Origin of the sequence: Streptomyces sp. CB03238, from assembly GCF_002099185.1 — a bacterium.
Lineage (GTDB): Bacteria > Actinomycetota > Actinomycetes > Streptomycetales > Streptomycetaceae > Streptomyces.
This window is the reverse complement of record NZ_NBCN01000012.1, coordinates 55332-167954: the sequence shown is the minus strand read 5'-3', so window position 1 is coordinate 167954 and position 112623 is coordinate 55332. Positions and strand designations below refer to the sequence as shown.

The following is a 112623-nucleotide window of genomic DNA, read 5'->3' as shown; positions in this document are numbered from 1 at the left end:
GCGACGATGAACCAGCCCACCGCCGCCGACACCACGTACGTCAGCATCCGGTTGCCGAACTCGATCGCGCCGTGGATGCCCTGCTCGGACGTGGTGAAGAGGCTGTCGTCCGTGCACTTGGGCCAGGTGTCGCAGCCGAGGCCGGAACCGGTCAGCCGGACGGCACCGCCCGTCACGATGATGACGACCGTCATGACGACGGCGGAGAGTGCGGCGCGCCGGACCGTCTTGGGGGAGGGTGTCCAGCGCTGGGCGATATAGGCGAGGGGGGTCAACACGGACTCCATCGTAGGTGCCTGCTTGTGCATGCGTTCACGAGGGTCACTCCCAGCGGAAGAAGCGCGCCGCCGCACCCAGTCCGGCGACCGCCCACACGGTCAGGATCCCCGCCGCGCCCCACGGCATCGGCGCGCCGCCCTGGAGCACGTCCCGCAGCCCGTCCGACAGCGCCGAGATCGGGAGAAGCTCCAGCACCGCCCGTGCCGCGCCGGGGAACTTCTCCAGCGGCACGATCACCCCGCCGCCCACCAGGAGCAGCAGGAACACCAGGTTCGCGGCGGCCAGCGTCGCCTCGGCCTTCAGCGTCCCGGCCATCAGCAGACCGAGCCCGGAGAACGCCGCCGTACCGAGCAGGAGGAGCAGCAGGACGGACAGGGGGTTGCCGTGCGGCGACCAGCCCAGCGACAGCGCGATCACCGTCAGCAGCGCGATCTGGAGGACCTCGGTGACCAGGACCGAGGCGGTCTTGGCCGTCATCAGCGCCCAGCGGGGCAGCGGTGACGCGCCCAGGCGCTTGAGCACCCCGTACCGCCGCTCGAAGCCGGTCGCGATGGCCTGGCCGGTGAAGGCCGTCGACATCACGGCGAGCGCCAGGACGCCGGGCGCGAGGAAGTCCACGGCCTTCCCGCTGCCCGTGTCGATGATGTCGACCGTCGAGAACAGCACGAGGAGGAGCGAGGGGATGATCACGGTGAGCAGCAGCTGCTCGCCGTTGCGCAGCAGCATCTTCGTCTCGAACGCGGCCTGCGCGGTGATCATCCGCCAGACCGGCGCCGCGCCGGGCTTGGGCGTGTAGGTCCCGGCACTCATGAACGCAGCTCCTTGCCGGTCAGTTCCAGGAAGACGTCTTCGAGGGTGTGCCGCTCGACCGCGATGCCGTCCGGCATCACCCCGTGCTGGGCGCACCACGTGGTGACCGTGGCCAGCAGCTGCGGGTCCACCGTGCCGCTGATGCGGTACGCGCCCGGCGTCAGCTCGGCGGCCGCGGTGCCGTCCGGGAGGGCCTTCAGCAGGGAGCCGAGGTCCAGGCCGGGGCGGCCGGTGAAGCGGAGGGTGTTCTCGGCGCCGCCCCGGCACAGTTCCTCGGGGCTGCCCTGGGCCACGACCCGGCCGGCGTCGATGATTGCGACGTCGTCGGCCAGCTCCTCCGCCTCGTCCATGAAGTGGGTGGTCAGGACGGTGGTGACGCCGTCGGCGCGCAGCTCGCGGATCAGCTGCCAGGTGGAGCGGCGGGCCTGCGGGTCGAGACCGGCGGTCGGCTCGTCGAGGAACACGAGCTCGGGGCGGCCGACGACGGCCATGGCGAGGGCCAGGCGCTGCTGCTGGCCGCCGGAGAGCCGCCGGTACGTCGTCCGGCCGCAGGAGCCGAGCCCGAGGCGCTCGATCAGGGCGTCCACGTCGAGGGGGTGGGCGTGCAGGGTGGCCATGTGGCGGAGCATCTCGTCGGCGCGGGCGCCGGAGTAGACGCCGCCGGACTGGAGCATCACGCCGATGCGGGGACGGAGGCGGGCCGCGTCGGCGACCGGGTCGAGGCCGAGGACGCGGACGGTGCCGGCGTCGGCGCGGCGGTAGCCCTCGCAGGTCTCGACGGTGGTGGTCTTGCCGGCCCCGTTGGGGCCCAGGACGGCGGTGACCGTGCCCGCCCGGACGTCGAGGTCGAGGCCGTTCACCGCGGTCTTGGTCCCGTACCGCTTGACCAGGCCCCGGACCTGGACGACGGACTCGTATCGCATGGCAAGGCAGTCTAGAGAGCCGGGCGGGGCGCCCCGTTCGGCGGGTGGCGTCCGGTATCGGCGAAACAGCCGGAAAGGGGCGTGGCGGGTCTCCTCGGCAGGTGCTCAGAGAGAGCGGCACTCCAGGCGGCGATCGGGCAAAACGGGCAGGTCAGGCCCGGTGGGCTGCGGGTCACGCACGGCGCCGACGCTGATCGTTTCCGCAGGTCAGGTTAGGTTTCCCTTAGTGATGCACGGCACCGTCCACCTGTCAGGACGTCGCTTGTCAGGCTCTGAGGAATTACGCAACAATGGCGTTGTGAAAAACGTCGGTGAGGCTCCCGCGGCTCCAGCGGAGGAACTCGCGACCGGGGAGCGCTCCACGCGCAACCGGGTCGCGCGGTCCATCCTGGATCACGGCCCGTCCACCGTGGCCGAGCTCGCGAAGCGGCTCGGCCTCACTCAGGCCGCCGTCCGCCGGCACCTCGACGCGCTGGTCGCCGACGACGTCGTCGCCCCGCGCGAGCAGCGCGTCTACGGCGCCCGCACCCGTGGCCGCCCGGCCAAGGTGTTCGCCCTGACCGACTGCGGCCGGGACGCCTTCGACCAGTCGTACGACTCGCTCGCCGTCGACGCGCTGCGCTGGATCGAGCGGAACGCGGGCGGTGAAGCCGCCGTCGCCGCGTTCGCCCGGGACCGGATCGAGGCCCAGGCGGAGGCGTACCGCGAGGCGGTCGAGGCGGCGGCGCCGGAGGAGCGTGCCGAGGCGCTCGCCAGGGCCCTGAGCGCCGACGGGTACGCTGCGACGGCGCGCAACGCGCCGGTCGGACAGCAGCTGTGCCAGCACCACTGCCCGGTCGCGCACGTCGCCGAGCAGTACCCGCAGCTGTGCGAGGCCGAGACCGAGATCTTCAGCCGTCTGCTCGGAACGCACGTGCAGCGACTGGCGACCATCGCCCATGGCGACGGGGTCTGCACGACGTACATCCCGCACACCACATCATCAGCATCTGCAAGCACGGCCGGGAGGAACCCCGCATGACCACCGAGATCAGCCACCCCGAGCTCGAGGGCCTGGGTCGGTACGAGTACGGCTGGGCCGACCCGGACGCCGCCGGAGCCGCTGCCAAGCGCGGTCTCTCCGAGGACGTCGTCCGCGACATCTCCGCGAAGAAGAACGAGCCCGAATGGATGCTGAAGCTGCGGCTGAAGGGTCTGCGCCTCTTCGACAAGAAGCCCATGCCGAACTGGGGCTCCGACCTGTCGGGCATCGACTTCGACAACATCAAGTACTTCGTCCGCTCCACCGAGAAGCAGGCGGCCTCCTGGGAGGACCTGCCCGAGGACATCAAGAACACGTACGACAAGCTCGGCATCCCCGAGGCGGAGAAGCAGCGCCTCGTCGCCGGTGTCGCGGCCCAGTACGAGTCGGAGGTCGTCTACCACCAGATCCGTGAGGACCTGGAGGAGCAGGGCGTCATCTTCCTCGACACCGACACCGCGCTCAAGGAGCACCCGGAGCTCTTCCAGGAGTACTTCGGCACGGTCATCCCGGTCGGCGACAACAAGTTCGCGTCGCTGAACACCGCGGTGTGGTCCGGCGGCTCGTTCATCTACGTCCCCAAGGGCGTGCACGTCGAGATCCCGCTCCAGGCCTACTTCCGTATCAACACGGAGAACATGGGCCAGTTCGAGCGGACGCTGATCATCGTCGACGAGGACGCCTACGTCCACTACGTCGAGGGCTGCACCGCCCCGATCTACTCCTCGGACTCGCTGCACAGCGCCGTCGTGGAGATCATCGTCAAGAAGGGCGGCCGCTGCCGCTACACGACGATCCAGAACTGGTCGAACAACGTCTACAACCTGGTCACCAAGCGCGCCGTGGCCTACGAGGGCGCGACCATGGAGTGGGTCGACGGCAACATCGGCTCCAAGGTGACGATGAAGTACCCGGCCGTCTACCTGATGGGCGAGCACGCCAAGGGCGAGACCCTGTCCATCGCCTTCGCGGGCGAGGGCCAGCACCAGGACGCCGGCGCCAAGATGGTCCACATGGCCCCGAACACCTCCTCCAACATCGTCTCCAAGTCGGTGGCGCGAGGCGGCGGCCGCACCTCCTACCGCGGTCTCATCGAGATCGGCGAGGGTGCGCCGGGCTCCAAGTCGAACGTGCTGTGCGACGCGCTGCTCGTCGACACGATCTCCCGCTCGGACACGTACCCGTACGTGGACGTCCGTGAGGACGACGTGTCCATGGGCCATGAGGCGACCGTCTCCAAGGTCTCCGAGGACCAGCTCTTCTACCTGATGAGCCGCGGACTGTCGGAGGACGAGGCCATGGCGATGATCGTGCGCGGCTTCGTCGAGCCGATCGCCAAGGAGCTGCCCATGGAGTACGCGCTCGAGCTCAACCGGCTGATCGAGCTGCAGATGGAAGGCGCGGTGGGCTGACCCGCCCAGCCGTATCGATCACGTCCCCGGGCTCACCCGGTGAGTCCAGTGAGCCGCCCGCAGGGCGCCCGGCCACGGCCGGGGCCGCCCCGCGGGCAGCGAACGCACCGAACGCAGAAAGCGAGCAGACCGACAGCCATGGCTGAGGCCCAGAATCTCCCGGCGGGCTCCACCACCGCCGGCTCCATCGCGGTGGCGGCCGAGTCCACCGTCGCGACCCGCATGAGCGCACCCCCGTCCTTCGACGTCGCGGACTTCCCCGTCCCGCACGGCCGCGAGGAGGAGTGGCGGTTCACGCCGCTGGAGCGGCTGCGCGGGCTCCACGACGGCACCGCGGTCGCCACCGGCGACGGCGTACGCGTCGAGGTGGAGGCGCCCGAGGGCGTCACGGTCGAGACCGTCGGCCGCGACGACGCCCGGCTCGGCAAGGCCGGCACCCCGGTGGACCGGGTCGCCGCCCAGGCGTACTCCGCCTTCGAGAAGGCCTCGGTCGTCACCGTGCCCAAGGAGACCGTGCTCACCGAGCCGATCCGCATCTCCGTGCACGGCGAGGGCGGCACCGCCTTCGGCCACCAGGTCGTCGAGCTCGGCGCGTTCGCCGAGGCCGTCGTGGTCATCGACCACACCGGTGACGCGGTACTCGCCGCCAACGTCGACTACCTGCTCGGCGACGGCGCCAAGCTCACCGTCGTCTCCATCCAGGACTGGGACGAGAAGGCCGTCCACGTCGGCCAGCACAACGCGCTGATCGGCCGCGACGCCTCCTTCAAGTCGGTCGTCGTCACCTTCGGCGGTGACCTCGTCCGCCTCCACCCGCGCGTGAAGTACGCCGCGACCGGCGGCGAGGCCGAGCTGTTCGGCCTGTACTTCACCGAGCAGGGCCAGCACCAGGAGCACCGTCTCCTCGTCGACCACAACACCCCGCACTGCAAGTCCAACGTCGCCTACAAGGGCGCGCTGCAGGGCGACAACGCCCACGCCGTGTGGATCGGTGACGTCCTCATCCAGGCCGCGGCCGAGGGCACCGACACGTACGAGATGAACCGCAACCTGGTCCTCACGGACGGCGCCCGCGTCGACTCCGTGCCGAACCTGGAGATCGAGACCGGCGAAATCGCCGGCGCCGGTCACGCGTCGGCCACCGGCCGCTTCGACGACGAGCAGCTCTTCTACCTGATGGCTCGCGGCATCCCGGAGACCGAGGCCCGCCGCCTCGTCGTCCGCGGCTTCTTCGCCGAGCTGGTCCAGCAGATCGGTCTGCCGGACGTCGAGGAGCGCCTCATCACCAAGATCGAGGCCGAGCTGGAGGCGTCCCTCTGATGCCCTTCGTCCGAGCCTGTGGGCTGAGCGAGCTGGAGGAGGACACCCCGAAGCGGGTGGAACTCGACGGCACGCCCATCTCCATCGTCCAGACCGAGGGCGAGGTGTTCGCGATCCACGACATCTGCTCGCACGCGAACGTCTCGCTGTCGGAGGGCGAGGTCGAGGACTGCCAGATCGAGTGCTGGCTGCACGGTTCAGCCTTCGACCTTCGTACCGGCAAGCCGTCCGGCCTTCCCGCGACGCGCCCCGTCCCCGTATACCCCGTCAAGATCGAAGGGGACGATGTGCTCGTCTCCGTCACCCAGGAGTCCTGAGTCACCCATGGCAACGCTTGAAATCCGCGACCTGCACGTCTCCGTCGAGGCCGACAACGCCACGAAGGAGATCCTCAAGGGCGTCGACCTGACCGTGAAGCAGGGCGAGACCCACGCCATCATGGGCCCCAACGGCTCCGGCAAGTCGACGCTCGCGTACTCCCTCGCCGGTCACCCCAAGTACACGATCACCAGCGGCACCGTCACCCTCGACGGCGAGGACGTCCTCGCGATGTCCGTCGACGAGCGGGCCCGCGCCGGCCTCTTCCTGGCCATGCAGTACCCGGTCGAGGTCCCGGGCGTCTCGGTGAGCAACTTCCTGCGCACCTCCGCCACCGCCATCCGCGGCGAGGCCCCCAAGCTGCGCACCTGGGTGAAGGAGGTCAAGGAGGCCATGGAGCGCCTCAACATGGACCCCGCCTTCGCCGAGCGCAACGTCAACGAGGGCTTCTCCGGCGGTGAGAAGAAGCGCCACGAGATCCTCCAGCTGGAGCTCCTCAAGCCGAAGGTCGCGATCCTCGACGAGACCGACTCCGGCCTGGACGTCGACGCGCTGCGCATCGTCTCCGAGGGCGTCAACCGCGTCCGCGAGAGCGGCCAGGTCGGCACCATGCTGATCACGCACTACACGCGCATCCTCCGCTACATCAAGCCGGACCACGTCCACGTCTTCTCCGCCGGCCGGATCGTCGAGTCGGGTGGCCCCGAGCTCGCCGACAAGCTGGAGAACGAGGGCTACGAGTCCTACACGAAGGGTGGCGTATCCGCGTGACACAGCTGCCGGGCCTCCTCGACACCGAGGCGCTCCGCAAGGACTTCCCGATTCTCGACCGGGTGCTCCACGACGGCAAGAAGCTCGTCTACCTGGACAACGCGGCGACGTCGCAGACGCCGCGCCAGGTCATCGACGCCGTCAGCGAGTACTACGAGCGGCACAACGCCAATGTGCACCGCGGCGTGCATGTGCTGGCCGAGGAGGCCACGGCGCTGTACGAGGGAGCGCGTGACAAGGTCGCCGCCTTCATCAACGCGCCCAGCCGGGACGAGGTGATCTTCACCAAGAACGCTTCGGAGTCGCTCAACCTCGTCGCCAACATGCTGGGCTGGGCCGACGAGCCCTACCGGGTCGACCACGAGACCGAGATCGTCATCACGGAGATGGAGCACCACTCCAACATCGTTCCGTGGCAGCTGCTCGCGCAGCGCACCGGCGCGAAGCTGAAGTGGTTCGGCCTGACCGACGACGGCCGCCTCGACCTGTCGAACATCGAAGAGATCATCACGGAGAAGACGAAGATCGTCTCCTTCACGCTGGTCTCCAACATCCTGGGCACCGTCAACCCGGTCGAGGCGATAGTGCGCCGCGCCCAGGACGTCGGCGCCCTGGTACTGATCGACGCCTCGCAGGCCGCCCCGCACATGGTGCTGGACGTGCAGGCCCTCCAGGCCGACTTCGTCGCCTTCACCGGCCACAAGATGTGCGGCCCGACCGGCATCGGTGTGCTCTGGGGCCGCCAGGAGCTGCTGGAGGACCTCCCGCCGTTCCTCGGCGGCGGCGAGATGATCGAGACCGTGTCGATGAGCTCGTCGACGTACGCCCCGGCGCCGCACAAGTTCGAGGCGGGGACGCCCCCGATCGCGCAGGCCGTCGGTCTCGGCGCGGCCGTGGACTACCTCACCTCGATCGGCATGGAGAACATCGCGCGCCATGAGCACGCGATCACCGAGTACGCGGTCCGCCGCCTCCAGGAGGTCCCGGACCTGCGGATCATCGGCCCGGTGACGGCCGAGGACCGCGGCGCGGCGATCTCCTTCGTGCTGGGTGACATCCACCCGCACGACGTGGGCCAGGTCCTCGACGAGCAGGGCATCGCGGTCCGGGTCGGTCACCACTGCGCGCGGCCCGTCTGCCTCAGGTACGGAATTCCTGCGACCACGCGGGCGTCGTTCTATCTGTACTCCACGCCGGCCGAGGTCGACGCCTTGGTCGACGGCCTGGAGCACGTCCGGAACTTCTTCGGCTAGGAGCGGGTGTGAAGCTGGATTCGATGTACCAGGACGTCATCCTGGACCACTACAAGCACCCGCACGGGCGGGGCTTGCGGGACGGCGACGCCGAGGTGCACCACGTCAACCCGACGTGCGGCGACGAGATCACGCTGCGCGTCAAGTACGACGGGTCGCGCATCGCGGACGTGTCGTACGAGGGGCAGGGCTGCTCCATCAGCCAGGCATCCGCCTCGGTCCTGAATGAACTGCTCGTCGGCAAGGAACTCGCCGAGGCGCAGAAGATCCAGGCCACCTTCCTGGAGCTGATGCAGTCCAAGGGCAGGATCGAGCCCGACGACGCGATGGAGGAGGTGCTGGAGGACGCGGTCGCGTTCGCCGGTGTCTCGAAGTACCCGGCCCGGGTGAAGTGCGCCCTGCTGAGCTGGATGGCCTGGAAGGACGCGACGGCCCAGGCGATGGGTGACGGCGCGGAGAGGAAGACGGCATGAGCGAGAACGAGACGGTTGCCATGAAGCCGGCGTCCGAGGAGGAGGTCCGCGAGGCGCTGTACGACGTCGTCGACCCCGAGCTGGGCATCGACGTCGTCAACCTCGGCCTCATCTACGGCATCCACATCGACGACTCCAACATCGCGACCCTGGACATGACGCTGACGTCCGCGGCCTGCCCGCTGACCGATGTGATCGAGGACCAGGCGAAGTCCGCGACGGAGGGCATCGTCAGCGAGCTGAAGATCAACTGGGTCTGGATGCCGCCGTGGGGTCCGGACAAGATCACCGACGACGGCCGGGAGCAGCTGCGCGCGCTCGGCTTCAACGTCTGAGGTTCCCTCCCGTACCGGGTGTGACGGTCATGCCCTCCCCTGCTCGACGAGCAGAGGAGGGCATGACCGTTTTCTGTGCCCGCCGTCGAGCCGACTGATGTGTACGCTCGTACACATGGGATACGGACTGCTCGCCGCGGCCATCGCGGCGGAGGTGGCCGGCACGACGGCCATGAAGTACAGCGACGGCTTCACCCGGCTGTGGCCCTCGCTGATCACCGTCGCGGGCTACCTGCTCGCCTTCACCCTGCTCGCCCAGACGCTCAAGACGCTGTCCGTCGGCACCGCGTACGCGATCTGGGCGGGCATCGGCACCGCCGCCGTCGCGGCGATCGGGATGCTGTTCCTGGGGGAGTCGACCAGCCTGGTCAAGGTCGCCGGCATCGCCCTCGTCATCGCCGGCGTGGTCGTCCTCAACCTCGGCGGGGCCCACTGATGGCGCCGCGTGCGCCGCGCGCACCCCGCCGGTACGACCCCGACCGGCGCCGCCGCATCATCGACGCGGCCATCCGCGTCGTCGGGCGCGGCGGCATCGCGGGGCTCAGCCACCGCACGGTGGCGGCCGAGGCGGACGTGCCGCTCGGCTCGACGACGTACCACTTCGCCTCCCTCGACGAACTGCTCGTCGCCGCGCTGCGCCAGGCGGGCGAGGGGTTCGCCGGGGCCCTCCGCGACAGCGGGGCGCTCACCGACCCCGAGGCGGACCTCGCGGCGGAGCTCGCCCGGCTGACCGGGCGGTGGCTCGGCGGCGAGCGCACGGGCGTGGAGCTGGAGTACGAGCTGTACCTCGCCGCGCTGCGGCGCCCGGCGCTGCGCCCGGTGGCCGCCGAGTGGACCGACGGCGTGGTGGCCGCCCTGTCCGCCAGGACGGACCCGGCCACCGCCCGCGCGCTGGTCGCCCTGATGGACGGGATCTGCCTCCAGGTTCTGCTGACGGACACGGTGTACGACGAGGGGTACGCCGCCGAGATGCTGGGCCGGCTGCTCGCGTGAACCCCACCGTGCCCTGCGGGGAACAGAGGGTGTGACCACACCCGCCAGAGACGGAGACTCCGTGAACGGCCCACCCGGCACCGCCGGCGACGGCGACGACGACTCCACCGTCATAGCCGACTCCCTGGACCGCCCGGAGGCCTTCGCCGAGCTGTACCACAGGTACGCCGCCGACATCCACCGGTACGCCACCCGGCGGCTCGGCGACGCGGCCGCCGACGACATCACGGCCGACACCTTCCTCGCCGCCTTCCGGGGCCGCGCGCGCTACGACCAGGGCCGCGCCAACGCCCGCCCCTGGCTGTACGGCATCGCCGCCAACCTGATCGGCAAGCAGCGCCGCACCGAGGTGCGCGCCCTCAACGCGCTGGCCCGCACCGGCCACGACCCGGTCGCCGAGTCGTGGGTCGACCACGCCGACGACCGGGTCACCGCCCAGGCCGCCCACGGCCCCCTCGCCGGTGCGCTGGCGTCCCTGCCGGGCGGCGACCGGCACGTGCTGCTGCTCGTCGCCTGGGCGGACCTGACGTACCAGGAGGTCGCCGAGGCGCTCTCCATCCCCGTCGGCACGGTCCGCTCTCGGCTCAACCGGGCGCGCAAGAAGGTACGGGCCGCGCTCGGCGACAGTGACCCCACCCTCGTACACGACTTCGCTGCGGAGGTCACCCATGGATGAGATGCGAACGCTCCAGGACTTCCGCGCGGACGCCCCCACCCCCGACCGCGCCCGCCTCGCCCCCGGCCACCAACGCCTCCTCGACGAGGCCGGCCGCCCCCGGCGGCGCCCGTGGGGCGGGCGGCTGCTCGTGGCGGCGGGCGCCGCGGCGGCGGTGACCGCGGTGGCGACGCTCGCCACGCTGCTGCCGGCCGGGCAGGAGCCGGAGGCCCCGGCGGCCAAGCCGCGGGCGGACCAATGGGTCTACCGGAAGACCGAGTGGCGGATGGTGAACTGCGGCTTCGGAGCAAGCGGCCACGACAACATGGAAGCGCTCAGCGTGAACCTCCACTACAGGAAGGGGGAAATGCCCTGTGACCTGCATAGCCGGCGGTCAGACCTGGAGGAGGCATGGGGGCGCTACGACGGCTGGAACGAGTTCATGCGCTCGGAGGTGCCCCCCGCGCAGACCCCGGTGGGCGCCAGGGAGGGAGCGGGCGGGACCGACATCCTCGCCCCCCGGCAGTCGGACGCGCTCGTGGAGGACCTGCCGGACGACACCGAAGCCGCCCTCGTCCTGATCCGGAAGCGGTCCGTCCCCAGCCGGTTGAGCAGCGCGTGGCGGCTGACTCAGGCGCAGCGCGACTTCAAGGAGATCGCGGAGGTCCTGGCGACGGCGACCACGATGCCCGAGGAAAAGGGGAGGCTGCTGATCCGGACCGCCGGGAAGCTGCCGGGGGCCAAGGTGACGTCCACCGTCGTGCCGGACGGGAAGGAGGCCCTCATGGCGCTGGGAGTCGAAGGCAACTACCGCGACTACTCCTACGAGCGGAACACCTTCGAGGTGCTGTTCGACCCGGAGACCCAGGCATTCCGGGGCTTCCGGATCGTGGCCGGGATCGGCTACTACGTCGGCGGCAAGAAGTCCGGCGGCCCCTACGTGGCCAAGGGCACCGTTCTCGCCACTGCCATGCGCGTCACGACCAAGGTCGTCGACGCGCGCGGCGTGCGCTCCTGACCCACCCCGATCGGTCGCCCGCCCCGGTACGGGGGTCCCGGGCGGGCGACCGGCCGGGGCGCATGGCCGGGGCGCATGGCCGGGGCGCACGGCGGGGGCGCATGGCTGGGGCTCACGGCCGGGGCGACCGGGAGGTGAGACCGGTTCGCCCGGACGGTGGCGCGGCGGTTAGGTTTCTGGCATGACTTCTGCACCTCGTACCACCGGCGCCGTCGCCGCCGGCCTTGCCACCATCGCCGGCGACGGCACCGTTCTCGACACCTGGTTCCCCGCTCCCGAGCTCGTCGCCGAGCCCGGGCCCTCGGGGACCGAGCGGCTCACCTCCGACCAGGCCGTGAACCTCCTCGGCGAAGGCGCCGCCAAGGCCATCCGCGTCGACGCCCGCCGCGGCGTCGAGGTCGTCGCCGTACGCACGGTCATCGCCTCGCTCGACGACAAGCCGCTCGACACCCACGACGTCTACCTGCGTCTGCACCTGCTCAGCCACCGGCTCGTCACGCCGCACGGGCAGAGCCTGGACGGGATCTTCGGGCTGCTGGCGAACGTGGCGTGGACCAGCCTCGGACCCGTCGCCGTCGACGACATCGAGAAGGTCCGGCTGAACGCCCGCGCCGAGGGCCTGCACCTTCAGGTCACCAGCATCGACAAGTTCCCGCGCATGACGGACTACGTCGCGCCCAAGGGCGTACGCATCGCCGACGCCGACCGCGTGCGGCTCGGCGCGCACCTCGCCTCCGGGACCACCGTCATGCACGAGGGCTTCGTGAACTTCAACGCCGGCACGCTCGGCAGCTCCATGGTCGAGGGCCGCATCTCCGCGGGCGTCGTCATCGGCGACGGCACCGACATCGGTGGCGGCGCCTCCACCATGGGCACCCTCTCCGGTGGCGGCAACGTCATCATCTCCATCGGCGAGCGCTGCCTGATCGGCGCCGAGGCGGGCGTCGGCATCGCGCTCGGCGACGAGTGCGTCGTCGAGGCCGGTCTGTACGTCACGGCGGGCACGCGGGTGACCATGCCGGACGGGCAGATCGTCAAGGCCCGTGAGCTGTCCGGCGCCTCCAACATCCTCTTCCGCCGCAACTCGGTCACCGGCACCGTCGAGGCCCGGCCGAACAACGCGGTGTGGGGCGGCCTCAACGACATCCTCCACAGCCACAACTGATTCGTGTGATTGTGCGTAACCTTTCCGCCAGTCGGGTGGATAAGCAGGTTGCGCACAGTCACACGAACCGGCAAACGGGCAACCCGGCAAGGCGAGGAACGTATATGAACACCAGCAGGCTGATCGCTCTGGGCGTGCTCGCGCTGGGCGCGGTCCTTCCGGCTGTCGTCGCGCTGCCGTCGGGCGTCGCCCACGCGGACGAGACGCACCACGGCTCCGACAACGGACACCGCATCGCCCTGCTGTCGATCGGCCAGGTCGACGACCCGATGGAGGACGTGCTGGAGCACGTCGCCATCCTCGGTCACAACAAAGTCGTCGGCTCCTGAACCAGTTCCTCGTACGCCGCCCGCAGCCCGTCGACCGCCTCCCGGTCGGCGGGCTGCAGCGGTTCGCGGACCGGGCCCGCGTCCAGCAGCGCCTTCACCGTCACCGTGCCCGGCAGCCCGGACGCCATCATCAGCTCCGCCAGCTCCATGACGACCTGGTTGAGCCGGGCGGCCCGCGCGGTGTCGCCCGCGTCGAACGCGTCCAGCACCGCCCGCATCTGACGGGGCGCCACATTGGCCACCGTACTGATGAAACCCGCGCCGCCGATCGCGTACAGCGGCAGGTTCATCTCCTCGCAGCCCGAGTAGTACGCCAGTGACGTGCGGGCCAGGACCTTCGTGGAGCCGAGCAGGTCGTAGGTGCAGTCCTTGACGGCCACGACCCGCGGGTGCTCCGCCAGCCGCAGCACCGTCTCCGGCTCGATGCGCGTGCCGGTGCGGGCGGGGATGTCGTACAGCGCCAGGGGCAGGCCCGTCGCGTCCGCCACTCGCCGGAAGTGGGCCTCGACGGCCGCCTGGGGTGGGCGGCTGTAGTACGGGGGGATCACCAGCAGGCCGTCCGCACCCGCCCGCTCCGCCTGGCGGGCCAGTTCCACCGTGTGCGCCGTGTCCGCGGTGCCCACGCCCGCGACGAGCGGGGTGCCCGGGCCGAGCGCGTCCCGCACCGCCCGCAAGAGCGCCGCCTTCTCGGCGTCCGTGGTGGTCGGGGACTCGCCTGTCGTTCCGTTGAGCACCAGGCCGTCGCAGCCCTGGGCCATCAGGTCGGCGGCGAGCTTCTGTGCCCGGTCCAGGTCGAGGGCCCCGGCGGCGGTGAAGGGCGTGACCATCGCGCACAGGGCGCGGCCGAAGGGGCGGGGAGGTGACGTGGTGAGGGGCATGGCCGCAGTCTGTGGCCCAGGAAAGTGTAGGTCTACTTAGTTCTTCTTGGGGTGAAGGGCAAGTGTTGCTGAAGGATCGGCTGGTTCCGGCATCGCTCGGCGGGGTACCCGGAGCTTCCCGTACGAGATGGGAGGCGATCCGCGTGGCCGGAGAACCGTCGGTCGGCGAGCTGGTGAAGCAGGCGTCGGAACAGCTCTCCGACCTGGTGAAGACCGAGATGCGCACCGCGCAGGCCGAGATGATGCAGAAGGGGAAACGCGCGGGCAAGGGCGGCGGGATGCTGGGGGCCGCGGCGGCCGTCGGCTACGTCGGGCTCATCGGCGTGTGGGCCAGCGTGGCCGCCGCGCTGGCGATCCCGCTCGACGTCTGGCTCGCCGTGCTCATCGCGACCGTCCTGTTCCTGGCGGTCGCCGGGGTGCTCGCCCTGCTGGGCCGTGCGCAGCTGAAACGCGCGGTGCCGCCCAAACCGGAGCGGGCGATCGACGGTGTGCGTTCGGACGTCCACGAGATCAAGGAGAGGGTCCACCGATGACACGGGACACGCCCCACCGCCCGGGACCTGACGAGCTCCGCCTCCAGGCGGCACGCAAACGGCAGGAACTGGGCGAGACCATCGACCAGCTGATGGCCAAGACGGACGTGAAGGCGCGCGCCGCCCACCTGGTGCACGACAAGACCCCGGAACCGGTACGCGAACACCCGCGCCGGCTCCTCGCGGCGGTCGCCGCGGTCGTCGTCGCGGGCGTGGTGCTCTGGCAGCTGCGGCGCACCGGGAAGTGGGGGTGACGCCGATGACGCGCCAGAAGGACCGGAAGGACCAGAAGAAGAAAAAGAAGAAGAAGCAGAAGATGCTCTACCGGCCCGTCGGCATCCTGCTCGGCATGGCGAGCGGCGCCGCGGCCAGCGCGCTCTTCGCACGCGCCTGGGCGATGATCGGCAGCGGCGACGCCCCGGACGCCATGGACGAGGAACGGAAGTGGAAGGAGATCCTGCTGGCGGCGGCCGTGGAAGGTGCGATCTTCGCGGTGGTCAAGGCCGCGGTGGACCGCGGCGGCGCGGTCGGCGTCCGCCGCCTGACCGGCACCTGGCCGGCCTGACGGGCCGGCCCCGGGGGCCGGCACCCCGCTCGCGGCGGGCGATGCCCAGCGAGCCGGAGAACCGGTGCGCGGCCGTGCGCTCCTCGTTGCCTCGTCAACCGGACCAGCGCGCAGCCGCGCACCCGCGCCCGTCCCACCGCACCCGCCGACTGTTGACCTCAACCGAGCTTGACCTTCGAGGATGGTCATGCGACCGCGCCCACGGGTGGTGCGGCGTCCGAGGAGGCATGACATGACCGTGATCAAGGTCAGCACCTGGCGCGTCGGTACACCGGAGCGGCAGCGGGCCGCCGTCGACGCCATCGCCAAGACGTGGGCGGGACGGGAGTGGCCGGACGTGGGGCCGCTCTCGTACAGCGTGTACACCGGTGAGGACGGGGACACCCTCCTGCACTACTCGCGGTGGCCGAGCGAGGAGGCGTACCAGGAGTTCTTCCGGTCCCACCGGGACGACCGGAACGGCGAGATCGACGCCGCCGTGCCCGGCATCGAGCGGGTCGGACTGCGCTCGTACGAGCTCTACCGCAGCGGCCGGCTGAACCCCGGCGACCCCCGCGTACCCGGCTGCGTGGTGATCGTCGACGTCGAGTTCGACGGGCCGGACGCCGACCGGCAACGGGCGTGGGTGGACGCGGTGTTCGAGGCCCTGGAGACCGACCCGAGCCCGCACCCCGGCGGGATCTCCGCGCACTTCCACGTCAGCCTCGACGGCACCCGCGTCCTCAACTACGCCGAGTGGGAGAGCGCCGAGGCGCACATCGAGGCGCTCGCCGCGCCCGGCGACGGGGTCGGGGCGGCGACACCGCAGTGGCGGAAGGTACGGACGTACCCCGGCGTGGTGGGTTCGGGCGTGCGGCGGTACACGCCCGCGCTGAGCCTCGGCGCGGGCGTGTACTGACAGGGGGTTACGGGCGGAAGCGCAGCACCTGCGGGTCGTGGTCGCTGTTCTGCTCGGCGAACTCGGCGTTGATGTGCACGCTGTCGTACTCGAAGCGGCGGATCGACGGGCTGGTCAGGATCTGGTCCAGCACCTGGCTGTTGCCCTGGTAGACGTACGAGTAGCGCTCGCTGCGCGGCAGCGACGTGACCGCCGCGTGGAGCGCGCCGCCGTCCGTGAGCGCCTTCGTCGTCTCGGAGAACTCGAAGTCGTTGATGTCGCCGAGGACGACGACGTCGGCGGTGCGCTGGACGTGCAGGATGTCCTTGACGAAGGCGTTGACGGCCTGCGCCTGCTGGAGGCGCTTGACCTCGGAGGAACGGTTCGGCGGCTGGCGGTGCGAGACCAGCGACTCGTCGCCGCCCTTCGAGCCGAAGTGGTTCGCGATGACGAAGACCGTACGGCCCCGGAAGGTGAACTCGCCGGCCAGCGGCTTACGGCTGTTGTCCCACGCCGGGTTCGCCGGGTCGATCCGGCCGGGGGAGTGGGTCAGGGCCGCCCGCCCCTTCTCCCGTACGACCCCGGTCGCGGTCGTCGCGTCACCGGCCGCGCGGTCGGTGAACGACACGCGCTCGGGGTTGAAGAGGAACACCTGGCGGATGTTGCCGCCCGGCTGGCCGCCGTCCTTGTTGTTGACGGGGTCGATGGTGCGCCACTCGTACGCCGGGCCGCCGGCCGCGACGATCGCGTCCGTGAACTTCTTCAGCGTCTGGTCGGCGGCGACCGTACCGTCGTTCTTGGCGCCGTTGTTGTCCTGGATCTCCTCCAGGGCGACGATGTCGGGCGACGCCAGGTTCTCCACGACGGCCTTGGCGAGCGCGTCGAACTTCGCCTGCGGGTCGGACGGGTCCAGGTTCTCGACGTTGTACGTCGCCACCGCCAGCTCGCTGCGGTGCTGCTTCTCGGTCGTCTCCCGCTCCAGGCCCCGGTCGGCGACCGTGCCGAGGGTACGGGCCGTGAGGGTGTAGCCGCCGTACTGGTTGAAGTCCAGCGGGCCCTCGGTCGTCCCGGTCAGCCAGTCGCCCACGTTCGCCTTCGGGAACGGCTGCTGGGCGATCGGGGTCAGCGACTGGATCTGGAGGCGGCCGGTGTTCTGGGAGGTGTACGAGCCGTAGACCGTGCCGCCGCGCCGGTTGTCGTTCTCGTCCGGCTTCACCGTCACCCACAGCTCGTGGTGCGGGCTGGTCGCGCCGACCACCCGGGAGGAGCCGATGCGGACGTTGGTGCCCTCCAGGGCCTCGTAGTGGTCCAGGGCGTACGAACCCGGCCGGAGGGTCCGGCCGTTGATGGAACCGCCGGCCGCCGGGTCGCCCTCGGGGGCGTACGCGGAGGGGACGGAGCGGGCGGTGATGGTGGTGGGCGAGGGGAGCGGGTTGCCGGAGGAGGTGACGGTGACGGTGGGCTTGGTGATCTGCGTGAGCGACTGGTTGCCGGAGGACGTGCCGCCGGGGACGTACTCGGTGACCGTGCCGGAGACGGTGACCGCGTCGCCGACGGCGACGGTCGGGACGGAGCCGGTGTAGACGAAGACGCCCTCGCTGGTGGCCGGGTTGTCGTCGCCCTGCGGGTCCTGGAACCAGAAGCCGCGCGAGCCGTACGTCCGTACGCCGGTGACGATGCCGGACACGCCACTGACCTGCTGCCCGGCCAGGGGGGATATGCGGGTGGCGCCCTGGATGTCGTGGATGCGTATCGCGCCGGCGGCGGTGTCGTCGGCCGTGGCGGTCGCCGTTCCCGCGGCGAGCAGCCCGGCGGCCAGGGCGGTGGCGACGACGGCCGAGACGGCGGCGGTTCTCGGCGCGGTTCTCGGCGCGGTTCTCGGCAGGGAGGAAGACATCACAGGGCTCCGATGAGGTCGTGGGAGGTACTGAGCGGTAGCTCTACGCGCGTCAATCTCTTGGCTGAGCACCGGCCTTGTCAAGGGTTCGCGGATGTACGGACTTTGACCGGTACATGAACTGCCAGGCATGCGCCCGAATGCGTCTACGCTGGGGGCCGCCCGACCCCCACGTACGCGCCGAGGAGAGACCCCTGATGTCGGACCGCCCCACCCTGCCGCCGGTGCGGCTGCCCTCGGACGCGGAGCTGGCGCGGGACGCGCTCGGCACCCCCTTGCTGGCCAGGGCCGTCCGGCTCGCCCGCTGGGCGGGTCCGCAGACCCGGGTCGGCGCCGGCGGCGAACTCGTCGAGGAGCAGCTGCCGGCCGCCGCCGAGGCGCTCGGGCTCACGCCGGACGACGACGGCGCGGCGTACGCGAGCGAGGCGTGGCGGGTCGCCGTCGACACCGGACTCGTCGTGGTCGACGACCCGCAGGACGGCGAGGGCGACGAGGACGGCGGCGACGGTGGCCTTGTCGAGGCGGGCGGGCAGCTCGCGCTGGTCACCGGCGGGGCGCCGCAGGACGTCCTGGCGCTGTGGCTGGACGCCCTGGAGACGGCGCTCGCCGACGCGACCGCGCCCCTGCTCGACGACCTCGCGGACGTACTAAACGAGGACGGCGACCTCGACTTGGAGTCGCTGGACTGGGACCCGCAGCGGGAGGCCGAGTTCCTCGACGGCGTCCTCGGCAACCTGTACCTCCTGACCGTCACGGAGGGCGGCGCCGGGGACGCGCCGGTGCCGCTGCCCGCGCTCGCCGCGTCGATGATCGTGCCCGACGACATGGGCGAACCGACCGACGACATCCTGGAGCAGGTGTCCGAGGCGATGATGCGGCTGGACGACCAGTTCCGGGTGCTGGAGCCGATCGGGCTGGTCGAGTACCAGCCGGTCGACGAGGCGCTGATGGCGGAGGAGGGCGAGTCGGAGCCGGTCGCGGTGGGCGACGACGAGGACGTGTCGCGGTACGGGATGGTGAAACTGACCCCTCTCGGGCTGTACGGCGTCCGCGCCCGGATGCTGGAGGCTGGCGTGGACGCGCCGGCGGTCGGCGACCTGACCGACAAGGGCGCGGACTCGCTGCTCGACGGGGTGGCCCACTACCCGGAGGCATCGGCGCGCGCGGAGACGCAACGGTGGCTGGCCCGCCGCGAGCCGCTGCCCGCGGCGCGCGAGCTGCTCACGGCGGCGAAGGGCACGGACGCCGGCTCGCCGCTGCGCCGGCTCCACTGCCAGCAGGCGCTGTCGCTGGTGGGCGCGGATGCGGAACACGCCGTACGGGAGGTCCTGGACGACCGGGAGCTGGGCGGGCTGGCGCGGGTCTGGCTCGCGGAGCGGGGCGCGGCGGACGTGCCGGCGCCGCCGGAGTCCATGATCTTCTGGCTGGCCGTCGACACGATCGCGGCGCAGCTGGACGCGGTGGGTGGCGGCGACCTGGACGAACTCCAGGACCTGGTGGAGGGCCTGACGAGCCAGCACACCGGCTTCTTCGACGCGGCGTGGCGGGTGGACCACCCGGCGACGCCGGAGGTGCTGGAGGCGATGGGGCGGCTGCACCGGGACAAGCGGGTGGCGAAGGAAGCCCGTAAGGCCGCGTTCAAGGCCCGCTCGCGCGCGGGCGCCTGACGGGGGCTCGGCCCCGTGCCCCGCTCTGTCGTCCGGGGTGTGGGCGGGTCCGGTGCGGCGGCTGTGGCCCGTGGGTCCTGAGCAGTCTGCTTGCCGGCCTCGGGTTCGTCGCCGACCACCCAAGTCGTCGAAGTCGAGCGGCACATCCTGCCGCTGGGCCGAGCGCAGCCTACGCCGCACACTCCGCCAGCGGGCCCCACGCGCTTACGCGCGGGGCCCGTAACCGTGAAGGGAATGGCCCTACACCGGGACGCCCCCGGTCCACCGCCCGGTCCATGCGTGATCCAATCAGAGCATGGCACGATTCATACGAAGACTCCTTCGGCGTGCGTCCCGCGAACAAGGCCCGGACCAAGCCGCACCCGTATTCGCCCCGGTGAGTCGCCCTGCCGTGCCGCCCCGGCGCGCATATCAACCGAGGCCTCGGTGATCCCGGCCCAGCAGACCGCGGCGCCAGGCCCTCGGCCGTGAGCCCGGTCGGATACGTACGCCGCCAGCCTTCCAGCACCAGCCCGCATGCCTCCGCCGCAGCCGGGAGGGAAAAGACGTCGGCCGCGAAGGACGATCCCCACCCACCCCTCCCTGTGCTCATCGGCGCCGCAGGCGCAGCACTCCTGATCACTGCCGCCGGGGTAGTCGTGGCCACGCGCAGACGCCGCGCCACATGACCCGTGCCGGGCAGCGGTGAAGTCGGTGCGGAAATCGCTTCCGCCACTCGGCCAGTCCGCTCCTGCGTACCTCGCTCGCGCGGTCAACGGGCAGGCTGCGACGGTGAAGCGAGGGCCATGGCGGCCCCCAGAGCAACTCCCCTACCGGGCAGGCCGCTGCCCACCGTGGGAGCTCCCCGCCCGCACAGGCTTGGCAGCCCCCGGCTCCCGGGCGGACGAGCGTCAGGTGGGGGTGGCGACTCCGGTGCCCATGGCGATGAGCAGACGTTGCCGCCGACCTCTGCGGAGGACCCCGCGTGGCCCCGCCCGGTCGTCTTCCGGTGCCGGGGCCGGGGGCGGGTCAGGTGCGGAGGTGGGACGCGCCGTTGAGGTCGAGGATGGCGCCGGAGGACCATTCAGCGGCCGGGGAGGCGAGCCAGAGGACCGCCGCGGCGATCTCCTCCGTGGTGCCCACCCGGCCGAAGGGGCTCTGGGCGCGGATCGTGTCGCCTTCCGGGCCGGTCAGGCGGGGCGTGACGCGTTCCGTGGCGAAGAAGCCGGGAGCGACCGAGGCTACGGCGATGCCGTGCGGTGCGAGGGACACCGCGAGGGACTGGCCCAGGGCGTGGACGGCCGCTTTGGTGGCGCCGTAGGCGGGGTGGTCCGGTTCGCCACGGAAGGCGCCGCGGGAACCGATGTTGACGATGCGTCCGCCGGTGCCCTGGTCGATCATGCGGCGCGCGGCCAGGTGGCTGAGGCCGGCGGTGGCGAGCAGGTTGACGGCGACGTGCTGTTGCCAGACCCGTACCCACTCCTCGTACGGGGTCTCGGGAAGCGGGTGCCGGGTGTTCACGGCCGCGTTGTTGACGAGGACGTCCAGGCCGCCGAGCGCGGAGGCGGCGGCGTCCGCGACGCGGAGGGCCTCCGCCGGGTCGGTGAGGTCACCGCCCACGAGGGCGTGGCCCGTGCCCGGGAGGGCATCGAGGGTCGCGCGTGCTTCGTCGGCACGGGAGCCGTAGTGCACCGCGACCCGGTCGCCGTTCGCGGCGAAGGCCTGCGCGACAGCGCGGCCGAGGCCCCGGGAGGCGCCGCTGACGAGGACGCGACGGCCGGTGGCGGGGAGGTTCATGGGACGACGACTCTCTGTTCGAGAAAGGTGTGGGAGGCCATAGGTCGCTGCCCGGGACGGGCCGGTGGTGCGGCACGCGCCGGGCGCCGACGACGAGGCGGCCCGGGCCTGGCTGGACCGCCTCGTCGCGGACGGGCGCTATGTGGAGGACGTCTACGGAGGCGGTCCTACAGGGCCTGGGCGGCCGGCTTGACCATGCCGCGCACGGTCCGCGACTTCACGAACTGGCCCATCGCGGTCATCTCCCACTCGCCGGAGAACTGCTTGACGAGCTTGGCCATCATGACGCCCGTCTGGGGCTCGGCGGAGGTCAGGTCGAAGCGGGCCAGTTCCTCGCCGGTCGCCGCGTCCATCAGGCGGCAGTACGCCTTGGCGACCTCGGTGAACTTCTGTCCGGAGAAGGAGTTCACCGTGAAGACCAGCCCGGTGGCGTCGGCGGGGAGCCGGCCCAGGTCGACCACGATCACCTCGTCGTCGCCCGCGCCCTCACCCGTCAGGTTGTCGCCGGAGTGCTTGATCGCTCCGTTCAGGATGGACAGCTTGCCGAAGTAGCAGCTGTCCAGGTGGTTGCGCTGGGGGCCGTACGCGATGACGGAGGCGTCCAGGTCGATGTCCTTGCCGCGGAACGCGGGCTCCCAGCCGAGGCCCATCTTGACCTGGGAGAGGAGGGGGCGGCCGCCCTTGACGAGGGAGACGGTCTGGTTCTTCTGGAGGTTGACCCGGCCCTTGTCGAGGTTGATCTTCCCGGTGCCGGGCGCGGGCGCCGGAGCGGCGGGGGGCGCCGGCGGGGCGGCCTGGGCCACCGGGGCGGGCGGGGGCGCCGGCGTCCGGGCGGGCGCGGGAGTGGGCGCCGGGGCGGCCTGCGCCGGTTCCTCGTCGACCGAGACGCCGAAGTCGGTGGCGATGCCGGCCAGCCCGTTGGCGTACCCCTGCCCGACGGCGCGGGCCTTCCAGGCGCCGTTGCGGAGGTAGACCTCGACCACGACCAGTGCGGTCTCCGTGCCGAGCCGCGGCGGGGTGAAGGTGGCGAGCGCGCTGCCGTCGTCGGCGTTGCGGATGGTGGCGGTGGGTTCGATGCCCTGGAACGTCTGCCCCGCGGCGTCCGGGCTCGCGGTGACGACGATCTTCTCGATGCCGGGCGGGACGGCGGCCGTGTCCACGATGATCGCGTCCGGTGCCGTGCCGCCGCCCGACCGGTACGTCACGCCGGGGCCGGACGGCTGGTTGTAGAAGATGAAGTCGTCGTCGGAGCGCACCTTGCCGTCGGCGGTGAGCAGCAGGCCCGATACGTCGAGCCGCACGGGCGCGGCGACGTCCACCGCCACACGGGTGACGGGAAGCGGGATGTTCGAGCCGGGGGTCATAGCTGTCATGCCTGAGGTAACGACCGAGGCTGCTTTGCCGTTCCCTTACCTTGGGCCACTCCGGTTACGCGGTGATCGCGGGCGGCCCTAGTACGGCCACTGGGGCGGGCTGGTGCAGAAGTGGCCGCCCAGGTGGGTGTGGTCCGGGTTGGTGTCGTCCAGTTCGCCCTGTTCGGCGATCAGCTTCTCGGCGTACTGCTCGGAGTCGTCCTGCGGCTCGTAGCCGAGCGCCCGGGCGGTGGAGAGGTCCCACCACAGGCGGGTGTTGGCGGACGAGCCGTACACCACGGTGTGCTTCACGTCCTCGGCGGTGAGGGCGGCGTGGAAGAGGCGGGCGCAGTCGCCGGGGCTCATCCAGACCGACAGCATCCGCACGGAGGTGGGCTCCATGAAGCAGGAGCCGATGCGTACGGAGACGGTTTCGATGCCGTGCAGGTCCCAGTGGAGCTGGGCCAGGTCCTCGCCGAAGCACTTGGACAGGCCGTAGTACGTGTCGGGGCGGCGCGGGGTGTCGACCGGGATGAGCGGGTCGCCCTCGTGGGGGCGCGGGGTGAAGCCGACCGCGTGGTTGCTGGACGCGAACAGGATCCGGCGCACGCCTTGCTCACGGGCCGCCTCATACAGGTTGTACGTGCCTTCGATGTTGGCGCGCAGGATCTTCTCGAAGGGGGCTTCCAGGGAGATGCCCGCCAGGTGGATGATCGCGTCGACGCCCCGTACGGCCTCCCGCAGTGCCTCCTTGTCGGCGAGGTCGGCGGTGATCGCGTCCGGTTCGCCCTCGATGGGAGTGGCGTCGAAGAGGCGCAGCTCGTATCCGTACGCGGGCAGCAGCCCCCGCATCAGGGTGCCGAGGCCGCCGGCGGCTCCGGTGAGCAGGACCATACGGGGAGCGGGCATGGGCGGATCTCCTTGCTGGGGCTCATGCACATGGGTCGCATTCACATGCGTGGACACGCTAGAGAGGGACTCCGAACACCGTCAAGTGTGGTGGCGGGCGGTCAACTCTGCTTGTGATTTGCGGTTTTCCACCAACCTTTCGGCAGGCCTCCGCCTTGACCGGCCCAAGGGGGCCGGTCTAGCGTGGTGATGTTCATGGATGTAAATGCGGATCATGGTTGTGTACGACGTCTTGCCCAGGGAGCGCCCGTGACCCCAGTCCCGCTCGCCGGCCGACTCGACGGCCTGCTCTTCTTCCCCGTCACCGCGTACGGACCCGACGGCGCGCTCGGCCTGGACGCGTTCCGCGCGCATGTGCGCGCCGGGGTCGAGGCCGGTGCCGGCGCCGTGTTCGCCTGCTGCGGCACGGGGGAGTTCCACGCCCTCACGCCCGAGGAGTTCCACGCCTGCGTGGCGGCCGCCGTCGAGGAGACCGCCGGTCGGGTGCCGGTCGTGGCCGGCGCCGGGTACGGCACGGCGCTCGCGATCCAGTACGCGAAGCTCGCCGAGGAGGCGGGCGCCGACGGGCTGCTCGCCATGCCGCCCTACCTCGTCGTCGCCGACCAGGAAGGGCTGCTGCGCCACTACACCGCCCTGGCCGGGGCCACCGGGCTCGACGTCATCGTCTACCAGCGCGACAACGCGATCCTCACACCGGAGACGGTGGTCGAACTCGCTCGGGTCGACGGCATCATCGGCCTCAAGGACGGCCACGGCGACCTGGACCTGATGCAGCGCGTCGTCAGCGCCGTACGCGCCGAAGGGCTCGGCCTGCTGTACTTCAACGGCCTGCCCACCGCCGAACTCACCGGCCTCGCCTACCGGGGCATCGGCGTCCCGCTCTACTCCTCCGCCGTCTTCTGCTTCGCGCCCGACATCGCCCTAGCCTTCCACCGCGCGCTGAACAGCGGCGACGACGCGACCGCGAACCGGCTCATCGACGGCTTCTACCGGCCGCTGGTCGAACTGCGCGCCAAGGGGCGGGGATACGCCGTCTCGCTGGTCAAGGCGGCGGTGCGGATGGGCGGCCTGGACGTCGGCGAGGTCCGCCCGCCGCTCAGTGAACCGGCGCCCGCCCACATCAAGGAGCTCGCCGAGATCGTCGAGCGCGGCCGTGCCCTGCTGGGGGACCAGCGGTGAGGACCTCCGCCTTCGTCTACCCCTGGGACGTCATCGGCGACCCGGACGCCGCCGCGCGGATCGCGGACCTCGGCGTCCAGCAGGTCACCCTCGCCTCCGCGTACCACTCCACCCGCGCCCTGACCCCGCGTCACCCGGCCCACCGCCTCGTCACGGCCGAGTACGCCGCCGTCCTCTACCCACCGGACCGCTCCCGCTGGGCCGGGCGGGACCTGGCGCCGTACGAGGCGGGGGACTGGGCGCCCGGAGACGCGTACGGGGCGGCCGCCCGGGCGCTCGAGGCCGCCGGGCTGGACGTCCACAGCTGGGTCGTCCTCGCGCACAGCTCCCGCCTCGGCGCCGAACACCCCGGCACCTCCGTGGTCAACGCCTACGGCGACCGCTACCCGTGGGCGCCCTGCATCGCCCGCCCCGAGGTGCGGGCCTACCTGGTGGACCTGGCCGCCGAGGCGGCGGTACGCCCCGGGGCGCGCGGCACCGAACTGGAGTCGTGCGGCTGGTACGGGATGGCCCACCTGCACGCCCACGACAAGATCGCGGGCGTCGCCCTCGGGGACGCCGCGCAGTACCTGATGTCCCTGTGCTTCTGCGCCGCGTGCCGCGACGGGTACGCGGGGCAGGGCGCCGATCCGGACGAGCTGGCCGCGTGCGTGCGCCGCGCCCTGGAGCCGGTGTGGAGCGCGGGCGGCTCGGCCGACGCGGGGTGGCCCGCCGTGGAGAAGCTGCTGGGCGCCGGCCTCGCCTCGGCCACCGTCGCATGGCGCACCCACGCCGCCCGTAGCCTCCAGGAGGCCGCCGTCGCGGCGGTCCGGGCGGCCGCCCACCCGGCGTTCCGGATCCTGCTGCACGCCGACCCCGCCCCGTACCGCACGGGCGCCAACGCCGGGGTGGACCCGGCGCACATCCTGTCCGTCGCGGACGGCGTCGTCCTGCCCTGCACCGGTGGCGGCGCGGACACGGTGCTGCCCCCGTTCGCCGCCCACGCGCGCGTGGACACCGTCCTGGCGGCCAACCTCACGGTGGTGACCGGCATGGGAGGGTCCCCGTCCACCCTCGCAGCCGACGCCGCCCACGCGCGGGAGCTGGGCGCCACCGAACTGCGCCTGTACCACGCGGGCCTCGCCTCCGACCAGGACCTGGCGGCGGTCAGGGAGGCGCTGCTCGCCCTGCGGTGAAACCCGCGTCCATGTGTGCCCTGGCCCGGCACCGCCGGCTCACACGGCGAGGATGTGCGCGTCCGCCGGGTTCAGCACCGCCAGGTACGCGGCCATGTCGTCCGGGTCGCTGGTGAAGACCACCGCGCTGCCGTGCTTGGCGGCGGCCAGCGCCACCCAGGCGTTCACGGCGTCCGGCCGCTTCTTGGGCGGCAGGGCCGCTTCATTCAGTGCGGTGCCCACCCGCCGCCAGTCCGTGAGGTCCGGGCCGGCACTGCAGGCGATGCACCCCGGAAGCCCTGCCCTCGTTTCCCGCATCGCTGGTTCCGAGCATCTCGCCTGCGGTACCGAGCAGTGCTTGAGGAGGCCGGCCAGCGTGTGCACCATGGCCGGCTGGGGGCGCCGCACCTGGGCCAGGACCGGCCCCAGCACCAAGGCGCGATGCGGTGTCGCCTTGAGGCCCTCGTGCAGCCGGACCGCCTTTGTCTTCCGATCGGCGAGCGCGATCAGCATCCCCGTGTCGTAGACCGGGACTCTCGCCCTCACGCGGCGTGCCCCGGGCGAGTCCCGCCTCCTGGTCGAGGCTGATGCTGATCCTGGTCTTTGCCAGCCTCTCAGCGTATGACGCGTAATACGCCTGGTCACTTGAGTCTTCGCCAATCCAGGCCCAGTGGAGCCCCCGCGAGTTTTGTCAGAAGCGTTGACGAATACCGGCCACCGCCCTAGCTTCATCGCGTCGTACTTCGTACGTCATATATGAGACGCGATACGCGAGATATGAGAGCCCGCCCCTATGGCCTTCGCCGCCGCCCCCAGCCCCATCCCCTCCCGCACCCAGTACGTCCTGGAGGCGATCAAGCACGCGATCCTCACCGGGCAGCTGCCCCCGGGCAAAGCCCTGGTGGAGACGGAACTGGCCGCGCAGTACGGGGTGTCCAAGACCCCCGTACGGGAAGCCCTGAAGACCCTCGCCGGGACCGGCCTCGTCGTCATGAGCCAGTACAAGGGCGCCACCGTCCGCACCGTCGACGCCGCCATGGCGCGTGAGGTCTACGACGTACGCCTGCTCCTCGAGCCCGAGGCGCTGCGCCGCACCATCGGGCGCGGCGCGTCACTCGACGCCGCCGGCCAGGCGCTCGCCGACGCCGACGGGGCGGCCGACCAGGCCGAACGCTCGCTCGCCAACCGGGAGTTCCACCGCGCCCTCTACCTGCCCTGCGGCAACCCGCTGCTCGCCCGGATGCTCGACGAGGTGCGCGACCAGGCCGCGCTCGTGTCCACCGTCGCCTGGAGCGCCCAGCCCTCCTGGCGGCACGAGGCCGAGGAGCACCGGCAGATCCTGAGCCTGGCGCTGGCCGGGGACGCCGAGGGCGCCGCGCGCGCCCTGCACGACCACATCGCCTCGTTCGTCGCACGGGCCTTCCCCGGCGACGACGACGCCCAGTGACCACGGAAAAGGACAGCCGTATGGACCACGCATCGCTGAGGGCGGCTCTCGCGGACGTCGTCGCGATCCCCGTGACACCCTTCGGCGCCGACGGCGGCGTCGAGCGCGACACCTACCGTGCCCTGCTGCGCCGGATGCTCGACGGCGGCGTACGGGCCGTCACCCCGGGCGGCAACACGGGCGAGTTCTACGCCCTGACGCCTCAGGAGCGCGTTCTGGTGACCGAGTTGACCATCGAGGAGACCGGCGACCGCGCCGCCGTCCTCGTCGGCGTCGGACACGACCTGCCGACCGCGACCGCCGCCGCCCGGCACGCCCGCGACCTCGGCGCCGGCATGGTCATGGTTCACCAGCCCGTGCACCCGTACGTCTCGCGCGACGGCTGGATCGCGTACCACCGCGAGATCGCCGACGCCGTCCCCGAGCTGGGCGTCGTGCCGTACATCCGCAACCCGCTCCTCGACGGCGCCACCATCGCCCGGCTCGGCGAGCTGTGCCCCAACGTCATCGGCGTCAAGTACGCCGTGCCCGACGCCGCCCGCTTCGGCGCCGTCGCCCGCGACGCCGGGCTCGACCGGTTCGTGTGGATCGCCGGCCTCGCCGAGCTGTACGCACCCGCCTACTGGGCCATGGGCGCCACCGGCTTCACGTCCGGGCTGGTCAACGTCGCCCCGGCCGTCTCGCTCGCCATGCTGGAGGCGCTGCGCGCCGGGGACCAGCAGGCCGCCGCGAAGGTCTGGGAGCAGATCCGCCCCTTCGAGGACCTGCGCGCCGCCGACCAGTCCGCCGACAACGTCACCGTCGTCAAGGAGGCCCTGGACGCCCTCGGCCTGTGCCGCCGCGACGTGCGCCCGCCGAGCCGCCTGCTCCCCGAGGCGCACCGCGCCGAGATCGCCGCAATGGTCGGGGGCTGGTCCATATGAAGCCGGAAGAGCTCCGCAGCCACCAGTGGTACGGGACCGACGGCCTGCGCTCGTTCAGCCACCGCGCCCGCACCCGCCAGCTCGGCTACCTCCCCGAGGAGCACCTGGGCAAGCCGGTCATCGCGATCCTCAACACCTGGTCCGACATCAACCCCTGTCACGTCCACCTGCGTGACCGGGCGCAGGCCGTGAAGCGGGGGGTGTGGCAGGCCGGCGGTTTCCCGCTGGAGTTCCCGGTCTCCACGCTCTCGGAGACGTTCCAGAAGCCGACGCCGATGCTCTACCGCAATCTCCTGGCGATGGAGACGGAGGAGCTCCTGCGCTCGTACCCGGTCGACGGGGCCGTGCTGATGGGCGGCTGCGACAAGTCGACACCGGCGCTGCTGATGGGCGCGGCCTCGGTCGACCTGCCCGCCGTCTTCGTACCGGCCGGGCCGATGCTGCCGGGCCACTGGCGCGGCGAAGTCCTCGGCTCGGGCACGGACATGTGGAAGTACTGGGACGACAAGCGCGCCGGGCTCATCGGCGACTGCGAGATGGCCGAGCTGGAGAACGGACTCGCCCGCTCGCCCGGCCACTGCATGACCATGGGCACCGCCTCCACCCTCACGGCTGCCGCCGAGGCGCTGGGCGTCACCCTGCCGGGCGCCTCCTCCATCCCGGCCGTCGACTCGGGCCACGACCGGATGGCCGCCGCCTCCGGGATGCGGATCGTCGAGCTCGTACGCCGGGACCTGAGGCTGTCGACGATCCTGACGAGGGAGGCGTACGAGGACGCCGTGACGACCGTCCTCGGGCTGGGCGGGTCCACCAACGCCGTGATCCACCTGATCGCCATGGCCGGCCGCTCCGGCGTCACGCTCACGCTCGACGACTTCGACCGGATCGCCCGCACCGTACCGGTGCTGGCGAACCTCCGCCCGGGCGGGCGGTACCTGATGGAGGACTTCCACTTCGCCGGCGGACTGCCCGGGTTCCTCTCCCGCATCACCGACCTGCTGCACCTGGACCGGCCGACCGTCGCCCATGCCACCCTGCGCGAACAGCTCGACGGCGCGCCGGTGCACAACGACGACGTGATCCGGCCGCGCGACCGGGCGCTCGCCGACGAGGGCGGTGTCGCCGTCCTGCGCGGCAACCTCTGCCCCGACGGCGCCGTCATCAAGCACATCGCCGCCGAGCCGCACCTGCTCAAGCACACGGGCCCCGCCGTCGTCTTCGACGACTACCGGACCATGCAGCGCACCATCAACGACCCGGCCCTCGGCATCACCGCCGACCATGTGCTCGTGCTGCGGGGCGCCGGACCCAAGGGCGGCCCCGGGATGCCCGAGTACGGCATGCTCCCCATCCCCGACCACCTGCTCAAGCAGGGCGTCCGGGACATGGTGCGGATCTCCGACGCCCGGATGAGCGGCACCAGTTACGGCACGTGTGTGCTGCACATCGCGCCCGAGTCGTACGTCGGCGGGCCCCTGGCGCTGGTCCGCACCGGCGACCCCATCACCCTCGACGTCGAGGCGCGCACGCTCCACCTGGACGTGAGTGACGAGGAGCTTCAGCGGCGCAGGGCCGAGTGGACCCCGCCGCCCACCCGGTACGGGCGCGGCTACGGCGCCCTCTACAGCGAGCACATCACCCAGGCCGACACCGGCTGCGACTTCGCGTTCCTCGCCAGGGCCGGCGAGGTCCCGGACCCCTACGCGGGCTGAACCGCTTCCTTTCATGACCGGAGTCGCTGTGTTCGGTATTCCGAACGTGATCCGGTAAGCGCTTCACCCCACGCAATGACGAACGGAGACATGTCATGGCCCACGCCGCAGCCGTGGCGAAACACCCCCGGGCCGGCCGGCGCCGCACGGGGACCGGAGCCGAACCACGCCGCCTGCCGTACCTGCTGATCGCGCCCGCCGGTCTGCTGATGCTGGGCTTCATCGCCTACCCGGTACTGAGCGTCTTCTACTACAGCCTGCAGCACTACAACGTCACCAAGCCGTGGAAGAACGGCTACGCGGGCCTGGACAACTTCACCCGCGTCTTCACCGAGGACCCCCTCTTCTGGTCCACGCTCGGCTTCAGCGCCAAGTGGGTCATCGTCCAGGTCGGCCTCCAACTCGCCCTCGGGCTCGTACTGGCGCTGCTGGTCAACCAGACGTTCGTCGGCCGGGCCGTCGCCCGCGCCCTGGTCTTCTCGCCGTGGGCCGTCTCCGGCGTCCTGACCACCACCATCTGGATGCTGCTCTACAACCCCTCCACGGGTATGAGCCGCTACCTCGCCGACATCGGCATCGGCTCGTACGGCACCTCCGTGCTGTCCGACACGGGCACCGTCTTCTGGGCGGCGGTCGTCGCCGAACTGTGGCGAGGAGTCCCCTTCTTCGCCATCCTCATCCTCGCCGACCTCCAGTCCATCCCCAGGGACCTGTACGAGGCGGCGTCGGTGGACGGGGCCGGCCGACTGCGGCAGTTCTTCCACATCACGCTGCCGCACCTCAAGGACGCGATCATCCTCTCCACGCTGCTGCGCGGCGTCTGGGAGTTCAACAACGTCGACCTGCTCTACACCCTCACGGGCGGTGGCCCCGCCGGAGTCACCACGACGCTGCCCCTGATGATCGCCAACACCGGTATCGAGGGCCACGACTTCGGTTACGCCTCCGCGCTGACCACCGTCGCGTTCGTGATCCTCCTCTTCTGCTCGATCCTCTATCTGCGCCTGAGCAAGTTCGGAGGCGACCGCACATGACCGCCGCACTCGCGGAAAAGGGCACCCACGCGCGCGTGCCCACGTCCCAGCCGCCGCTGCCCCCGTCCCGGTCGCGCACACCGAAGCGGGAGCGCGCCTTCGACGACGTACCGCGCTGGCAGATCTACGTCCCCCTCGGGCTGTACCTGCTGTTCACGCTCGTCCCCTTCTACTGGATGCTGCTGTTCGCGCTGCGGCCCGCCGGGTCCACCTCGCTGGTGCCGTGGCCGCTGACCTTCGAGCACTTCGACAAGGTCTGGAACGAACGCAGCTTCGGCGTCTTCTTCCAGAACAGCATGCTCGTCGGCGTCGCCACGCTGGTGACGACCACCCTCATCGCCCTGTCCGGCGGGTACGCCCTGGCCCGGTTCGACTTCCGCATCAAGAACGGCTTCATGCTGGCGCTGCTGTGCTCCCAGTTCATCCCGGGCGCGCTGATGCTGGTCCCGCTGTTCGAGATCTTCCGCGAGATGCGGATGATCAACTCGCTGGGCAGCGTCATCATCGCCGAGACGGTCTTCCAGCTGCCCCTGTCGATCATCCTGATCAGCGGGTTCATCAAGAACGTGCCGGTCTCCCTGGAGGAGGCCGCCTGGGTGGACGGCTGCTCCCGCTTCCGCGCCTTCTGCGCGGTCGTCCTGCCGCTGCTGCGGCCCGGGCTGATCGCGGTCGGCTCCTTCGCCTTCGTCCACAGCTGGAACCACTTCCTGTTCGCCCTGATGTTCCTCAGCCGGCAGGACAGGCAGACCATCCCCGTCGGCCTCAACACCCTCATCGGCTCGGACAGCGTCGACCTCGGCGCGCTGGCGGCGGGCGGGGTCGTCGCGGCCGTCCCCGTGGTGATCGTCTTCGCGTGCATCCAGAAGTGGCTCATCACCGGCTTCAGCGCCGGCGCGGTGAAGGGCTGACGCCCTGCGCCCCGGGCGACCCGGGCCACCTGGTCCCGGATGCCGCGCCCGGCCCCTGGGGCGGAACTCCGCCCCTGGCTCCTGGTCGCCGCACGTGGCCCACGTGGTGGCGGCGCCTGGCCGCACCGGCCGAAACCGAACGTCGAGGAGGACGACGCATGAGAGCCAAGCCCGACAGCCGGCACCCGCATCCCGCGAGCGTCGGCCGCAGGCCCGGCCGGGTCGCGCGGACCGCCGGCACGGTCGCGCTGCTGACGGCCCTGGCGGCGCTGACGGCCCCCGCCGCCGTGCGGACCGATCCGGCCGCGTACGCGGGGCATGTCGCCCCGCAGGGTGCCCCGGCCGCCGGGCGGGCGAACTCGGCCGCGTACGCCGGGCCTGTCGCCCCGCAGGGGGTCCGCACGGCGCAGCCGGAGTCCGCCGCGTACGCGGGGCCCGCCGCCCCGCACGGCGCCCCTGCCGCCGCGTACGCGGGAACCGGCGCCCGTACCGCCGAGCGTTCCGGGAGCGGCCCCACGGGGTCGGGCGAACGCCCGGCCGCCGGGCGGGACATCGGGCGCGAGGTGCTGGCGCCCCGGGACGGGTGGGCGGCCGAGGGCGCGGGCACCACCGGCGGGGCCGCCGCTGACGCGGCGCACGACGTGACCGTACGCACCCGCGCCGAGCTGGTCCGGGCGCTGGACGGCGGCAGCGCCACGCCCAGGATCATCCGCATCGCCGGCACCATCGACGCCAACACCGACGACCACGGCCGCCGCCTCCACTGCGCCGACTACGCCACCGGCGGCTACGACCTGGCCGCCTACCTCGCCGCGTACGATCCGCGCACCTGGGGCGGGGCCAAGCCGGCGGGTCCGCAGGAGGACGCCCGCAAGGCGTCCGCCGCCCGGCAGGCCGCCCGCGTCGAGCTCGCCGTCGGGTCGAACACCACGATCGTGGGGGTGGGCGCCGACGCCGTACTCAAAGGCGCGAGCCTCCAGGTCAAGGACGCGGACAACGTCATCATCCGCAACCTCGAACTGCGCGACGCCTACGACTGCTTCCCTGCCTGGCAGCCCAACACCGGTGGGCTCGGCGACTGGAAGAGCGCGTACGACAACCTCTGGCTGCGCGGTGCCACCCATGTGTGGATCGACCACGTCACGGCGAGCGACAAGGGCCACCCCGACGACCGTGAGCCCACCCACTTCGGCCGCAACTACCTCCGTCACGACGGACTGCTGGACATCACCAATGGCGCCGACCTGATAACCGTCTCCTGGAGCCGGTTCACCGACCACGACAAGGCGATGCTCATCGGCAACGGCGACAACGTCACCACCGACCGGGGCAAGCTGCGCGTCACCCTCCACCACAACCGGTTCGAGTCGATCGTCCAGCGCGCCCCGCGCGTCCGCTTCGGACAGGTCCACCTCTACAACAACCGTTACGACATTCCCGAGGGCGACCAGTACCGGTACTCCCTCGGCGTCTCCACCGAGTCGCGCATCGTCGCCGAGAACAACTCCTTCACCACCCCCGGCCACATCGAGGCCGCCGACCTGGTCAAGAGCTGGAACGGCACCGCCCTGCAGCAGACCGGCACCGAGTTCAACGGCTTCCCGGTCGACCTGCTCGCCATCCACAACGCCTACAACTCCGGCAGCGAGCGCGACCTCACCCCCGACGTCGGCTGGACCCCCACCCTCCACGGACGGGTCGACACCGCGCGCCAGGCGGCACAGGACGTGGCGCGTGGCGCGGGCGCCGGGAGGCTCCCATGACCGCCGGCCCGATCCCGGTCGTCCTCGCGGGCGCCCGCGGCCACGGCCGCTGGCACCTGGACAACATCCGGCGCCTCCAACAGCAGGGCCTGGTACGGCTCGCGGGCGTCTGCGAGCTGCGGCCGCTCGACCCCCACGAACTCGCCGGCTTCGACAGCCCCGTCCAGTCCGCCGACTTCGCCACCCTCCTGGACGCCACCGGCGCCCGTGTCGCCGTCATCTGCACGCCCATCGACACCCACATCCCGCTCGCGCTCACCGCCGCCCGGCGCGGGGCGCACCTCCTGCTGGAGAAGCCGCCCGCGCCCTCCTACGCGGAGTTCCGGCGCATGGCCGACGGGGTACGGGAGGCCGGCACCGCCTGCCAGATCGGCTTCCAGTCGCTCGGCTCGCACGCCCTGCCCGCCATCGCCGACCTCATCGCGGGCGGCGCCATCGGTGAGGTCACGGGCATCGGGGCGGCCGGGGCATGGGCCCGGGACGAGGCGTACTTCCGGCGCTCCCCATGGGCCGGGAAACGGCGCATGGACGACGGCAGCGACGTGGTCGACGGCGTCCTCACCAACCCGCTCGCGCACGCCGTGGCCACCGCCCTCGCCCTCGACGGCAGTGCCCACGCCGACGACGTGACGGGCATCGAACTCGACCTCGCGCGGGCCAACGACATCGAGGCCGACGACACCTCCTGCGTACGGATCACCACGGCACGCGGCACGCCCGTCACCGTCGCCGTGACGCTCTGCGCCGAACAGCCCGGAGAGCCGTACGTCGTCGTCCACGGCAGCCACGGCCGCATCACGCTCTGGTACAAGCAGGACCGGGTCCTGGTGCAGCGGGCCGGACACGGGCCCATGGAGACCGTCCACGGCCGGACGGACCTGCTGGAAAACCTGATCGCGCACCTACACGACGGCGACGACCTGCTCGTGCCGCCGGACCGCACCGGCGCCTTCATGCGGCTCGTCGAAGCCGTACGCACCGCCCCCGAACCGCGCCGGCTCCCCGAGGGCAGCTGGTACGCGGACGGCGACCGCCGTGTGGTGAAGGGCATCGACGGGCTCGTCCACGCCAGCGCCGACACCCTCGCCCTCTTCTCCGAACTGGAGAGCTCCCCATGAACCTCCTCCTGCGCTGCGCGGGACGCCCCGTCGGCCGCTACCTCACCCGGCCCGACCTCGTGGCCCGCCTCTCCCCGCGCCCGTACCTCCACCCCGTCACCACTCTCAAGGGCACCCCCGTCACCGAGGAGCGGCCCGAGGACCACCTCCATCACCTGGGCGTCTCGGTCGCCGTGCCGGATGTCGCGGGACACAACTTCTGGGGCGGGCGCACCTTCGTACGCGACCGGGGGCCGACCGAGCTGGACAACCACGGCGTCCAGCACCACGACGGCTGGAAGCTGCGCGACCCGGACGGGTTCGTCGAGGACCTGTCCTGGCGCGCCGAAGGCCGCGAGGTGCTGCGGGAGCGCCGGACCGTCGCCGCCACCGAACTGACCTCCACCGCGTGGGCGCTGGACTTCACCTTCTCGCTCACCAACCCCGGCCCGGAAACCCTCTCCATAGGGTCCCCCGCCACAAACGGCCGCCATGGCGCCGGTTACGGAGGCTTCTTCTGGCGCGCCCCCAAGGCGGCCGCCCCGCCCGCCGCCTTCACCGAGGACGCGGACGGGGAAGCAGCCGTGCACGGGCGGACCGCCGACTGGCTGGCCCTCATGGGCACGGACTGGACGCTCGTCTTCGCCGGCGCCACCGACGAAACCCGGCGCGACCCCTGGTTCGTCCGCACCGGGGAGTACCCCGGCGTCGGCTCCGCCCTCGCCTGGGAGGAGCGCCTGGTCATCGCGGCGGGCGACACCGTCGTACGCCGTGTGGTGACCGTCGTCGCCGACGGCGCCCTGGACCGGGGCGAAGCCGCCGCCCTCGTACGAAAGGCCCTGGCATGACACCACCGGTATGGGCGGCCGACCTCGGCGACGGGACCTACCGCAACCCGGTCCTGAACGCCGACTGGTCCGACCCGGACGTCGTCGCCGTCGGCGAGGACTTCTACCTCACTGCCTCCAGCTTCGGCCGCGCCCCCGGGCTGCCCCTGCTGCACTCCCGCGACCTGGTCAACTGGTCGCTCGTCGGGCACGCCCTGGACCGGCTGGAGCCGGCCGCCGACTTCGCCGTGCCACGCCACGACTGCGGCGTATGGGCGCCGTCCCTGCGTCACGCCGACGGCCGCTTCTGGATCTTCTGGGGCGACCCGGACCACGGGGTCTACCAGGTGCACGCCGAGCACATCCGGGGCCCGTGGAGCGAGCCGCACCTGCTGAAGGCCGGCAAGGGCCTCATCGACGCCTGCCCCCTGTGGGACGAGGAGACAGGCGAGGCGTACCTGGTGCACGCCTGGGCCAAGTCCCGGTCCGGGGTGAAGAACCGGCTCACCGGCCACCGGATGAGCCGGGACGGCCGCACCCTCCTCGACGAGGGCAAGATCATCGTGGACGGGGACCGCATCCCCGGCTGGTTCACCCTGGAAGGGCCCAAGCTCTACCGGCACGGCGGCTGGTTCTGGATCCTCGCCCCGGCCGGCGGAGTGGAGACCGGCTGGCAGGGCGCCTTCCGGGCGCGGGACTTCTTCGGCCCGTACGAGGAGAAGGTCGTCCTCGCGCAGGGCTCCACCGACGTCAACGGCCCCCACCAGGGCGGCTGGGTGCGCACCCCGGCGGGCGAGGACTGGTTCCTGCACTTCCAGGCGCGCGGGGCGTACGGGCGCGTCGTCCACCTCCAGCCGATGGCGTGGGACGCCGACGGCTGGCCCGTCCTCGGCGACGGCGGCGAGCCCGTGCGCGTCCACCGCAAACCGGCCGGCCCGCCGCAACCCGTGGAGGCGCCCGCGACGGACGACGCGTTCCCGGGCGGGCGGTACGGGCGGCAGTGGCAGTGGACCGCAAACCCGCGCCAAGGGTGGACGGTGGAACACGGCGGTGACGGACTGCGGCTGGCCTGCGTCCGGACCGCCGACGCCCACGCCCATGACCTGCGCCTCCTGCCGAACGTCCTCACCCAGCGGCTGCCCGCCGAGACGTTCACCGTGGAGGTCGGCCTGGCCCTGGAGTCCACCGAACCGGGCGCCCGCGCGGGGCTCGCCGTACTGGGTGACGCCTTCTCGTGGATCGGGCTGGAGCGGGACGGGGGCGGCGCGGTGCGGCTGGTCCACCGGTTCGCCGAGGCGGTCGCCGAGCGGGAGCGGGACGCGGCGCACGCGCGCGTGGTGCCGGATTCCGGGGCGGGCGCACGGGTGCGGTTGCGTGTCGAGGTGTCGGCGGGCGCCCGCTGCCGGTTCTCGTACGACGCGGGGGAGGGGTGGCGGGCGTCGGGGCCGGTCTTCGCCGCCACGCCATGGCGCTGGGTCGGCGCCCTGCTCGGCCTGTTCGCGGTGGCCCCCCAGGGACAGGGGGACGCCGGGACGGCCACGTTCACCGAGTTCCACGTCAACTGACCGATTACGTACGTCGATTGGAGCCGCCATGCCGTACCTCCATAGCAAGCGCTTGCCAGGCAGGGTCCTGGCAGCGGTCACCGCCCTCGTGGCCGCGCTCGGCCTGGGCGCGGTCCCCCCGGCCGCAGGGGCAGTGCCCGCTGCCGGATCCGTGCCGGCCGCCGGGGCCGCCGGGGCCGCGCCGGTGACCCAGGAGACCCAGGAGGCCACCGCTGCCGCCGCACTCGGCAAGTGGACCGACCAGCCGCACGGATTCGCCTCCCTGGCCGGTGGGACCACCGGCGGCAAGGGAGGCAAGGTCGTCACCGTCCGCACCCAGGCCGACCTGGCGAAGTACGCGGGCGCCACCGAGCCCTACATCATCCGCGTCGCCGGCGCGATCGACGTCGAGCCCTTCGGGTCCTCGATCACCGTCGCCTCAGACAAGACCATCGTCGGCGTCGGCACGAGCGGTGAGATCGTCCACGGCGAGCTCCAGCTCAAGCCCGGCACGCACAACGTCATCATCCGCAACCTCACCATCCGCGACTCGTACGTCGAGGGCGACTGGGACGGCAAGACCACCGACTTCGACGCCATCCAGATGGACTCCGTCCACCACGTCTGGATCGACCACAACCGCTTCACGCGCATGGGCGACGGACTGCTGGACGTCCGCAAGGACAGCCAGTACGTCACCGTCTCGTACAACCGCTTCGACACCCACAACAAGGCGTTCGGCATCGGCTGGACGGAGAACGTCACCACCCAGATCACCATCGACCACAACTGGTTCAGCGGCACCAAGCAGCGCAACCCGTCCGCCGACAACTGCGCCTACGCCCACCTCTACAACAACTACCTGTCCGCCCAGGTCGCGGACGGCGACCCGGTCTGGTCGTACGGCAACTGGGCGCGCGGCAAGACCCGGATGGTGATCGAGAACAGCTACTACGAGGACGTCCAGCACCCCTACCAGGCCGATGCCACGGCCGAGTTGGTGGAGCGCGGGTCCATCCTGCGGAGGACGACGGGCCGCCACGACGAGTGGGGCACCGCCTTCGAGCCGCGTGACTTCTACGCGTACCGGCTCGACCCGGCCGCCGCCGTACCCGCCCTGGTGAAGCGCTTCTCCGGGCCGCAGAGGACGATCGGCGCGAACGTGGCGCTGGACGTTCCCGCTGCCTACCCCACCGTCCAGGCCGCCGTCGACGCCGTCCCGGCCGACAACGACGGGCTCGTCACGGTGCGGATCGCGCCCGGGACGTACCGGGAGAAGGTGCGCATCCCTCGCGACAAGCCAAAGATCTCGCTGCTCGGGACCGGAGAAGACCGGGACGACACCGTGATCGTGTACGACACGCCGAACGCGTACGGAGGCTCCTCCGGCAGCGCCACCGTCCTGATCGCCGCCTCCGACGTCACCGCACGCAACCTCACCTTCGTCAACGACTTCGACGAGGCCGCGGTCGAGCTGAACGCCGAGCAGGCGCTGGCGATGAAGACGACGGGTGACCGGATCGTCTTCGAGAACACCGCCTTCAAGGGCAATCAGGACACCCTGATGACCGACAGCCCCCGACTGGACACCATCAGCCGGGTCTACATCCGCGACTCGTACATCGAGGGCGATGTCGACTTCGTCTACGGGCGGGCCACGACCGTCATCGAGCGGTCGCTGATCCGGGCGCTCAGCCGCGGCTCCGCCACCAACAACGGGTACGTCACCGCCGCCAGCACCTGGAAGGACAACCCGTACGGGTTCCTGATCACCCGGTCCCGGATCGTCAGCGACGCCCCGGCCGGCTCCTTCCACCTCGGCCGGCCCTGGCACCCGGGCGGCAACCCGGACGCCATCGGCCAGGTGCTCATCCGTGAGACCGAGCTGCCGGCCGCCATCAAGGCGTCGCCCTGGACCGACATGGGTGGCTTCTCGTGGAAGGACGCCCGCTTCAGCGAGTACGGCACCTACGGCCCGGGCGCCGTCGTCACAGCCGACCGCCCCCAGATGTCCGACGCCGACGCCGCCCGCCACGAGGTCGCCGACTACCTCGCCGGCCGGGACGGCTGGGCCCCGCACCACTCCCGCACCCACTGAGAGAGAAGAGCCGATCATGAACAACGACCACAGACGGCGTCGTATGACGGTTGCCGTGTCCCTGGCCGCCGTGCTCGCCCTGACCGCCACCGCGTGCGGTGACGACGGCACCGCCGCCGCGGGCGAGGAGGGTTCCGGCAAGGGCACCATCACCTTCTGGGACAACAACGGTGGTGTGCGCACCGCCGTCTGGCAGGAGATCATCAAGGACTTCGAGGCCAAGAACCCCGGCATCAAGGTCACCTACGTCCCGATCCCCAGCGAGGACGTCCAGTCGAAGTACGACACCGCCATCGCGGGCGGCGGCCTGCCGGACGTCGGCGGCGTCGGCGCCGCGTACCTCGCCAACATCGTCGCGCAGGACGCGCTGGAGCCGGTCGGCGACCGGATCGAGGACTCCGCCCTCAAGGGCAAGCTCGTCCCGAGCATGGTCGCGTCGGTCAAGTCGGCCGGGGGGCGGGGCGACGAGATGTACTCGGTGCCCACCTCCGCCAGCAACGGCACCCTGTACTACCGCACCGACCTGTTCAAGGCGGCGGGCCTGGACGCGCCGACGACCTGGGCGAAGTTCTACGAGGCGGCCACCGAGCTGACGGATGTCAAGAACAACAAGTTCGGCTACACCATCCGCGGCGGGGCGGGCTCCATCGCGCAGGCGCTGGACGCCATGTACGGGCAGTCGGGCATCACGTCCTTCTGGGACGGTGACAAGACCACCGTCAACGACCCGAAGAACGTGGCGGCGCTGGAGAAGTACGTCGGGCTGTTCAAGACGACCACGCCCGAGGCGGACGTCAACAACGACTTCAAGAAGATGGTCGCCCAGTTCGACACCGGCACCATCGGCATGCTGAGCCACAACCTCGGCTCGTACACCGACCATGTGAAGGCACTCGGCAAGGACAAGTTCGCCGGCATCCCGAACCCGGTGGGCGACAGCGGTACGCGTGTCCAGGTGTCCAACCCGGTCGACGGACTGGGACTCTTCAAGAGCAGCAAGAACAAGGCCGCGGCCTGGAAGTTCATCGAGTTCGCCGTCTCGCACGAGTCCAACAGCAAGTGGAACGAGTCGGCGGGCGCCATACCGGCGAACACGGAGGCGGCGGCCGACCCGTGGATGAACGAGGCCGAGGCCACCAAGCTGGGCGCCAAGGCGCTCACGGACGGCTCCACCAAGATCGTGGAGCTGCCGTACTACCTGCCCGACTGGAACAAGATCAGCAAGGCCGACAACGAGCCGAACTTCCAGAAGGTGCTGCTGGGCGCGATGACGGCGAAGGAGTTCCTGGACACGCTCGCCGAGCAGCTCAACGAGGCCCAGGCCGAGTGGAACGAGCAGAACAAGTCCTGACGCGGTCCCCCCGTGGGGGCAGTCGCCCCGTCTGGGCCCCCGTTGTGGGCAGTCGTTCCGCAGGGCGGGACGGGTGGGCACAACGGGACAGGGCGGCGCCCTTTCTCGGTTCGCCCCGGGGCGGTGCCCGAGCGGCGGCTACCCCCGGTGCGTGGGGGGCGTGGCCCCTTTGGGCTCGTCTCCCCCCCAGAGGGGGCACCCCCACGAGGCCGGCGGCCTTGGGCGCCGGCCAGGGAGCCCACCAGGCGCCGCCAACCTCTGCGGCGACCCTGCACGGCCCCGCCCCGGCCGTCGCCCGGCTGCGGGCCGGCACTCCTTTTTCCTTCGTACGAGAGGTCCCGCATGTCCCTGAGCCGTAGACGGACCGTGGCGGCACTCGCCGCCGCCTTGCCGCTCGTCCCCGCGGGTACGGCCACCGCGCGGCCACGCACGCGCACGGTCTGGATCGCCGGTGACTCCACCGCCGCCCAGAAGTACGCCGACGCGGCGCCCGAGGCGGGGTGGGGGATGGCCCTGCCCTTCTTCCTCGCCTCGCGTCTGGCCGTGGCCAACCACGCGATGAACGGGCGCAGTTCGAAGAGCTTCGTCGACGAGGGCCGCCTCGATGCCCTGCTCGGCGGCGTACGCCCCGGTGACCTGCTGCTCGTGCAGTTCGGGCACAACGACCAGAAGGCGTCCGACCCCGCCCGGTACACCGAGCCGTGGACGACCTACCAGGAGCACCTGCTCCGGTACGTGGCGGGGGCGCGGGAACGGGGGGCGCTGCCCGTGCTGCTCACGCCGGTAGAACGGCGCAGGTTCGACGCCGGGGGAAACGCCGTGCCGACGCACGGGGAGTACCCGGCGGCGATGCGGGCGCTGGCCGAGGAGCAGGGCGTGCCGCTCGTCGACGTACAGGCCGCGTCGCTCGCCGAGTGGCAGAGGCTCGGGCCCGAGGCGTCGAAGGCGTACTTCAACTGGCTGGCACCGGGCGAGTCGCCCAACTACCCGGACGGCGAGCAGGACAACACCCACTTCCGGCCGCGTGGCGCCATCGAGGTGGCGCGGCTGGTGGCGGGCGGCCTGCGGGAGCGCGGGGTGCTGGCCGCCCGCGACGTACGGCGGCTGGAGGACCCCGTCCCGGCCGTATGGATCACCTGGCCACCACGATAGGAGTCGCCATGCGAACCCGAGCCATAGGTACCTCGCTCGTCGGATGCACCGTTCTGGTGTTGTCCCTTACCGCCCCTGCTCACGCGACGTCGCCCGACCTCGGGCGCCAGACCCTCGCCGTGGGCGACGGCTGGGCGTCCGAGGGCGCGGGCACCACGGGTGGGGCCGCCGCGGATGCGGCGCACACCCGTACGGTCAGAACCTGGGCCGAGTTCAAGGCCGCGCTCGCGGTCGGTGGAACCGCCCCGAAGATCATTCGGGTCGTGGGCACCCTCAATGCCACCGAAGGCGGCTGTGAGGCATTCGAGGCCGACGGCTACGACTTCACGCGGTACCTCGCCGACTACGACCCGGCCGTGTGGGGATACGACACCCCGGTCAGCGGGCCGCAGGAGGACCTGCGTGCGGCCTCCGCGAAGAAACAGGCCGCCTCCGTCAAGGCGTACGTCCCCGCCAACACGACCATCGTCGGGGTGGGCAAGCATGCCGGGATCACGGGGGGCAGCCTCCAGATCCAGGGCGTGGACAACGTCATCATCCGCAACCTGACCGTGGAGAGCCCACTCGACTGCTTCCCGCAGTGGGACCCGACGGACGGCTCGACCGGCGCCTGGAACTCCGAGTACGACGCGATGGTCGTGTACGGCTCCACGCATGTGTGGATCGACCACAACACCTTCACGGACGGGCGGTATCCCGACAGTTCGCTGCCCCGGTACTACGGCGAGATCTACCAGCAGCACGACGGCGAGCTGGACATCGTGCGCGGCGCCAACCACGTCACCGCGTCCTGGAATGTGTTCGCGGAACATGACAAGACGCTGATGATCGGCAACAGTGACAGCGCGGCCGCTACGGATGCGGGCAAGCTCAAGGTGACGCTGCATCACAATCTGTTCACGGGGATCGTGGAGCGCGCCCCGCGCGTTCGGTTCGGCCAGGTCGACGCGTACAACAACCACTTCGTGGTGAAGGAGGGACAGAGCTACGCGTACTCCTTCGGCATCGGCCACGAGTCGCGGCTGTACGCCGAGAAGAACGCCTTCACCCTGCCCGGCGGAGTCGCCGCCGGGAAGATCCTGAAGAAGTGGAAGGACGCGCCGCTCACGGCCGTGGGCAACCGGGTCAACGGCCGTACGGTCGACCTCATCACCGCACACAACGCCCTGAACCCGGACAACCCACTTCAGTCCGGGGCGGGTTGGGCCCCCGCTCTGCGGGCCAGGGTCGACGATCCGCGTGCGGTGCCGGGACTCGTCGGGCAGCGGGCCGGCGCGGGGAAGGTCTGCTGAGCCGGGTGGCCTCCCCCTGCCCCGGCCGGCCGGCCGGGGCAGGGGGAGGCCGAACCCATCCGATCCTGTCGGGAAGGTTGACAGCTCCGGTGACGCCTGGCTTCATGAACATCGCGACTTGGGAGCGCTCCCACAACTGAACGTGCTTCTCGTTTCCCGAAACGACAGAAGGGCACACAGTGGGACAGTCACGAACACGGAAGCACCGGCCTCGTGGGCCGCTCCGGCGCCTGCGGGCGCTGGTGGCCGGAGTGATCACCGCCGGGCTCCTGGCCACCGCCGGCCCGGTGGCCCAGGCCGCCGCGCAGCAGACCGCCGCCCCCGAGGCGGTCGCCGTCGCCGCCCCCGGTGACGACTGGCTGCACACCGAGGGCAACAAGATCGTCGACGCCAACGGCGACGAGGTGTGGCTCACGGGTGCCAACTGGTTCGGCTTCAACGCCTCCGAGCGGGTCTTCCACGGCCTGTGGTCCGGCAACATCACCGGCATCACCAAGTCCATGGCGGACCGGGGCATCAACACGGTCCGCGTACCGATCTCCACCCAGCTGCTGCTGGAATGGAAGAACGGACAGGCCACCGTCCCGAACGTCAACACCCACGCCAACCCCGAGCTGGCGGGAAAGACCTCGCTGGAGATCTTCGACTTCTGGCTCGCCCTGTGCAAGCAGTACGGCATCAAGGTCATGCTCGACGTGCACAGCGCGGAGGCCGACAACTCCGGCCATGTCTATCCGGTGTGGTGGAAGGGCGCGATCACGCCCGAGCACTTCTACAGCGCGTGGGAGTGGGTGACCGCGCGGTACAGGAACGACGACACCCTCGTCGCCATGGACGTCAAGAACGAGCCGCACGGCAAGGCCAACGAGACCCCGCGCGCCAAGTGGGACGGCTCGACCGACCAGGACAACTTCAAGTACGCCTGCGAGACGGCGGGCAAGCGCATCCTCGCCATCAACCCGAACCTGCTGGTGCTGTGCGAGGGCATCGAGGTGTATCCCAAGGCGGGCGTGAGCTGGACGTCCACCACCCCGACCGACTACCACTCCACCTGGTGGGGCGGCAACCTGCGCGGCGTCCGCGAACACCCCGTGGATCTGGGGAGCAACAACGACCAGTTGGTGTATTCCCCGCACGACTACGGGCCGCTGGTCTACGCTCAGCCCTGGTTCACCGGCGACTGGAACCGCACGACCCTCGAACGGGACGTCTGGGACCCCAACTGGCTCTACCTGCACAAGGAAAACAAGTCCCCGCTGCTCATCGGCGAATGGGGCGGCTTCCTCGACGGCGGCCCGAACCAGAAGTGGATGACCGCGCTGCGCGACCTCATCGTCGAGCACCGCATCCACCAGACCTTCTGGTGCATCAACCCCAACTCCGGTGACACCGGGGGCCTGCTGCTCGGCGACTGGAAGTCGTGGGACGAGCAGAAGTACGCCCTGCTCAAGCCCGCCCTGTGGCAGCACGGCGGCAAGTTCGTCAGCCTGGACCACGAGGTGCCGCTGGGCGGCGCCGGGAGCACCACGGGCATCAGCCTGCGTGAGGTGTACGGGGACGGCGACCCGGGCGACCCGGCGGATACGCAGGCGCCCACCGCGCCGACCGGTCTGACCAGCACCGCGAAGACGTCCAGCAGCGTGTCGCTGTCGTGGACGGCGGCGACCGACAACGTACGGGTGACCGGGTACGACGTGTACCGGGGCACGGTGAAGGTGAACGCGGCGCCGGTGACCGGCACCACGTACACCGACACCGGGCTCACGCCCTCCACCGCGTACAGCTACTCGGTACGCGCCCGGGACGCGGCGGGCAACGTGTCGGCACCGTCCGCGGTGCTGGGCGTCAGGACCGACGCGGGCAGCAGCCCGTCGGGCGCGGTGAAGGTCCGGTACAAGAACAACGACGCCTCGGCGACCGACAACGCCATCCGGCCGGGGCTCCAGGTGGTCAACACCGGGTCGTCCGCGCTGGACCTGCGCACGGTGTCCGCGCGGTACTACTTCACCCGGGACGGTGGTTCCCCCTCCGTGAACGCCTGGTGCGACTACGCGGCCGTGGGCTGTGCCCAGGTGAAGCTCCGGGTGGTGCCCCTGCCCGCGCCGGTCGCGGGCGCGGACGCCTACCTGGAGGTGACCTTCTCCGGAGGGTCCCTGGCGGCCGGGAGGGACACCGGTGACATCCAGCTGCGGATGAGCAAGTCCGACTGGTCCAACTTCAACGAGGCCAACGACTACAGCCGTACGGCGTCGACCGCGTACGCCGACGCCCCGGCGATCCCGGCGTACACCGGCACCACTCTGGCCTGGGGCGCGCCGCCGGCCGCCTGAGCCCCCCTGGAGATCCCCACCGGGAGCGCCCTTCGACGGGAGCGCTCCCGGAACCCCTCCCGGAACCCCTCCCCGAACAAGGAGCCGCACATGACCACCCCGTACCGCGGAAGCAGGTGGCGAGGGCTCGCCGCCGCCCTGGCCGCGGCCACCGTCACCGCCACGCTGCTCGGCGCGGCCCCGGCCGCGGCCGACAGGACCCCCGTCCACGTGGACAACCCCTTCGCGGGCGCGTCGTTCTACGTCAACCCCGACTACGCACGCCTCGTCGAGGGGTCCGTCGCCAAGACCGCCGACCCGATCGTGCGGGCGAAGATGAGGACGGTCAAGCGCTACCCGACGGCCGTCTGGCTGGACCGTATCGCCGCGATCCACGGGGGCACCGCCAACGCGGGCCGCAGGAGCCTCGCCCAGCACCTCGACCTGGCGCTCGCCCAGAAGAAGCCCGGCCGGCCGGTGGTCGCCACCTTCGTGGTGTACGACCTCCCCGGCCGCGACTGCGCAGCCCAGGCCTCCAACGGCGAACTGCCGCTCACCGAGGCGGGCCTCGCCCGTTACCGGACCGAGTACATCGACGCCATCGCCAAGGTCCTCGCCCGCCCCAAGTACCGCGACATCCGCATCACCACGGTCATCGAGCCCGACGGCCTGCCGAACCTGGTCACCAACCTCGCCGACCCGGAATGCGCCCAGGCGCAGAGCAGCGGCATCCAGGTCGAGGCCATCCGGTACGCGCTCGACAAGCTGCACGCCATCCCGAACGTGTACACCTACATGGACTTCGCGCACTCCGGCTGGCTCGGCTGGGACAGCAACCTGGCGCAGACCGCGCAGCTGTACACGGACGTCGCCGAGGGAACGGCCGCGGGCCTCGCGAGCGTGGACGGGCTGGTCACCAACGTCTCCAACTACACGCCGCTCGCCGAGCCGTTCCTCACCGACCCGGACCGGGTGGTGGGCGGCGGCCCGGTCAAGTCGAGCGCCTTCTACGGGTGGAACCCGCAGTTCGACGAGGCGGACTTCACCCGCGCCATCCACCGGGCGCTGGTCGCCCAGGGCTGGCCCGCGAGCACCGGGCTGGTCATCGACACCTCCCGCAACGGCTGGGGCGGCCCCGGCCGGCCCACCACGGAGAGCACCAGCACCACCCTCGACACGTACGTCACCGAATCCAAGGCGGACCGCCGGCCGCAGCGCGGGCTGTGGTGCAACGTGAGCGGCGCCGGCCTGGGCGAGCCGCCGCGGGCGGCACCCGCCGGGTACCCGGACTCGCACCTGGACGCCTTCCTGTGGGTCAAGCCGCCGGGCGAGTCGGACGGGGCGGGCGAGGACATCCCGAACGACGAGGGCAAGCGCCCGGACCCGATGTGCGACGCGGAGGCGACTCCCGGCGCGCTGCCGGACGCGCCGCTGGCCGGCCACTGGTTCCACGACCAGTTCCGGATGCTCGTCACCAACGCCCACCCGGCGATCCCGCTGAAGTGATCCCTGGAAGGAGAAGATCATGAGGAGAGGATCACGCGTCCGACGACGCTTACGCACCCCCTTGTCCCTGCTGAGCCTGCTCGCCGTGCTGCCCGCGCTGCTCATGGTGGTGATGTCGGGGAGCCCGGCCGCCGCGCACGGCGCGATGATGCAGCCGGGCAGCCGTACGTTCCTCTGCTGGAAGGACGGGCTGACCCCACAGGGCAACATCGATCCCAAGAACCCCGCCTGTGACGCGGCGGTGGCCCAGAGCGGTGACAACTCGCTCTACAACTGGTTCTCGGTGCTCCGCTCCGACGGCGGCGGCCGCACCGAGGGCTTCAAACCGGACGGCAAGCTGTGCAGCGGCGGCAACCCGGGGTACGCGGGCTTCGACCTGCCCCGTACGGACTGGCCGCTCACCCACCTGACCTCCGGCGCCTCGCTGAACTTCTCGTACAACGCGTGGGCCGCGCACCCGGGCTGGTTCCACCTCTACGTCACCAAGGACGGCTACGATCCGGAACGGCCGCTCGCCTGGGACGACCTGGAGGACCAGCCGTTCCTGACGGTGGACCACCCCCGGGTCACCGGCCAGGTGGGCACGCTGGAGGGCCAGTACAAGTGGACGGCCGCCCTCCCCGCCAACAAGACCGGCCGCCACATCATCTACTCGGTGTGGCAGCGCTCCGACAGCCAGGAGACCTTCTACGGCTGCTCCGACGTCGTCTTCGACGGCGGCAACGGCGAGGTGACGGGCGTCGGCGACCCGGCCGGCAACCCCGGCCCGACGCCGACCCCGACCCCGCCGACCGGGGCCTGTGCGGCCACCCAGCGTACGGTCAACGCCTGGAGCGGCGGCTACCAGGCCGAGGTCACCGTCAAGAACAACGGCACGACCCCCATCCCCTCCTGGATGGTCCACGCCACCCTCCCGGACGGCCAGCGCGTCGCCTCCCTCTGGAACGGCACCCTCGCCGGCACCGGCACCGCGATCACCGTCTCCAACACCTCCTGGAACGGCTCGCTCGCCCCCGGAGCCACCACCACCTACGGCTTCACCGCCACGGGCGGCGCCCCGCCCACCACGCCACAACTGAGCTGCATGGTTCATCACCACTGAGCCACACGAAGCGGCCGGCCGTGCCCACGGGGGGACGGCCGGCCGGACGGCGCCTACAGGACGGGCCAGGGCATCGCCGTGTCCTCTCGGCGGCGCCGCCCGCCCGGGCCGAGACAGTACTGGTCGGCGTCCTGGGGAAGCGCAGACCTTGAATCTGACGGCGCGTCAGATTACGGTGTGCGGCACCCGGCTCCGCCTCCGGTCCTGCGTCGGCCGCGGTCGCTCGGGTGGGAGGGAGTGGCATGAGTCACGTCGTCGGGAACGGAAGCGGTCCGGCTGCCGGCGCGGGGGAGTCCGGCTCCGGCGAGCTGCTGCGCGTGGCGGGCGAGTCGCCCGAGTCCCTGTACGCGCTTCTCGCCGACCGCGGTTGGGGCGACGGGCTGCCGGTCGTCGCCCCCACGCCCGCGCGCGTCGAGGCGATGCTGGCCGCGTGCGGCCCCGGCCTGGACCCGGACGAGGTGATCGGGGTCCTGCCTCCGCGGCTGGGTGAGGCCACCCCCCGGCTGCTGGCCGTCAACGCGGTGCTGGCCGGCTGCACACCGGACCTGATGCCGCTGCTCGTCGCGGCCGTGCGGGGCATCACCGCGCCGCAGTTCAACCTGCGGGGCGTCAACTCCACCACCCACCCCGTGTCCGTTCTGGTCATCGTGCACGGCGAGGCCGTGCACCGCTGCGGCTTCAACGCGGGCGCCGGGACGCTCGGACCGGGCAACCGGGCCAACGCCACGCTCGGCCGCGCCATGCGGCTCGTGCTGCTGCACATCGCAGGTGGAACGGCCGGTTCCGGGGACGCCGCCACGCACGGGCAGCCGTCGAAGTACACGTACTGCCTGGCGGAGAACGCCGCCGCCGGCCCATGGCCCGCCTATCCGCACACCGTCGGCGTGGACGCGTCGAGCGCCGTCACGGTGGCGGGCGCGGAGAACCCGCACAACCTGCACGACATGGAGACCCGCGGCAGCCCGGTGCCCCTGCTGGACAAGGCCGCCAGCGTCATGGCCACGCTGGGTGCCAACAACGCCGTGGTCTCCAGCGCCGAGTTCTTCGTCGTCCTCGGTCCCGAGCACGCGGCGACCGTCGCCGCCGCCGGATGGTCGCGGCAGGACGTGCAGGCGTACCTGTACGAGAAGTGCCGCCGGCCGGCCGGGGAGCTGCGGGCGCATTTCGGCAGCGCCCTGTGGTCTCCGTGGCTGCGAGCGCTGCGCGACGAGGACCTCCAGCCCCTGACGGACAGCCCGCAGAACATCCGGCTGCTCGTGGCGGGCGGACCGGGCAAGCACTCGCTCGTCGTGCCGAGTTGGGGTCTGACCCGCAGCGTGACCGTCCCCGTCGCCCTTCCGTACGAGGAGTGCCGTTGATCGAGATCCTGTCGCCCGCCGGGCGCGTCGGTGTCCGGCCCGCGGAACTGGCGCCCGGGCCCGGCGTGCTCACCGGTCGCCGCATCGCCGTACTGGACAACGGCAAGCCGCACGCCGGCTTCGTCATGGCGACCATCGCCCGGCTGATCGCCGAACGCGCCGGAGCCTCGCTCGCGGTGGAGGCCGTGAAGACCAGCGCGGCCCTCCCCATGGAGCCGGACGTGGCCGAGCGGCTGCGCGGCGCGGCCGACGTCGTGCTGACCGGCTCCGCCGACTGCGGCTCGTGCACCGCGTGGAGCGTGCACGACACCGTGGAGCTGGAACGGCTGGGCCTGCCGACGGTCCTGCTCGCCACCCGCGCCTTCGCGGACCTCGCCCGTGACGTCTGCGCGCTGCACGGGCTGGCCGGGGCCCGGGTCATGACCGTCCGCGGCCCGCTCGGCGGCTCGCCGGACAGCGAGCTGGTCGCGATGGCGGAGGCGGGCGCGGAGCAGGCGCTCCGCCTGTGGACCGAGAGCTGACCGACGCGAGAGGGGAACCGCCATGACGCACCCCGGACCCGGTGGCGAGGGCGTGGCCGCTGCCTTGGACCCACTGGCCCGGACGCTCGCGGCGGACGGGTACCGCTTGGAAGTCACCCGTCTCGAAGCGGCCGCGCGCCGGCTCGTCCTCACCATCGCCGCTGGGGAGGGAGCCTGTGCGGAGTGCCTCGTCCCCGAGGAACTCCTGTGCCGCCTGGCGCGCGAGCGGCTGAGCGCGGCGATTCCCGGCGCGCCGTGGAACGTGGAGTTCGTGCTCCCCGGCACCGCCCCGGTGGACGCCTGATGGCCGGCTCGGCGCCGTTGGGCCTCCAGGGGCGCTGCGCCCTGGTCACGGGCGGCGGCGCCGGCATCGGCCGGGCCGTGGCGCGGGTGCTGGCGGAGGCGGGCGCCGCCGTGGCCGTCGTGGACGTCGTGGCGCACGCCGCGCGGGAGACGGCCCAGGACCTCGTGGACGCCGGTCACCGCGCCATCGCCGTCACCGCGGACGTCACCGAGGCGCGGCAGGTCGAGGCGGCGGTCGAGGAGGCTGTGCGCGAGCTGGGGCGCCTGGACATCGCCGTCAACAACGTGGGCATGCTGGCCGGGCACCGCCCGCGTCCGTTCGTGGCCTGGACGCCCGGAGCGACCGCGGACGTGGTGGCGAACAATCTGTACGCGACGGTGTACTCCTGTCAGGCCGAGGCGCGGGCCATCATCGCGTGCCAGGACCGGGCGGACGGTGGCGGTGGCGGTGGTGGTGGCGTGATCATCAACGTCAGCTCGGGTGAGGCCACCCGGCCCGCGCCCGGCATGGCCGTGTACGGCGCCGCCAAGGCCGCCGTGAACCATCTGACGCAGACGCTCGCCGTGGAACTGGCGCCGCACGGCATCCGCGTCAACGCCGTCGCCCCCGGGACGACGCTCACCCGCGACGTCGAGGCCGGGCTGCCCGTGGACTACCGGCGGGCGCTGCTGCGCTCCATCCCCCTCGGCGCTCTCTCCGCGCCGGGCGACTTGGCCGGTCTCGTCCTGCTTCTGGCATCCGACCTGGCGGCACACACCACCGGCCAGTTCCTCCTCGCGGACAACGGCGCCTTCCTGTCCCGGAACCGGCCGGAGCTGCCCCTGCCCGCGGAGGGCACGGCGAGCCGCGTTCAGGACCAGTAACGGCGGGCGGCCGCCCACGCCCGGCGGGCGAACTCGTCCGGGCCCAGTGCCGCGAGTTCCGCGGAGTTGACCTCCACGCTCACCAGCCCCGCGTAGCCTTTCGCGGTGAGCGCGTCCCGGAAGGCATCGAGCGGGAACACCCCGTCCCCGGGCATCACGCGCCGTGTCATGCACTCGTGATACAGGTCGGCGTCGGCTCCGAGCAGTTGCGGATGGTCGTTGAACTGGACGTACGCGAGCTCCTCGGCGGGCAGCGCGGAGAGTTCGTCCCAGCTGTCCGGCCCCTGGAAGAAGTGCCAGGTGTCGACGAGCACCCCGGCCCGTCCCGCGCCGGCGTGCCGGACCAGCGCGCGGGCGTCGGCGATCGTGGCGAGGGGCGTGAACGGCAGGAACTCCACCGCCGCCGTTCCGTCCGCGTCCGCGACGACCTCGGCGCAGCGCGCGAAAAGGTCGGCCGTGCGCGGTCCCGGCGGCGCGGTGACCATGCCGAGCGCGTACGGGGCGCCGAACGCCGCGACGGCCTCGGCGACCCGCCGCGCACCCTCGTACGTGCCCTCCGCGTCGTCGGACACGACGAATCCCAGCATCTCGGAGCAGCGCAGCCCGGCCGCCGCCAGGTCCCGGGCGACACCGGCCAGAGTGCGCCCGCGACCAGCCCACGCGTCCACGGTGAACAGATCCAGTCCCACCCCGGTGAACCCGGCGGCCCGTACCGCGTCGAACAGTTCCCCCGGATCCACGGCCTCGCCGCCCGCCGCGCCGGGACCTGCCGACCGTACGAACGCCGACCGTATGAACGGCGAGAAGCCGAACATGTTGCAGCAGAGCTCCATCCCGCCCCCTTCCTGATCTGATGGTCCGTCAGATAGTGGCTCGCAGTCTAGTGTGGGAGGGGGCATCCGGCGCCTTCGGAGCACATCCGCGCACATCCGTGCCCCGTCACCCGTCACCCGTCGCCGCGGCGCGAAGGCGGCCACTGAGCCGAACTGTTGCGAACGAACTGTTCAGGTGCCGGTCGGGGACGTGAGAGACGCCCTCGCCAGTGGGGCGATCATCGGCGAGGGCGGCCGAAGCCGGCTACGCCACCGCGCACGCCGTTCCGTTGAGGCTGAACTGCGCGGGCCTGGCGAAGGTGCCCGTGTAGGTGCCCTGGAAGCCGAACGACTGGGTGCCGTTCGGCGGGATCTGGGCGTTGGACGGGGTGTTCGTGGCGGTCATCGCGCCGGAGGAGGGGGTGAGCGTGGCGTTCCAGGCGTTGGTGACGCTCTGGCCGGAGGGGAGGGTGAAGGCGACCCGCCAGCCGTTGACGGGGGCGGAGCCGGTGTTGGCCACGGTCACGTCGGCGGTGAAGCCGCCCGGCCAGACGTTCGTGGCGTAGGTGACCCGGCAGGCGGCGGGGGTGCCGGGGCCGCCCGGGTCACCGGGGCCGGTACCGCCGGCGTTGACGGTGGAGGAGAAGGAGTTCACGCGCAGCCCGGCGCCGTTCTGCCACGGCTCGAAGCCCGCCTGCACGCTGGTGACGTACCAGGACGGCTGCGCGAGGCCCCGGGCCACGGCCTGGTCGACGAAGTCCATCACGTCGAAGTTCCAGCCGCTGATGGCGGAGGGCGCCACGAAGGAGATGACGTCGTTGGCGCCGTTGCTGCCGGTCCATACCTCCCAGGACCGGCCGCCCACCGTGGCGGTACCGGTGGGTGAGCCGATGGGCTGGATCGGGCCGACCCGGTTGAACCAGATCATGATCTCGGTGCGGTTCACGCCGTCGGTGCGGGGCGTCGGGTCCAGCCAGATGTCGTACGAGGCGTTGTAGACGGCGTTGTTGACGTACCCGTACGAGATGCTGGACGGCGCGCTGCTGATGGCGTCGACCCGCATCGGGAGGTTGGTGCCGGGGGAGCAGTTCGTGTAGTGACAGCCGTTGTAGACGGAGGGGTACGACTTGGGCGCCCCGTTCGTCGGGACGGAGCCGTCGGCGCGGGTGAGCTCGAAGCCGGTGGCGGTCGCGTTGACGCACTGCGTCGCGCTGGTGCCCCAGCGGTTGTTCTGGACGACGTAACGGCCCTGGATGGTCGTGGAGCCGAACTGGTCGCAGATCAGCGTGTCGGCCTGCGCCGGGGCGGTCGCCGTCACGAGGGCGGTCAGTGAGCCCAGCGTCAGCAGGGCCGCTGTCGCGGCGGTGCGCAGGGAGCGGGCGCGGCGGAGGAAGCTCTTCATACGGGTGCGGGTCCCTTCCGGATGAGCGGTATGAGGGGGTCCAATTTGGGAGCGCTCCCATTTCCTGCGTCCGTAGTGGGACTGTAGGAGCCGCAGGGGTGGGTGACAAGAGATCGGACGCGTGCATTGACGTGAGCCCATCACGTCAGCACAGTGGTGGACGAGGGCGGGAGCGCTCCCAAAACCTGCCGCCCTCACCCCGGTGGCGCGGCGGCGGAGAACGCCGATCTCCTCCGCCGTGCCGCCTTCATCCCCCAGGAGGGAACCCCCGATGCGCCGACCCACCGCACGTTCAGCCCTGGCCGCCTTAGCCGCGCTCGCACTCGTCGTCGCCGCGATCGCCGTCCAGCTGGGCGTCTCCCGCCCGGCCACCGCCGCCGCCGGCCAGACCACGGCCGTCAACGGCGGCCCCGAGACCTTCACGCAAGCGCTCCCGACCGGCGGGGCCTCGCAGTACACCACGCCGCTGGAGCGCTGCCACACCAGCCCCAGCTACCCGCTCTCCGGCCGCAACCCCATCCTCGACGAGCCGCTGACCAGGTCCTTCACCTCCAACGTCCCGCTGTCCGTCAGCGTCCGCGCCGACAGCACCACCGGCTACGGGCTGCGCGAGCTGGTCTTCACCAACCGCTCCAGCAAGCCCGTCCACCTGGACTGCGGCGTCCTGGTCTTCCTCGCCCCGTCCGGCTCCGACCAGCACCACTACGGCGCCTCGCAGCCGTTCGGGCACCCGCAGCAGGACTTCGTCGAGGTGAAGCGCGGCGACGGCACGTCGTACTACATCGCCCGCCTCGGCTTCCACGACGTGGCGCTGCCCCAGCGCGGCATCGACCCCGGCCACACCTGGGTCTACAAGCTCGGCGGCCCGAACCAGGGCGCCGTGAGCCTGGAGACCACCCGCGACTCGGTCCGCTTCACCGCGGACCTGACCGTCTCCTCCAACACCGACCTGGTGAAGAAGTACGGCACCACCCGCTACGCCAACTGACGGTCTCCCGACCATCTCCTCAGGGCCGCGTGGCCGGGTGCCTGCCCCCCGGCCACGCGGCCCGCATCCGCGCAAGCCCGCAAGCCCGCAAGCCCGCAAGCCCGGAAGGCCTCATGCGCCGAAACGCCCGCCTGCCGCTGCTCGTCACGGTGCTCGTCGCCCTCCTCGCCATGGCGTTCGTCAGCCGCGCCCAGGACGGCACCCCCGCGGCCACCGGCGCCGACGGAGGCAGAGGCGGAGGTGCCACCGCCTCCGAGGCCGCCAGGTCCGCCGCCCAGAACCACCTCGGCCTGCTCTCCGGCGGCGACTGGTCCGGCGCCTGGGACGGCTGGACCCGCGACGCCAAGCAGCGGGTGCCGCGCGCCACCTACGTACGCGGCAGCCAGGCCTGCCACCCGCTGCTCGCCGTGCCCCTCCAGACGGTCCGCGCCGTCCTCGTGAACGACCGCACGGTCGACGTCGACTGGCAGGGCGGCGGAGCCTCCGGCACCCTGCGCATGGTGTACGAGGACGGACGGTGGCACGTCGCGACGCCCCCGGCTCAGCGGTGCGGCCTCACGTCGACGCCCGCTCCACCAGCTCCGTCCGCAGGATGACGTGCCGCCAGGAGGCCGCGCCGCCCTCCTGGATGGCCTCCAGCAGCACCTGTGCCATCGCCCGGCCCATCTCCTCCACCGGCTGGCGCACCGTCGTCAGCTGAGGGTCCGTGTGCTGGGCGATCGGCGAGTCGTCGAACCCCACCACGGCCACGTCCTCCGGCACCCGCCGCCCCGCCGCCCGCAGCACGTGCAGCGCGCCCGCCGCCATCACGTCCGACGCCGCGAAGATCGCGTCCAGCCGGGGGCACCGCGCCAGCAGCTCCCGCGTCGCCCGGCGCCCGCTCTCCTCCGTGAAGTCGCCCTGTGCGGTCAACGCCGGGTCCACCACCCCGAACGCCTCCCGTATCTCCTCCCGGTACCCGCGCAGCCGGCACTGCGCCCCGTACATGTCGAGCGGACCCGCGATCGTCGCGATGGCGCGCCGCCCCGTCCCCACCAAGTGCCGCACCGCCGCCCGCGCCCCGCCGACGTTGTCCGAGTCGACGTACGACACCGGCTCGTCGCTGCGGCGCCGCCCGCTGAGCACCGTCGGCACCTCCAGCTCCGCCAGCAGGTCCGGCAGCGGTTCGCTGTCGTGCACCGACACCAGCAGCACCCCGTCCACCCGGCCCGCCCGCGCGTACTGCACGAACCGCTGCCGCTCCTTGTCGGTGCGCACCAGCGTCAGCAGCAGCTGCATCTCGGTGTCGGCGAGGCCCGCGCCGACCCCGTGGACGATGTCGGAGAAGAACGGTTCGGCGAAGAACCGCCGCGCGCTCTCCGGGATCACCAGCGCCACCGCGTCGGCCCGGCTGCCCGCCAGGGCCCGGGCGGCCCGGTTCGGTACGTAGCCGAGCTCGGCGATCGCCCGCTGGACCAGCAGCCGTGTCGCCTCCTTCACCCCCGGCGCGTTGTTGACGACCCGCGACACCGTGCCCCGCCCCACGCCCGCGAGCGCGGCGACCTCCTCCAGCGTGGGCGGGCCCACCCGTCCTCGTCCGACCATCCCGTGACCTCCAAGGCTCCATCGAATCACCGGACACGGCCACGCCCCACCCGTTGATCACATGTGTTACACGCCGTAAACCTGGAACCGCCCGCTCCCCGGCCACAATCGGTCCACCCACCCGCCGATCCCCCCACCCCGTCCGACGAGGAGTCCCATGCCGGCAGCACAGGCCGCGGCACACGCCGTCGACCGCTACTTCCGCATCAGCGCACGCGGATCGAGCTTCGCACGCGAGGTCCGCGGCGGGTTCGCCACCTTCTTCACCATGGCGTACATCCTCGTCCTCAACCCGATCATCCTGGGCGGCGTCGAGGACAGGTTCGGTACGCAGCTGTCGGGGCCCCAGCTCGTCACCGTCACCGCCCTGGTGGCGGCGGTGATGACCGCGGTCATGGGACTGGGCGGCAACCTCCCGCTCGCCCTCGCCGCCGGACTGGGCCTCAACGCCGTCGTCGCCTTCCAGCTCGCGCCGCTGATGAGCTGGGCCGACGCGATGGGCCTGGTCGTCCTCGAAGGCATCCTCATCTGCGTCCTGGTCGTCACCGGGCTGCGCGAGGCCGTCATGAACGCCATCCCTCAGCAGCTCAAGCAGGCCATCAGCGTCGGCATCGGCCTGTTCATCGCGTTCATCGGCTTCATCGACGCCGGTTTCGTCACCCGCATCCCCGGCGACACCGGCACCGTCCCCGTCCAGCTCGGCGCCACCGGACAGCTCGCCGGCTGGCCGGTTCTGGTCTTCTGCCTCGGCGTCCTGCTCACCATCGCGCTCATGGCGCGCAGGATGCGCGGCGCGATCCTCATCTCCATCGTCACGATGACGGTCGTCGCGATCGTCATCAACGAACTCGCCGACATCCAGCCGCTCTCCTGGGGCCTGACCGTCCCCACCCTCCCCGACGACGTCGTCGCCGCCCCGGACTTCGGCCTCGTCGGCTCCTTCAGCCTCTTCGGCGCGTTCGAGCAGGTCGGGGCCGTCACCCTGGTGCTGCTGGTGTTCACCCTCCTGCTGAGTGACTTCTTCGACACCATGGGCACGGTCGTCGGCGTCTCCAGCGAGGCGGGCCTCCTCGACGAGAAGGGCAGGGTCCCGAACATCGGCCGGATCCTGCTCATCGACGGCGCGGCGGCGGTCGCGGGCGGCGCGGCCTCCTCGTCCTCCAACACCTCGTACATCGAATCGGCGGCCGGCGTCGGCGAAGGCGCCCGCACCGGCTTCGCCTCGCTCGTCACCGGTGGCCTGTTCGCCGTGGCGCTCTTCCTCACCCCGCTCGCCACCGTCGTTCCCGCCCAGGCCGCCGCCCCCGCGCTGGTCGCGGTCGGCTTCCTGCTGATGGCCCAGGTGCGGCACATCGACTGGGAGCGGTACGAGATCGCCATCCCCGCGTTCCTGACGGTCGCGGTCATGCCGTTCACGTACTCGATCACCAACGGCATCGGCGCCGGGTTCCTCGCGTACGTCGTCATCAAGACGGTCCTGGGCAAGGCCCGCGAGGTGCACCCGCTGCTGTGGGGCGCGGCGGCGCTGTTCGCGGTGTACTTCGCGATCGACCCGATCGAGCGGCTACTCGGCGCGTAGGCGTTCGGTGTGCCGGCGCTCGGCGCGCGGGGACGCGTTCCGCTCGTACCGCAGGGCCGCGCCCGTCGCCACCGCGCCCAGGCCCTCCCACAGGCCCACGCCCAGGAACCCGGCCGGGGCGCGGCCGGTGACGACGGCGAGGGTGAACACCGCGCAGGTGAGGAGGCGGAAGAGGACCGTCCAGCGGAAGAAGGCCTTCCAGTCGGCGAGCGCCGCCAGCAGGTAGTAGACGCCCATATTGACCGCCGCCATCGACGAGGCGGTCAGGAACACCAGGGTGTGGTCCCCCTCCGCGCGCCGGGCGTGCGGTATGGGTGCGAAGCCCATCACCGTCAGCAGCGCGTCGGGGGAGGCCAGGCCCACAGCGCCCAGCGCGGTGGCGAGCAGCCCGAAGACCGCCATGGTCCAGCCGGACAGGGAACGGGGACAAGGCAGCGGTCGCACGGCGGGTCCTCCTATGCACAGGGGTGGGGACCTGCATACCGTGCGGCCGCCAACAGCCGCCCGCCGGGGGCTACTTCAGCGCCGCCGCCATCATCTTCTGCGCCACCGGCGCCGCCAGCCCGTTGCCGCTGACCTCCGCCCGCTGGGCGTTGGAGTCCTCGATCAGCACCGCGACCGCGACCTCCTTGCCGGTCTTGGCGTCCTTGGCGTACGAGGTGAACCAGGCGTATGGCTTCTCGCTGTTCTCCACACCGCGCTGCGCCGTGCCCGTCTTGCCGCCCACCTCCGCGCCGTCGACCTTGGCGTTGGAGCCGGTGCCGTCCTCGACGACCGTGACCATCGCGCTGCGCAGCTGCTCGGCGGTGGAGGAGGAGACGATCCGCCGCGCCTCCCCGTCCTCCAGCGAGTCCAGGGTGTCGCCGTCCGCGTCCACGACCTTGGACACCATGTGCGGCGCCGCCAGCATCCCGTCGTTGGCGATGGCGGACGACACCATCGCCATCTGGAGCGGCGTGGCCGTCACATCGAACTGGCCGATGCCCGACAGCGCCGTCTGCGCCTTGTCCATCTCGGAGGGGTAGACGCTCGGGTAGGCGCGCACCGGCACGTCCTGCTTCTCGTCGTTGAAGCCGAACTTCTCCGCCATCGCCCTGACCTTGTCCTTGCCCAGGTCGACGGCCATCTTCCCGAAGACGTTGTTGCAGGAGTACTGGAGCGCGACGCGGATCGAGGCGTTCTCGCACGGGGCCGAGGGGTTCTCGTTCTCCAGGTCCGTGACGGTGCCCGGCAGCCGGTACGGGTTCTCACTCCTCGTCGGCTCGTCGACCGACCCGTACAGCCCGTTCTCCAGCGCCGCCGCCGCGACGACCAGCTTGAACGTCGAGCCGGGCGCCACCGGCTGCCGGATCGCCCGGTTCACCAGCGGCTTGTCCTCGTCGGTGGTCAGCTTCCGCCAGGCGTCGCCGTCCGCCGACCCGGCGATCGCCGACGGGTCGTACGACGGGGTGCTGACCATGCCCAGGATGCGCCCGGTCTTCGGGTCGATCGCGACGGCCGCGCCCTTGGTGTCGCCCAGCGCCTCGAACCCGGCCTTCTGCACCGTCGGGTCGATCGTCGTGAGCACATCACCCGGCTCGGTCTGTTTGCCGGTGAGCGCGTCGAGCGGGTTCTTCAGCCGGGGATCCGTCCCGTCCAGCACCGAGGAGTAGATGCCCTCCAGCTGGTTCGACCCGTACGCCTGCGAGCTGTAACCGGTCACGGCCGCGTACAGCTCGCCCTCCTTGTAGGTGCGCTTGTAGTGGAGGTCCCCGCTCCTGGTCTCCTTCGAGCCGGTGACCGGCGAACCGGCCACGATGATGTCCCCGAGCGGATGGGCGTACTGCGCGATGACGTTCCGCCGGTTGTGCTTGTCGTCCGCGAGCGCCTTGGCTTCGTACGCCTGCACCCAGGTCGCCCGGACCAGCAGGGCGAGCACCAGCAGCAGGGAGAAGACGGCGGCTCTTCTGATCGTCTTGTTCATCCCGTACACAGGACGAACGGCCGGGACGGGCGGGTTCCGGGATGCCGTGTTTCTCAGGAAACGTTCATCCGGCGGGAGCGGCCGGCGCGATGAAGCCGGACTCGTACGCCGCGATCACCGCCTGCGTACGGTCCCGCGCCCCCGTCTTCGCCAGCACCGCCGCCACATGGGTCTTCGCCGTCGCCGGGCCGACCCCCATGCGCCGGGCGATCTCCGCGTTCGTCAGGCCCGTCGCCATCAGCCGCAGCACCTCCGCCTCCCGCTCGGTCAGCCGCGCCACCCACGGCGGGGCGGGCGCCGGGCGGCGGCGCGCGTACGCGGCCGCCAGGCCCCGCAGCGCAGCCGGGTACAGCAGCGAGTCGCTGCGCGCGACCAGCCGGACCGCGCCCACCAGGTCCTCCACCGCTGCCCGCTTCAGCAGGAACCCGGCCGCCCCGGCGCGCAGCGCGTCGTACACATAGCTGTCGTTCTCAAAGGTCGTCACCACCACGATCCGGGGGCGCGGCTCGGGCAGTGAGGCGAGGATCCGCTCGGTGGCGCGGATCCCGTCGACCTCCGGCATCCGTACGTCCATCAGGACGACGTCCGGCCTCACCTCACGCACCACGGACACCGCCTCCGCCCCGGTGGACGCCTCGCCGGCCACCTCCAGGTCGGGCTCCGCGTCCAGGATGACGCGCAGCGCGGTACGCACCATCCGCTCGTCGTCCGCCAGGACGATCCGGATCATCGGGCGGCCTCCCCCAGCGGCAGGCGGGCCGTCAGCCGCCACACGCCGTCCACCGGGCGGGCCCCGGCGGTGCCGCCCAGCAGCCGCGCCCGTTCGCCGACGCCCCGCAGGCCCAGGCCGCCGCCCGGGCGGGCCACCGGGGGCCGGGCGGGCAGGGGGTTCTCCATGGTGATCTCCAACTCGTCCTCGTACCGCACGACGGTCACCGACACCGGCTCGCCCGCCGCGTGCCGGGCCGCGTTGGTCAGCCCCTCCTGCACGATCCGGTACGCCTCGCGGGACACCGGCTCCGGTACGCCCGCCACGCCGCCGCCCTCGACGGTCAGCGACACGTGCCGGCCGGTCGCGGCCAGCAGCGCGTCCAGAGCCTCCAGGCCCGGCCGCCCCGGCAGCTCCCCGTCGTCCTCGCCCTGCCGCAACAGGCCCAGCACGGCGTCCAGTTCACCGACCGTGCGGCGCGTCGTCTCCTCGATGCCCGCCAGCGCCTCCCGTACGAAGCCGGGATCGCTGTCGAGCACCTTGCGCGCCGCGCCCGCCTGGAGCGTGACGGCGCTCAGGGCGTGCCCCACCGAGTCGTGCAGCTCCCGGGCGAGCCGGTTGCGTACGGCCAGTTCGGCGGCGCGCCGCTCGGCCGCCGCCAGCCGGTCCGCGGGCGTCGGGCCCAGCAGCAGCGGCGCCTGCCGGGCCAGCAGCGCCCCGGCCCCGGCGGCCGCCGCCGCGAGCGCGACCAGCATCGCGAGCCCCGCCGGCACCCCTCCGTACACCAGCCACCGCTGGTCCAGCGACCAGAACTCGGCGACCGCCGACTCCCGCAGCGTCGCGGAGAAGGGCACCACCATCAGGGTGACCGCGAACGGCGGCAGCGCCAGCGACGCCCCGCTGACCAGCCCGCCCATCCCCACATGCAACGTGAACCACCCGGCCGTGCGCGCCCGCGCCGCCCGCGACCTCGCGGGCCCGTCCGCGAACCGCTCCGCCGGAACCCCGCACAGCGTCCGTGCCGCCGCCACCGACATGGGCCGGGCGAGCGGGAACAGCGCCGTCACGGCGGCGAGCGGCAGGGCCACGCCGTACGCCCCGAACTGCACCACCGGGGAGGCGGAGAACATCCCGGCCCCGTCCACGAAGGGCGAGACGACCAGCGTGCCCAGCAGCCAGTACGGCATCAACAGCGCGCCGCCCAGGATCAGATGCACCCACCGCAGCCGTGCGCGCCGCCCGAGCAGCGCCGTACCCAGCGTCTTCACGCGCCTCGCCGCCGCAGGAAGGCGGCCACGCAGCAGGCCAGCAACACCCCCGTGATCATCTCGCCAGCGTAGGCCAGGGTCATCAGTGCTGTCGGCTCGTTGGCGGGATCGGTCTGCGGCACCAGTACCGAGAGCAGCAGCCAGCCGCCCCAGCACCCCACCCCGCCCGTACCGATCCAGGCGAGCGCCAGCGGCACCTTCACGGGCAACGCCCGCCCCAGACGGAACACCAGCATCAGCACACCTGCCACGGCGACGGCCGCGAAGAGCAGACGTACGCCCTCCAGGACGGAGAAGTCGCCCGAGCGTTCCGCGATCCGCCCCGCCGACAGCCCATGCGGCGAGCCGGAGATCCACAGCAGATGCAACGCGGACGGCACCAGCAGGAGCGCCGACGCGGCCACGGCCGTCACCCGGTCGACGGGCCGGAACAGCGTGGGGGACAACTCCCGCACGCTGCCACGCCACACCCGGCTCCAGCGGTCCCGTGCGTACAGCGCGAACAGGGTGCCGAGGGTGAGGCCCTGGACGATGAAACCGCCGTAGACGACGGAGAAGACCCACTCGTCGAGGAAGGGTTCCCGGGGAGCCGTGTCCCGCGCGGTCAGCAGCTGGAGCGGGAAACCGACCATGATCGGCCCGAGCAGTCCGGTCGCCACCCACATCGGGAAGGCCAGCAGCCACGCCCTGACCCGGAGCCCCCAGCGCTGGGTGAACAGCAGCGCCAGGACGACCACGGCCGCGTCCATCAGCACCGTCGCCAGGTTGAGCGCGGCCATGATGCCCGGGTTGTCCAGCAGTGCGCTGCCGTCGGGGATGCCGACGCGGCTGCCGGACAGCCAGGCGATCTTGAGCGAGACGTACGGGACGCACGAGGCGATGGCGAGGGCGCGCAGCACCCGGCGGGCCCTGGTGGGCGAGGTCGTTGTCATGCCCCTACGCTCCCGCCCGGGGCGGGACCCCCGCCTCCTTCCTGGCGGCGAACCCTCTCCGCCGTGCGGCGGAGACCGGTCAGCCGCCGAGGAGGAGGATCACCTCGTCCGTCTCCTCGCCCCGTGCGTGCGCGAAGCCCCGGTCATGGCCGACGACGGAGAAGCCGCACTTCTCCAGGACCCGGATCGAGCCCTTGTTGTCGGCGGCGGCGCGGGCGTGCAGCGGCCGCACCGGTACGACGTCGAGCAGGGCGCGCAGGGCGGCCGTGGCGATGCCCCGCCCCCAGTGGGCGCGGCCGATGAAGTACGTCACCTCCCGCTCGTCCGGCGGCCCGTACACCGCCGCATGGCCGACGACCTCGCCGTCGGCGAGCACGGTGCGGACGACGGCGTCGGAGGCGAGGACCCGGGCCCAGTGGGCGTCGAAGTAGGCCCGGTCCGTGGGGTCTTCACAGGTGAAGGCGGCGACCCGGTTGGACTCGGGGTCGCTCGTGTGGGAGAAGAACACCGGCAGGTCGCTCTCCCGTACGTTCCGCAAGGTCACGTCCATCAGAGCCGCCGCGTCGCGAGCGTCAGCCGGTCGCGGGCGTCGAACAGCGCGTCCTTGATCATTTGCTCGTGCCCCGGGGTGAGCCGGGCGACCGGCACGGAGCAGCTGATGGCGTCCCGCGCGGGGGTGCGGTACGGGATCGCGATGCCGAAGCAGCGCAGGCCCAGCGTGTTCTCCTCGCGGTCCACGGCGTACCCCTGCTCGCGGACGGTGTGGAGCTCCTCGATGAGCTTCTCGCGGTCCGTGATGGTGTGCTCGGTGAGCGCCGGCAGCGTCTCCGGGAGCATCTTGCGGACCTGCTCGTCGCTGTACGTGGCCAGCAGCGCCTTGCCGAGCGAGGTGGAGTGGGCGGGCAGCCGGCGGCCGACGCGGGTGAAGGGCCGCAGGTAGTGCTGGGACTGGCGGGTGGCGAGGTAGACGACGTTGGTGCCGTCCAGCCGGGCCAGGTGGATGGTCTCGGTGGTGTCGTCGGAGAGCCGGTCCAGGGTGGGGCGGGCGGCGGCGACGACCTCGTCACCGTCGATGTACGAGGTGCCCACCAGCAGCGCGCGCACGCCGATGCCGTACCGCGTGCCCGTGGCGTCCGTCTCCACCCAGCCGAGCTCCACCAGGGTGCGCAGCAGCATGTACAGGCTGGACTTGGGGTACCCGACGGCTTCCTGCACGGCGGCCAGCGAGTGCATGCCGGGACTGCCCGCGAAGTATTCGAGCAGTTCCACCGTGCGGACGGCGGACTTGACCTGTGCTCCGCCGGATTCGGTAGCTGGCATCAGCACCCCTCTTGTAAACACGCCGCGCCCGTTAATAGAGTCCCATTCATCATCAGGAACGCTGTTCAGAATACCGAACAACCATGCAGGGCGGGAAGGACGTAGCGGTGTCAGCAGCACAAGTCTGGAGTGTCGACCCCCGAACCGGGAAGCGGCGTGAACAGGTTGCCGTCGAAGCCACGGCCCAGGACGTCGACCGCGCCGTGCGCGCCGCGCACGCCGCCCGGGGCGCCCTCGCCGACCGCGCGGTGCGCGCCGCCTTCCTGCGTACCGCCGCCGATCTGCTCGACGGCGCGAGGGACCGGCTCGTGGCGGCGGCCGACGCCGAGACCGCCCTCGGCCCCGCCCGCCTGACCGGCGAACTGGCCCGCACGTGCTTCCAGTTGCGGGCCTTCGCCGACATCGTCGACGAAGGCGCCTTCCTCGGCGTGATCATCGACCACCCCGACGACACCGCGACCCCGCCCATCCCGGACCTGCGCCGCTACAAGGTGCCGCTCGGTGTCGTCGCCGTGTACTCCGCCTCGAACTTCCCCTTCGCCTTCTCCGTGCCCGGTGGCGACACCGCCAGCGCGCTCGCCGCCGGCTGCCCCGTCGTCGTCAAGGCCCACCCCGACCACCCGGCCACCTCCGAGCTGGTCGCCGCCGTCCTCGGTCAGGCCGCCGCACACCACGGCATCCCGCAGGCCGTCGTCGGCCTCGTCCACGGCTTCGACGCGGGTGTCGCGCTCGTGAAGCACCCGCTGATCGCGGCCGCCGGATTCACCGGCTCGGTACGCGGCGGGCGGGCGCTCTTCGACGCGGCGGCCGCCCGCCCCGTACCCATCCCCTTCCACGGCGAACTCGGCTCCCTCAACCCGGTCGTGGTCACCGAGGCGGCCGCCGCCGAGCGCGCCGAGCAGATCGGGACCGGGCTCGCCGGGTCGATGACGCTCGGGGTGGGCCAGTTCTGCGTCAAGCCGGGCCTGGTGCTGGCGCCCACCGGCGCGGACGGCGACGAACTGGTCACCTCCCTCGCCGGCGCGGTCAAGGACGTCGCCGAGGGGGTGCTCCTCGACCACCGCATGCGGGACAACTTCGTCGCGGGCGTCGCCGAGCGCGCCGCGCTCCCCGACGTCGAGGCCCCCGTCGCCCCCGGCGCCGGCGACGAGCACACCGTCAGCCCCGGGTTCCTGACCGTGCCGGCCGCCAGGCTGGCCACCGAGGGCGCGCACGACCTGCTGCTGGAGGAGTGCTTCGGCCCCGTCACGGTCGTCGCCCGGTACGACAGCGACGACGAGGTCGCCGCCGTCCTGTCCCGCCTCCCCGGCAACCTCACCGCCACGGTCCACCTCTCCTCGGAGGAGGCCTCCGGCGCGGGCCGCGGCGCCGAGGTCCTCGCCGAACTCACCCCGCTCGCCGGCCGCGTCCTCGTCAACGGCTGGCCCACCGGCGTCGCCGTCGCCCCCGCCCAGCACCACGGCGGCCCCTACCCGGCCACCACCTCCACCTCGACCTCCGTCGGCGGCACCGCCGTCGAACGCTGGCTGCGGCCCGTCACCTACCAGTCCACCCCCGAGGCGCTGCTCCCGCCCGAGCTGCGCGACGACAACCCGCTCGGTCTTCCCCGCCGCGTCGACGGGCGGCTGGAACACTGAGCCCCATGGATCTCGCGCTGCCCGAACTCCCCTTCCCGCTACGGGCGTACGGCCCCGACGCCGGCTGGTCCTACGAGGACGGGGTGCTCACCGGCTGGGCCGGCCCCCGCCAGGACCGCTTCGTCCCCCCGACGGGTGGCGCCCTGGACCCGGTCTCCGACGCGCCGCGCCTGCTCGGCGCGGCGCCGGAGGGCGACTTCCAGCTGATCGCCCGCGTGAGGGCCGACCTGGCGGCCGCCTTCGACGCGGGCGTGCTGTACGTCCACGTCGGGGAGCGGGAGTGGGCCAAGCTCTGCCTGGAGCTGTCCCCGGACCGGCCGACCGTCTGCACGGTCGTCACCCGGGGCCACTCCGACGACGCCAACTCCTTCGTGGTGGAGGGCGACAGCGTGTGGCTGCGGGTCAGCCGCACGGGCAAGGCGTTCGCGTTCCACGCCTCGACGGACGGCGAGCACTGGACGTTCGTCCGGATCTTCGCCCTCGGCGACGAGGAGCGGGCGGGCGCGGCGCTGATCGGGTTCATGGCCCAGTCGCCGGTGGGGGAGGGGTGCGTGGTCACCTTCGACCGGATCGCGTACCGCCCGAGCTGGCCGGACGGCCTGCGCGACGGTTCCTGACCCATGCCTCCCGCCCGGTACCGGACCGCTCCCGGCCGGTACCGGAACCCGGCCCGAGCCGGGTGGACGCGAGCGCGGTGAGCGTCATCAGCGCGACGCTCAGGACGAGACTCACGCGCATCCCGTGCACGAATCCCCCCGCCACCAGCGACCCGAACACCGCGATGCTCAAGGCCCCCGCCGTCTGCCGCACCGCGTTCAGCAACCCGGCCGCCGTACCCGCCCGTTCCGCCGGGACCGCCTCCATCATCGCGGCGATCAGGGGTGGCAGGGCGAGGCCGCAGCCCAGCGCGAGGGGCACCAGCAGCACGGCCACCAGGGCGAGGGGCGTGGCGTCGTCCACGTACAGCAGGAGCAGCAGCATCCCGGTGATCGCGACGACCTGGCCCGCCACGATCGGCAGCCGGGCACCGTGCCGGGCGGCGACCTTCGCGGACAGCACGTTCACCGCCGCGAGCAGCCCCGTCATCGGCAGGAACATCAGCCCCGCGCCCAGCGGGGAAAGCCCCCGCACCTGCTGGAAGAAGAGGCTGAAGACGAACACCATGCCGTAGGAGGCGACGCTCGCCGCCGACCCGGCCGCCACCGACACCGCCACCGTCGTGGACCGGAACAGCCCCAGCGGCACCACCGGATGCGGGTGCCGCGCCTCGACCAGCAGGAACGCGGCGAACGCCACCACGGCCACCCCCAGCGCCCACCAGCCCTCGCGGCCGCCCTCGATCGCCGCGAACGTGAGCGCGCCGAGGCCGAGCGTCGCGGTCAGCTGCCCCGGCACGTCCAGCGGCGCCGGGCGCGGCCGCGAGCGTGCCACCCGGCCCATCAGGGCGAGGGCGAGCAGCCCCAGCGGCAGGTTGATGAAGAAGATCCAGCGCCAGCTCCAGGCGCTGGTCAGCGCCCCGCCCGCGACCGGCCCCAGCGCCACCGCCACCGTGCCGCCCGCCGCCCACAGGGACACCGCGCGCGCCCGCCGCACCGGATCGGCGTACGCCTCGCGCACCAGCGCCAGCGACGCGGGCAGCATCACGGCCGCGGCCAGGCCCTGCACCACCCGGGCGGCGATCAGCGCGGGCAGGCCGGGCGCCAGTCCGCAGGCGGCCGAGGCGAGCGTGAAGACGACGACCCCGGCCGCGTACGCACGGCTCGCGCCCGCCCGGTCGGCGAGCGCGCCGGTGGACAGGAGCAGAGCGGCGAACGCGAGGGTGTAGGCGTCCACCACCCACTGAAGGCCCGTCATCCCGCCGCCCAGATCGGCTCCCATCGCCGGCAGGGCGACATTGACGACGGACGTGTCGAGGGTGATGAGGGCGAAGCCGAGCAGCGCGGCGCCGAGGGCTGACGCGGTGCGGGCGGGGGGCCGGTGAACGGGCCGGGTTTTCGTGTCCATGCCCTCCACCTTCGCGATCTTCCGGCTCGTACAGTAGTGGCCCGAATGCCATACGTCCGGAGGATCTGGCCATGCGCACTCCGCATCCGCAACCGCACCGGGTCGCGGTGATCGCGGCTCCGCCCGTGTCGATGTTCAACCTCGCCATCCCCGAGATGCTGCTCTCGAAGGTGGAGGTCGACGGTGGACCGGGATAGGAGACGGTGATCTGCACCCCTGACCCGGGGCCGGTCGCCACCAGTGGCGGCCTGGACGTCCACGTCCCGCTCGGCCTGGACGCCCTGGAGACGGCCGACACCGTGGTCGTCGCGGGCACCGGATGCCGGGAGAACCCGGACCGGCGGGTCGTCGAGGCGCTGCGGCGCGCCGCCGACGGGGGGCGGCGGATCGCGTCCATCTGCACCGGCGCGTTCGTCCTCGCGGCGGCCGGGCTCCTGGACGGCCGGACGGCGACCACGTACTGGAAGTACAGCCGGGAACTGGCCGAGCGGTACCCCGCCGTCGACCTCCAGCAGGACGTCCTCTTCGTCGACGAGGGCGACATCATGACGTCTTCCGGCTACGCGGCCGGCATCGACCTGTGCCTGCACCTGATCCGCACCGACTACGGCGCCGCCACCGCCAACGAGGTCGCCCGGGAGGCCCTCGTCGCGCCCGTACGGCCCGGTGGCCAGACGCAGTTCACGCACACGCCGCTGCCGCCCGAGCGGGGCGTGGCCTGCGCCGACACCCGGGGCTGGGCCATGCGCAACCTGGACCGGCCGCTCACCCTGAACGACCTGGCCCGGCACGCGGGCGTCAGCGTCCGCACCCTCACGCGCCGCTTCCACGCCGAGAGCGGCATGAGCCCCCTGCAGTGGCTGCTCCACCAGCGCGTCGAGCGCGCCAGGGAACTCCTGGAGACCACCGAACTCCCCATGGACCAGGTCGCCCGGGCGTGCGGCCTCGGCACCGCCGACTCGCTGCGCGCCCACGTGGTCCGCCGCACCGGCCTGACCCCAGCGCCTACCGGACCACCTTCACCCGCCTCGCAACCGCCCCGGGCCCGGGTAGTGGTGCTCCGGCTCGCCGTCACCGCTCCGTGAGGTTCCGGGCCGCGATCGCGGCGTAACGTGACGAACAGGAGCAAAGTACGCCCTTCTGAGGAGGACCATGACGACCCCGGACGTTGCCCGCCAGGAGGCCTTCACCGAGCTGATGGTCGACGTGCTGAACAAGGGGGTGCTGGCCCTCCTCATCAGCGTCGGTCACCAGACCGGCCTGTTCGACACCATGAGCACCCTGCCTCCCGCCACCAGCGCCGACATCGCCAAGGCGGCGGACCTCGACGAGCGGTACGTACGCGAGTGGCTCGGCGGGATGGTCGTGGGCGGCATCGTGGAGTACGAGCCGGACGGCGCGACGTACAGGCTGCCGCCCGAGCATGCCGCCTCGCTCACCACGGCCGCCGGCCCCGACAACCTCGCCGGGATGATGCCCTACATCGCCCTGATGGGCGAGGTCGAGCAGCAGGTCGTCGCGTCGTTCCGCGACGGCGGCGGCGTCCCGTACGCGGCGTACCCCCGCTTCCAGGCGCTGCAGGCCCAGGAGACGGCCCGCGTGTACGACGTGGCCCTCGTCGACACGATCGTCCCGCTGGTCCCGGGCCTCACCGAGCGGCTGCGCGACGGCATCGACGTCCTGGACGTGGGCACCGGCCAGGGCCACGCCCCGCTCGTCCTGGCCCGGGCCTTCCCAAGCAGCCGCTTCCACGGCCTCGACCAGTCGGAGGACGGCATCGCGGCCGCCCGCCGGGAGGCCGAGCGGCTGGACCTGGACAACCTCCGCTACACGGTGGCCGACTCCACCGAGATCCCCGGCCGGTACGACCTGATCACCGCCTTCGACGTCATCCACGACCTGGCCCGGCCGCAGCAGACCCTCGCCGCCATCGCCGCGTCCCTCCGTGACGGCGGGACCTTCCTGATGGGCGACATCGCGGCCTCCAGCAACCTGGAGGAGAACGTCGACCACCCCTTCGGGCCCGCGCTCTTCGGCTTCTCCGTCTTCTATTGCATGACCACCTCCCTGAGCACCGGCGGCGCCGGCCTCGGCACGGTCTGGGGCGAGCAGGCCGCCCGCCGCATGCTGGGCGAGGCGGGTTTCACCGACGTCCAGGTCCGGTCGGTCGAAGGGGACCCGCTGAACGTCTACTACGTGGCGAGGACCGCCCCTGCCTAGAACCAGGCGGCCTTGACCACGGCGTGGCCGGCAGGATAGCTCAGGGCAGCGCCCTTTTGATCAGTACACCGACCGTATCGGGCACCACTGACAACGCCCCGCCCGCACGAGTCCCGTTGGACCGGCACGGCGGGGCCGCTCGATTAAGGGGCGCCGAGGGGGGATCGTCGTACGTATCCGTACTCCGACGACGTGAGGTACCGCGATGGGAAAGATCGTCCTGTTCATGTCGGTGTCCCTGGACGGCTTCATGGAGGGGCCGCACCGTGAGATCGACTGGCACCGGGTCGACGACGAACTGCACAGCCACTTCAACGAGCAACTCGCGGGCATGGGCGCCTTCGTCGAGGGGCGCGTCACCTACGAGCTGATGGAGGGGTTCTGGTCGACGGCCGACTCCGATCCCGCCATCACCGGGCCCATGCGGGAGTTCGCCGGGATCTGGCGGGAGAGGCCCAAGTACGTGTTCTCCAGCACTCTGCAGGAAGCCGGCGGGAACGCCACCGTCATCCGGGACGTGGACCCCGAGGACATCGAGGCGCTGAAGAGGCAGCATCCGGGCGGCCTGGCGCTCGGCGGCGCCGACCTCGCCGCGGCGTTCAGGCGGCTCGACCTGATCGACGAGTACCGCATCTATGTCCACCCCGTACTCATCGGCCGGGGCAAGCCCCTGTTCCAGGACGCGGACACCACGACCGGCCTGCGGCTCGTCGAGACGCGGGCTTTCGGCAACGGGGTGGTGCTCCTGAGGTACGAGCGGGAATGAGCCGATGAGCGCACGAAAGCCCCGCCCACGCGGCTCGGGGAGACCGCTTGGACGGGGCGAAGGGGGAGTGGCTACGGCCTGGTGGCGCGAGCGATCAGGGTTCCGATGTGGCCGGGCGTGGGAGCGTCGAGGATCTGAACGTCCGGGTCCGTGAACCCGGCTTTGAGCAGGAAGCCGGCCCACCTGCGCGGGGTGTAGCTGTACCGGTACGTGTACATGGCCTTTCCGGCGAACCCGCCCTTGTACATGCCCTGTGGGCCGTACGCCCCGGGAATGGCGGGCGGGTGGGAGAACGCGAAGATGCCGCCGGGGTTGAGTCGCTGCGCGATGAGCGGCAGGAGCTTGGCCGGGTCGGTGAACCAGACCGCGCCGAAGATGGAATAGATGGCGTCGTACGTCTCGGTGCTTTCGCGGAGATGATGCAGGACTTCGGCGCACACGAATTGCGCTCCCCATGGTCCCCAGCGGTCGGTGGTGTTCGTCACCATGACGGGCGAGAGGTCCAGGCCGGTCATCTTGACCCCTTGCTGTGCCAGGTAGGCGAGTGCCCGCCCGGTGCCGCATCCGATTTCGAGGGCGGTTGTCGGCGTGCCGAGGATTTCGGGTCCCGGGCCGTGGCCGGAGTACTGGGTCCAGCAGAACACGGGGTCGGACTCGAACACCTTGTTCTTCGTGCTCTCGGCGAAGGTGTCCCAGAGTTCGCGTTCGGCGTCGATGTCGTGTCGTGCGGGCAACGGGCTGTCCTCGCTGTGGTGGTGGGGAACGCGGCGGTGCCCCCGTCCTCGAGGAGAGGGCGGGGGCAGGAACTCTAGTGCCGGATCAGTGGCTGTCGGGGACCTTGTTGTCACACGGCGAGCAGTCGGAGGCGTCGACCGACCACAGTTCGTCGTCGACCGCGAATCCGTTCTGCCGGATCAGCTCGGCGGTACGCGTCACCGTGCCGTCGAGGCGCCGTTCGATGAGCGGGGCGTGGTGCTTGTAGTTCCCGCCGTTGTACTCGTCGCAGAGCGCGAAGTAGAGCGGCGTGTCCAGGATGAGCTGGTGCACGCCGATGTCGACGGTGTACCCAACCCCCATGTCCACGCCGGGGTTCTCCATGGCGGTGATCAGGTACGCGATGCCCTGGCCCAGGATGCGTTCGGCGAGGCTCCGGACGGCCACGCTGTCGCGCAGCAGCAGCCGGACTTCACGCTCCCAGAGGTCGGACACGCCCACATCGGCGACCAGGTGGGGCACCCGGGATTCGAGTGTGTTCAGGATGATGCGCGGATCGCGGGTCCGCGTCAGGGCTGCGGTACTCATCGTGCTCCTCCTGTGGTTTGGAGTTACTGCACTTGCCAACCCGCCCGTCCCTTGCTGTCGCACGGCCGGGAGTGGTGCCCGCTCTCCTCCCGGGCGAAAGACGGGGGGCCTCCGTTGCGAGATCAAGGACGGAGAGCGGAGTTCGTGGTTCGCGCTGCGAGCCGGCCGCCTACGCGGCGAGCCCCGCGCAGCGCGTTCGGTGGAGCTTCGCCAGTGCGGCAAGCTGTCGACGCTCCCGCTTGTTGGCGGGTCGTACGCGAGTCCAGGGGACAGCCCATTCGTAGCCGGTCGGCCGAACGAGGCGAACGATTCCCCCTGGGTTGAACCCGGCGACGACACCGACCATCTCGTGCGAGGACTCGTAGACCTTGAGCCCGACGAAGAGACCGGTGTTCCCGTACGGCTTGGGCCTGCGGTTCACCACGCCCGGGGTCCGTACTCGCGGCTGCGCCGATTCGCTTCGGCCACGCGTTCCGTCAGTGCGTCCGACTGCCGCGCCGGGGTCATCTCTGCCGGGTCGGCTTCCCATTCCCTACCACCATTCAGCGGGCGAAGCTGGTAGCGCGGGCCGGCGTGACCCATCACGCGCCCCACACGGCCCGTTTTCGTGTCCTGGACGACTTCCCCCGGCTCCCACACCCGCGGGTGCTCACGTGCGCTCTCAGTGGTGTTCACGGCGCCCCCTGCGTTCCAGGCCGTCACGGACCCGGAGCAGTACCGGTCGGGTGGGCGGCGCGTAGCCGCTCCGGGGCACCCACTCCGGCGCGAGTCGCCAGAACTCACCCGCCTGTATCAGGGCGGCCAACTCGTCCACGTCTTCGGTCTCGGGAGCGGGCTTGTGATTCATGTCGGGGGTCCTTCGCTGTGGCGTCGTCCCTTGCGGTGATCTCTCCTCGCACTAGGCAACCGCGCCGCTACGCCCGGCGGTACCGTTGCAAGAGGGGCAGGACTTAAGAGCTTTAAGCGGCTTCATACGCGGGGAGTTGAGGACCGGTGGCCAAGCCGGAACCGAACGCGGGGCTTGAGCGGCTGTTCCGGGAAACCGGGTGGACGCTGCGGCAGTTCGCGCAGGAGATCAACCGCTTGGGGACAGAGCGCGGGACGCCCTTGCGATACCGAGAGCCATCGGTGCACCAGTGGCTCAGTGGGCACACGCCAAAAGCGGACGTGCGCCCACTGATCCTGGAAGCCCTTGCCCGCAAGCTGCGGCGCCCGGTGACGCACAGCGAGGCGGGGTTTCCCGCGACTCCCGCCGATCAGCAGCCCGCCCACCCCAGTACGGTGGAAGGGCTGTTAGACCTGGGGAGGCAAGACATGGACCCATCCCGCCGAAGCATTCTCGGCGTCGGCCTCTTCTCTGTTGCGCTGACTATTCCCAACTGGCCCGATGTCGTCGGCAGGATGGAAGCAGTCCAGAAGGGCGATGTCCAGCGCATAGGGATGGCCGATGTCCAGACCGTTTCCGCGATGACCGAGCGAATCTCTGAGCTTGACGACCAGTTCGGGGGCCGCACTGCCCGGCCCATGGCTGCCGCGTTCCTGGTAAACGCAGCGGCTCCGTACCTCCGGATGGAAGCCCCGGAATCTGTTCGCAAAGCCATGATGGGTGCGGTCTCGGATCTCTGTTACCTCACGGGCTATATGGCAGTGGACGAGGGGCTTCACGGACTGGCGCAGAAGTACTACCTGAAGGCCCTTGAACTCGCCGGAGCGTCTGAGGATCACTTGACGTTCTGCACCACTCTCCGAGGGATGAGTGTTCAAGCAGTCGATTTGGGGCATGGCGCGCAAGCAATGCGTCTCGCGGACGCTGCGGCGGCTGCCTCCCCGCAAGCCGGCCCCCGAATGCGCGCCTTTCTCGTGGGGCAGCAAGCCCATGCGGCAGCACAGACAGGTGCGCGTGTCCAGGCGCAGCGCTACCTGCGGGAGGCCGAAGTGGCCATGGAAAAGGCGGAGTCGCAGTCCAAGGCTTTCGGCTCGTACGACCCGTCGTCGCTCCTGTACCACACGAGCCAAGTGCGGTATGAGCTAGGAGACATCGCCGGTTCAATCGAAGCTATGGAACAGTCGGACCGGATTCGGCAGAGCGTCTATCGCCGTGCCAGGGTCCGGCATCGCTGCACCCTCGCCGAGCGGCAGTTGGAACTAGGTCATCTCGAAGCCGCGTGCCGGACGTGGACACTCGCTCTGGAGGACTACCCCAGGCTCCAGTCCGGACGGGCGGACGAGCGGATTCGCACCATGCACAGCAGGATTCGTCCGTTCATGAAGAACCATGCGGCCCGTGACCTATTCGAGCGGGCTCGTCTGGTGACCCCGGCACGGTTGATGCCCCAATAAACACGCTGGCCAGTTCGAACCATCCGAACCCCACCGTCCAGACCTGGGCCCTGCGCGCCTACCTGCGCTGGCGGAACGACAACGCCCGCCACCCCGTCCTGGCCGCCCGGCGACGCGAACGCGCACGCATCCGCAGCGAACGAGGTGTCCGCCGGCGCGGCGGACCTCTACCAGCGCCGGCCTGACGTCATCGCCCGGACCCACATGAACTGCTCGTCCGGTTCCTCACGCCGCTCCAGTACTCCTGTGGCAACCAGCTGAAGGAGCACCTCATGGAGGGCGTTCCCCAATGGGTTGTCCGTCCAGAACACCGACTTGACCTGTGTGTACGCCACAGACTCCTCAAAGATCCCCAACGAGCGGCCCACCATGAAGGCGGCATAGTCCCAATCGGTCCATCCGGCCAGGTCCTCGGAAAGATCCACGGTCTGATCCTGCCATCACACGATCGGACCTGGTGAACCTTTGCGGTCACAGCACCAGTGGCCTCTGGGCGCGCTGAGCCTCCGTGAGGACGTGGCCCCGCTTGTACCGGGCGGACCGGTACTCCACGTACGCTGCGAACCGCTACCACACGCGCAGCGAGAACAAGCAAGTTCGGTACGTGTGTTCGGGCAGCGGAGCGCGAGCAAAGCAAGCGTCCGCCGAGAAGAGTTCGAGATGCCGGCCGCGCGCCCGAGGAGCGGTCCGTCTTCGACCCCGAGGTGCTGGTCCGGCTGGGCGTCGGGCCCGGGAAGGCGGAGGACGGGGTGCGGGGCGTTCTGGCCGGCGAGTTGGTGACGTGCCGGCCGATGAGCGCGAGGCGGTCGAAGTGGGCGCCGCCGACGTGCCGTTCTGCGTTTGCGACCGGCGCGGCGGCGTTTCCGTGGCAGCCCGCCGGGGGTTTCACCAAGGCGCTGGGGCAGGCCTGGCGGGCGGGTGGGCCGGGCCGGATGGTGAGGCGGGGGCCGATGGCGGGCTGTCAGGTGGACGGGGGCCTGTTGACCTTGGCGGTGTGCGCCGCCCAGGGTAGGGGCATGGAAACCCCCCTCGGCGGCGACGAGTTCGCGCCCGCTCAGACGTACTTGGACACTTCCCGCTGCGGGCTGCTGCCCCGGCGTACCGTGGCCGCCGTGACCGCGCTGGCGGAGGGGATCGCCGCGGGGACGGCGGGCGGGTCGGGGAGTTTCGAAGCCGTGGACGGGGCACGGCGCGGGTTCGGACGGGTGGTGGGCGTGGGGCCGGACCGGGTCGCCGTGGGCGGTTCGGTCGCCGTCCATGTGGGGCTGGTGGCGAACTCGTTGCCGGCCGGGACGGAAGTGCTGTTCGTGGACGGCGACTTCGGCTCGCTGATCACGCCGTTCACGGTGCGCGGGGACCTCAAGGCGCGGTTCGTGCCGCTGGAGGACCTGGCGGACGCGGTACGGCCCGGGACGGCGCTCGTCGCGTTCTCGGCCGTCCAGTCGGCGGACGGGCGCGTCGCCGACCTGGCCGCGGTACGGGAGGCGGCGGCCGCGCACGGGGCCCGCACGCTCGTCGACGCGAGCCAGGCGGCGGGGTGGCTGCCGCTGGACGCGGGGGCGTACGACTACACCGTGACGGGGGCGTTCAAGTTCCTGATGTGCCCGCGGGGCGCGTCGTTCCTCACCGTCACCGAGGAGGCCCAGGAGTCCCTGGCGCCCATCCACGCGGGCTGGTTCGCCGCTGACGACCTGCGCGATCCGTACGGTCCGGCCGCCCGGCTCGCCGACACCGCCCGCCGGTTCGACGAGCCGCCCGCGTTCCTCTCGTACCACGGCGCCGAGCAGTCCCTGGCGCTCCTCGGCGAGATCGGCGTCGACGCCGTGCACGCCCACGACACGGCGCTCGCCGCCCGCTTCCGCGACGGCCTGGTCCGCCTCGGCCACCAGCCGGTGCCGGGCGAGTCGGCCATCGTCGCCGTCCCGGGCCTGGGCGGGCGGCAGCCCGAGCTGGCGGCGGCGGGCGTCGCCGTTTCGGCCCGCGCCGGCAACCTCCGGGCCGCCTTCCACCTCTACAACTCGGCCGCCGACGTGGACCGCGCGCTGGACGTGCTGTCCTGAATGCCGGGGCAGCCGGCGGCCTCGCCGCACAGGTTGGCCTCCACCTTGCCCAGCAGCCGTGCCAGCTCGGCGCGCTCGGGCGCGTCGAGCCCGGCGAGCGTGTGCTCCTCCAGGCCGGCCCAGGCGCCGCTGACCTGCGCGTGCAGCGAGCAGCTGGCGCCGGTGGCCTCGACGAGGACCGCCCGCCGGTCGGCGGGGTCGGGTGAGCGGCGTACGTGCCCGGTCTGCTCCAGTCGCTGGAGCATCTTGGTGACCGTCGACGGGTCGAGGTCCACGACCTTGATCAGCTCCGACTGGCGCACCGGCCCCGCGTCCCAGAGGTACATCATCACGAACTCCTGGCCCGGGTAGATCCCGGCCGCCTTGAGGAACTTGCCCGCCGTGATGCGGTGCAGCCGGGCCACCCGCGCCAGGGTGTGGCTGATGGGGCCGCCGCGTGCCGCCGACGGCAGCGCGTCGGGGCACAGCGCGTCGGGCGGCAGTGCGTCGGGGGGCAGCGCGTCGGTACAGGCGGCGGTCTCGGCGCCCGCCTCGGAGTGCTGGGGGGCTGGCATCGGGGGTCTCCTTGTGGGCGTCCGGATGACGATTCCGATTTTACCTTGGTCGGCCAATCGATGCGCTACAGTGGCGTCAGGCAGAAATGCTTGGCCGACCACATATTGCTCTGGGAGCCTTACGATGACCACCGCCTTCGACCCCATCGACCTCTCCGGTACGCAGCTCGCCAACCGCATCGCCATGGCCCCGATGACCCGCAGCCGGGCCGGTGCCGGGCGGGTCCCGACCGACCTCACCGCCGAGTACTACGCCCAGCGCGCCTCGGCCGGCCTGATCATCACCGAGGGCGTCCAGCCCTCCCCGGTCGGCCAGGGCTACCCCGACACCCCCGGCCTGCACAGCGACGAGCAGACCGCCGCCTGGCGCAAGGTCACCGACGCCGTGCACGCCAAGGGCGGCCGGATCTTCGCCCAGCTGATGCACTCCGGCCGCATCGGCCACCCCGATCTGCTGGCCGACCAGCCCGGCGACCTCCACCCGGTGGCCCCCTCCGCCGTCGCCGCCCAGGGCCAGGTCTACACCGCCGACGGCCCCAAGGACTTCGTCACCCCGCGCGAGCTCACCGACGCCGAGGTACGGGACACCATCGCCGGCTTCGTCGCCGCCGCCCGCAACGCCGTGGCCGCCGGGTTCGACGGCGTCGAGCTGCACGGCGCCAACGGCTACCTCATCCACCAGTTCCTGGCGCCCGGCACCAACCGGCGCACCGACGCCTGGGGCGGCTCCGTCGAGGGCCGCATCCGCTTCGCCGCCGAGGTCGTCAAGGCCGTCGCCGCCGAGATCGGGCCCGAGCGCACCGGCCTCAGGGTCTCGCCCGGGAACCCGTTCAACGACATCGAGGAGCCCGAGCCGGAGGAGACGTACACCGCGCTCGTGGCAGCCCTCGAACCGCTCGGCATCGCCTACCTGCACGTCCTGGAGAGCTCCCCGGCCTCCCGCGAGATCACCCTGGCGCTGCGCAAGCGGTTCTCCGGCACCCTCGTCCTCAACCCGGCCACCGAGGGCCCGACCAGCGCCGAGGACCTCGCGCTGATCGAGAACGGCACGGCCGACATGGTGGCGTTCGGCGCCCTGTTCCTCGCCAACCCCGACCTGCCGGCCCGGCTGAAGGCCAACGGCCCGTACAACACCCCGGACACCGCCACCTTCTACGGTGGCGACCACCGCGGGTACACGGACTACCCGGCCCTGACCGTCTGAGCCCGAAGAATCACGCCGACTCGCGGCGTACCAGCTCGGTGGGGAGGATGACGGCGGCGGCCTCCTCCCCACCTATGCGGGCCAGCAGCATCCGCACCATCTCGGCGCTGATCCGGTCCCACGGCTGGCGGATCGTGGTGAGCGGCGGCCGGGACGCCACCGCGGCCGGCGAGTCGTCGAAACCGCCCACCGCCACGTCCTCCGGCACCCGCCGCCCCGCCCGCGCCAGCGCGTCCAGCACGCCCTGCGCCATCAGGTCCGACGCCACGAACACCGCGTCCACGCCCGGCGCCCGCTCCAGCAGCAGCCCGGCCGCCGCCTCGCCGCTCGCCCGGCTGTAGTCGCCCGGCACGATCAGCCCCTCGTCCACCGGCAGCCCGCACTCGGCCAGCGTCTCCCGGTACCCCGCGAGCCGCTCCACCCCGCCCGGGGTGTCCGGCGGGCCGGTCACCGTGGCGATGCGGCGGCGCCCCGACGCGTACAGATAGCGCACCATCTCCCGCGCGCCGTCCCGGTCGTCGGCCGCGACATAGCTGACCTTCGACGACTGGCCGAGCGGCTTGCCGCACGCCACCAGCGGAACGCCCGCCCGGCGCAGCTGCGTGACCACCGGGTCGCCGGAGTGGCTGGACACCAGCAGCACCCCGTCCACATGGCCCGCCTCGATGTACCGCAGGTTGCGCCGCCGTTCGTCGGCCGTGCCCGCGATCATCAGCAGCAGCGGGATGTCCTGGTCGGCCAGCGCCCGGGTGCAGCCCCGCAGCAGCACATTGAAGTTGGGGTCCTCGAAGAACCGCTCCTGCGGCTCGGTCAGCAGGAACGCCACCGAGTCCGACTTGCCGGTGATCAGCGAGCGGGCGTGCCGGTTGACGACGTAACCGGTCTTGCGGATCGCGGCGTTGACCGCGTCCTGGGCGGCGGGGCTGACGTAGTGCCCGCCGTTGAGGACGCGCGAGACGGTGCCGCGGGAGACTCCCGCCTCCCGGGCCACGTCATGGATGGTCGGCGGCCGACGCCTGCCCTCGGTGCTGCGGCTCATGCTCTGCGTTCCCCTCGTCCTCATCAGGACTTTACGGCCCCGGACAGCAGGTCCAGGCTCCAGAACCGCTGGATGACCAGGAAGAGGGCGATGAGCGGGACGACCGCCAGCATGGCACCGGTGATCACCAGCGTGTAGAGCGCCGGCGTCGCGGAGCCCTGCGCGAGCAGGGTGTACAGCCCCACCGTCATCGGGAACTTCTCGTCGTCACCGAGCATGATGTACGGCAGCAGGAAGTTGTTCCAGATCGCCACGAACTGGAAGAGGAAGATCGTGACGAGCCCCGGTGACATCATCGGGACCGCGATCCGCCAGAAGATCCGCCACTCGCCCGCCCCGTCCATCCGGCCCGCCTCGACCAGCTCCATGGGTATGGCCGCCTCGGCGTAGATCCGGCCGAGGTAGACGCCGTACGGGGACAGGACCAGTGGCAGCAGCACGGACAGGTACGTGTCCGCCATGCCGGTCTTCGCCAGCAGCAGGTACTGCGGGATGGCGAGGATGACCGGCGGCATCAGTACGCCCGTGAGCAGGACGTTGAAGACCGTCTCGCGCCCGCGGAACCGGTAGATCGCCAGCGCGTACCCCGACACCGCCGACACGACCGTGGACAGGACGGCGCCGAAGCCCGCGTAGAAGGCCGAGTTGGCCATCCACCGCCAGTAGATCCCGTCCCGGTACGCGCCCAGGTCGGCCAGGTTGTCGCCGAAGCCGCTGCCCGGCAGGAACGTGAAGGTCGAGAACAGCTCCGTACCGGACTTGGTGGCCGCCACCACCACCCAGGCGACCGGCAGCAGGCAGTACAGCGCGCCCAGCAGCAGCGCCGCGGTGGGCAGCAGGGCGATCCGGCGCGGGCGGGAGGCCCCGGAGACGGGCCGACCCTGGGAGGTGCCCTGGGAGGTTCCGGCGGCCGGGGGCGCGGTGCGTATCGGGGGAGCGGTGAGGTCGGTCATCGGGTACGTCCCTGCTTCCTTCCGGAGTTGGAGGCCCTCAGGAGGCCGAACGACAGCACGAACGTCGCCACCGCGAGGACGACGGCGGTCGCCGAGGCCGCGTACACGTTCCCGCCCACGAAGGCGTCGTTGTACACCTTCATCAGCGGGCTCCAGGTGGTGGGGATGCCGTTGGTCAGCGGGCGCAGGGTGGTCGGCTCGCTGAAGACCTGGAGCGTCGCGATGATCGAGAAGAAGAAGGTCAGTACGAGCGACGGCGCCACCATCGGGATCTTGATGCGCAGCGCGATCTGCAGCGGCGTGGCGCCGTCCAGCTTCGCCGCCTCGTACACCTCCGGCGGGATGGACCGGAGCGAGGTGTAGATCACGATCATGTTGAACCCGGTGCCGCCCCACACGGCGATGTTCGACAGCGCCAGGAACAGCGGTCCGCCGTCCAGCAGGTTCGGCTGGGGCAGCCCCAGTTCCCTCAGTACGTAGTGGAACGGGCTGACGTCCGGCAGGTACAGGAACCCCCACAGCATCGCCGCGACGACCCCGGGGATGGCGTACGGGAGGAAGATCGCGAGCCGCGAGAAGGACCGCGCCCGCACCCGCTCGGTGTCCAGCAGCAGCGCGAACAGCAGCGCCAGGCCGAGCATCACGGGTACGACGATCGCGCCGTACCCGAGGATGCGCAGCGCGCCGCGGCCGAGCTCGGAGTCGGTGAGCGCGGCGGTGTAGTTGGCCAGGCCCGCCCAGACCTCCGCGCGGGCGCCCCTGCCGAGGCCCAGCCCCTGGACCTCGATCTTGTGCAGGCTGAGCCAGACCGCGTAGCCGATGGGCAGGGCGAAGAAGAGCGTGAAGAGGACCGCGGCAGGGAGGAGGAAAAGATAGGGGGCGCTTCGCGCTCGTTTGAGGGTGGTGGTGGGAGACGGGTGGGCATACGGGGCGCCCTTCACCCCGTACGCCTTCCGGCGCGTGCTGGTCACGGGGCGACCTCGAAGCCCTGCTTCTTCAGGTCCGCGACCGTGGCCTGCTGCATCGCGGTCAGGGCCGCGTCGAAGCCGGCCCTGGCCTTGGCGGCCTTGCCGAACTCGTCCTTGAAGGAGGTGTACGCGACGTTGACGTTCGGGCCCCAGGCGGCGGGCGCGGTGCCCTCGGCGATCTCGGCGGCGCGGGTGTAGAAGTCCGGCTGGTTGGCGAAGAACGCGGGGGCGGTGGCGAGGGCGCCGCCGGTCTGGGCGGCGGTGGCGGCCGGGTATATGCCGCTCTCCTTCACCAGCGCGGCCAGCGCCTCGGGGTCGGTGTTCAGCCAGGTGGCGAACTCGGCCGCGGCGGCCTTGTGCCGGGAGTCGGTGGTGACGGCGGTGGTGGAGCCGCCCCAACTGCCGGTGGTGTTCGCGCCCTTGGTCCACTGGGGGAGCGGGGCCATGGCCCACTTGCCCTTGGTCTCGGGCGCGGCGGTGGTGAGGGTGCCGGGCGCCCACACCGCGCTGACCCAGGCGATCTGCTTGCCGGTGTTGAGCGCCTTGTTCCACGCCGGGGTGTACATCGGCTGGTTGTCGATGGCGCCCTCCTTGACCAGGCCGCCCCAGAAGCCGGTGACCTTCCTGGTGGCCGCGTCGTCGATGTCGACCTTCCACTTCTCGCCCTCGGTCGTCCACCACTTCGCGCCGGCCTGCTGGGCCAGTCCGGCGAACAGGCCGGAGTCGCTGGAGGAGAAGGTCGTCAGCGCCTTGTCCGGGGCCTTCTTCTTCAGGGCGCGGGCGGTGGCGGCGAACTCGTCCCAGGTGGTGGGGACGGTCAGCCCGTACTGCTTGAAGAGGTCGGTCCGGTAGTAGAACATCATCGGCCCGGAGTCCTGGGGCAGCGCGTACACGGCGTCCGTGCCGAGCGTGACCTGCTGCCAGACGCCCGGCGCGAACGCCTTCTCGGCGTCGCCGGCCTCCTTGGAGATGTCGGCGAGGGCGTCATTGCTGACCAGGGTCGGCAGCGCCTGGTACTCGGCCTGGACGAGGTCGGGGGCCTGGTGTGCCTTGGCCGCCGTGATGATCTTCGTGACCAGGTCGTCGCCGGAGGCCTGCTTCTTCACCGTGACGGTGATGTCCGGATTCTTCTTGTTCCACAGGGCGGCCACCTTGTCCATGCCGGGCGCCCAGGCCCAGTACGTGAGCGAGACAGGGCCGGATGCGGTGCCCTCGCCGTCGTCGGAGGACGACCCGCACCCGGTGAGGGCGGTCGCGCCCAGGGCGACGGCGGTGGCGATGGCGATGGCGGGAATGCGGCGGTGCGGCGCGTGCGGCATGGGGGCTTCTCCCTGACCGAGGGGGCGGCCTCCGCCGTGGTGGGAGGCCTGCCATGCTTCTGTGAGCGTTCACAGTAGAGAAACATCCCAGACACTTGTCAATGGTTGTTGCTGTGCGGTTATGTTGCGTTCCGACGGTACGCCGAGTGTGTGCACGTTCCCACTTGGTCGAAACGCGGTGGGAAGCTTTCCGAGGAACCAGGAGAAACCCCATGCCGGAGACCACTCCCCGAGGCCTGCGCCGGCTCGCCTACGGCGGGGACTACAACCCCGAACAGTGGCCGGAAAGCATCTGGCAGGAGGACGTCCGGCTGATGCGCGAGGCCGGCGTCACCATGGTCAGCGTCGGCATCTTCTCCTGGGCCAGGCTCGAACCCGAGCCCGGCGCCTACGACTTCGGCTGGCTCGACAGGCTCCTGGACCTGCTCCACGAGCACGGCATCCGCGCCGACCTCGGCACGCCCACCGTCGTCCCGCCCGCCTGGTTCTACCGCGCCCACCCCGACGCGCTGCCCGTCACCCGCGAGGGCACGCGGTACGCCTTCGGCTCGCGCGGCGCCATCTGCCACAGCTCACCGGCGTACCGCGCGGCCGCCGCGAACATCACCGAACAGCTCGCCCGCCGCTACGGCGCCCACCCGGCCCTCGCCCTGTGGCACGTCCACAACGAGTACGGCGTCCCCGTCAGCGCCTGCTACTGCGACACCTGCGCCGCTCACTTCCGCCGCTGGCTCGACGCCCGTTACGGCTCGGTCGACGCCGTCAACGACGCCTGGGGCACCGCCTTCTGGGGTCAGCACTACACCTCGTACGACCAGATCGACCCGCCCCGCGCCACCCCCACCGTCGGCAACCCGGCCCAAGCGCTCGACTACCGCCGCTTCGCCGACGCCACCATGCGCGAGAACTTCGCGATGGAGCGGGACATCCTGCACCGGCTGTCCCCCGGCGTCCCCGTCACCACCAACTTCATGACCGCGCTCAGCCAGTGCGACAGCGTCGACTACTGGGCCTGGGGCCGCGAGGTCGACCTGGTCACCAACGACCACTACCTGATCACCGACGGCCGCCGTACGCACGTCAACCTCGCCATGGCCGCCGACCTCACCCGCTCCGTCGCCGGCGGTGCCCCCTGGCTGCTGCTGGAGCACTCCACGTCGGGCGTCAACTGGCAGCCGCGCAACCCCGCCAAGCGCCCCGGCGAAATGGCCCGCAACTCCCTCGCCCACATCGCACGCGGCTCCGAGGGCGCCATGTTCTTCCAGTGGCGCCAGTCCCGGCGAGGCGCCGAGAAGTTCCACTCCGCGATGGTGCCGCACGCCGGAACCGACTCCCGCGTCTGGCGCGAGGTCGTCCAGCTCGGCGCCGACCTCGGCGCCCTGGCCGAGCTGCGCGGTACGCGGACCGTCGCCGACGCCGCCATGGTGTGGGACTGGCACTCCTGGTGGGCGCAGAACCTGGAGTGGCGCCCCAGCGAGGACCACGACGCCCGAGAGCGCGCCGACAGCTTCTACGAGACCCTCTACGACCGGCACCTCACCGTCGACTTCACCCACCCCGAAGCCGACCTGTCCGCCCATCCCCTGGTCGTCGTCCCCGCCCTCTACCTCACCACCGAGGCGGCGGGCCGCAACCTGCGCGCCTACGTCGAGAACGGCGGCACCCTCGTCGTCTCGTACTTCTCCGGCATCGTCGACGAGCACGACGCCGTCCAACCCGGCGCGTACCCGGGCGCGCTGCGGGACGTCCTCGGCCTCACGGTGGAGGAGTGGTCGCCGCTGGGGGAGGGCGAGACGGTACGGATCACCGAACAGGCCGGGGACGGGGCGCTGACCGGCGACGTGTGGACCGAGTCCGTCGTCCCGCGCGGCGCCGGGACCGTGTGGACGTACGCCGACGGCCCCGCCGCCGGCCGCCCCGCCGTCACCCGCCACCGCCTGGGCAAGGGCACCGCCTGGTACGTCTCCACCCGCCTCGTCCCGCCCGCCCTGGACGCGGTCATCGGCGCGGCCTGCGAGGACGCGGGCATCGCGCCGCGCACGGACCTGCCCCGCGACGTCGAGGTGGTGCGCCGCACCGGCGACAGCGGCACCTACCTGTTCGCCCTCAACCACACCGCGCACGACGCCAAGGTGCCGCTGGACGCCCCCGGCACCGAACTCCTCAGCGGCGAGCCCGTCGCCGGACACCTCGCCGTCCCGGCGGGCGCGGTCCGCGTCGTCCGGCTCGCTTGATCCACCCGTCAGGCACCGCACGCACATCGTCGAAGGGACACGACATGCACGGCACCTCCAGAGCGGCCGCGGCCGCCGTCACCGCCGCCGCGGGCCTGCTCCTCGCCGGGCTGCCCGCGACCACGGCCGACGCCGCGGCCACGCTCACCAACCCCGGCTTCGAGAGCGGCGCCACCGGCTGGTCCACCTACTCCGCCACCGGCCAGAACAGCGCCTCGTTCACCGAGGCCGGCGGGGCGAGCGGCAGCACCCGGCTCTCCCACTGGGCGTCCGGCGCCTACAAGGTGGAGACGTACCAGTACCTGTCCGGTCTCACCGACGGTACGTACACGCTGAGCGCCCGTGTCCGCTCCAGCGGCGGGCAGAACGCCGCGTATATCGCGCTGCGCAACTGCGGCAGCCCCGAGCAGCGCACCGACCTGCCGCCCACCGCGAACGGCGCCTGGATCCGGATCGTCACCTCCGTCAAGGTCACCGGCGGCCAGTGCACGGTCAGCTTCAACTCCGACGCGCACGCGGGGGAGTGGGCCAACTTCGACGACGTCACCTTCACGCCCGGGACGACCGGCCTCGCCATCAAGGGCGGCGACCTGTCGACGCTGCCGAAGAACGAGGCGTACGGGGCGTCCTACCGGTACGCCAACGGCACGAGCGGCGACGCGATGGCCATCCTCAAGTCGGCCGGCATGAACTACGTACGCCTCAAGGTGTGGGTGAACCCCGCCGACGGCTACAACAACAAGGCGAAGGTCCTCGCCATGGCCAAGCGCGCCAAGGCGCAGGGCATGAAGGTCCTGGTGGACTTCCACTACTCGGACACCTGGGCCGACCCGGGCAAGCAGTACAAGCCCGCGGCCTGGTCCTCGCACACGTACGAGCAGCTGAGGAAGGACGTGTACGACCACACGTACGACGTCCTCGGCGCCCTCAAGGCGCAGGGCACCACCGCCGACATGGTCCAGATCGGCAACGAGCTGAACGCCGGGATGCTGTGGGAGGAGGGCCGCACGTCCAACTGGGCGCAGCTGGCGGGGCTGCTCACCTCCGGCGCGAACGCCGCCAAGGCCGTCTCACCGGGCGCGCAGGTCGCCCTGCACCTGGCGAAGGGCGGCGACAACGCGGGCACCCGCTGGTGGTTCGACCAGGCCGTCGCGTACAAGGTGCCCTTCGACGTCATCGCCCTGTCGTACTACGGCTACTGGCACGGTCCCCTCTCCGGGCTCCAGGCCAACCTGGACGACACCGCCGCCCGGTACGGCAAGCCTGTCCTGGTCGCGGAGACGGCGTACGCGCACACGCTCGCCAACGACGACTTCCTGGAGAACAACGTCGCCACCGCCGGCACCCTGGCCCCGGGCTATCCGGCGACCCCGGCCGGCCAGGCCGCGAACCTGCGGGACGTGATGAACGTCGTCGAGGCCGTGCCGGGCGGCCGGGGCCTCGGCGTCGTCTACTGGGAGCCCGCCTGGACCGCCGTCACCGGCAGCGGCTGGGACCCGGCCGACCCGGCGTCCGGCAACGCCTGGGAGAACCAGGCCCTGTTCGACTACGACGGCAGGCTGCTGCCGGCCGCGAACTGGTTCCGGCACCGCTGACGCACCGCGAGGGGCGGGACCCCACCCGGGTCCCGCCCCTCCGCGTGTGTGCCGGATGCGTCACCGCACCGGCGTGAAGTCCCGCGCTCCGAGGCTGCATCTCCCGGGGGACGACCCCCGGACCCCCGGCAGCGGGGTCATCGCACCGGCGTGAAGTCCCGCGCGCCGATGCTGCATCTCCCGGGGGACGACCCCCGGACCCCCGGCAGCGGGGTCATCGCACCGGCGTGAAGTCCCGCGCGCCGATGAACTCCGGTCGCCGGACCGGGGCCGCGAACGGCTCCACCGCCGTGTTCTCCACGCTGTTGAACACGATGAAGACGTTGCTGCGCGGGTACGGCGTGATGTTGTCGCCCGAGCCGTGCATCGCGTTGCAGTCGAACCAGGTCGCCGAGCCGGCCCTGCCGGTGAACAGCCGGATGCCGTGCGCGTCGGCGAACTTGGTCAGCGCCTCGTCCGAGGGCGTGCCCGCGTCCTGCATCTGCAGCGACTTCTTGTAGTTGTCCTTCGGCGTCTCGCCCGCGCAGCCCAGGAACGACGTGTGCGACCCCGGCATGATCATCAGGCCGCCGTTGGTGTCGAGGTTCTCGGTCAGCGCGATCGACACGGACACCGTCCGCATCCGCGGCAGCCCGTCCTCCGCGTGCCACGTCTCGAAGTCCGAGTGCCAGTAGAAGCCGGAGGCGCCGAAGCCCGGCTTCACGTTGATCCGCGACTGGTGGACGTACACGTCCGAGCCGAGGATCTCGCGCGCCCGGCCCACCACGCGCTCGTCGCGCACCAGCCGCGCGAACACGTCGCTGATCCGGTGGACCTCGAAGACCGACCGTACGTCCTGGGACTTCGGTTCGATGATCGAGCGCTCGTCGGCGCGGACCGCCGGGTCGGTGACCAGCCGGTCGAGCTCCGCCCGGTAGACGGCGACCTCGTCGTCCGTGATCAGCTGGTCGACGGCGAGGAAGCCGTCACGCTCGAAGGACTCCAGCTCCGGGGACGACACCGGTCCCCAGACGACCGGGTCCTGGCGGGGGGTGACGACCTCGGACGCGCCTCGGGTGGGGTAAAGATCCGTCGTCATGGTTCAGCCCTCCTCGGTGAGCAGCGGGTAGACACCGTTCTCGTCGTGGTCCTCCCGTCCTGTGACGGGAGGGTTGAACACGCACACGCACCGGAAGTCGGTCTTCGGGCGCAGAGTGTGGCGCTCATGGCCGTCGAGCAGGTACATCGTGCCCGGCTCGATCCAGTGCGTCTCGCCCGTCTCGTCGTTGGTCAGCTCGGCCTCGCCCTCGACGCACAGCACGGCCTCGATGTGGTTGGCGTACCACATGGAGGTCTCGGTGCCCGCGTACAGCACGGTCTCGTGCAGCGAGAAGCCGACCTTCTCCTTGGCGAGCACGATGCGCTTGGACTCCCAGGTGCCGGAGGCCGCCTTGACATGGCGCTCGGTGTTCTCGATGTCCTTGAACGATCGGACGATCACGGTGGTGCAACTTCCTTTCGTACGGGAAAGATTCAGGCGGTTTCGCGGACCGCGCGGGCCAGCGTCCGCAGCCCCTCGTCCAGCTCGTCGGGCGTGACCGTCAGCGGCGGCAGCAGCTTGACGACCTCGCTCTGCGGGCCGGAGGTCTCCACCAGCAGCCCCAGCTCGAAGGCGCGCGCGCAGACCGCCGCGGCACGCGACTTGTCGGTGAACTCCATGCCCCACACCAGGCCACGGCCCCGGAAGTGGGCGCCGTAGGCGGAGTTCTCGTCGCAGATCGCCAGCAGCGCCTGCTCGACCTGCTCGCCGCGCGCGATGGTCTGCTTCTCCATCTGACCGTCGGCCCAGTAGGTGTCCAGCGCGGCGGTGGCCGTGACGAAGGCCGGGTTGTTGCCGCGGAAGGTGCCGTTGTGCTCACCGGGGGCCCACACGTCCAGCTCCGGCATGAACAGGCACAGCGACATCGGCAGGCCGTAGCCGCTGATGGACTTCGACAGGGTGACGATGTCCGGGGTGATGCCCGCCTCCTCGAAGGAGAAGAAGGCACCGGTGCGGCCGCAGCCCATCTGGATGTCGTCGACGATCAGCAGCATGTCCTGGCGGTCGCACAGCTCCCGCAGCGCGCGCAGCCACTCGGCGCGGGCGACGTTGATGCCGCCCTCGCCCTGCACGGTCTCCACGATCACGGCGGCCGGCTTGTTGAGGCCCGAGCCCTGGTCCTCCAGGAGCCGCTCGAACCACAGGAAGTCCGGGACCTGGCCGTCGAGGTAGTTGTCGAACGGCATGGGCGTGCCGTGCACCAGCGGGATACCGGCCCCGGCGCGCTTGAACGCGTTGCCGGTGACGGCGAGCGAGCCGAGGGACATGCCGTGGAAGGCGTTGGTGAACGACACGATCGACTCGCGCCCCTTCACCTTCCGGGCCAGCTTCAGCGCGGCCTCCACGGCGTTGGTGCCGGTCGGGCCGGGGAACATCACCTTGTAGGGCAGGTCGCGCGGCCGCAGGATCACGTTCTGGAAGGACTCCAGGAACGCGCGTTTCGCGGTCGTAGCCATGTCGAGACCGTGCGTGATGCCGTCACGCTCGAGGTAGTCGAGCAGGGCGCGTTTCAGTACGGGGTTGTTGTGGCCGTAGTTGAGCGAGCCGGCGCCGGCGAAGAAGTCGAGGTAGGTGTGTCCGTCCTCGTCGGTGAGGCGTGCGCCCTGCGCACGGTCGAACACGGCGGGCCAACCGCGGCAGTAGCTGCGCACCTCCGACTCCAGGGTCTCGAAGACGCTCAGGGCGGGCGGGGTGATGGTCACAGCGGTTCGTCTCCTCGGTGGGGGTGTCTCAGGCGTGTCGGGCGGCGTTGGGTCGGTGGCGCGTTCAGGCGACGGGGCTGATGCGGTAGAGCACCTCGGGCTCGTGCGTCCCCTCGGGGAACAGCCCCCCGTTGAAGAGGACCTCACGCTCCAGTGACGCGCCACGGCGCTCCGCGTACGCGGTGAAGAGGCGGTCCGACGCCGTGTTGTCCGGGGTGATCGTGGTCTCCACGGTGTGGACGCCCTGTCCGGCCACGCGCGCCGTCAGCGCGTCGAGCAGCACGCCGGCCAGCCCCTGGCCACGGTGGTCGTGGTCCACGGCGACCTGCCAGACGACGAGGGTGTGCGGGCGCTGCGGCCTGATGTACCCCGTTACGAACGCGATCGGCTCTCCGTCGGCGCCGCGCGCCACCAGTGAGGTGGCGGCGAAGTCGCGGCACCACAGCAAATAGCTGTACGAGGAGTTGAGGTCCAGGACCTCGGAGTCGCGGGCAATGCGCCAGATCGCGGCTCCGTCCTCCACTCGCGGGGTGTCGATACCGATGGCCGGCGTGGCCGGTCGGTGGAATTCGTTTCGGGCACGTACAAGGTCTGCTTGTGCGGCGGTCATGCGGATTGAACTTACCCAGCAATTTCTGAAATTGCATCGGGGTCAGGGGTTGGGTGAGCGCCTGACCTGTGTTATCGCGCGGGCGCGAGCTCAATGGCCGACCGCTCGCCGAACGCCGCTATTTGCCCGGATAAGTACCCGCAAAACGGGCGTGATGTGGAATCGGTCACACCGGAGTAACCGGCTTGACATCTGCCCGAATTGCCCGTCGAGTCCTTATGAAATCTTTGCGTTTAGGGTCTGGAAAACGGGGCAGAAGAATGCGGGAAGCTACCCGGGAAGGTGTCCGTCCTAAAGCAGTGCCATGAATTCGGTGAAGTATTCCCCGCCCATTCCCTGTTCGCCATTCCGGCGATGCTCCCGCTCGGCCGCCGCCCCCGCCGGCTGAGTCGTTCCGGCCTCTCGGCCCGTACCTGTGCCTACATGTGCGTAGGCGCCCCGGCGGTACGGGAAGAAGACGGGACAGGGAAGCGGTTGACCAGCACAGTGATCATCAACGGTGATGGGTGGGGGCCAGGAATGGAGCTGCGTCAGCTGGAGTACTTCGTCGCGGTCGCCGAGGAGCTCGGCTTCGGACGGGCCGCGGAGCGGCTGCACACCGTCCCCGCATCCGTGAGCCGGCAGATCGCCCGGCTGGAGCACGAGCTGGGGCTGCGGCTGTTCGACCGCTCGGACCGGCACGGCGTACGGCACGGCGTACGGCACGGTGTGCGCCTCACGGCGGCCGGCGAGCGGCTGCTGCCCGAGGCCCGCGCGGCGCTGGCCGCGGCCTCCCGGGTCCGGGACACCGCCGCCGGGATCACCGCGGGGACGGAGGGTTTGGTACGGCTCGGCACCACCCGGGCCTTCGCCGACCGCGTCTACCGCGCCCTCGACACCCTGGCCGCGCGCCGCCCGGGGCTGCGCGTCCGGCTGGAGCGGGCGCCCCAGGAGGCCCGCCTCGCGGCCGTACGCTCCGGAACGTTCGACGCCGCCCTCGTACGCACCCTGCGGCGGGCCGACGGCGTGGCCCTGCACCCGCTGTGGGCCGAGCCGCTGGTCGCCGCGCTGCCCGCCTCCCACGCGCTCGCGCTCGGCCTCGCGGAGGGCGAGGCCCCGAGCCTCGACCGGCTGGCGCGCCTGCCCCTGCGGCTGGCCCCGCGCGCCGCCGACCCGGCCCTGCACGACCTGGTCACGGCCGCGCTGCCGGACTGGACGCCCGGACCGCCGTTCACCACGCTCCGGGACACGCTCACCGAGCTGGCCGCCCACCCGGAGCCGTCATGGGCGCTGTTCCACCCGGTGGGCCCGCTGCCACCGATGCCCCGGGTCACCTTCCGTACGCTGCCGGACCTCACGGTCCCGGTCTCCCTGGCCGTCCCGTCGGGCCGCCCACCCACCCCGCCGGTCCAGGCCCTCCTGGAAGCCCTGGCAACCACCACCGCGTCACCCCTCACGGGCCCGCCGCCTGCCGGGAGGGCGCCCAAGGTGGTGGCGCCCACGGGTAGGGCACCCGCCGGGGCGGCGCCCACGGGGACGGCACCCACCGGGGCGGTCACGTCCACGGTGCGGTGACCGCCGGGAGGGCGCCCACCGGGGCGGCGCCCGCGGGTATGGCGTCGGCCGGGTCACGTCTGCGGTGCGGTGACCGCAGGGAGGGCGCCTACCGGGGCGGCGCCCATGGGTACGGCGCCCGCCGGGGCGGTCACGTCTACGCGGCGGCGCCCGCCGGGGCGGGGCCCACCAGCGCCGTCAGGTCCACGCCGCGGTGACCGCCCGGCGGGCGGCCGGCACGTCCGCCGCCGAGCCGGTCAGCTCGGTCAAGGCGGCGCCGAGGGCCGTCAGCGAGGACTCGACCACGGCCCGGTCGGCGTCCGGCCCGTAGTGGTTGACCCGGACCATCTCCTTGGCCAGCGCCCCGCCGCCCGCCGCCAGGGGGAGCGACGGGTCGGCGGCCAGGGCGGCGGCCACCAGCTCGGCGGCGTCCACCCCGGCCGGGGCGCGCAGCGTCGTCGCGACCGGGGCGGCGTCCTTCGCCTCGTACACGTACGGCTCCAGGCCGCCACCCAGCGCGAGCGCACCCGCGCGGGTGGCCGCCGCGGCCGACGCGTGGCGGGCCATCAGCGTGTCCAGGCCCGCCGCCTCGATGCGCTCCAGGCACGCCTCCAGCGCCAGCATCTCCAGCTGCGCGGGCGCGTGCGGCAGCGCCGTGCGGCCGGCGTCGATCCAGCGCTCCTTCCAGTCCAGCAGGGAGAGGTACGAGCGGCGCGGCGCGGCCGGGTTGGCCGCGAACCGCTCCCACGCGCGCGTGCTGACCGACACCGCCGAGACCCCCGCCGGGCCGCCCATCGCCTTCTGCGCGCCGATGACGCACAGGTCCACGCCCCAGGCGTCCGGCAGCACCGGCTCCGCGCCGACCGAGGCCACCGCGTCCAGTTGGAACAGCGCGCCGTGCGCCCGTACCACCTCACCGATCTCGGCGACCGGGTTGGTGTTGCCGGTCGCCGCCTCCGCGTGCACCAGCGACACGAAGTCGATCTCCGGGTTCCGCTCCAGCGCCTCGCCGATCCGGTCGGCCGTCACCGCGGTGTGGAACGGCACCTCCAGGTCCACCACCGTCGCGCCGCAGTCGCGCAGCCAGTTGCCGAAGGTCTGCCCGTACGGCCCGGTGATCACGTTCAGGGCGGTCGAACCGGGCCGCGCGCCCGCGCGGATGCAGCCCTCCAGCGGCAGCAGCGCCTCGCCCTGCGTGATCACCACGTCCTGCTCGGTGGCCAGCAGCGCGGCCACGCGCCGCTCGATGGCCGCGAAGCGGTCGGCGGTCAGCGGGGGCAGATCGAGGAGGGGGTGCGTCACGGGGCGGCTCTCTTCTCGCTTCACGTACGGACTGCTTCGCCGAGGGTACTTCCGCCCTCGTAGAGTGCTGGACATGAGCGTGGTGCTGCATGTGACGGGGCGGGTACTGGCGGGCCCGGACGACGTACGCGACGAGCTGTGGGTGGTCGACGGGCGGGTCACCTACGACCGGCCGTCCGCCGCGCGGGACGTCAGGACGGTGACGGGCTGGGCGCTGCCCGGACTGGTCGACGCGCACTGCCATGTCGGGCTCGACGCCCACGGGGCCGTCGACGAGGCCACCAGCGAGAAGCAGGCGCTCACCGACCGGGACGCCGGCACGCTGCTGATCCGCGACGCCGGGTCCCCGGCGGACACCCGCTGGATCGACGACCGCGACGACCTGCCGAAGATCATCCGCGCGGGCCGGCACATCGCCCGCACCCGCCGCTACATCCGCAACTACGCCCACGAGATCGAGCCCGCCGACCTCGTCGCGTACGTCGGACGCGAGGCCCGCCGCGGCGACGGCTGGGTCAAGCTCGTCGGCGACTGGCTCGACCGGGGCACCGGCGACCTGGGCGCCTGCTGGCCGCGCGCCGAGGTGGAGGCGGCCATCGCGGAGGCGCACCGGCTCGGCGCGCGCGTCACCGCCCACTGCTTCGCCGAGGAGTCGCTGGCCGACCTCGTCGAGGCCGGGATCGACTGCGTCGAGCACGCCACGGGCCTGACCGAGGACACCATCCCGCTGTTCGCCGAGCGCGGCGTGGCGATCGTGCCGACGCTCGTCAACATCGCCACGTTCCCGAAGCTCGCGGACGGCGGAGAGGCCAAGTTCCCGCGCTGGGCCGACCACATGCGGCGGCTGCACGCGCGCCGGTACGACACCGTGCGCGCCGCGTACGACGCGGGCATCCCCGTCTTCGTCGGCACCGACGCGGGCGGCTCGCTGGCGCACGGCCTGGTCGCCGCCGAGGTCGCCGAACTGGTCAGGGCCGGCATTCCGCCCCTGCAAGCCCTGTCGGCGACGACGTGGGGGGCCAGGGCCTGGCTGGGGCGGCCCGCCCTGGAGGAGGGCGCCCCGGCCGACCTGGTGGTCTACGACGAGGACCCGCGCGCGGACGTCCGCGTGCTCGCGGCGCCGCGGCGGGTGGTCCTGCGCGGCCGCGTCATCGACTAGCGGGTGAAGAAGAGCAGTCGCGCGCGCTTCTCCGCGATGTGCACCTCCGGCAGCACGACCTCCGGCAGGACCACCTCCGGCCCCGGCTCGAAGCCGTTGCGGACGAGCAGCGCGATCGCCTTGTCGTTCGCGGCGTCGGGCTCGGCGACGATCCGGTCGCGGCCGCCGCTCAGCGCGAACCGGGTCAGCACGCCCAGCAGGTGCGAGGAGAACCCGCGCCGGGGCGTGTCGGCCGGCGCGATCAGCAGGTGCACGCCGATGTCGCCCGGCCGGGCCTCGTAGCACTCGCTGACCCGGTCGGCCTCGGGCTCGTACGTCTGGAACAGCGCGACCGGCTCACCGTCCCGGTGCACCAGGTAGCCGTGGTGCGTGGTGAGGGAGTCCAGGTGCGCGTAGATCTCCCGTACGTCGTCGACGGTGGTCTCCCGCATGCCCCAGAACCGGGCCCGGTCCTCGCTGACCCAGCCGTGCAGCAGCTCGGCGTCCCGGTCCGGGTCGACGCGGACGATACGGACCGTCCCGAAACCGTCGACGGTCTGCTCGTACACGCACTCAGCGGTGGTCATGGTGTTCCTCGTGCTCCTCGGTGAGCTGGTTCCAGTCGGTGATGACGGGGGCGAGCCCGCCCCGGAGCCACAGGGGCAGCTGGTCGCGCCGGTGCGGGTCGCCGGGGACGCCCGAGGCGCCGAAGGGCACCACCCACAGGCTGTCCTCGCGCCGGGCCAGGTCCCAGACGTAGCGGGCGGCCGGGCCGCGGGCGCTGCGGTCGGTGAGGCCGGGTACGGACGACGTGGACAGGACGCAGTCGTGGTCGCCGTCGAGGCCCGGCCAGTCGGCGTCGTGCTCGGGGTCGGGGCCGGGGTCGGGCAGCGCCGCCCAGGGCGCCAGGCGGTGCGTGGCGCCCCAGGGCTGTGCGGGGGGAGCGGCGGCCACCTCCTCCAGGGCGGCGCGGACCGCGGCCAGCCGGTCGGCCTCCGGTACCGGTCCGCCCGTCAGCAGCGTCTCCAGGGCGTAGGCGACCCGCGGCACCAGGGCCAGCCAGGGCTGGAACAGCGCGGGGTACGCGGGCGGTTCGGCCAGCACGGCGAGCGCCGGGTGCTGGGCGAGGCGGCGCACGACCGCGCCGCGTACGGCCGCGAACAGCGCCGCGTCCGTGCTGTCGGCCGTCATGCGGCGGTTCCAGCACAGCAGCCGGTCGCGTACCTCGCGGGCCTCCAGGCCCAGGTCGGGCTGGGCGGCGACGAGGGCCAGCAGGGGCCGCGCGGAGGCCAGGTGGGTGTCCGTGTGGACGGCCGCCATGTCGGGGGCGGTCCAGCCCTTCCGCTCGTTCAGCAGGTGGGCGATGCGGTTCGCCCGGTGCGGGGCGGCGAACTCGACGCCGAGCGGGGAGGCGAGGCCGCGCGCGTTCGCCATCACCGCCACGCCGGCGACCGGTTCGCGGGGCATCGGGTCGTGGTGGCCGGTCCACTCGTGGCCGGGCTCCCAGGCGGGGACGACGCGCAGCCGGTTGTCGCGGTGGCGCAGCGGGACGTGACCGGCGACCCGGTGGAGGGTGCCGCCCTCGGTGTCGGCGGCCTGGACGACGTTGACGGGCTCCACCCAGCGGTCGAACGCCCGGTCCACGTCGGTGACGGTACGGGCCGCGAGCAGCGCGGGCAGGGTGGCGAAACCGAGCTCGTGGGTGACGCGCGGCGGGTAGCGGAGGCTGATCACGGCGTCCGGCTCGTCGATGATCACCGGCCCGCGCTCGGTCTCGACGACCTCGACGACGACCGGGTCGCCGCCCTTGACCTCGACGGTCTCGGTGTGGACGCGGGCGGGCGCCCAGCCGTCCGGGCCCAGCGCCTCGACGCCGCCGTCGCCGTCCCCGTCCCCGTCCCCGCCTTCGTCGGTGCGCCGCAGCCGCTCGCGGTACAGGTCCTGGTAGTCGGCCATGGCGTTGGTGATCGCCCACGCCACCGTGCCGGTGTGCCCGAAGTGGGCGAGGCCGGGTACGCCGGGCACGGCGAGCCCGACCACGTCGAACTCGCGGCAGGCCAGCCGGATCTGCTGGTAGACGCCGGGCGCCTCGATGAACCGGTGCGGATCGCCCGCGATGAGTGCCGCGCCGGTGGCGGTGCGCTCGCCGGTCACCAGCCAGCCGTTGCTGCCGGAGGTGCCGGGGCCGTCGGTGGCGAACAGCTCGGCGTGCTCCTCGCCGAGGTGCCGGACGACGTGGTCGCGCCACAGCTTGGTGGGGAAGCCCGCGAAGAGGATGTGCGTCGACAGCCACACGGCGAGCGGCGTCCACGGCTCCCACCGGCCGGGGACGAGTCCGGTGGCGGCGAACTCGGGCGAGCGGCGGGCGCCGCGCGTCAGCCCGTCGTTGACGCCGTCCACGTACGCGCACACCCAGGTACGGGTCGGCTCGTCCAGCGCGTCGAAGCAGCGGCGGGCGGTGTCGGCCAGCCGGGAGCGGCGGGCGAAGACGTCCCAGCCGACGGCCTCGGGGCCCAGGAAGGCGGCGGTGGTGCCCTGGGCACGGTGCCGCTCGACCTCCAGCTGCCAGGCGCGGTCCAGGGCGGTGGTGCGGCCCTGCGCGTGGGCGAGTTCGTGCGCGTCGGCGGCGCGGAGATGCGGGATGCCCCAGGTGTCCCGGTAGACCTCGATGCTCACTCTTGTCCCGATCTCTTTAGGTTAGGCTGCCCTAACTTAAAGCACGGTCGTGCCAGAAGCAATCCGGGGGTGGTGTTGACGCCCCGTGACGGCCGGGGCCCTCCCCTCGTTGACCATTTTTGCCGTTCTCCCGCAACGGATGGGATTTCGGCGAACGCCCGTGCCGAAAGATTCGAATATGGGAACGGAAAGCCCACTTTGGGGTGAACTCACGTCAGGCGTACGCCGGTTCACTCTCCGTACGTAAAGATTCCGGTGTCCCACGTCGCCGCCGCCCATGTGTCCCCATGGGCAGGGGTCGGCGACGCCATGTCTCCTGTGGGGGTTCCACCACCGTGAACAGCAACACCGTGCGCCTGCCCGCCCGCCTGCCCGCGGCGCGCCGCCGCGCCCTCTCCACCGCCGCGGCCGCCGTGGCGCTCGCCGCCGGGCCCGCGCTCCTCGCCGCGCCCATGGCGCACGCCACCGGCGGGGGAGAGGGGCGCGCGAGCGCGGTCGTCCTGCGTACCGACCTGGACGTGTCCCTGCTCGACAAGACCGTGCACGTGCCGCTCAAGGCCACGCTCAACGAGGTCCAGGCCCCCGCGAGCGCCCGGAAGACCGCGCTCACCGTCACCCTGGACGGCGTCGAGCAGGGCAGGCCGGTCAGCGTCCTCACGGCCGACGTCGCCACCGCGAAGGCCACCGCCGACGCGCGCCGCGCGGAAGGGCACACCAACCTCGCCCACGCCACGCTGCACGTCCCCGGGCTGCCGCTGCTGTCGCTGATCGAGGTCGAGAAGGTCACCTCCCGCGCGGTCTGCGAGGCCGGCGAGCAACCGGTCGCCGAGGCGAACCTGCTCGGCCGCGTCACCGTCCTCGGCAAGCGCGTGACGCTCACGGCCGGCGGCCCGACGAAGGTCGACGTCCCGGGCGTCGGCGAGGTGACGCTCGACCTGTCCACGACCCGCACCACCTCCCGCACCGCCGCCGCCACGGCCCTGGCGCTCACGGTGTCGGTGAACCCCCTGAAGGCCAACGTCGCGGACGTCACCGGCACGGTCACCCTCGCCGAGGCCACCTGCGAGTCCCCCACGGCCCCGCCGAAGCCCGCCGAGGCCAGGACCGTCGGCGTACAGCCCCAATCGGCCGGAGAACCGCAGCAGGCCAACCTCGCCGAAACGGGCGGCAGTTCCCTCACGCCCTACCTGGCCGGCGGCTCCCTCGCCCTCCTCACCGCCGGCTCGGCCGCCCTGACCCTGACACGCCGCGCCCGCGCGGCTCGCGGGCGCGGCTGACGCCGCTGACTACCTGGTCGGCCGCTGGGCGCCCCGACGGAGCCTGACAGCCGCGTAAGCGAGGGTCAGTGCTCCGGCGCCGACCGTCAGCCCCAGCCCATAGGCGACTTCGGAGTCACTGCCCCGTACGGAACCGCCGGTCCCGGCCGCGACGCCGCGCGTGGGCAGGGCGGCCTGAGCCCGGTCCGCCGTGTCGGGCGGGGTGGGCGCCGTCGTCGCCGTGGGGGTGGGTGCGAGGGTCCTGGTGGGCGAAGTGGGCGTCACCGCGCCAGGGGCGTTCACGCTGGGCAGAGCCTCGCAGGCGATACCGTCGTCCGGAGCCGGATCGTCCTCGTCGAGCCCGTGCGGGTCGCTCGGGTCCTGGTCGTAGACGGCCTGCGCTTCCTCCTGATAGGTGAAGTCGTCGCAGTTCAGGTCGGGCTGCGCGTGGGCAACGCCGGACAACGGTGCGGAAGCGGCGACGGCAAGCACGACGGCCGTCGCGGCGGTGCGGAAGTTCATGGCGAAACCTCCTCCCGGTCTTGCGACCATGGCCTATCGACCATAGGGAGGACGGCCCACTCCTGCCACTCGAACGGCTCGCACCGCCGCTCTCACACGTGCTTCAGCGGCCCTCCGCACGCCCCGCCATCGGTTCCGTCAGTGACCCACCGCCACCAACGCCTGGTCCAGGGCCTGGAGGAACCGGTTCGTCGTCACGCGGTCGCGGACCGCGAGCCGGAGCCACTGGGGGCCCAGCCCCGGGAACGTGTCGCCGCGCCTGGCCGCGAAGCCCAGCGACCGCAGCCGCTCCCGTACCACGTCCGCGCCCTCCATGCGGACCAGCACGAACGGCCCCTCCGCCGCCGTCACCGCCCGTACCTCGTCGAACTCGGCCAGCCCCGCCAGCAGATGCGCACGCTCCACCGCGATCCGGTGCGCCGCCAGTTCCGCCTCCGCCAGCGCCGGCCGCGACATGCACGCCTCGGCGGCCGCGAGCGCCGGCGTGGACACCGGCCACAGCGGCTGCGCCCGCTCCAGGGCCGTCACCGTCCCCGGGTCGGCCAGCACGTAGCCGATCCGCAGCCCGGCCAGGCCCCACGTCTTGGTGAGGCTGCGCAGCACCACCAGACCCGGCACGTCCGTCCGCCCCGCCAGCGCCTCCCGCTCACCGGGCACCGCGTCCATGAACGCCTCGTCCACCACCAGCGTCCGCCCGGGGCGGGCCAGCCGGGCCAGCAGGGCGGCCGAATGCAGCACCGACGTCGGGTTCGTCGGGTTGCCGACCACCACCAGGTCGGCGTCCTCCGGAACCGCCGCCGGGTCCAGCCGGAACCCGTCCTCCTCGCGCAGCAGCACCCGCCGCACCTCGTGCCCCGCGTCCCGCAGCGCCGCCTCCGGCTCCGTGAACTGCGGGTGCACCACCACCGGCCGCCGCACCGGCAGCGCCCGCGCCAGCAGCACGAACGCCTCCGCCACGCCCGCGGTCAGCAGCACCCGCTCGGCCGGCAGATCGTGCCGCGCCGCGACGGCGGCCCGCGCGGCCCGCCCGTCCGGATAGGCGGCGAGTCCGGTCAGGGAAGCAGCGATGCGCTCCCGCAGCCAGTCGGGCGGGGTGTTCGTCCGGACATTGACCGCGAGGTCGGTCAGCTTCTCGTCCCGGACCTCCGCGTCACCGTGGTGCCGCAGATCGTGAGTGTCGGTGTGCGTATACATGGCCGCCAGCGTGTGGGTGAAGTGGGGGGTGGGGGACGGGAGACCTATGGCCTCCCGGTAGCGCTCCATGACCAGGGTCTAACACTCCGGTGTCTCCCCAGCGATGTACCCGTGACCCACATTCAACAACCGCCTGCGCGCCACCGCACATGTCACCCGCCCCTCACCCGACTTCCGCTTCGGTACGAGGAGTTCGCCCCCGCCCGCCAGCGCCGCCGCCTCCGCCACCGACGGCGTCCCCGCCTCCGCCAGCACCGCCGCCGACGGATGCGGTACGGCGACCAGCGCCAACTCCCGCGCCGGATACGTACGCAACGGAACGCCCAGCCGCGCCGCGGCCTCGACGATCCCCGCCTCGCCCGCCTTGGCGTCGACCGTCGCCAGCTCGCCCACCTCGGACGCGGCCAGCCCCGCCTCCCGCAGCGTCTCCTCGATCAGCCCGAGCACCGCGGGGGCGGTCACGCCCCGCCCGGCCCCCACACCGACCACCACCGTCATCGCCCGCAGTGCTCCACGAACCGCCGCGCCGTCTCCGGCACGGCCGCCCAGTGCGTATGCACGTAACTCGCGTGCACACCGCCCTGTACGAAGCCCTCCACTCGCCTCACCGGCTGCCGCAGCCCCCACGCGGCCACCGGCCCCGCGCCCGGCTCGATCACCGTGCGGTGGAACTCGTGCCCCCGCATCCGTGTCCCGGCCGCCGCCAGCGGACTGTCGCTCACGGCCACCGCGTCCCGGTAGCCCAGCGTCAGCCGCTGCGACATCCGCGCGTCCGCGTCCAGGACACCGCACATCGGCTGCCCGTCCAACGACCGCGCCAGGTACAGCAGCCCCGCACACTCGGCGGCGACGGGCGCCCCGGACGCCGCCAGCTCGGCGACCGCCTTCCGGAGCCGCGCGTTGGCCGACAGCTCGGCCCCGTACATCTCCGGAAACCCGCCACCGATGACCAACCCGCTGGTCCTCTCGGGCAGTTCCTCGTCCCGCAACGGATCGAACGCCACGACGTCGGCCCCGGCGGCCGTCAGCAACTCGGCGTGCTCGGCGTACGAGAAGGTGAACGCCGCCCCACCGGCGACGGCGACGACGGGCCGGCCCGCGACCGGTTCCTGGGACGGCTCCCAGGGCGCGTCCGGCAGCGGAGGAGCCGACCGCGCCAACGCCAGCAGCCCCTCCAAGTCGCACCCCGCCCGCACCTGCTCCGCCTGCGCCGCCACCGCCTCCACGGCCGCCGCCTGCCGTTCGGCCACCGGCACCAGACCCAGGTGCCGCGAGGGCGTCGACACGGCCGGCGCCCGCCGCAGCACGCCCAGCACGGGCACGCCCGACTCGCCCAGCGCCTCCCGCAGCAGGTGCTCGTGCCGGTCGGTGGCCACCTTGTTGAGGATCACCCCGCCGATCCGCACCTCCGGGTCCCAGGACGCGAACCCGTGCACCAGCGCCGCCACCGACCTCGACTGCGACGACGCGTCCACCACCAGCACCACCGGCGCCTTCAGCAGCTTGGCCACCTGCGCCGTGGACGCCAGCTCACCCTGGTCGGCGGCACCGTCGTACAGCCCCATCACGCCCTCGACGACCGCCAGGTCGCACCCGCGCGCACCATGCGCGAAGAGCGGCGCGACCAGGTCCGTACCGCACATGTACGCGTCGAGGTTGCGGCCCGGGCGGCCGGTGGCGAGCGCGTGGTAGCCCGGGTCGATGTAGTCGGGGCCCACCTTGTGCGGGGACACCGCGAGACCACGGCCGGCGAACGCGGCCATCAGGCCGGTCGCCACCGTGGTCTTGCCCGCACCCGACGACGGCGCGGCGATGACGAGACGTGCTACCACTCGATGCCCCGCTGGCCCTTCTGACCCGCGTCCATCGGGTGCTTGACCTTCGACATGTCGGTGACGAGATCGGCGAAGTCCAGCAACTCCTGCGGCGCGTTGCGCCCGGTGATCACCACGTGCTGCTGACCGGGCCGGTTGCGCAGCACCTCGACGACCTCGGCCGTGTCGATCCACCCCCAGTGCAGCAGATAGGCGAACTCGTCGAGGACGTAGAACTTGTACGTCTCCGCCGCGAGGTCACGCTTGACCTGCTCCCAGCCCTCGCGCGCCTTGTCCTCGTGCGACTGCTCGCCCTCGGCCACCTCGCGCTGGATCCAGGACCAGCCCTCGCCCATCTTGTTCCAGGTGACGGTCCCGCCCTTGCCGGTCTCGCCGAGCGCCTTGAGGGCGTTCTCCTCGCCGACCTTCCACTTCGCCGACTTGACGAACTGGAACACCCCGATCGGCCAGCCCTGGTTCCAGGCGCGCAGCGCCATCCCGAACGCGGCTGTCGACTTCCCCTTGCCGATGCCCGTGTGCACCATCACCAGCGCACGGTTGCGGCGCTGGCGGGTGGTGAGTCCGTCGTCCGGTACGACAATCGGCTGTCCCTGCGGCATTAAGCGGCCCTCCCAGTAGTTGCCCGGGCGTCCCTCACGAGACCCGCGATCGAGTCCGCCCGAAGCTCGTCGAGTGTGACGGCGGTGCCGCCGAGGTTGCGGGCCAGCTCGGCGGCCAGCCCCAGTCGTACCGGCCCGGTCTCGCAGTCCACGACCACGGACGCGGTGCCCTCCGCCGCGTGCAGCCCCGCCGCGCGGGCGGCCAGCGCCAGCGGCTCCGGGCCGCCGGTCGCCCGGCCGTCGGTGACGACGACCAGCAGCGGGCGGCGCGCCGGGTCGCGCAGCCGCTCCACGCGCAGCACGTCATGGGCCTTCAGCAGCCCGGCCGCGAGCGGCGTGCGCCCACCCGTGGGCAGCAGCTCCAGGCGGGCGGCGGCCGCGTCGACCGACGACGTGGGCGGCAGGGCGAGATCCGCCGACGAGCCCCGGAACGTCACCAGCCCCACCTTGTCGCGCCGCTGGTACGCGTCCAGCAGCAGCGACAGCACGGCGCCCTTCACCGCGCCCATCCGCTGCCGGGCCGCCATCGAACCGGACGCGTCCACCGCGAACAGCACCAGGTTCCCCTCGCGCCCCTCGCGCGTCGCCTGGCGCAGATCGTCACGCCGTACGACCAGCCCGGGGCCCGACCGGCCACGCGCCCGCTGGTGCGGGGCGGCCGCCTGCACGGTCGCCGCCAGGTGCAGCTTGGTCAGCGCCCCCCGCGGCCGCCGCGCCCCGGTGGTCCTGCCGTGTTCGGTACGCGCCCGGGAACGGCGCCCCGCCGCGCCCTCGCCCAGGCCCGGCACGCTGAGCACCTTCGCCCGGAACGGTTCGGCGGCCTTGACGGGCGCCTGCTCGGGCGCACCGCCGCCGGGAGCCGGCGCCTGTTCCGGAGCGGCGGCCGACTCGTCGGACGGCTCCCCGCCCTGCGGAGGCACGCCGCCCCCGCCACCACCGGGCCCGCCCGGCCCCGGGTCCGGATCCGGGTCGTCGTCCCCGCCCCCGAACTCCTCCAGCGTCTCGTCCAGCTTGTCCTGGTCGAGCCCCGGCGCGTCGAACGGGTTGCGCCTGCGCCGGTGCGGCAGCGCCAGCAGCGCCGCCTGCCGTACGTCGTCGGACGTGACCTCCGTACGCCCCGCCCACGCGGCCAGCGCCGTCGCCGTCCGGGCCATCACGATGTCGGCGCGCATGCCGTCCACCTCGAACGCCGCGCACGTCGCCGCGATCTGCCGCAGCGCCGCGTCCCCCAGCGTGACGTCGGGCAGCAGTGCCCGCGCGGCCACGATCCGCTCCCGCAGCGCGGCCTCCTCGTCGGCCCACCGCGCCGCGAAGCCGGCCGGGTCGTCGTCGTACGCCAGCCTCCGCCGCACCACCTCCACCCGCTGCTCGGGCTCCCGCGAGGCGGCCACCTCCACGGTCAGCCCGAACCGGTCCAGCAACTGCGGCCGCAGCTCGCCCTCCTCCGGGTTCATCGTCCCGACCAGCAGGAAGCGGGCCGCATGCCGTACGGAGACGCCCTCACGCTCCACGTACGAGGCACCCATGGCGGCCGCGTCCAGCAGCAGGTCCACCAGATGGTCGTGGAGCAGGTTGACCTCGTCGACGTACAGCACGCCCCGGTGCGCGTCCGCCAGCAGTCCGGGTTCGAAGGCCTTCACGCCGTCCGCGAGCGCCCGCTCGATGTCCAGCGCGCCGACCAGCCGGTCCTCGGAGGCGCCGACGGGCAGCTCGACCATGCGGGCCGGACGGCTCACCGCCTCGGGTGCGGGATGCGGCCCGTCCGGGCAGGCGGGGTCCGGGGAGCCGGGCGCGCAGGAGAAACGGCAGCCCGCGACGACGTCCACGTCCGGCATGAGCGCCGCGAGGGCGCGTACCGCCGTCGACTTGGCGGTGCCCTTCTCCCCGCGTACGAGGACACCGCCGACGGCCGGGGACACCGCGTTCAGCAGCAGCCCCAGCCGAAGGTCGTCCATGCCGACGATCGCGGTGAACGGGTAGTGGGGTGCGGCGCTCATGAAGGTGCTCCGGGTGCGATGAAGGGAAGTCCTGTGGGCGGGCCCTGCTCGATGAGTTTCCAGAGGGCGTCGGTGTCCGCGTGTTCCTCGATCAGGTCGCCGAGCCGGTCCAGCTGCTCCTCGCGCAGCGCGCCGAACGACGTGTCGGGCGCCGGTACGAACCGTCTGCCGGCGGCCCGCGCCACGTCCGTGAGGAACGCCCGGCGGAAGCCGTCGCTCTCCAGGGAGCCGTGCCAGTGCGTGCCCCACACGGCCCCGACACGGCAACCGTCCAGGAACGGCTCTCCGCCCTGTACGTCGGCGACGCCGTGGTGGATCTCGTACCCCTCGACCCGCTCGCCGAGGGCCTCGCCGACCGGACGGGCGAGGGTCTTCTCGGGCGCGAAACGCACCCGTACCGGCAGCAGTCCGAGGGCGGGGACCTCACCGGCCCGGGACTCGACCTCGTCGTCGATGTGCTCGCCCAGCACCTGGAAGCCACCACAGATGCCGAGCACCGGACGGCCGTCGGCGGCCCGCCGTGCCAGGGCGTCGGCCAGGCCCCGCTCGCGCAGCCACGCCAGCGCCTTGACCGTGCCGCGCGTGCCGGGCACCACGACCAGGTCGGCGTCGACCAGCTCCTCCGGGCGGTCCACGAACCGGACCACGACGCCCGGCTCGGCGGCCAGCGCGTCGACGTCGGTGAAGTTGGACATCAGCGGTACGGCGCAGACGGCGACCCGCAGCACGTCCTCGCCGACCGGCGGGGCGACCACCGACTCGCGTACCGCGCCGCGCAGGGACACCCGCAGTCCGTCCTCCTCGTCGATGCCGAGGCCGTGCGCGTACGGCAGGACACCGAACGTCCGGCGGCCGGTCAGCCCCAGCATCATGTCCAGGCCCGGCTCCAGCAGCGTCACGTCGCCCCGGAACTTGTTGACCAGGTAGCCCGCGATCAGCGCCTGGTCCTCGGGTGCCAGCAGCGCCGTCGTACCGAAGAACTGGGCGAAGACCCCGCCCCGGTCGATGTCGCCGACCACGACGACGGGGAAGCGCGCGGCCCGCGCGATGCCCATGTTGACGATGTCGTTGCGGCGCAGGTTGATCTCGGCGGGGCTGCCCGCGCCCTCGCAGATGACCGCGTCGTACGTGCTCCGCAGCTCCTCCAGGCACTCCACCACCGTGCCGAGCAGCGCCTGCTGCCGGCCGCCGTGGTAGCCGCGCGCGCTCAGCTCGCCCACCGGCTTGCCCATCAGCACGACCTGGCTGGAGCGGTCGCTGCCGGGCTTGAGCAGCACCGGGTTCATCAGCGCGGTCGGCTCGACCCGCGCCGCCTGCGCCTGCATGGCCTGCGCGCGCCCGATCTCCGCGCCCTCGCGCGTCACGAACGAGTTGAGGGACATGTTCTGCCCCTTGAACGGCGCGACCTTCACGCCCTGCCGTACCAGCCAGCGGCAGATGCCGGCCGTGACGACGCTCTTGCCCGCGTCGGACGTGGTGCCCGCGACGAGCAGCCCCCCACCCTTGCTCATGTACGCCTCCGCTTGATCGCTCCGTACGCCAGCCGACCGCCCACGCACACCACCAGCGCCAGCCCGCTCACCCGGCGCGACAACCGCACCGCCCGCTCGATGTCGGCCACCTCGACGGCCCGCCCCTCCCCGTTGAGCACGGGCCGGTGCTCGACGCGGCCGCCGTACGACAGGGTCCCGCCGAGCCGTACGCCCAGCGTGCCCGCGAACGACGCCTCGACCGGGCCGGCGTTCGGGCTCGGGTGCCTGTCCGCGTCGGCCCGCCAGGCCCGTACCGCGCCGCGAGGGTTCCCGCCCGCGACCATCGCCAGGGCGGCCGTCAGGCGGGCGCCGGGCCAGCCGGCCACGTCGTCGAGGCGGGCGGACGCCCAGCCGAAGCGGCGGTACTTCGGGGACTTGTGCCCGACCATCGCGTCCAGGGTGTTCACCGCCCGGAAGCCGACCAGACCCGGTACGCCGCCGATCGCGCCCCACACGAGGGCGCCGACGACGGCGTCGGAGGTGTTCTCGGCGACCGACTCGACGACCGCGCGGGCGATGCCGGGGCCGTCCAGGGCCTGTGGGTCGCGCCCGCACAGGTGCGGCAGCCGCTCCCGGGCCACCTCCAGGTCACCGGCGGCCAGCGCGCCCCCGACGGCGCGGGCCTCGCGGCCCAGCGACGTACCGCCGACGACGGCCCACACGGAGGCGGCGGTCAGCGCGACGGAAAGGGCGCCGCCCCGGCTCCGTACCGCCCGGGTGGCGAGCGCTGCCGCCCCGGCCGCGCCCCCGGCGCACACCACGGCGTGCAGCGCGCCCCAGGCGCGGTGGTCGCGCCACAACACGCCCTCCACACCGGCGGCGGCGCGCCCGAAAGCGGCTACGGGGTGACCGCGGCGGGGATCGGCGAGGATCAGATCCGCGGCGAGCCCGGCGGCGGCGCCGTACGCGAAGACATGGTCACTGCGCATCGGATCAGTCCGCCGATACGCCTCGCCGACCTCTGAGGCACAAGGGTTTCCGTACAGCTGATGGCAGGCAGCCGGGCATGGGCGATGTCCTCACTCAGGGTCCGCGCCCTGGCTCGACGTGACCGGCGACGAGAGTTCCTGACTCATCCGGCCGCCTCGCTGGGCGGGCCGGACTCACAGTGGCGGGACCGCGCCGGATTCGCACCGGCTTCCTCTCCTGCCGCCGTAATGGCCCCGGCAGTCCACCACGCCCCGCGAACGCCCGTCAACTCGCCGTTGACCTGCGACGGGAGGTTGTGCCGAGGCGCACACCGGCGCACGACGGCACGCACGACAGCGCCCCTGGAACGAAACCCGTTCCAGGGGCGCCTTGTGCCGTGTTCCGCTCAGGTGACGATCAGGAAGATCCCGTACGCCACGGCCGCCGCGCAGAGCGCGAAGCACGCGTACGCGCCGGTGCGGGCCAGGGCGGCGGAGCCGCCGTTCGCGGAGGCCGTCTCCTGCTTGGAGAGGCCGACGATGCCGAGGGTGAACAGGCCCACCAGTGCGACGGTGGCCAGGAGGCTGACCCCGAAGACGGAGCCGAGAGCTGCCCAGTCGATCTTCATGCTGTTCTTTCCTTACACCGTGGCGGCGGGAGCCGGGGCGGTGGATGCCGGGGTGGCCTCCCCGGCCGGAGCCGGGATGGTGGCCTTGAGAGCGTGGTCGTGGTCGTCGGCGGCGACGGTGCCGGCCGGCGGCGGGGTGACGGCCGCGATCGCGGTGGTCACGACGCCCGCGGATTCACCGTCCGCGTCCACGTCGTTGACGTTGGTGTGGTCGACGACCTGGCGGCGGGAGATGAACCAGATCGCGGCGCACGAGGCGACCAGGAAGACCACCACGGCGGCGACGCCCCAGTCGCCCTGCCGGGTCACGAGCTCCGAGACGGCGGCGATCAGACCGGCGGCCGGCAGGGTCAGGCCCCAGGCGACGAACATCCGGGTGGCCGTGGACCAGCGCACCACGCCGCCCTTGCGGCCGAGGCCCGCGCCCATCACGGCGCCGGAGCAGGAGTGGGTCGTCGAGAGCGAGAAGCCCAGGTTGGAGGAGGCGAGGATGACGGCCGCCGCGCTGGTCTGGGCGGCGAAGCCCTGCTGCGGCTGGAGGTCGGTGAGGCCCTTGCCCATGGTGCGGATGATGCGCCAGCCGCCGAGGTAGGTGCCGAGCGCGATGGCGACACCGGCGGAGACGATCACCCAGACCGGCGGGTTGGAGCCGGGGGCGAGGGCGCCGGCGGCGACCAGGGCCAGGGTGATGATGCCCATGGTCTTCTGCGCGTCGTTGGTGCCGTGGGCGAGGGAGACCAGACCGGCGGAGGCGATCTGGCCGGCGCGGTAGCCCTTGCGGCCGGTCTTCTCGTCGATGTTCGCGCCGGCCTTGTACGTCAGGCGGGCGGCGAGCATCGCGGCGAGGCCGGCGACCAGCGGCGCGGCGATGGCCGGGATCAGGACCTTGGTGACGACGACGCCGCCGTTGACGCCGCCGATGCCGACCGAGGCGACGGTGGCGCCGACGAGGCCGCCCATCAGGGCGTGGGAGGAGCTGGACGGCAGACCGACCAGCCAGGTCAGCAGGTTCCACAGGATCGCGCCGACGAGCGCCGCGAAGATCACTTCGGGTTGGATGCCCTCCTCGTTGACGAGCCCGCTGGAGATCGTCTTGGCGACCTCGACGGAGAGGAAGGCGCCGACCAGGTTGAGCACGGCGGACATGGCCACCGCCGTCTTGGGCTTCATCGCGCCGGTCGAGATGGTGGTCGCCATCGCGTTGGCGGTGTCATGGAAACCGTTCGTGAAATCGAACACGAGAGCTGTCACGACCACAATGGCGAGCAGCAGCGTGATGTGTTCCATTTACCCAGGCAATCGTTCGACGTCAGTGGCTCGGCGAACGTAGGCAACCTGAGTGAACGGAAGGTGAACTGGGTCGGGCGTCATGGTGACCCCAACCGGGTTGCCGCCATTCCGCTTACGCCCCGCGGCGCCGGCCCCGAGGGTCGCGAGCCCAGTGATTGGGGCGGTTTCGGCCCTCTTCCCGCCCCTTCCTCTCCTTTCGTGAAGGTCTTCCAGTCGACTGCTCGGCCCGCAGAAGAGATTCTTGTCACCCCCCACCCCGCCGCACTTTCCTCCGGCCCGACACCGATAGGACCCGCCGGGCCGGGGGCTGCCGGTCCGGGGGCTGCCGGGCCGGCCGGGGGCTGCCGGGCCGGGGGCTGCCGGGCCGGGGTGGGGCGGGGCTGAAAGGATCGGGTGCATGACACAGGACGCGATCGAGCGGGCATGGGACGCGCTGGTGGACACCGCCCGCAGGACAGTCACGGACGGGCTGGTCGTCGGCACCTCCGGAAACGTTTCCGCGCGGGTGGGCGACCTCGTGCTCGTCACCCCCAGCGGCGTGCCCTACCACCGGCTCACCCCCGCCGACACGGTCGCCGTCGACCTCGACGGCAACCAGGTGCGCGGCCGGCTCGCCCCCACCAGCGAACTGCCCATGCACCTGGAGATCTACCGTCACACCCCGGCCCGCGCCGTCGTGCACACCCACGCCGTGCACGCCACCGCCGTCTCGGCCCTCGTCACCGAACTCCCGCTGATCCACTACATGGCCGCGGCCCTCGGCGGCCCGGTCCGGGTCACCCCCTACGCCCTGTACGGGACGGAGGAGCTGGCCGGAAACATGCTGCGCGCCCTGGACGACCGCACCGGCTGCCTGCTGCGCAACCACGGAACCGTCACCTACGGGGACTCCCTGGACCAGGCCTACGACCGCACGGCCCAGCTGGAGTGGATGTGCCGCGTCTGGCTCACCGCCGCCTCCGTACCCGGACACACGCCCAGCCTGCTGTCGGCCGCCGAACTGCACGAGGTGGCGGAGAAGTTCCGCGGGTACGGCCAGCCCCGCTGACCCCGCCGGGCGTCGCCCACTGGCAGGCGGCCACCCCCGCGCCGACACTGGAACGGTGCGCCCGGCTACAGCGACGGCAGCGGCCGTCACCACCCTGATCGGTGTCGGCGCGGCCGCGGTCGCGGCCGGCCGGTACGCCAGCAGCGCCGCGCTCAAGGTGCCGCCCGGCCGGCCCCTGCCCGGCGAGCCCCGGCTCACCGTGCACGCCACGGCCGCCGGGCAGGTCGCCCTGACCCGCTGCCTCGCCTCCCGGCGCCCCGGCACCTACGGCCTGTCCGGCCCCGGCGTCCACGCCGTCGTCGGCCCCGTCCTGGACGACGTACCGCACTCGCCCGACACCGTCGTACGCCGCCTGGAACGCGTCGTCAGCGGCCGGCTGGAGGTCGGCGGCCGCGTCAGGCTCACCCCGCAGCTCCACACCGGCACCCCGGCCACCGCGCTCGGCCTGGAGTACGAGGACGTCGAGGTGCCCGGCGAACTCGGCGCCCTGCCCGCCTGGTTCGTCCCCGCCTCCCGCTCCACCTGGGTCATCGCCGTCCACGGCATCGGCACCACCCGCGAGCACCCCATGAACGTGATGGGCTTCCTGAACCGCATGCGCCTCCCGGTGCTCGACCTCGCCTACCGCGGCGACCCCGGAGCGCCCCGCCCCGCCGGCGGGCTGGGCCACCTCGGCGACTCCGAGTGGCGCGACCTGGACGCCGCGATCCGCCACGCCGTGCGCAACGGCGCCCAGCGCGTCATCCTCCACGGCTGGTCCACCGGTGCCTCCATGGCCCTGCACGCCGCCGCCAACTGCGGCCTCCGCGACCGGATCGGCGGCCTCGTCCTCGACTCACCCGTCCTGGACTGGGAAGCCACCCTCCGCGCCCTGGCCACCGCCCGCCGCATCCCCGCCCCGCTGCTCCCGCTCGCCGTCCGCGCCGCCCAGGGCAGCACCGGCGTGCACGGCGACCGGCTCGCCGAAGCGGCCGACCCGCAAGGGCTGCGCGTCCCGGCCCTCGTCTTCCACGGCCCCGACGACCACCTCGCCCCCTGGCAGGCCTCCCGCGACCTCGCCTCCCGCCGCGCCGACCTGATCACCCTCCACACCGTCCGCGACGCCCCCCACGCCGCCATGTGGAACGCCGACCCCCACCGCTACGAAGAGGCCATGCGCCGCTTCCTCACCTCCCTCGTCTGAACCGCCTCGGCAGACCTCCGCACACCACCCCCAACGGCCCCTGCCCGGTCCAGGAACCCGGCGAATCGGATTCCGTTTGGGCTTTCGGGGCGTCAGCGGGAAGACTGCCCTCGTGACGTCTCGAAAGCCCGATGAGCAACTGGCGCGCAATTCCAGACTCCGCCTCGTCCGTCCGCGGCCCCTGACCACGGCCCGACGGGCCGTGACGACCCGGCGTACCCGGCCGGTGCCACGGCCGCCGGAGGGAACCCCGCCGCCCGCCGAGCTGGCCCGACAGGCGAGGGCGGTGCTCGCCGATGCCGTACGCATCGCCCGCTGGGCCGCCGTCGAGCGCGACCGCGACGACGACCGCGACGCCACCTCCGCCACGGAACGGGCCGCCGCCGCACTGAACCTGACCCCCGCTCAGGTGCGCGCCGGCTGGGACCGTGCCCGGCTCGCCGGACTCGTCGAACTCCACGGCGACACCGCCCGCCCCGGCTGGCGGCTGCGTGCCTGGGACCGTGACGACTCCGCGGTGCTGCGCGGCTGGGTCGCCCTCTTCGACGCCTGGTCGCTCGTCCACCCGGCGCCCGGCGACGTCGCGCCCGCCGCCGTCGCCGAGGTCGTGGAAGCCGTCCCCCAGGTGCTCTCCCTCCTCCAGCTCTCCGCCGGTCCGGTGCACGTCCCGGCCCTGTTCGACCTGCTCCAGCAGCGCGTCGCCGAACTCCGCGAGGAGCGCTGCGAGGTACCCGACGACCGGCAGACCCAGACCCAGGCCCCGGCCCAGGCGCAGCCCGAGCCCCAGCCGCAGCCGTTCCCCGGCCCCGACTCCCTCTCCCGCCTGCTCGACTGGGCCCTGGAGGGCCTGGCCGCCGTCGGCGCCCTGACCCTGGGCGAGGGCCACGCCACCCTCACCCCCCTCGGGAACTGGGCGGTGTGGGTCAAGCTGGAGCAGATCTGCGTCGCCGCCCAGAGCCCCGCCGGCCACATCGAGCAGTCCGCCGAGGACATGCTGCGCGGCTGCGCCCGCCTCACCCCCGGCCCGGCCCGCGTCGAATACCGCGCCTGGCTCGCCGCCCGCCCCGTCCGCAGCGCCGTGACCGAGCTGCTCGCCGTCGCCCGCGGCGAGGACGCCCTGCTGCGCGGCCTCGCCTTCGAAGCCCTCCGGGTCGTCGGCGCCCCCGCGGAGGCCGAGGTCCGGGCCGCCGCCGAGGAGGTGTGCCTCCGCCCCTACGCCCTGCTCTGGCTCGCCGAGTACGAGGGCGCCGACCCCGACGACGCCCCCGACGTCCTGACCCGCGAGGAGGCCACCTGGCTCTGGGTGGACACCGCGGCGGCCGTCGCCGACCACGGCGAGAGCGCCCTCCTCGTCCGCCACCTGGAGTCCGCCGTCCAGGGCACGGTCCCCGCCCTGCTCGACGAGGTACGGGCGGTCGGCCACCCCCGCACCGTCCAGGTCCTGGTCGCCCTGGCCGCGGCACACCCCGACCCCGCCCTCGCCAAGGCGGTGCGCCGCGCGGCCTTCCAGGTCCACACCGGCGGAGCGTGACCAGGCCCTACCCGGTGCCGCCGGGGGCGTACGTCCCGAAGCTCCAGACGTTGCCCTCGGCGTCCCGCGCCATGTAGTCCCGCGAGCCGTACTCCTGGTCCGTGGGCGGCATCAGGATCTCCACGCCGTGCTCCACCGCCCGCGCGTGGTGCGCGTCCACGTCCTCCACCACCACGTACACCCCCACCGGGCCCCCGCCCGCCATCGCCTTGGCGAACACCCCGTCACCGCCCTTGGTGCCCAGCATCACCATGCCGTTCCCGTAGGACAGCTCGGAGTGGACGACGTAGCCGTCCTCGCCCTCGTACACACTCACCTCGGTGAAACCGAAGGCTTCCTTCAGCGTCCTGATGGCCGCCTTCGCGTCCTCGTACAGGATCGTCGGATAGATGCTCGGTACGTTCGCCATGCTGATCACTCTCCGATTCGGCGCTCGGTTCGGCCTTCCCGGCCTTTCGGCCCCTCGACTGTGATCCGGATCTCAGCTGTTCCTCAGTCTGGCACCCGGCACTGACAACGCCGCCCCGAGCGGCCACGGCTCACCGGAAGGTGTCGCACCGGGCCATGTCGCCCGTCCGGTAGCCGGTGGCGAACCACGCCTGCCGCTGCTCCGCCGACCCGTGCGTCCAGCTCTCCGGCGTCACCCGCCCCTGCGACCGCCGCTGGATCCGGTCGTCACCCACCGCCGCGGCCGCGTCCAGCCCGTCGCGGATGTCCGCCTCGGTCAGCCGCGACAGCACCGGCCGCCCCGTCCGGTCGTCCGGGGTCGCCGCCGCGTGGCGCGCCCACACCCCCGCGTAGCAGTCCGCCTGCAGCTCCACCCGCACCGCGGCGCTGCCCGCCCCCCGCCGCCCGTCCTCCGCCCGGCGCAGCGTCCCCATCAGGTCCTGCACGTGGTGCCCGTACTCGTGCGCCACCACATACGCCTGCGCGAACGGCCCGCCCGTCGCGCCGAACCGCGTCCGCAGCTCCCCGAAGAACCCGAGGTCCAGGTAGACCTGCCCGTCCCCCGGGCAGTAGAACGGCCCCACCGCCGACGTCGCCGCCCCGCACGCCGTCCCCACCCGGCCCGTGAACAGCACCGTCCGCGCGTCCGTGTACCGCCCGCCCCGCCGCGCGTACTCCCCGCGCCAGTAGTCCTGCACGCTGTTGACCACCCCGACGATCCGGCAGTCCTCCCGGGCGTTCGCGTCCGCCCCCTTGCGGCACGCCTCCGCCACCTGCCCCGCCGACGAGGCACTCGCCGCCGGATCGGCGCCCTCCTCGGTGAGGCCCAGCTCCTCCGGCCCCACCCCGAAGAAGACGCCGAGGATCAGCGCGACGAGCCCCACGAT

107 protein-coding genes, 3 pseudogenes and 1 riboswitch (2 of these 111 running past the window's edge) are annotated in these 112623 nt (G+C 72.1%); of the genes and pseudogenes, 61 read left to right on the top strand and 49 right to left on the bottom strand.

Translation table 11 applies throughout. The features are described from left to right. The 3 genes in view from BKD26_RS23590 to BKD26_RS23580 are tightly spaced (at most 34 nt apart) and all read right to left on the bottom strand, a layout consistent with a single transcriptional unit that may run on beyond the window. A protein-coding gene (locus BKD26_RS23590; protein WP_084901589.1) for a COX15/CtaA family protein crosses the window boundary here: on the bottom strand, positions 1-287 show its 5' portion. Its footprint begins 694 nt before the window's first position; the window shows 287 of its 981 coding nt (coding positions 1-287); the start codon lies at positions 285-287; its stop codon lies beyond the left edge, outside the window. Positions 288-321: 34 nt separating this feature from the next. Further along, a complete protein-coding gene (locus BKD26_RS23585) occupies positions 322-1089 on the bottom strand; it encodes an ABC transporter permease (protein ID WP_084901587.1) in 768 nt (255 codons plus the stop codon). Continuing rightward, positions 1086-2012, bottom strand: coding sequence for an ABC transporter ATP-binding protein (locus BKD26_RS23580; RefSeq protein WP_084901584.1), 927 nt, complete (start codon positions 2010-2012; stop codon positions 1086-1088). The genes BKD26_RS23585 and BKD26_RS23580 overlap by 4 nt, the downstream gene beginning before the upstream one ends. A 298-nt stretch (positions 2013-2310) precedes the next feature. On the opposite strand from BKD26_RS23580, the gene BKD26_RS23575 reads away from it, so the two are divergent. From BKD26_RS23575 to BKD26_RS23510, 14 genes are all read left to right on the top strand, one after another. Further along, positions 2311-3033: a helix-turn-helix domain-containing protein gene (locus BKD26_RS23575; RefSeq protein WP_084901581.1), complete on the top strand. Its 723-nt coding sequence runs from the start codon at positions 2311-2313 to the stop codon at positions 3031-3033. Beyond that, entirely contained in the window at positions 3030-4445 is a 1416-nt protein-coding gene (gene sufB / locus BKD26_RS23570; protein WP_073752590.1) for a Fe-S cluster assembly protein SufB, read from the top strand. Before BKD26_RS23575 ends, sufB begins: the two co-directional genes overlap by 4 nt. A 138-nt stretch (positions 4446-4583) precedes the next feature. After that, positions 4584-5765, top strand: coding sequence for a Fe-S cluster assembly protein SufD (gene sufD, locus BKD26_RS23565; RefSeq protein WP_084901578.1), 1182 nt, complete (start codon positions 4584-4586; stop codon positions 5763-5765). Further along, entirely contained in the window at positions 5765-6082 is a 318-nt protein-coding gene (locus tag BKD26_RS23560) for a non-heme iron oxygenase ferredoxin subunit (RefSeq protein ID WP_073752594.1), read from the top strand. The genes sufD and BKD26_RS23560 overlap by 1 nt, the downstream gene beginning before the upstream one ends. A 7-nt stretch (positions 6083-6089) precedes the next feature. Next, on the top strand, positions 6090-6854 hold the full coding sequence (gene sufC / locus BKD26_RS23555) for a Fe-S cluster assembly ATPase SufC (RefSeq protein ID WP_084901575.1): 765 nt from the start codon (positions 6090-6092) through the stop codon (positions 6852-6854). Further along, complete coding sequence (locus tag BKD26_RS23550) at positions 6851-8107, top strand: cysteine desulfurase (protein WP_084901574.1); 1257 nt, start codon at positions 6851-6853, stop codon at positions 8105-8107. Before sufC ends, BKD26_RS23550 begins: the two co-directional genes overlap by 4 nt. 8 nt (positions 8108-8115) lie before the next feature. Further along, positions 8116-8580: a Fe-S cluster assembly sulfur transfer protein SufU gene (gene sufU / locus BKD26_RS23545; protein WP_073752600.1), complete on the top strand. Its 465-nt coding sequence runs from the start codon at positions 8116-8118 to the stop codon at positions 8578-8580. Next, the gene (locus BKD26_RS23540) at positions 8577-8915 is read left to right on the top strand and encodes a metal-sulfur cluster assembly factor (RefSeq protein WP_084901571.1); all 339 of its coding nucleotides are present in this window, start codon (positions 8577-8579) and stop codon (positions 8913-8915) included. The genes sufU and BKD26_RS23540 overlap by 4 nt, the downstream gene beginning before the upstream one ends. A gap of 115 nt (positions 8916-9030) precedes the next feature. Further along, positions 9031-9351 carry a multidrug efflux SMR transporter gene (locus BKD26_RS23535; RefSeq protein ID WP_084901757.1) on the top strand — a complete coding sequence of 107 codons (321 nt, stop codon included), beginning with the start codon at positions 9031-9033 and terminating at the stop codon, positions 9349-9351. Next, positions 9351-9908 (top strand): TetR family transcriptional regulator, encoded by a 558-nt coding sequence (locus BKD26_RS23530; RefSeq protein WP_084901569.1) that lies wholly within the window; start codon positions 9351-9353, stop codon positions 9906-9908. Before BKD26_RS23535 ends, BKD26_RS23530 begins: the two co-directional genes overlap by 1 nt. 61 nt (positions 9909-9969) lie before the next feature. Next, entirely contained in the window at positions 9970-10584 is a 615-nt protein-coding gene (locus tag BKD26_RS23525) for an RNA polymerase sigma factor (protein ID WP_084901566.1), read from the top strand. Further along, positions 10577-11581, top strand: coding sequence for a hypothetical protein (locus BKD26_RS23520; RefSeq protein WP_143662699.1), 1005 nt, complete (start codon positions 10577-10579; stop codon positions 11579-11581). The genes BKD26_RS23525 and BKD26_RS23520 overlap by 8 nt, the downstream gene beginning before the upstream one ends. Before the next feature lie 181 nt (positions 11582-11762). Further along, a complete protein-coding gene (gene dapD / locus BKD26_RS23515) occupies positions 11763-12746 on the top strand; it encodes a 2,3,4,5-tetrahydropyridine-2,6-dicarboxylate N-succinyltransferase (RefSeq protein ID WP_084901561.1) in 984 nt (327 codons plus the stop codon). Between the two features lie 104 nt (positions 12747-12850). Further along, a complete protein-coding gene (locus BKD26_RS23510) occupies positions 12851-13075 on the top strand; it encodes a hypothetical protein (protein WP_084901559.1) in 225 nt (74 codons plus the stop codon). Here BKD26_RS23510 and dapA read toward each other — a convergent pair. Further along, the gene (gene dapA / locus BKD26_RS23505) at positions 13051-13953 is read right to left on the bottom strand and encodes a 4-hydroxy-tetrahydrodipicolinate synthase (protein ID WP_084901557.1); all 903 of its coding nucleotides are present in this window, start codon (positions 13951-13953) and stop codon (positions 13051-13053) included. The two genes, BKD26_RS23510 and dapA, sit on opposite strands and share 25 nt — an antisense overlap. Positions 13954-14096: 143 nt before the next feature. Here dapA and BKD26_RS23500 point away from each other — a divergent pair, with 143 nt between their 5' ends. From BKD26_RS23500 to BKD26_RS23485, 4 genes are all read left to right on the top strand, one after another. After that, on the top strand, positions 14097-14486 hold the full coding sequence (locus BKD26_RS23500) for a phage holin family protein (RefSeq protein ID WP_241518793.1): 390 nt from the start codon (positions 14097-14099) through the stop codon (positions 14484-14486). Beyond that, on the top strand, positions 14483-14740 hold the full coding sequence (locus BKD26_RS23495) for a DUF3618 domain-containing protein (RefSeq protein WP_084901554.1): 258 nt from the start codon (positions 14483-14485) through the stop codon (positions 14738-14740). Before BKD26_RS23500 ends, BKD26_RS23495 begins: the two co-directional genes overlap by 4 nt. A gap of 5 nt (positions 14741-14745) precedes the next feature. Then, complete coding sequence (locus BKD26_RS23490) at positions 14746-15051, top strand: DUF4235 domain-containing protein (RefSeq protein ID WP_206603700.1); 306 nt, start codon at positions 14746-14748, stop codon at positions 15049-15051. A 232-nt stretch (positions 15052-15283) separates the two neighbouring features. Then, entirely contained in the window at positions 15284-15949 is a 666-nt protein-coding gene (locus BKD26_RS23485; RefSeq protein ID WP_241518792.1) for an antibiotic biosynthesis monooxygenase, read from the top strand. Positions 15950-15956: 7 nt separating this feature from the next. Here the strand turns inward: BKD26_RS23485 and BKD26_RS23480 are convergent, their stop codons facing one another. Continuing rightward, positions 15957-17825, bottom strand: a complete 1869-nt coding sequence (locus tag BKD26_RS23480; protein ID WP_084901549.1) for an endonuclease/exonuclease/phosphatase family protein — start codon at positions 17823-17825, stop codon at positions 15957-15959. Between the two features lie 194 nt (positions 17826-18019). Here BKD26_RS23480 and BKD26_RS23475 point away from each other — a divergent pair, with 194 nt between their 5' ends. Then, positions 18020-19492: a hypothetical protein gene (locus tag BKD26_RS23475; RefSeq protein WP_084901749.1), complete on the top strand. Its 1473-nt coding sequence runs from the start codon at positions 18020-18022 to the stop codon at positions 19490-19492. A 1008-nt stretch (positions 19493-20500) separates the two neighbouring features. Here the strand turns inward: BKD26_RS23475 and BKD26_RS23470 are convergent. From BKD26_RS23470 to BKD26_RS23460, 3 genes are all read right to left on the bottom strand, one after another. Further along, positions 20501-21268: an SDR family oxidoreductase gene (locus BKD26_RS23470; RefSeq protein WP_084901546.1), complete on the bottom strand. Its 768-nt coding sequence runs from the start codon at positions 21266-21268 to the stop codon at positions 20501-20503. 167 nt (positions 21269-21435) lie between these two features. After that, positions 21436-22641: a TerD family protein gene (locus tag BKD26_RS23465; protein ID WP_179166658.1), complete on the bottom strand. Its 1206-nt coding sequence runs from the start codon at positions 22639-22641 to the stop codon at positions 21436-21438. A 78-nt stretch (positions 22642-22719) separates the two neighbouring features. Beyond that, positions 22720-23529 (bottom strand): NAD(P)-dependent oxidoreductase, encoded by an 810-nt coding sequence (locus BKD26_RS23460; protein WP_084901539.1) that lies wholly within the window; start codon positions 23527-23529, stop codon positions 22720-22722. A gap of 249 nt (positions 23530-23778) precedes the next feature. Here BKD26_RS23460 and BKD26_RS23455 point away from each other — a divergent pair, with 249 nt between their 5' ends. Beyond that, complete coding sequence (locus BKD26_RS23455) at positions 23779-24708, top strand: 5-dehydro-4-deoxyglucarate dehydratase (RefSeq protein ID WP_084901536.1); 930 nt, start codon at positions 23779-23781, stop codon at positions 24706-24708. Beyond that, positions 24705-25883: a hypothetical protein gene (locus tag BKD26_RS23450; RefSeq protein ID WP_084901534.1), complete on the top strand. Its 1179-nt coding sequence runs from the start codon at positions 24705-24707 to the stop codon at positions 25881-25883. The genes BKD26_RS23455 and BKD26_RS23450 overlap by 4 nt, the downstream gene beginning before the upstream one ends. Before the next feature lie 39 nt (positions 25884-25922). Here BKD26_RS23450 and BKD26_RS23445 read toward each other — a convergent pair whose 3' ends face one another. Beyond that, positions 25923-26408, bottom strand: coding sequence for a hypothetical protein (locus tag BKD26_RS23445; RefSeq protein ID WP_084901532.1), 486 nt, complete (start codon positions 26406-26408; stop codon positions 25923-25925). Positions 26409-26655: 247 nt separating this feature from the next. Between BKD26_RS23445 and BKD26_RS23440 the strand changes: the two genes are divergently transcribed. From BKD26_RS23440 to BKD26_RS23345, 20 genes are all read left to right on the top strand, one after another. Continuing rightward, the gene (locus BKD26_RS23440; protein WP_073752642.1) at positions 26656-27309 is read left to right on the top strand and encodes a GntR family transcriptional regulator; all 654 of its coding nucleotides are present in this window, start codon (positions 26656-26658) and stop codon (positions 27307-27309) included. A gap of 20 nt (positions 27310-27329) precedes the next feature. After that, positions 27330-28232: a dihydrodipicolinate synthase family protein gene (locus BKD26_RS23435; protein ID WP_084901529.1), complete on the top strand. Its 903-nt coding sequence runs from the start codon at positions 27330-27332 to the stop codon at positions 28230-28232. After that, positions 28229-29944 carry an L-arabinonate dehydratase gene (gene araD / locus BKD26_RS23430; protein WP_084901527.1) on the top strand — a complete coding sequence of 572 codons (1716 nt, stop codon included), beginning with the start codon at positions 28229-28231 and terminating at the stop codon, positions 29942-29944. Before BKD26_RS23435 ends, araD begins: the two co-directional genes overlap by 4 nt. Before the next feature lie 95 nt (positions 29945-30039). Further along, positions 30040-30978 carry a sugar ABC transporter permease gene (locus BKD26_RS23425; protein ID WP_084901524.1) on the top strand — a complete coding sequence of 313 codons (939 nt, stop codon included), beginning with the start codon at positions 30040-30042 and terminating at the stop codon, positions 30976-30978. Then, positions 30975-31886: a carbohydrate ABC transporter permease gene (locus BKD26_RS23420; RefSeq protein WP_084901522.1), complete on the top strand. Its 912-nt coding sequence runs from the start codon at positions 30975-30977 to the stop codon at positions 31884-31886. Before BKD26_RS23425 ends, BKD26_RS23420 begins: the two co-directional genes overlap by 4 nt. Positions 31887-32437: 551 nt before the next feature. After that, positions 32438-33649: a pectate lyase gene (locus BKD26_RS23415; RefSeq protein ID WP_084901747.1), complete on the top strand. Its 1212-nt coding sequence runs from the start codon at positions 32438-32440 to the stop codon at positions 33647-33649. After that, positions 33646-34767, top strand: coding sequence for a Gfo/Idh/MocA family oxidoreductase (locus tag BKD26_RS23410; protein WP_084901519.1), 1122 nt, complete (start codon positions 33646-33648; stop codon positions 34765-34767). The genes BKD26_RS23415 and BKD26_RS23410 overlap by 4 nt, the downstream gene beginning before the upstream one ends. Then, complete coding sequence (locus tag BKD26_RS23405; protein WP_084901516.1) at positions 34764-35594, top strand: PmoA family protein; 831 nt, start codon at positions 34764-34766, stop codon at positions 35592-35594. Before BKD26_RS23410 ends, BKD26_RS23405 begins: the two co-directional genes overlap by 4 nt. After that, positions 35591-37138: a glycoside hydrolase 43 family protein gene (locus BKD26_RS23400; RefSeq protein ID WP_084901514.1), complete on the top strand. Its 1548-nt coding sequence runs from the start codon at positions 35591-35593 to the stop codon at positions 37136-37138. The genes BKD26_RS23405 and BKD26_RS23400 overlap by 4 nt, the downstream gene beginning before the upstream one ends. Positions 37139-37166: 28 nt before the next feature. Further along, complete coding sequence (locus BKD26_RS23395; protein WP_084901511.1) at positions 37167-39215, top strand: pectinesterase family protein; 2049 nt, start codon at positions 37167-37169, stop codon at positions 39213-39215. Positions 39216-39231: 16 nt separating this feature from the next. After that, positions 39232-40566: a sugar ABC transporter substrate-binding protein gene (locus BKD26_RS23390; RefSeq protein ID WP_084901508.1), complete on the top strand. Its 1335-nt coding sequence runs from the start codon at positions 39232-39234 to the stop codon at positions 40564-40566. Between the two features lie 342 nt (positions 40567-40908). After that, positions 40909-41718, top strand: coding sequence for a rhamnogalacturonan acetylesterase (locus BKD26_RS23385; RefSeq protein ID WP_084901505.1), 810 nt, complete (start codon positions 40909-40911; stop codon positions 41716-41718). An 8-nt stretch (positions 41719-41726) separates the two neighbouring features. Next, positions 41727-43010: a polysaccharide lyase family 1 protein gene (locus BKD26_RS23380; RefSeq protein WP_107417958.1), complete on the top strand. Its 1284-nt coding sequence runs from the start codon at positions 41727-41729 to the stop codon at positions 43008-43010. 251 nt (positions 43011-43261) lie between these two features. Beyond that, positions 43262-45340 carry a cellulase family glycosylhydrolase gene (locus BKD26_RS41490; RefSeq protein WP_179166657.1) on the top strand — a complete coding sequence of 693 codons (2079 nt, stop codon included), beginning with the start codon at positions 43262-43264 and terminating at the stop codon, positions 45338-45340. A 90-nt stretch (positions 45341-45430) separates the two neighbouring features. Continuing rightward, positions 45431-46825: a glycoside hydrolase family 6 protein gene (locus BKD26_RS23370; protein WP_084901500.1), complete on the top strand. Its 1395-nt coding sequence runs from the start codon at positions 45431-45433 to the stop codon at positions 46823-46825. A gap of 19 nt (positions 46826-46844) precedes the next feature. Further along, a complete protein-coding gene (locus BKD26_RS23365; protein WP_084901498.1) occupies positions 46845-47927 on the top strand; it encodes a lytic polysaccharide monooxygenase in 1083 nt (360 codons plus the stop codon). A 242-nt stretch (positions 47928-48169) separates the two neighbouring features. After that, a complete protein-coding gene (locus BKD26_RS23360) occupies positions 48170-49285 on the top strand; it encodes a hypothetical protein (protein WP_084901495.1) in 1116 nt (371 codons plus the stop codon). Continuing rightward, positions 49282-49806 carry a hypothetical protein gene (locus tag BKD26_RS23355; RefSeq protein ID WP_084901493.1) on the top strand — a complete coding sequence of 175 codons (525 nt, stop codon included), beginning with the start codon at positions 49282-49284 and terminating at the stop codon, positions 49804-49806. Before BKD26_RS23360 ends, BKD26_RS23355 begins: the two co-directional genes overlap by 4 nt. Positions 49807-49828: 22 nt before the next feature. Beyond that, complete coding sequence (locus BKD26_RS23350; protein ID WP_084901490.1) at positions 49829-50110, top strand: hypothetical protein; 282 nt, start codon at positions 49829-49831, stop codon at positions 50108-50110. Further along, on the top strand, positions 50110-50973 hold the full coding sequence (locus BKD26_RS23345) for an SDR family oxidoreductase (RefSeq protein WP_084901487.1): 864 nt from the start codon (positions 50110-50112) through the stop codon (positions 50971-50973). Before BKD26_RS23350 ends, BKD26_RS23345 begins: the two co-directional genes overlap by 1 nt. Here BKD26_RS23345 and BKD26_RS23340 read toward each other — a convergent pair. Continuing rightward, the gene (locus BKD26_RS23340) at positions 50961-51806 is read right to left on the bottom strand and encodes a TIM barrel protein (RefSeq protein WP_179166656.1); all 846 of its coding nucleotides are present in this window, start codon (positions 51804-51806) and stop codon (positions 50961-50963) included. The two genes, BKD26_RS23345 and BKD26_RS23340, sit on opposite strands and share 13 nt — an antisense overlap. Positions 51807-52050: 244 nt before the next feature. After that, positions 52051-53187 carry a cellulose binding domain-containing protein gene (locus tag BKD26_RS23335; RefSeq protein WP_084901482.1) on the bottom strand — a complete coding sequence of 379 codons (1137 nt, stop codon included), beginning with the start codon at positions 53185-53187 and terminating at the stop codon, positions 52051-52053. 271 nt (positions 53188-53458) lie between these two features. Between BKD26_RS23335 and BKD26_RS23330 the strand changes: the two genes are divergently transcribed. Both BKD26_RS23330 and BKD26_RS23325 read left to right on the top strand, forming a co-directional pair. Then, positions 53459-54175: a hypothetical protein gene (locus BKD26_RS23330; RefSeq protein ID WP_084901480.1), complete on the top strand. Its 717-nt coding sequence runs from the start codon at positions 53459-53461 to the stop codon at positions 54173-54175. Positions 54176-54288: 113 nt separating this feature from the next. Beyond that, positions 54289-54771, top strand: coding sequence for a hypothetical protein (locus BKD26_RS23325; protein ID WP_084901477.1), 483 nt, complete (start codon positions 54289-54291; stop codon positions 54769-54771). On the opposite strand, the gene BKD26_RS23320 is transcribed toward BKD26_RS23325, so the two are convergent. Further along, on the bottom strand, positions 54731-55759 hold the full coding sequence (locus tag BKD26_RS23320; RefSeq protein ID WP_084901474.1) for a LacI family DNA-binding transcriptional regulator: 1029 nt from the start codon (positions 55757-55759) through the stop codon (positions 54731-54733). The two genes, BKD26_RS23325 and BKD26_RS23320, sit on opposite strands and share 41 nt — an antisense overlap. A gap of 157 nt (positions 55760-55916) precedes the next feature. Here BKD26_RS23320 and BKD26_RS23315 point away from each other — a divergent pair, with 157 nt between their 5' ends. Beyond that, entirely contained in the window at positions 55917-57338 is a 1422-nt protein-coding gene (locus BKD26_RS23315) for an NCS2 family permease (protein WP_084901472.1), read from the top strand. On the opposite strand, the gene BKD26_RS23310 is transcribed toward BKD26_RS23315, so the two are convergent. From BKD26_RS23310 to BKD26_RS23280, 7 genes are all read right to left on the bottom strand, one after another. Beyond that, entirely contained in the window at positions 57324-57782 is a 459-nt protein-coding gene (locus BKD26_RS23310) for a hypothetical protein (protein ID WP_084901469.1), read from the bottom strand. The two genes, BKD26_RS23315 and BKD26_RS23310, sit on opposite strands and share 15 nt — an antisense overlap. 70 nt (positions 57783-57852) lie before the next feature. Continuing rightward, positions 57853-59301, bottom strand: coding sequence for a penicillin-binding protein 2 (locus BKD26_RS23305; RefSeq protein WP_084901467.1), 1449 nt, complete (start codon positions 59299-59301; stop codon positions 57853-57855). Positions 59302-59365: 64 nt separating this feature from the next. Beyond that, a complete protein-coding gene (locus BKD26_RS23300) occupies positions 59366-60031 on the bottom strand; it encodes a response regulator transcription factor (protein WP_084901464.1) in 666 nt (221 codons plus the stop codon). Next, the gene (locus BKD26_RS23295) at positions 60028-61269 is read right to left on the bottom strand and encodes a histidine kinase (protein ID WP_241518796.1); all 1242 of its coding nucleotides are present in this window, start codon (positions 61267-61269) and stop codon (positions 60028-60030) included. The genes BKD26_RS23300 and BKD26_RS23295 overlap by 4 nt, the downstream gene beginning before the upstream one ends. A 5-nt stretch (positions 61270-61274) precedes the next feature. Continuing rightward, positions 61275-62210, bottom strand: a complete 936-nt coding sequence (locus BKD26_RS23290; RefSeq protein ID WP_084901462.1) for a hypothetical protein — start codon at positions 62208-62210, stop codon at positions 61275-61277. A gap of 79 nt (positions 62211-62289) precedes the next feature. Next, positions 62290-62760, bottom strand: a complete 471-nt coding sequence (locus BKD26_RS23285) for a GNAT family N-acetyltransferase (RefSeq protein WP_084901459.1) — start codon at positions 62758-62760, stop codon at positions 62290-62292. Continuing rightward, on the bottom strand, positions 62760-63530 hold the full coding sequence (locus BKD26_RS23280) for an IclR family transcriptional regulator (RefSeq protein ID WP_084901739.1): 771 nt from the start codon (positions 63528-63530) through the stop codon (positions 62760-62762). Before BKD26_RS23280 ends, BKD26_RS23285 begins: the two co-directional genes overlap by 1 nt. A 107-nt stretch (positions 63531-63637) precedes the next feature. Between BKD26_RS23280 and BKD26_RS23275 the strand changes: the two genes are divergently transcribed. Both BKD26_RS23275 and BKD26_RS23270 read left to right on the top strand, forming a co-directional pair. Next, entirely contained in the window at positions 63638-65167 is a 1530-nt protein-coding gene (locus BKD26_RS23275; RefSeq protein WP_084901736.1) for an aldehyde dehydrogenase (NADP(+)), read from the top strand. Positions 65168-65172: 5 nt separating this feature from the next. Further along, positions 65173-65784, top strand: a complete 612-nt coding sequence (locus BKD26_RS23270) for a DUF1349 domain-containing protein (protein WP_084901456.1) — start codon at positions 65173-65175, stop codon at positions 65782-65784. Here BKD26_RS23270 and BKD26_RS23265 read toward each other — a convergent pair. Further along, positions 65723-67171, bottom strand: coding sequence for an MFS transporter (locus BKD26_RS23265; protein WP_084901454.1), 1449 nt, complete (start codon positions 67169-67171; stop codon positions 65723-65725). The genes BKD26_RS23270 and BKD26_RS23265 overlap by 62 nt on opposite strands. Before the next feature lie 71 nt (positions 67172-67242). Between BKD26_RS23265 and BKD26_RS23260 the strand changes: the two are divergent. From BKD26_RS23260 to BKD26_RS23250, 3 genes and pseudogenes are all read left to right on the top strand, one after another. Beyond that, positions 67243-68282 (top strand): annotated as a pseudogene (locus BKD26_RS23260) (helix-turn-helix domain-containing protein). Positions 68283-68323: 41 nt separating this feature from the next. Then, entirely contained in the window at positions 68324-69391 is a 1068-nt protein-coding gene (locus BKD26_RS23255; protein ID WP_084901451.1) for a class I SAM-dependent methyltransferase, read from the top strand. A gap of 205 nt (positions 69392-69596) precedes the next feature. Further along, positions 69597-70157 carry a dihydrofolate reductase family protein gene (locus BKD26_RS23250; protein ID WP_084901448.1) on the top strand — a complete coding sequence of 187 codons (561 nt, stop codon included), beginning with the start codon at positions 69597-69599 and terminating at the stop codon, positions 70155-70157. 71 nt (positions 70158-70228) lie between these two features. Here BKD26_RS23250 and BKD26_RS23245 read toward each other — a convergent pair whose 3' ends face one another. The 4 genes from BKD26_RS23245 to BKD26_RS23225 form a co-directional block, all read right to left on the bottom strand. After that, a complete protein-coding gene (locus tag BKD26_RS23245) occupies positions 70229-70891 on the bottom strand; it encodes a class I SAM-dependent methyltransferase (protein WP_084901444.1) in 663 nt (220 codons plus the stop codon). 85 nt (positions 70892-70976) lie between these two features. Further along, the gene (locus tag BKD26_RS23240) at positions 70977-71459 is read right to left on the bottom strand and encodes a hypothetical protein (RefSeq protein ID WP_084901443.1); all 483 of its coding nucleotides are present in this window, start codon (positions 71457-71459) and stop codon (positions 70977-70979) included. Between the two features lie 169 nt (positions 71460-71628). Continuing rightward, a complete protein-coding gene (locus BKD26_RS23235; RefSeq protein ID WP_241518791.1) occupies positions 71629-71883 on the bottom strand; it encodes a hypothetical protein in 255 nt (84 codons plus the stop codon). A gap of 237 nt (positions 71884-72120) precedes the next feature. Next, positions 72121-72306 (bottom strand): hypothetical protein, encoded by a 186-nt coding sequence (locus BKD26_RS23225; RefSeq protein ID WP_084901438.1) that lies wholly within the window; start codon positions 72304-72306, stop codon positions 72121-72123. A 146-nt stretch (positions 72307-72452) separates the two neighbouring features. Between BKD26_RS23225 and BKD26_RS23220 the strand changes: the two genes are divergently transcribed. Together BKD26_RS23220 and BKD26_RS41485 are read left to right on the top strand one after the other, a co-directional pair. Then, positions 72453-73799, top strand: a complete 1347-nt coding sequence (locus tag BKD26_RS23220) for a transcriptional regulator (protein WP_084901436.1) — start codon at positions 72453-72455, stop codon at positions 73797-73799. A gap of 2 nt (positions 73800-73801) precedes the next feature. Beyond that, a pseudogene (locus BKD26_RS41485) lies at positions 73802-73984 on the top strand (IS630 family transposase); the annotation flags it as partial. Here the strand turns inward: BKD26_RS41485 and BKD26_RS23210 are convergent. Continuing rightward, complete coding sequence (locus tag BKD26_RS23210) at positions 73967-74224, bottom strand: hypothetical protein (RefSeq protein ID WP_084901433.1); 258 nt, start codon at positions 74222-74224, stop codon at positions 73967-73969. The pseudogene BKD26_RS41485 and the gene BKD26_RS23210 overlap by 18 nt on opposite strands. A 591-nt stretch (positions 74225-74815) precedes the next feature. On the opposite strand from BKD26_RS23210, the gene BKD26_RS23205 reads away from it, so the two are divergent. Next, on the top strand, positions 74816-75859 hold the full coding sequence (locus BKD26_RS23205; protein ID WP_084901431.1) for an aminotransferase class V-fold PLP-dependent enzyme: 1044 nt from the start codon (positions 74816-74818) through the stop codon (positions 75857-75859). Here the strand turns inward: BKD26_RS23205 and BKD26_RS23200 are convergent. Then, the gene (locus BKD26_RS23200; RefSeq protein WP_084901429.1) at positions 75811-76413 is read right to left on the bottom strand and encodes a MarR family winged helix-turn-helix transcriptional regulator; all 603 of its coding nucleotides are present in this window, start codon (positions 76411-76413) and stop codon (positions 75811-75813) included. The two genes, BKD26_RS23205 and BKD26_RS23200, sit on opposite strands and share 49 nt — an antisense overlap. Positions 76414-76537: 124 nt before the next feature. On the opposite strand from BKD26_RS23200, the gene BKD26_RS23195 reads away from it, so the two are divergent. Continuing rightward, entirely contained in the window at positions 76538-77617 is a 1080-nt protein-coding gene (locus tag BKD26_RS23195) for an alkene reductase (protein ID WP_084901427.1), read from the top strand. A 10-nt stretch (positions 77618-77627) separates the two neighbouring features. Here BKD26_RS23195 and BKD26_RS23190 read toward each other — a convergent pair whose 3' ends face one another. From BKD26_RS23190 to BKD26_RS23175, 4 genes are read right to left on the bottom strand one after another with little or no spacing between them, the layout of a single operon-like run. Further along, positions 77628-78656, bottom strand: coding sequence for a LacI family DNA-binding transcriptional regulator (locus BKD26_RS23190; protein WP_084901424.1), 1029 nt, complete (start codon positions 78654-78656; stop codon positions 77628-77630). A gap of 23 nt (positions 78657-78679) precedes the next feature. Next, positions 78680-79609 (bottom strand): carbohydrate ABC transporter permease, encoded by a 930-nt coding sequence (locus BKD26_RS23185; protein ID WP_084901422.1) that lies wholly within the window; start codon positions 79607-79609, stop codon positions 78680-78682. Beyond that, entirely contained in the window at positions 79606-80580 is a 975-nt protein-coding gene (locus tag BKD26_RS23180) for a sugar ABC transporter permease (protein ID WP_084901419.1), read from the bottom strand. Before BKD26_RS23180 ends, BKD26_RS23185 begins: the two co-directional genes overlap by 4 nt. Continuing rightward, positions 80577-81896 (bottom strand): extracellular solute-binding protein, encoded by a 1320-nt coding sequence (locus tag BKD26_RS23175; RefSeq protein WP_084901416.1) that lies wholly within the window; start codon positions 81894-81896, stop codon positions 80577-80579. Before BKD26_RS23175 ends, BKD26_RS23180 begins: the two co-directional genes overlap by 4 nt. Positions 81897-82108: 212 nt before the next feature. Between BKD26_RS23175 and BKD26_RS23170 the strand changes: the two genes are divergently transcribed. Together BKD26_RS23170 and BKD26_RS23165 are read left to right on the top strand one after the other, a co-directional pair. Continuing rightward, positions 82109-84130, top strand: coding sequence for a beta-galactosidase (locus BKD26_RS23170; protein WP_084901414.1), 2022 nt, complete (start codon positions 82109-82111; stop codon positions 84128-84130). Positions 84131-84174: 44 nt separating this feature from the next. Further along, positions 84175-85725, top strand: a complete 1551-nt coding sequence (locus BKD26_RS23165) for an arabinogalactan endo-1,4-beta-galactosidase (RefSeq protein WP_084901411.1) — start codon at positions 84175-84177, stop codon at positions 85723-85725. A 214-nt stretch (positions 85726-85939) separates the two neighbouring features. On the opposite strand, the gene thpD is transcribed toward BKD26_RS23165, so the two are convergent. The 4 genes from thpD to ectA all read right to left on the bottom strand — a co-directional run bounded on the left by thpD (position 85940) and on the right by ectA (position 89116). Further along, positions 85940-86803: an ectoine hydroxylase gene (gene thpD / locus BKD26_RS23160; RefSeq protein ID WP_084901409.1), complete on the bottom strand. Its 864-nt coding sequence runs from the start codon at positions 86801-86803 to the stop codon at positions 85940-85942. A gap of 3 nt (positions 86804-86806) precedes the next feature. Continuing rightward, entirely contained in the window at positions 86807-87205 is a 399-nt protein-coding gene (locus BKD26_RS23155; protein ID WP_084901406.1) for an ectoine synthase, read from the bottom strand. A 32-nt stretch (positions 87206-87237) separates the two neighbouring features. Then, positions 87238-88506, bottom strand: coding sequence for a diaminobutyrate--2-oxoglutarate transaminase (gene ectB / locus BKD26_RS23150; protein WP_084901404.1), 1269 nt, complete (start codon positions 88504-88506; stop codon positions 87238-87240). Between the two features lie 64 nt (positions 88507-88570). After that, a complete protein-coding gene (gene ectA / locus BKD26_RS23145) occupies positions 88571-89116 on the bottom strand; it encodes a diaminobutyrate acetyltransferase (RefSeq protein WP_179166655.1) in 546 nt (181 codons plus the stop codon). A 519-nt stretch (positions 89117-89635) separates the two neighbouring features. Here ectA and BKD26_RS23140 point away from each other — a divergent pair. Then, positions 89636-90670: a LysR family transcriptional regulator gene (locus BKD26_RS23140; RefSeq protein WP_084901401.1), complete on the top strand. Its 1035-nt coding sequence runs from the start codon at positions 89636-89638 to the stop codon at positions 90668-90670. A 177-nt stretch (positions 90671-90847) separates the two neighbouring features. On the opposite strand, the gene BKD26_RS23135 is transcribed toward BKD26_RS23140, so the two are convergent. Beyond that, positions 90848-91951 carry an aminotransferase class V-fold PLP-dependent enzyme gene (locus BKD26_RS23135; protein ID WP_084901398.1) on the bottom strand — a complete coding sequence of 368 codons (1104 nt, stop codon included), beginning with the start codon at positions 91949-91951 and terminating at the stop codon, positions 90848-90850. A 73-nt stretch (positions 91952-92024) separates the two neighbouring features. Here BKD26_RS23135 and BKD26_RS23130 point away from each other — a divergent pair, with 73 nt between their 5' ends. Further along, on the top strand, positions 92025-93110 hold the full coding sequence (locus tag BKD26_RS23130; protein ID WP_073753107.1) for an amidohydrolase family protein: 1086 nt from the start codon (positions 92025-92027) through the stop codon (positions 93108-93110). Here the strand turns inward: BKD26_RS23130 and BKD26_RS23125 are convergent. Both BKD26_RS23125 and BKD26_RS23120 read right to left on the bottom strand, forming a co-directional pair. After that, positions 93107-93676 (bottom strand): GNAT family N-acetyltransferase, encoded by a 570-nt coding sequence (locus BKD26_RS23125; protein ID WP_084901396.1) that lies wholly within the window; start codon positions 93674-93676, stop codon positions 93107-93109. The genes BKD26_RS23130 and BKD26_RS23125 overlap by 4 nt on opposite strands. Further along, a complete protein-coding gene (locus BKD26_RS23120; protein ID WP_084901393.1) occupies positions 93663-95765 on the bottom strand; it encodes a penicillin acylase family protein in 2103 nt (700 codons plus the stop codon). The genes BKD26_RS23125 and BKD26_RS23120 overlap by 14 nt, the downstream gene beginning before the upstream one ends. A 335-nt stretch (positions 95766-96100) precedes the next feature. Between BKD26_RS23120 and BKD26_RS23115 the strand changes: the two genes are divergently transcribed. Further along, positions 96101-97042 carry an SCO1860 family LAETG-anchored protein gene (locus BKD26_RS23115; protein ID WP_084901391.1) on the top strand — a complete coding sequence of 314 codons (942 nt, stop codon included), beginning with the start codon at positions 96101-96103 and terminating at the stop codon, positions 97040-97042. Positions 97043-97051: 9 nt separating this feature from the next. On the opposite strand, the gene BKD26_RS23110 is transcribed toward BKD26_RS23115, so the two are convergent. From BKD26_RS23110 to BKD26_RS23065, 10 genes and pseudogenes are all read right to left on the bottom strand, one after another. Further along, the gene (locus tag BKD26_RS23110; RefSeq protein ID WP_084901388.1) at positions 97052-97543 is read right to left on the bottom strand and encodes a hypothetical protein; all 492 of its coding nucleotides are present in this window, start codon (positions 97541-97543) and stop codon (positions 97052-97054) included. 138 nt (positions 97544-97681) lie between these two features. Continuing rightward, a complete protein-coding gene (gene cobC / locus BKD26_RS23105) occupies positions 97682-98737 on the bottom strand; it encodes an Rv2231c family pyridoxal phosphate-dependent protein CobC (protein WP_084901732.1) in 1056 nt (351 codons plus the stop codon). Between the two features lie 132 nt (positions 98738-98869). Continuing rightward, positions 98870-99244, bottom strand: a pseudogene (locus tag BKD26_RS23100) (cobalamin biosynthesis protein); the annotation flags it as partial. Further along, positions 99232-100569 (bottom strand): cobyrinate a,c-diamide synthase, encoded by a 1338-nt coding sequence (locus tag BKD26_RS23095; RefSeq protein ID WP_084901383.1) that lies wholly within the window; start codon positions 100567-100569, stop codon positions 99232-99234. The pseudogene BKD26_RS23100 and the gene BKD26_RS23095, both read right to left, overlap by 13 nt. Then, positions 100563-101171, bottom strand: coding sequence for a cob(I)yrinic acid a,c-diamide adenosyltransferase (cobO, locus tag BKD26_RS23090; protein ID WP_084901381.1), 609 nt, complete (start codon positions 101169-101171; stop codon positions 100563-100565). Before cobO ends, BKD26_RS23095 begins: the two co-directional genes overlap by 7 nt. Beyond that, complete coding sequence (locus tag BKD26_RS23085; protein ID WP_084901378.1) at positions 101171-103168, bottom strand: putative cobaltochelatase; 1998 nt, start codon at positions 103166-103168, stop codon at positions 101171-101173. The genes cobO and BKD26_RS23085 overlap by 1 nt, the downstream gene beginning before the upstream one ends. Then, complete coding sequence (locus BKD26_RS23080; protein WP_084901376.1) at positions 103165-104679, bottom strand: cobyric acid synthase; 1515 nt, start codon at positions 104677-104679, stop codon at positions 103165-103167. The genes BKD26_RS23085 and BKD26_RS23080 overlap by 4 nt, the downstream gene beginning before the upstream one ends. Further along, entirely contained in the window at positions 104676-105629 is a 954-nt protein-coding gene (locus BKD26_RS23075) for a cobalamin biosynthesis protein (protein WP_084901373.1), read from the bottom strand. Before BKD26_RS23075 ends, BKD26_RS23080 begins: the two co-directional genes overlap by 4 nt. Positions 105630-105761: 132 nt before the next feature. Next, a riboswitch (cobalamin riboswitch) is annotated at positions 105762-105845 on the bottom strand. A gap of 170 nt (positions 105846-106015) precedes the next feature. Further along, on the bottom strand, positions 106016-106237 hold the full coding sequence (locus tag BKD26_RS23070; RefSeq protein ID WP_073752768.1) for a hypothetical protein: 222 nt from the start codon (positions 106235-106237) through the stop codon (positions 106016-106018). Between the two features lie 12 nt (positions 106238-106249). Continuing rightward, complete coding sequence (locus tag BKD26_RS23065) at positions 106250-107524, bottom strand: inorganic phosphate transporter (RefSeq protein ID WP_084901370.1); 1275 nt, start codon at positions 107522-107524, stop codon at positions 106250-106252. Between the two features lie 400 nt (positions 107525-107924). Between BKD26_RS23065 and BKD26_RS23060 the strand changes: the two genes are divergently transcribed. From BKD26_RS23060 to BKD26_RS23050, 3 genes are all read left to right on the top strand, one after another. After that, positions 107925-108575, top strand: a complete 651-nt coding sequence (locus BKD26_RS23060; RefSeq protein ID WP_084901368.1) for a class II aldolase/adducin family protein — start codon at positions 107925-107927, stop codon at positions 108573-108575. A gap of 55 nt (positions 108576-108630) precedes the next feature. Beyond that, positions 108631-109758 (top strand): hypothetical protein, encoded by a 1128-nt coding sequence (locus BKD26_RS23055; protein WP_084901364.1) that lies wholly within the window; start codon positions 108631-108633, stop codon positions 109756-109758. Positions 109759-109960: 202 nt separating this feature from the next. After that, on the top strand, positions 109961-111289 hold the full coding sequence (locus tag BKD26_RS23050) for a hypothetical protein (protein ID WP_084901361.1): 1329 nt from the start codon (positions 109961-109963) through the stop codon (positions 111287-111289). A gap of 7 nt (positions 111290-111296) precedes the next feature. On the opposite strand, the gene BKD26_RS23045 is transcribed toward BKD26_RS23050, so the two are convergent. After that, on the bottom strand, positions 111297-111698 hold the full coding sequence (locus BKD26_RS23045; protein WP_073753109.1) for a VOC family protein: 402 nt from the start codon (positions 111696-111698) through the stop codon (positions 111297-111299). 130 nt (positions 111699-111828) lie between these two features. Continuing rightward, a protein-coding gene (locus BKD26_RS23040) for a neutral zinc metallopeptidase (RefSeq protein WP_084901358.1) crosses the window boundary here: on the bottom strand, positions 111829-112623 show its 3' portion. The gene runs 96 nt beyond the window's last position; only the last 795 of its 891 coding nucleotides appear in the window; the start codon falls outside the window, past its right edge; its stop codon occupies positions 111829-111831.

Bases quoted from the DNA above. Each gene is read 5' to 3' on its own strand.
- sufB (WP_073752590.1), top strand. From the start codon at position 3,030: ATGACCACCGAGATCAGCCACCCCGAGCTCGAGGGCCTGGGTCGGTAC.
- BKD26_RS23380 (WP_107417958.1), top strand. From the start codon at position 41,727: ATGCGAACCCGAGCCATAGGTACCTCGCTCGTCGGATGCACCGTTCTG.
- BKD26_RS23330 (WP_084901480.1), top strand. From the start codon at position 53,459: ATGCGCCGACCCACCGCACGTTCAGCCCTGGCCGCCTTAGCCGCGCTC.
- BKD26_RS23440 (WP_073752642.1), top strand. From the start codon at position 26,656: ATGGCCTTCGCCGCCGCCCCCAGCCCCATCCCCTCCCGCACCCAGTAC.
- BKD26_RS23365 (WP_084901498.1), top strand. From the start codon at position 46,845: ATGAGGAGAGGATCACGCGTCCGACGACGCTTACGCACCCCCTTGTCC.
- BKD26_RS23435 (WP_084901529.1), top strand. From the start codon at position 27,330: ATGGACCACGCATCGCTGAGGGCGGCTCTCGCGGACGTCGTCGCGATC.
- BKD26_RS23205 (WP_084901431.1), top strand. From the start codon at position 74,816: ATGGAAACCCCCCTCGGCGGCGACGAGTTCGCGCCCGCTCAGACGTAC.
- BKD26_RS23340 (WP_179166656.1), bottom strand. From the start codon at position 51,806: ATGGAGCTCTGCTGCAACATGTTCGGCTTCTCGCCGTTCATACGGTCG.
- BKD26_RS23350 (WP_084901490.1), top strand. From the start codon at position 49,829: ATGACGCACCCCGGACCCGGTGGCGAGGGCGTGGCCGCTGCCTTGGAC.
- BKD26_RS23405 (WP_084901516.1), top strand. From the start codon at position 34,764: ATGAACCTCCTCCTGCGCTGCGCGGGACGCCCCGTCGGCCGCTACCTC.
- BKD26_RS23345 (WP_084901487.1), top strand. From the start codon at position 50,110: ATGGCCGGCTCGGCGCCGTTGGGCCTCCAGGGGCGCTGCGCCCTGGTC.
- BKD26_RS23470 (WP_084901546.1), bottom strand. From the start codon at position 21,268: ATGAACCTCCCCGCCACCGGCCGTCGCGTCCTCGTCAGCGGCGCCTCC.
- BKD26_RS23420 (WP_084901522.1), top strand. From the start codon at position 30,975: ATGACCGCCGCACTCGCGGAAAAGGGCACCCACGCGCGCGTGCCCACG.
- BKD26_RS23060 (WP_084901368.1), top strand. From the start codon at position 107,925: ATGACACAGGACGCGATCGAGCGGGCATGGGACGCGCTGGTGGACACC.
- BKD26_RS23520 (WP_143662699.1), top strand. From the start codon at position 10,577: ATGGATGAGATGCGAACGCTCCAGGACTTCCGCGCGGACGCCCCCACC.
- BKD26_RS23200 (WP_084901429.1), bottom strand. From the start codon at position 76,413: ATGCCAGCCCCCCAGCACTCCGAGGCGGGCGCCGAGACCGCCGCCTGT.
- BKD26_RS23370 (WP_084901500.1), top strand. From the start codon at position 45,431: ATGACCACCCCGTACCGCGGAAGCAGGTGGCGAGGGCTCGCCGCCGCC.
- BKD26_RS23540 (WP_084901571.1), top strand. From the start codon at position 8,577: ATGAGCGAGAACGAGACGGTTGCCATGAAGCCGGCGTCCGAGGAGGAG.
- BKD26_RS23510 (WP_084901559.1), top strand. From the start codon at position 12,851: ATGAACACCAGCAGGCTGATCGCTCTGGGCGTGCTCGCGCTGGGCGCG.
- BKD26_RS23390 (WP_084901508.1), top strand. From the start codon at position 39,232: ATGAACAACGACCACAGACGGCGTCGTATGACGGTTGCCGTGTCCCTG.
- BKD26_RS23075 (WP_084901373.1), bottom strand. From the start codon at position 105,629: ATGCGCAGTGACCATGTCTTCGCGTACGGCGCCGCCGCCGGGCTCGCC.
- thpD (WP_084901409.1), bottom strand. From the start codon at position 86,803: ATGACGACGGATCTTTACCCCACCCGAGGCGCGTCCGAGGTCGTCACC.
- dapA (WP_084901557.1), bottom strand. From the start codon at position 13,953: ATGCCCCTCACCACGTCACCTCCCCGCCCCTTCGGCCGCGCCCTGTGC.
- BKD26_RS23085 (WP_084901378.1), bottom strand. From the start codon at position 103,168: ATGAGCGCCGCACCCCACTACCCGTTCACCGCGATCGTCGGCATGGAC.
- BKD26_RS23385 (WP_084901505.1), top strand. From the start codon at position 40,909: ATGTCCCTGAGCCGTAGACGGACCGTGGCGGCACTCGCCGCCGCCTTG.
- BKD26_RS23325 (WP_084901477.1), top strand. From the start codon at position 54,289: ATGCGCCGAAACGCCCGCCTGCCGCTGCTCGTCACGGTGCTCGTCGCC.
- BKD26_RS23255 (WP_084901451.1), top strand. From the start codon at position 68,324: ATGACGACCCCGGACGTTGCCCGCCAGGAGGCCTTCACCGAGCTGATG.
- BKD26_RS23185 (WP_084901422.1), bottom strand. From the start codon at position 79,609: ATGACCGACCTCACCGCTCCCCCGATACGCACCGCGCCCCCGGCCGCC.
- ectA (WP_179166655.1), bottom strand. From the start codon at position 89,116: ATGACCGCCGCACAAGCAGACCTTGTACGTGCCCGAAACGAATTCCAC.
- BKD26_RS23065 (WP_084901370.1), bottom strand. From the start codon at position 107,524: ATGGAACACATCACGCTGCTGCTCGCCATTGTGGTCGTGACAGCTCTC.
- BKD26_RS23110 (WP_084901388.1), bottom strand. From the start codon at position 97,543: ATGAACTTCCGCACCGCCGCGACGGCCGTCGTGCTTGCCGTCGCCGCT.
- BKD26_RS23580 (WP_084901584.1), bottom strand. From the start codon at position 2,012: ATGCGATACGAGTCCGTCGTCCAGGTCCGGGGCCTGGTCAAGCGGTAC.
- BKD26_RS23170 (WP_084901414.1), top strand. From the start codon at position 82,109: ATGCCGGAGACCACTCCCCGAGGCCTGCGCCGGCTCGCCTACGGCGGG.
- BKD26_RS23195 (WP_084901427.1), top strand. From the start codon at position 76,538: ATGACCACCGCCTTCGACCCCATCGACCTCTCCGGTACGCAGCTCGCC.
- BKD26_RS23460 (WP_084901539.1), bottom strand. From the start codon at position 23,529: ATGCCCGCTCCCCGTATGGTCCTGCTCACCGGAGCCGCCGGCGGCCTC.
- BKD26_RS23225 (WP_084901438.1), bottom strand. From the start codon at position 72,306: ATGAATCACAAGCCCGCTCCCGAGACCGAAGACGTGGACGAGTTGGCC.
- BKD26_RS23140 (WP_084901401.1), top strand. From the start codon at position 89,636: ATGGAGCTGCGTCAGCTGGAGTACTTCGTCGCGGTCGCCGAGGAGCTC.
- dapD (WP_084901561.1), top strand. From the start codon at position 11,763: ATGACTTCTGCACCTCGTACCACCGGCGCCGTCGCCGCCGGCCTTGCC.
- BKD26_RS23410 (WP_084901519.1), top strand. From the start codon at position 33,646: ATGACCGCCGGCCCGATCCCGGTCGTCCTCGCGGGCGCCCGCGGCCAC.
- BKD26_RS23070 (WP_073752768.1), bottom strand. From the start codon at position 106,237: ATGAAGATCGACTGGGCAGCTCTCGGCTCCGTCTTCGGGGTCAGCCTC.
- BKD26_RS23285 (WP_084901459.1), bottom strand. From the start codon at position 62,760: ATGGACGTGACCTTGCGGAACGTACGGGAGAGCGACCTGCCGGTGTTC.
- BKD26_RS23250 (WP_084901448.1), top strand. From the start codon at position 69,597: ATGGGAAAGATCGTCCTGTTCATGTCGGTGTCCCTGGACGGCTTCATG.
- BKD26_RS23290 (WP_084901462.1), bottom strand. From the start codon at position 62,210: ATGACAACGACCTCGCCCACCAGGGCCCGCCGGGTGCTGCGCGCCCTC.
- BKD26_RS23465 (WP_179166658.1), bottom strand. From the start codon at position 22,641: ATGACAGCTATGACCCCCGGCTCGAACATCCCGCTTCCCGTCACCCGT.
- BKD26_RS23240 (WP_084901443.1), bottom strand. From the start codon at position 71,459: ATGAGTACCGCAGCCCTGACGCGGACCCGCGATCCGCGCATCATCCTG.
- BKD26_RS23395 (WP_084901511.1), top strand. From the start codon at position 37,167: ATGCCGTACCTCCATAGCAAGCGCTTGCCAGGCAGGGTCCTGGCAGCG.
- BKD26_RS23360 (WP_084901495.1), top strand. From the start codon at position 48,170: ATGAGTCACGTCGTCGGGAACGGAAGCGGTCCGGCTGCCGGCGCGGGG.
- BKD26_RS23280 (WP_084901739.1), bottom strand. From the start codon at position 63,530: ATGCCAGCTACCGAATCCGGCGGAGCACAGGTCAAGTCCGCCGTCCGC.
- BKD26_RS23530 (WP_084901569.1), top strand. From the start codon at position 9,351: ATGGCGCCGCGTGCGCCGCGCGCACCCCGCCGGTACGACCCCGACCGG.
- BKD26_RS23125 (WP_084901396.1), bottom strand. From the start codon at position 93,676: ATGACCACCGCTGAGTGCGTGTACGAGCAGACCGTCGACGGTTTCGGG.
- BKD26_RS23300 (WP_084901464.1), bottom strand. From the start codon at position 60,031: ATGATCCGGATCGTCCTGGCGGACGACGAGCGGATGGTGCGTACCGCG.
- araD (WP_084901527.1), top strand. From the start codon at position 28,229: ATGAAGCCGGAAGAGCTCCGCAGCCACCAGTGGTACGGGACCGACGGC.
- sufD (WP_084901578.1), top strand. From the start codon at position 4,584: ATGGCTGAGGCCCAGAATCTCCCGGCGGGCTCCACCACCGCCGGCTCC.
- BKD26_RS23045 (WP_073753109.1), bottom strand. From the start codon at position 111,698: ATGGCGAACGTACCGAGCATCTATCCGACGATCCTGTACGAGGACGCG.
- BKD26_RS23400 (WP_084901514.1), top strand. From the start codon at position 35,591: ATGACACCACCGGTATGGGCGGCCGACCTCGGCGACGGGACCTACCGC.
- BKD26_RS23130 (WP_073753107.1), top strand. From the start codon at position 92,025: ATGAGCGTGGTGCTGCATGTGACGGGGCGGGTACTGGCGGGCCCGGAC.
- BKD26_RS23305 (WP_084901467.1), bottom strand. From the start codon at position 59,301: ATGAACAAGACGATCAGAAGAGCCGCCGTCTTCTCCCTGCTGCTGGTG.
- BKD26_RS23335 (WP_084901482.1), bottom strand. From the start codon at position 53,187: ATGAAGAGCTTCCTCCGCCGCGCCCGCTCCCTGCGCACCGCCGCGACA.
- BKD26_RS23265 (WP_084901454.1), bottom strand. From the start codon at position 67,171: ATGGACACGAAAACCCGGCCCGTTCACCGGCCCCCCGCCCGCACCGCG.
- BKD26_RS23425 (WP_084901524.1), top strand. From the start codon at position 30,040: ATGGCCCACGCCGCAGCCGTGGCGAAACACCCCCGGGCCGGCCGGCGC.
- BKD26_RS23560 (WP_073752594.1), top strand. From the start codon at position 5,765: ATGCCCTTCGTCCGAGCCTGTGGGCTGAGCGAGCTGGAGGAGGACACC.
- BKD26_RS23585 (WP_084901587.1), bottom strand. From the start codon at position 1,089: ATGAGTGCCGGGACCTACACGCCCAAGCCCGGCGCGGCGCCGGTCTGG.
- BKD26_RS23080 (WP_084901376.1), bottom strand. From the start codon at position 104,679: ATGAGCAAGGGTGGGGGGCTGCTCGTCGCGGGCACCACGTCCGACGCG.
- BKD26_RS23485 (WP_241518792.1), top strand. From the start codon at position 15,284: ATGACCGTGATCAAGGTCAGCACCTGGCGCGTCGGTACACCGGAGCGG.
- BKD26_RS23270 (WP_084901456.1), top strand. From the start codon at position 65,173: ATGGATCTCGCGCTGCCCGAACTCCCCTTCCCGCTACGGGCGTACGGC.
- BKD26_RS23535 (WP_084901757.1), top strand. From the start codon at position 9,031: ATGGGATACGGACTGCTCGCCGCGGCCATCGCGGCGGAGGTGGCCGGC.
- BKD26_RS23490 (WP_206603700.1), top strand. From the start codon at position 14,746: ATGACGCGCCAGAAGGACCGGAAGGACCAGAAGAAGAAAAAGAAGAAG.
- cobO (WP_084901381.1), bottom strand. From the start codon at position 101,171: ATGCCGCAGGGACAGCCGATTGTCGTACCGGACGACGGACTCACCACC.
- sufC (WP_084901575.1), top strand. From the start codon at position 6,090: ATGGCAACGCTTGAAATCCGCGACCTGCACGTCTCCGTCGAGGCCGAC.
- cobC (WP_084901732.1), bottom strand. From the start codon at position 98,737: ATGTATACGCACACCGACACTCACGATCTGCGGCACCACGGTGACGCG.
- BKD26_RS23165 (WP_084901411.1), top strand. From the start codon at position 84,175: ATGCACGGCACCTCCAGAGCGGCCGCGGCCGCCGTCACCGCCGCCGCG.
- BKD26_RS23320 (WP_084901474.1), bottom strand. From the start codon at position 55,759: ATGGTCGGACGAGGACGGGTGGGCCCGCCCACGCTGGAGGAGGTCGCC.
- BKD26_RS23175 (WP_084901416.1), bottom strand. From the start codon at position 81,896: ATGCCGCACGCGCCGCACCGCCGCATTCCCGCCATCGCCATCGCCACC.
- BKD26_RS23190 (WP_084901424.1), bottom strand. From the start codon at position 78,656: ATGAGCCGCAGCACCGAGGGCAGGCGTCGGCCGCCGACCATCCATGAC.
- BKD26_RS23315 (WP_084901472.1), top strand. From the start codon at position 55,917: ATGCCGGCAGCACAGGCCGCGGCACACGCCGTCGACCGCTACTTCCGC.
- BKD26_RS23480 (WP_084901549.1), bottom strand. From the start codon at position 17,825: ATGTCTTCCTCCCTGCCGAGAACCGCGCCGAGAACCGCGCCGAGAACC.
- BKD26_RS23495 (WP_084901554.1), top strand. From the start codon at position 14,483: ATGACACGGGACACGCCCCACCGCCCGGGACCTGACGAGCTCCGCCTC.